Origin of the sequence: Hoylesella nanceiensis DSM 19126 = JCM 15639 (genome assembly GCF_000379965.1) — a bacterium.
In the GTDB taxonomy this organism is placed as follows: Bacteria; Bacteroidota; Bacteroidia; order Bacteroidales; family Bacteroidaceae; genus Prevotella; species Prevotella nanceiensis.
Genome location: NZ_KB904327.1, coordinates 519,041 through 634,383 on the forward strand (window position 1 = coordinate 519,041; position 115,343 = coordinate 634,383).

Consider the following 115,343-nt stretch of genomic DNA (forward strand, 5'->3'; position numbering starts at 1 on the left):
TATCGAACTTACTTGGCGTGTTTGTTGACCCTGTCTCAACATAGTTTTCAAGGAAAGCTCTTACACCAAAGATAACCCATTTATATCCTTTAGACTGCTGCATCTTATGAATAAACGAGTTCATAGAGGTCTCTCCCCTAGTTAAATCCACCGTTCTATACTGCTCCCAAAAGGCTTCATCTCTAATCATAGCATCAGCTTCGTGTCGCACTTTCGCCTTTCCTTTAAACAATTTGTTGGGCAACTCATCGAAAGCATAGTCGTTTAATCGGGTTGTTCTAACAACTAATAGCTTGTTAAATAGTTTATTTAGCTTTAGTTCTGCAAACATATCATCTTTTGTAAGCACCCAATCTCCATCTGGTAAACGTGTATATTCTTGCTCAATCTTCATATTTTCTACGAAGTTTACATCACTACGAGCAGGAATAGTCATCGTACATTTCTTTACATGTAATGTAGAATCAGCAAGCACATAGAGGTCTCCTCTGAACCCAAAGTCTTGTTGGTTATTGGGAATGAAGTTGATATGATAGCACAAATCTCTATCAACATAAACAGTATCCTGTATATAATATCGATAGAAAGAAATCGCTGTTTTACCTATTGGGCTTGTAAAAGGATATTGAAGAAGACGTACATAATCGTCATAAATATCCACATCAGTAAAGATATCCTTTAAAAGTGTGTTGAGAATCTCACCAGTTTGAATCACTTTATTGATACCTTCGGTCTTTTGTCCCATCACAATTTCACGCTCTGTCTTTGGATTTTTTCGGTAAATATGCTGAGTTACCGTTTCATCTACGGACAAAGGAAGAATAAGTTTGTTGTTATATGGACTTGTTTCTATTTGATCTAACAACCAAGAAGACTTCTTAAACATACCTGTTTCAAGGTCTTTGGGTTGTAAATCGTTCATCGATAGAGTTATCTTTTGATACTTATTAAATTGATAATAATCGTGATTATCAAGGTGTGTCTTGCTTTTTGCAGCAATAACTCTACGCATTAGGGCTACAGCCGGATTGTCTTTACGAGAATAACGTGCACGTTTAGACTTTACAATCACCTCATTTAGACTCTTAGAATCCTCTTTCAATACTATTTTTAGATGACTTGGGGTAGACGCATCTACCTTTATTGTCTGCGAACGAAAGCCTACAGAGCTAATAGTTAAAGTCCATCCTTCGTGTCTTTCGATTGTAAATGCACCATTCATATCACTTGCTGTAGCGATATGATGCCCCTTATACATTGCACTTGCATAAGGAATTGCATAGCCATCTTTATCTACTATTTCTCCAGTTATCTGAGCATTGATACTTACAAAAGCAACAATACTCAAACAAAATACTATAAATAATCTCTTCACTTTATCTTTTATCTAATAAAAATTCAAATCTATTTCCATTATCCAGAATAGGTTACAAAGTTAGAAATAATATATATAAAAAGTCAGAAAACTATTTCCTTTTTATTGTTTTTTCAGTAATTTTGCAGTGAATATGAGTAGAACGCCTTTAATACCCACCATAATTGCTACAGGACTTGGTAGTGGGTTTGCGCCAAAAGCACCAGGAACAGCAGGTGCAATACTTGCAACCATCATGTGGTTTGTAGCCTCTTACCTACTAGAGCCAACAACTTTAGTTTGCACAACACTTGCAGCTATTGTTCTTGCAACCATCATTGGAACATGGGCTACAAACAAATTAATGCCTTATTGGGGTGAAGATCCATCGAAAGTAGTTATCGACGAGATGATAGGAGTATGGATTCCGCTTCTCGTTTCTCCTGCAATGAGTGTTGAATATGCCCTTCTTTCACTCTTTTTATTTAGGTTTTTCGATATTCTAAAGCCCTTAGGAATAAGAGCATTAGATAAAAGACACGGAGCATTTTGGGTGATGGCAGACGACATTTTGGCTGGAATTTACAGTCTTTTTATTGTTCTTATTATACGGTGGATAATATAAAGCGGTCACTTTCACAATTTATTAAGGCACAAGTATCTGCTTCTGGCGCATCTGTAGTTGATTTTTTAGTAACGATATTCCTCACTGAAGTAATCCAACTATGGTATGTTTATTCTACATTTATTGGTGCTTGTTCTGGTGGAATATGCAATTGTGTAACTAATTATAAATGGGTTTTTAAAGTAAAAGACAAGAAAAAGAAAGATATTGCATGGCGTTATACCCTCGTATGGGGCACAAGTATTGCTCTAAATACAATGGGAACCGCTTTCATTAAAGAGTCTTTCGGCATCAACTACCTATATTCTAAAATTATAACTGCTATTTGTGTAGCGGTTTGTTGGAATTATCAAATACAACGAAAATTTGTTTTTAAGAAGATATGAACTATAGAGATTTCTTACAAAAAGTGATTTATTATCTTATAAATCCATTGATTAAAGGAATGATTAAGATCGGAATCACTCCTAACTTCATAACAACCACAGGGTTTATACTTAACTTATTCGCTACAGGTCTTATGATTTATGCTGCGATTTACGATCCTTCTAACACCACTATCATTGGTTATGCAGGAGGAGTGATTATCTTTGCAGGCTTATTTGATATGATGGATGGTCGTTTAGCACGTTTAGGTAACATGCAATCAACCTTTGGTGCGCTATGGGACTCAACCTTAGACCGATACAGTGAATTGTTTACTCTCTTTGGAATACTATTCTATTTGCTTGCAAACCAATGGGTTTGGTCGGGAATTATCACCTTTTTAGCCATTATAGGCTCTATTATGGTGAGCTATGTAAGGGCAAGAGGCGAAGGATTAGGCATCGATGTTAAGGTGGGTTTCATGCAACGTCCCGAGCGAGTAGTCGTTACTGCCATCGGATCCATAGTGTGCGGAGCATGTAATTCGTTATGGGCTCTTGCCATTCCAATGATGCTTATCGCCCTATTGGCTAACATAACAGCTTTTTGGCGCATTGCATATTGCTACAAACAACTAAAAGAAAAGTAAATGTTTAGTATTTATGTAATCCTTTTATGGTTTCTACTTGCAGTGATAAAGCCAACAAGAAAGATGGCAATTGCCCTACTTCCTTGGCTCATCTTTGCTTGCTGTTACGACTGGATGCGCCTTTATCCCAATTATAAAGTAAATCCTATAGATGTAAAAGACTTGTTCGATGCAGAAAAGATGTTGTTTGGAATTCACTCAACTAATGGTGAACTCATCATTCCTTCACAGTATTTTGCATTACATCATTCTACATTCTTAGATATACTTGCAGGATTTTTCTATTTATGTTGGATTCCTGTTCCTTTGGGATTCGCCATCTATCTATATTTAAAAGGAAACAAAAAAGGCTATATTCAATTCTCAATTGCCTTCCTTTTTGTTAACTTATTGGGCTTTTGTGGCTACTATATTCACCCTGCAGCACCACCTTGGTATGCTCTTCAATATGGCTTTGAACCCATTTTGAATACTCCTGGCAATACAGCAGGATTGGAACGATTCGACCAACTCACTGGAATTGGAATATTTAAGATGCTCTATGGTAAGAATGCCAACGTGTTTGCTGCCGTACCTTCATTGCATGCTGCTTATATGTTAATCACAACCATCTATGCATTCATCACAAAGCAGAACAAAATAACATGTATTTCGTTTGCATTTATCTGCGCAGGAATATGGTTTACTGCCGTTTATAGCTCGCATCATTACATCATAGATGTAATTTTAGGTATAGCCGTCACCCTGTTAGGTGTCGCTCTTTGGAGCTTATTTATCAACAGAACAGCTGTTGGAAAGAACTTTATAGCACGATATATCGATAATATTTAATTTGAAGATACACTAAAAAGAGGCGATAACTTGTTGCAGAGCTATCGCCTCTTTTCGTTATTAATAACTTAGAAACTTTACTATTATATCTTGAAAATAATGTTCTTCTTTTATCTTTAAAATGACACTACCCTATTATCGATTTACTCTTAACTGAGCAGTATTTATCATTCCTGAGCCAATCTTACTCTTTTCTAAACTCACAGCAGTACCTGATAGTCTAATATCACCGCTTCCAACCAAATTACATCTAACCTTTCCACAGTCTTGAAGATATCCTTTAAAATCGCCAGATCCCTTCAATGAGATGTCTGTTGCACGCACTCTATCTTGACGAACACTAATATCTCCCGAGCCAACTAATTCATATTTAGCAGCAGAACAACGCAATTGTTTAATTTCTACATCTCCACTTCCATTCATTTTTGCATAGAGATTATCGCAAATAACATCATATAAGCTAATATCGCCCGAACCTAATACTGTTAAAGAGAGATTATCTGAGTCTATTTTTCCTTGTGCTTTGAAATCGCCTGAACCATTTACTACAACCGAAGTTAAGTCGGGTGAGGTGATATAAATATCTAAATCATCATCTTTAGAGAATGAGAATAAACCCGAAGCTTTTTTATTTCTTGTAATCTTTAGGGTGGTTCCATCTGATGAAACTAACACTCTATCAATCTCTTTTTGCTCTCCTACAAGTCTTACAGAAACTGTATTACTTTGTTGATAATGCACATCATAACCTCCTTCTACAACTACTTTATGGAAATTCTTCACGTTTCTATCTTCGTGTACATCATCTCTATCATGTAAAACTGCTGCTGAAACAGACATTGTTAATGCACTCACAGTAAGGGCAATAGCTGCCAATATTACTTTTTTCATATTCTTTCTTATTTTATTGGTTATTACACTCATTAGACGAAAGGGGATAAAAAAAAGTTGCATTAATTGATATTTTATTTCAAGAACAACCTCATTTTTTCTCGTATCTCTACCTATATTGTTGTATAAAAATCAGCTTTAAACTGCGATTAATAACGGATTTCAAGAGAAATTGAAGAGATAAAAAAAAATAAAATCATCACTTTTATAAAATAATTGCATTGATATTGCTTGCTAAACACATTGCTTTTACATTGCAATAGCATATCTTTTACATCCATACAATAAGCTTATTATATTATAAGATAGAATGAATCACAATTTCACTATACTTTATTTATATTGATATCACAATCAAGAAACAAGTCAAAGAAAGATACAGACAAAAGAAAAGCACCCAGATTATATTTCATAACCTGAGTGCTTCGTTTCATATTTCAAACTTCTTAAATTACTCTTTTACGTTTGGTTCTTCCAAACCATAGCCTTTCTTCTTATCAACAATCTTGAGATAGAAGCCAAGGAATAGCGCAATTAAGCCTAAAACAGCTAACATCAACAATGGATTGGTGTAGTTATAAGCAGTTGTTGCCTGACTTGGCGTGATAATATTTTCTGCTAACTGGCGTTCCACTTCAGGATTTGAGCTCTTTAATACCTTACCAATCAATAGTGGGAATAGCCATAGTCCGATGTTTTGAATCCAGAAAATAAGTGCATAAGCAGAACCAATAATCTTACTATCCACCAACTTGGGCACAGAAGGCCATAGTGATGCAGGAACAAGTGAGAAACTTGCACCCAAAATAAGAATAGTTACGAATGCCAAAGAGATTCCTCCAATGTTATTACCCTTAAGCTGTGGCAACAAGAAAGCAAAGGTTAAGTGGCAAAGAATCAAAAGAACACTTCCTAAAATAAGCATTGAAGCTGCCTTACCTTTATAATCGACATATCGTCCAAGGATAGGAGTAATACCCACAGCAAGTAGTGGGAACACTGCAAAAATAGCTTCTGCAGATTGACGATGGTATGCCATATAGCAATAAACCAATAGGAACAACACCGCAACACCTAATAGAGTGTATTTCCAGATCTTGTTTTTACAGAAGTTACTGATAAATGAAGATGTTGCAATAGCAATCATTACAAGATATTGAAACACTGTTACTGTATTTGAAGCCCATGGATCGTTTGGAGCAAGTTTGTTGAAAGTAATAGTACTTTGCAACATATTCACAGCATACTTTTGGAATGGGAAAATTGCAGAATAATACAAAACACAAAGTAAAGCTACTATCCAAAAGCCTTGACTCTTTAAGATTAGTCCTATATCCGACAAGCGGAAAGGATCGTCTTTTTCTTCTGCTTCACCTGTTTGAGCATCTAGTCGTTTGTCCATAAAGAAATATACAACAAACATAATACATGCAATCATCAAAAGAATAAGACCGAATGCTGCTGAACGAGATACGTCTACTTTGCCAAACATCTTTGCAAATACAGGCGAGAAAATCATACATGTAGCCACACCAAGGCGTGCTAATGCCATTTCTGAACCCATTGCAAGAGCAACTTCTTTGCCCTTAAACCATTTAACAACACCTCTTGAAACTGTGATTCCAGCCATTTCTGCTCCACAGCCAAATATCATAAAGCCGATTGAAGCAAATTTTGCAGATGCAGGCATACCCTCATAGAAAGGAGAAACCCCTAATTCATCGAAAACAGGAATGTAATTTAAATGAGTCTTGAACCACTCTTCAAGAGCAGACCCCATAAACATTTCGGTAATTGCATACCAATTGATACATGCTCCTAACAACATCACTGCCCCAGAGAGTAACGCTGTGAAACGAACTCCCATCTTATCGAGAATAATTCCCGCAATGATGAGGAAGAAGATGAATACATTTAAGAAGGTTTCAGAACCCGCATAAGTACCAAAGGCTGTTGAGTCCCATCCTCTTGTAGATTCCATTAAGTCTTTGATTGGCGACAATATATCCATAAAGATATAAGCAAAGAACATTGCCACCGCCAACAGTAAAAGTGCCGACCAGCGCATTACGGCTGAGTCTCGCATTGTAGTTGTGTTGTTAATGTTTGACATAATAATATTATTGTATTTAGATTTATAAATCAGGTTTCATAAAATCCTACTTCTTTAACCACTTATCTAACCAATTAAAGAATGTTCTTTGCCACAAGATACCATTTTGTGGTTTGAGAACCCAGTGGTTTTCGTCTGGGAAAAGAAGTAATTGTGCAGGAATACCTTTAAGTCTTGCAGCATTGAAAGCTCCAAATCCTTGGTTTGCATTGATGCGATAATCTTTCTCTCCATGTATACATAAGATTGGAGTATCCCACTTATCAATGAAACGATGTGGTGAGTTTTCGTATGTACGACGTGCATTTTCTGTTTGATCTTTATTCCAATAAGCATCTTCATATTCCCAATTTGAGAACCAAGCTTCTTCTGTATCGGTGTACATTGATTCGAGGTTGAATGCTCCATCATGTGCAATAAAAGCCTTAAAGCGTTTGTTGTGATGACCTGCAAGATAATAAACACTAAATCCACCGAATGATGCTCCAACGCAACCTAAACGATCCTTATCTACATAAGGAAGATTATTAGCGGCATCATCAATAGCACTTAGATAGTCATTCATACATTGTCCTGTCCAATCTCCACTCACTTCCTCATTCCATTCTGAACCATAACCTGGCAAACCACGTCTGTTTGGCGCAATAACCACATAACCATTAGCTGCCATTATTTGGAAATTCCAACGATAACTCCAGAACTGACTTACAGGACTTTGTGGTCCTCCTTCACAGAAAAGAATTGTTGGATATTTTTTATTAGGATCGAAATGAGGAGGAAGAATTACCCATACTTGCATCTTCTTACCATCGGTTGTTGTCACCCAGCGATCTTCTACCTTACCTAAAGCTAGCTGTGAAAAGATGTGTTTATTCTCATCTGTTACTTGAGTAGCTGTAACATATCCGTTCTTTTTATCTTTTAGATTAAGAACGAACAAGTCATCGGGATGCGACATTGAATGAAATTTAGCCAATAACTTATCTTGATTGCCTAAAAGTTGAATACCTCCACAATCGTGTACACCATCGGCTAGTTTCTTAACCTCTCCTTTTAAATTGGTTTGGTATACTTGAACTGTTGCGTGCCAGCAACCAATGAAATATAATGTCTTATTATCTTTTGCCCAACAAAACTCATCTACGTTTGAATCGAACTTCTCTGTAACATAGTTTTTCTTACCTGTTGCAAGCTCATAAACACACAAACGATTTCTATCACTTTCGTAACCGTTGTTCTTCATGCTTTGCCATGCAATGTACTTGCCGTCAAATGAGAATTTAGGATTGATGTCATAACCCACGTTGTAGTCTGCATTTTGATGATTAACCGCTTGGGTCTTCATTGTTTTAGAAGTGTCAATAGCAGGTTCTTTATAATCTGCAGGCTTACAGAGATTGCGAGTTTGCTTTGTAGAAATGGTGTAAAGGAAGATATCTGAATCTGTAGATATAGCATAGTTCACGCCTTCTTTCTTTCTACAAGTATAGGCAATTGTTTTAGAATCGGGACTCCATACAAGCTGTTCGACTCCACCAAATGGTGCCATAGGACATTCATAAGGTTCTCCGTCTAATATATCTTTTCCTTCATTGATGGTATTTCCAGTTACATCTGCTAAAAAAGGATGAAGATTTTCTTGTACATAATGATCCCAATGACGATAATTCATATCATTAATAACCATACCTGTAGTTAATGGAAGATCTGCAGGTTTAGCCTCAATTGTACCATGATAAGGGATTGATTTAATTAGAATAACTTGCTTTTCATTTGGAGAGAAAAGGAAACCTTCGATATCTTTAGAATCATTTGTAAGCTTCACACGATTGGTTCCGTCTACATTCATCTTCCAAAGTTGACCTTCTGACAAGAACGCAATAGCTTTTCCGTTTTCTATCCATGCTGGGTCTGTGTCTTTCTTACCTGCCGGTGTAAGCAGCTTTTTATTGCTTCCATCTGCATTAATAAGGTAAAGTACTTGTGTACTCTTATTTTCTTTCACATTATAATATGAAACTTGGTACACAACTTTACTTCCATCTGGAGATGCAACACATGTTCCAATACGTCCCATAGCCCATAAAGCCTCTGGGGTCATCAAGTCACTTTGTAGCGTAATGTTATTCATTGGACTACTCTCTGCATTTGCTTTTGAGGCAAAACTGCTGCCCCCTAATAGGACAGCAGCAGCCATTATTATTGATTTATACATGATAATACGATAATAATTATTTGTTTTTCTTTTGTTGCAACTCATTTCTTTTACGCAACATTTCTTGTTGTTCTTGTTGCATAGCTTGTAGACGAGCAGCTAATCCACTTAATTTCTTAGGATTATCTTTGTTCTCTTTGTACTTCTTATCTAAGATTGCAAGAAGTTTTTCATCATCTGTTGTCTTTCTTAATATCCACATTATCAATGCACTAAAGAACAATGACATGAAGTAATAGAAGTTAAGACCTGCAGAATAATCATTAAACATGAAGAAGAACATTAGCGGCATGATGAACATCATGTATTGCATCATCTTCATTTGCTCTGCTTGTTGACCAATCATTTGATCTTTTTGTTGCTTCATTGTCATCCAAGAGTAAAGCAAGTTAGCAGCACAGAACAAGATACAGGTTAATGATAAGTGGTCACCTATGAGCCAATAGTTATTGTGCCACTCAAGAATAGGGTCGTAAGTACTTAGATCTGAGATCCACAAGAAGCTCTCTCCACGTAATTGAATGGCATTTGGAACGAAGTTAAACATCGCAATCCAAATAGGCATTTGTATTAACATTGGTAAGCAACCTGATAAAGGACTCACACCATATTTTGCATACTCAGACATCATTGCTTGTTGTTTCTGCATTTGATTGTCTGGTCCATTAAGATGCTTTGTAGCCTCTTCGAGACGTGGTTTAAGTACTCTCATCTTTGCAGAGCTCATATAACTCTTCTTAACCAATGGATAAGTAAGAAGCTTTAGCAATAAAGTTATGAGAATAAGGACGATTCCCATATTCATGTTCATTGATGTCAAGAAATCAAAAACATAAATAGTGAACCAGCGATTGATGATTCTAAACAATGGCCAACCTAAGTAAACCAATCGTTGCATTTGAAGATCTTTGCCAGTAAAACTAACATTATCTTCTATATTTTGCAACAAACGGAAATCGTTTGGACCATAATAGAACTCAAATTCTGTAGGCTTCTTACCTGTAGGATCAAAGAAAGTCTTAAGCTTTGCCTCATAATCTTTAAGGTAGCCAGAGCCTTTCTCTTGTGGAATAGAAGTTAAAAGAGCATTTGATTGGAAGTCATCCTTAGCAATCATCACTGCAGAGAAGAACTGATTCTTAAAGGCAATCCAATCTAATTTATCTTCGATTTTCTCATCAACTTTTTCAGATGACTCGCTTAAATAATCGGTTCCGCCATCTGCTTTATGATAAGTTAAAGTTGAATATCTATTTTCAAAGGTGAAACCTTTCTCTTGTTGACGACATTTATCTTGCCATACAACGTCCATACTATTGGTATTTGGAGCAAAAATTGCATTCATACCTTGAGCTTGGATACTTGTATGTAATAGATAATTGTGCTTTAATTGATAGTTAATTACAAGCTTCTTAGCTCCTTGTAACTGTGCTGTAAAGGTTACTGTACTATCTGTTACGTTAGAAGGTTGGAAGTAAAGTTCCTTTGTATCGATGTTTTCTTCCTTTGTAGATAGTATATAACTTAAGTTTTGATCATTACTATTAAACAATGTAACATCAGGATTTCCATTTCTATCTTTAAATCCTTTAATCAAAACTTTACGTACAACAGCTCCCTTTGAGTTAAGAGTTAAAGTTAACTTCTCACTTTTTAAGGTTACATCTTGTGCAGTTCCTTTTAATGCATTAAACAAAACTGAGGTTGTATCTGCATTAGCTAACGAACTATCTGTAGCGGTATTAGCTACAGAAGTTTTACTAACAAGATTCTTTTCTTGTGCTTTCTTAACGTTTGCAATAGAATCTTGCCGTGCAATCTCTGCTCGTTCTTCTGCTGATGGCTGGTTCCAAATACTGAAACCGATAAGAACTGCAGCAATAAGGCTAAAGCCTATAATATTATTTTTATCCATTATTTCTTGTTATTCTCAATTGATGCCTTTATAAAGTCTACGAATAAAGGATGAGGATTTAATACTGTACTTCGATATTCTGGGTGGAATTGTGTTCCAATATACCACTTTAATCCAGGTATTTCAACGATTTCTACCAAGTCACTTTCAGGGTTTCTACCGCTACAAATCATACCATGACGTTCGTATTCTTTTAGGTATTCATTATTAAACTCATAGCGATGGCGATGGCGTTCTTGAATATTTTCTTTCTTATAAATATCTAAAACACGTGAACCTTGAGCAAGAACACACTCGTAAGCACCAAGTCTCATGGTACCTCCCATGCTGGTAATGTTCTTTTGTTCTTCCATAATATCAATTACATTGTGCTCTGTCTTTTCGTCAATCTCACGGCTATTCGCATCAGAGTAACCCAAAACATTACGAGCAAACTCTATCACCATCATCTGCATACCTAAACAAATACCAAATGTTGGAATATCATTTACACGAGCATAATGTGCTGCTATAATCTTTCCTTCAATGCCTCTTTGACCGAAACCAGGACAAATCATGATACCATCTTGCCCCTTTAGACGTTCACCCACATTCTCATTGGTTAGTTCTTCTGAATTAATGAAAGATAAAATTACCTTTCTATCATTATAAACTCCTGCTTGTAAAAGGCTTTCACGAATACTCTTATAAGCATCTTGCAAGTCATATTTACCAACAAGACCGATATGTACTTCTTCAACTGATTTGTTTCTACGTTCCAAGAACTTACGCCATGGACCTAAAGAAGGTGTTTCTCCAATTGGAAGTTGCATTTTCTTTAAGATAGCAACATCAAGACCTTGCGTTTGCATTTCAACTGGAACCTCATAAATACTTGGTAAGTCTTCACTTTGAATTACGCAATCAAAGTCTACATTACAGAATCCTGCCACCTTTTTAAGAACGCCATCGTTAAGATGTTGCTCAGTTCTTAGGATCAGGATATCTGGCTGTATTCCGATACTTTGAAGTTCTTTTACACTATGTTGAGTTGGTTTTGTCTTCAACTCTTGCGCAGCTTTAAGATAAGGAACATAAGTAAGGTGAACACAAACTGCATCTTTTCCTAGCTCCCACTTCAATTGTCGAATGGCTTCAAGGAAAGGAGTTGACTCTATATCACCGACGGTTCCACCAATTTCAGTAATCACAAAGTCGTAATTATACTTCTTTCCAATAACCTTAACGTTACGCTTTATCTCATCAGTAATATGTGGTACGACTTGAATTGTCTTACCCAAATAATCTCCACGACGCTCTTTGTCAATCACCGACTTATATATTCGTCCGGTTGTTAATGAGTTCTCTTTGGTTGTTTTAATACCAGTAAAGCGCTCATAGTGACCTAAATCCAAATCGGTTTCCATTCCATCCTCTGTTACATAACATTCTCCATGCTCATAAGGGTTAAGAGTTCCTGGATCGATATTAATGTATGGATCGAATTTTTGGATAGTAATATTATAACCTCTAGCTTGCAATAGTTTACCTATTGATGAAGAGATTATTCCTTTTCCCAATGATGATACAACACCACCAGTTACAAAAATGTACTTAGTTTCAGCCACGTTTTTATCTTTAATTTAATGAATAATTATAATAAATACGGAGTGCAAAGTTAGCATAAAAATACGAATTGTACAAACAAGTTTATATTTTTATTATTACCTTTGCACCATCAAAGTAAATGTTTCTATATGAATTCAATAACAAAAATTGCTATTTTACTGATTTTTAGCGGAATAATACCCGTAAATGCGCAAGTTCGCAATAAGAAAGCAACAAACAAATTATACGATACAGATAACAAAATCGTAACAAACTATGTAGATTCTTTGACTCAATTTAGAAGTAAGCAAGATTCTACTTACAAAAAAATAGGAAAAGAAAGCAAGACTTATAACACTCTAAGTACCTTTGCTCCTCTTTTTATTCCTACCACTTATTATAGAGAAATCACCCACAATTCGTTTAGTCTTGATGACTATTACGATACTGATAATTTATTAAGTAGTTCAATAAACAAATCACTGATGAGTGTTTATTTGAACAGACCCGACCTTGTTCGTTTTATTGACAAGGACGTTTTAGCAGCAAATATATTGTCACCTAATAGTATTAACGACTTAAAAACTTTACCAGCAGTTACCGATAAAGCAGACATAACTCCTCAAGAAGATGGACCTGCAACAATTGATGTAGTTGTAAAGAAACCTAATTTCTGGACTTTCACAGGAGATTATTACTTGCAATTCCTTCAAAACTATGTTTCAGAAAACTGGTATAAGGGTGGAGAAAGCAACTATTCTATGGTTGCAAGCGCAATTATTCAAGCGAATTACAATAACAAACAAAAGGTAAAATGGGACAACAAGCTAGAACTTAAGCTTGGTTTCCAAACTTCTAAGGGAGACTCTATCCATCGTTTTAAGACCTCAGAAGACCTTATTCGCTACACAAGTAAATTTGGTTTACAAGCAAGTAAGAAGTGGTATTACACCCTACAACTCATTGCTAGTACTCAGTTTATGAGAGGTTTTAAGAATAATGACCCTAAAATCTACTCTTCTTTCATTGCTCCTTTAAATGTAAACCTTTCTATCGGTATGGATTACAACGTATTATTCTTCAAAGAAAGGCTTAAAGGTACAATCCATATGGCTCCCGTTGCTTACAACTTTAAATATGTTCAACGCCCAGAATTGGCAGAAAGATATGGTTTAAAGCCTTTCCACAGAACACTACACGACATCGGTAGTGAGTTTACTGCAGACCTTACTTGGATTTTAAGTGATATGATTAAATGGAGAACTCGTTTATATGGCTACACAACTTATAAGCGTGCAGAACTTGAATGGGAAAATACTTTATCATTCCAATTCAACAAATTCATTTCAACTAATATATTCTTATATCCTCGTTTCGACGATGCTAGAGGCAGAGACAGTAAACATGGATACTGGGAATTTAAGGAATACGCTTCAATTGGATTTGCTTACTCATTCTAAGCATTTTGTTTAAAGGATACAAATCTCTATTCATAAAAATATAATTCTTGATTGATTATGATGCAAGCGATGATTTTTGCAGCAGGACTAGGAACCCGTTTGAAACCCGTCACCAATGAGATTCCCAAAGCATTGGTAAACATTGGTGGGCAAACTCTGCTCGAAAGAACAGTCAATACCCTTGAGTCTGCAGGCTTTAACAACATCGTTATCAACGTGCATCACTTTGCCTCACAAATCAAGGATTATCTAGTTGAAAAACAAAATTTCGGCCTTAATATAAAGGTAAGCGACGAAACCCAACACCTTTTAAACACTGGTGGAGGACTAAAGGCAGCGGCTTCTTTATTTAATGATGAAGAGCCCATTCTCATACACAATGTAGATATAGTTAGTAACGTCAACCTCAAACACTTGTATCATCTTCCTTCAACTCTTAATGCAGAAGCAATTCTGTTAGTAAGCAAGCGAAAAACAAAACGATATCTGCTGTTTAATGAGGATATGAACTTATGTGGTTGGATCAATACTGAAACAAATGAGATAAAGACTCCTTATCCATCACTCGACATTCATAAGTGCACTCAATTGGCATTCTCTGGTATTCACATCTTTTCTCCTACCCTATTCTCTTTAATGGACTCATTTCCTGATGAATTTGGAATCATCGATTTCTATCTTAAAGTTTGCAACAAGGTAAACATAAAAGGATATATCCAAGACGATTTACAATTGATTGACGTAGGCAAATTTGAGACATTAGACCAAGCAGAGCAATTTATTAGTACGCTAGATCATAAATAATAAAGAATCATCATATAAAAACAAAGATACATGCAACAAAAAATTATTATCTTGGACTTTGGTTCACAGACTACACAACTTATCGGACGACGTGTTCGTGAGCTTGATACTTTCTGTGAAATACTACCTTATAATAAGTTTCCTAAGAACGACCCAGATGTGATTGGTGTTATTCTTAGTGGTTCTCCTTATTCGGTTCATGATCCAGAAGCATTCCAATGCGACCTAAACGAATTCGTTGGTAAGTATCCAGTACTAGGCATTTGCTATGGTGCTCAATACATCTCACACTCAACAGGAGGTAAAGTAGAGCGCACAGAATCACGTGAATATGGTCGTGCTCACCTAAAATCTGTGGATAACTCAAATCCTTTATTCATTGGTTTTGAGCAAAACTCACAAGTTTGGATGAGCCATGGCGATACTATTACAAAGATTCCTGAAGATTGTAAAGTAATTGCTTCTACTGAAGATGTTGAAAACGCAGCTTATGCAAGTAGTGAAAAGCCTCTTTGGGCAGTGCAATTCCACCCAGAAGTATTCCATTCACTACAAGGAAAAACTCTTCTTAAAAACTTTGTTGTAGACATTTGTGGCAGTAAACAAGAATGGAGTGCTGCTTCATACGTTGAGACCACAGTAGAAGAACTAAAGAAACAAGTTGGAAATGATCGTGTTATCCTTGGTCTGTCGGGTGGTGTTGACTCTACTGTATGTGCAATGTTGCTCAAAAAAGCTATAGGTAACCAGCTTACTTGTATTTTTGTTGACCATGGAATGCTAAGAAAGAACGAATTCAATAACGTTATGGAAGCTTACAGCGGACTTGGTTTGAACGTTATTGGAGTTGACGCTAGCGAGAAATTCTTTAAGGACTTAGAAGGCATTACCGATCCTGAACAAAAGCGAAAGATTATTGGTCGTGACTTTGTTGAGGTGTTCAACGCTGAAGCCAAGAAGATTACTGACGCTAAATGGTTGGCTCAAGGTACTATTTATCCTGACAGGATTGAAAGCTTGAGTATTACAGGTATGACCATAAAGAGCCACCACAATGTTGGAGGTTTACCAAAAGAAATGCACCTTCAACTATGCGAACCTCTTCAATGGTTATTTAAAGACGAAGTGAGACGTGTAGGATATGAACTCGGAATACCTGCGAGTCTTATTGAAAGACATCCTTTCCCAGGTCCAGGTTTGGCTGTACGTATCTTAGGAGATATCACTCCTGAGCGTGTAAAAATACTTCAAGATGCAGACGATATCTACATTGAAACAATGAAGAAATGGGTTTGCGAAGATGGCGAAGTATTATATAACAAGGTTTGGCAAGCTGGAACTGTACTTTTAACAACAGTAAGAAGCGTTGGTGTTATGGGCGATGAACGTACTTACGAGCATCCTGTTGCACTACGTGCAGTTACAAGTACTGATGCAATGACAGCAGATTGGGCACACCTTCCTTATGAGTTCTTGGCAAAAGTGTCAAACGAAATCATTAATAAGGTGAAAGGTGTCAACCGTGTTTGCTACGATATCTCGTCAAAACCACCAGCAACAATTGAATGGGAATAATACCAATTAAGCAATGAAATTCACTTAATAAATTATATAACTCGTTATAAGGGGGCACGTCTGCGAAGATTTTGCTCCCTTTCTTTGTCTTTATACAATTACATTATACATAAAGCAGAATTGTTCTTTACCATCATTCTATTCCAAAATACAAGAAAGAAAAAGTGCCTACTCACAATTATGAGTAGGCATCCCTATAATGATTGATTCTAATTACATTAATATTACATTGCAAAAACATTGACTTTGTTTCTTAAAAGGATTACTATTACGCTGCAAAAGCGATCCTTTTACAAGCAAAATATGTTCTATTGCTTTCTACAATGCAAGTTATCTTATTCTACTTAGCCTCGTAATGTTCTTCAATATGCTGTTCTCTGTGAATTAACTGCACTTCACAACCAAACTTATTACTGATATATTCGGCTACATGTTGAGCAGAATAAACGCTTCTATGTTGCCCCCCTGTACAACCAAAAGAAAACATCAAGTTGGTAAATCCACGTTCGATATATCTAGCAACATGCATATCTACCAGTCCATACACATGACTTAAGAATTCTGTTATTTCTCCATCATCTTCCAAGAACTGAATAACTTCAGCATCTCTACCTGTTAATTTCTTATATTGAGCATATCTTCCTGGGTTATGAACGGCTCTACAATCGAACATATATCCTCCCCCATTACCTGATAAATCTTTAGGTATTCCTCGATGATAAGAAAAACTATATACTAGAACTTTTAGCTTTTTATTATTCGATACCTCTTGAGTTTCGGTTGTTTTGCATGAAGAAGCTGTTGCATCTGCTTTCGATTTATTTTCGAATTGTGGAAGGCTTACTAGTTTTTCTAAAACCTCTTTTAAATAAGTATAAGGCTTAAAGAGATCTTCATGCTGAAGTAATGCCTTTAAATTATTAATAGCAAAAGGTATACTTCTCACGAAATAGCTCTTTTCTTCGATATAGCCTCTAAATCCATAGGCACCCAATACTTGCAAGGTTCTGAACAAAACAAATAAGTTTAAGTTGCTTTTAAACTCTTCGAAAGAACCTATTGCTACCCACTTTTTAAGTTCTTGATAATAAACCTCAATCAAGTGAGCACGCAATTCATCGTTATATTGAGCAGAAGCCTGCCATAAGAACGAGGCAAGGTCGTAATAGAAAGGTCCTTTTCTACCTCCTTGAAAGTCGATAAAACAAGGTTCTGAGCCTTGGGTTAGCATCACATTACGAGCTTGAAAATCACGATACATAAAAGAATTACCCGTAAGTTGAAAGAGATGATCAGCAAGAGAATAGAATTCATGCTGTAATTTAAACTCATTAAAATCGATGTTTGTGATTTTCAAAAAGCAATATTTGAAATAGTTTAAGTCAAACATTACATTCTCTTTATCGAACTCTGGCTGAGGATAACAACGATTCCAATCGAGATTTTCAGCTCCCTTAACTTGAATAAGCGGTAGTTGTTTGATGGTATTTTCTAGTAATGCAATTTCAGATTCGTTATAGTTTCCTCCATTGTTTCTTCCTTCTTTTAAGGCATCGAACAAAGAAACAGAGCCTAAATCGGTTTGCAAATAACACAATCTATCGCTGCTTACAGCAAGAACTGAAGGCATTGGCAAATGAAGTGCATTAAAATGAGAAGCCAAATATATAAAAGATTCGTTCTCTTCAACACTTGTTCCTTCTACAGCAATAAGCGTTTCGCCCTGCTTATCATAGCATCTGTAATAGCAACGGTTGCTTCCTGCTCCTGCAAGTTGTTCTATTTTCTCGGCATGAAAGCCCTTATATTCAAAATATAACTGCGCAATCTTTTCCATAATCACAATTGTATAGCCATTTTAAAGATTATCATTTTTCTTCTTTGAAAAGAACTCTACAAAGAAATGTTCAATAACAAAGAGCAACAAAACGATACCCAATGACATAAAGAAAGATTGGGTTATATAGAGCAAACCGCATGTAATAACGAGAAATGCTACAAAAATTTTCCAGCTTATTCCTAATTTTTTCATACTACAAAGATAGTGATTATTATTAAAACAGAATACATAAAAAGAAAAAAGAGAGCCTTCTCAGACTCTCTTGCGGTGCGTACGGGACTCGAACCCGTGACCCCATGCGTGACAGGCATGTATTCTAACCAACTGAACTAACGCACCTTTTAAAGGTACTCAATAAACAATTAAACTCTTATGCGGTGCGTACGGGACTCGAACCCGTGACCCCATGCGTGACAGGCATGTATTCTAACCAACTGAACTAACGCACCAATTGCGAGTTATTGTTATTTTGCGGTTGCAAAGGTACACATATTTTTCGGACTAGCAAACTTTTTCTTAACTTTTTATTCAAATGCTCTTATTTTTTATAAAATATACTGCATTAAGACAGCATCATTGTAGTTTTCCCCATCAAAAAGCCAATCTTTAAGCTCTGCATTGAGCTTAAAGCCTACTCTAGTAAATAAATCGATAGACGCTTGATTTGCTTTTGGAACTACTGCATATAACTGATGAAGATGCAAAACACGCAAAGAATAATCTAAAAGCTGCAAAAGAGCACTTTGAGCTAGACCTTTTTTCCTGAATTCTTTACGCAAAACAATGCTCACCTCTGCCCTTCTATGCTTGGGATCGAAATGAACTACATCAAGAAGTCCTATACATTGCTCTTTATCTGCATCGATAACAAAACGCACTTGCTTATCTACATAGATGTCATTCACTGTATTTGCAAGATAATTGTGCAACACATAGCGTGAGTAAGGAACGTTAGTAGGACTAACATCCCACACTTCTGGGTTGTTTTCTATACCATATAGCAAATCTAAATCTTCGGGTTCTAAAGCCCTAAGAAGAACTTTTGGTTTATTATCTTTATCCATTACACAAAAACATCTTCTTGAGTTATTATTACATCAGAGCGTTTATCATAAGTTCCTAATGATATGTTTTCAGCCGAATGTTGCTTAAACAGATCTAGAATATGTTGATAAGAGTATGCATTGACGTCGTAAACAACATAAATTGTTTGATTATTAGGCAATGAAAGATACGTATGCCCATCAGGGAGCGATTGCTCATTTCCCTCAACAGTTTGTATTTCTAAACCATATTGCTGAGCCTTTGCACTGCATTTTTCTATCATCTCTTTTTCACCTATTATTATATAAAGGTCTTGTTTGCGAGGTTTTACTCTCAATAAACCCAAACTTTTCTTGATATTATGGACTTGCATGCCCATTAAAGCAATGAAAGCCTTTGAGTAAATCGCAACTTTTATAGGGAAAGAGAAGAAAAAAGAGCTACCACCATAATGCTTTTTGAAGAAGATCAGCATAGCCTCGTAGAATACATGCACGTACTTAAACGATGTTTTTTGGGTACTTTCTCCTTTATAATGCAATATATCAGTAGGATAATACCAGTTTTCATATCCTCCTTTTAATAAGCGATAAGACAAGTCAATATCCTCTCCATACATAAAAAAATCTTGATCTAACAAGCCAACTTTATCGAGTGCAGAGCGACGAAGCATACAAAAAGCTCCACTCATCACCTCTATTTGCTCAGGTTTATCCCACGAAAGATAACCCATATAGTATTTTCCAAACTTCTTATGAGTAGGATATTTTGCGCAAAGCCCACTCATTTTATAAAAGGCAGTCAATGGAGTTGGCAAGCCTCTACGTGACTCTAAAGCATAAGTTCCATCACTTTTAAGCATACGAACACCCACTCCTCCAGCCTTAGTATGCTTGTCCATAAATTGCAATACATCTGCAATGGAATCTTCAGTAACAATAGTATCGGGGTTAAGTAACAAAACATACTCACCCGAACTCTTTTCTATTGCCAAGTTATTACCCCTTGAGAAGCCTAAATTATGCTTACTACTAATAAAAGAGACACTAGGAAAACGAGGAGTTAAATATTGTACTGAGTCATCACTTGAATGATTATCTACAACAAAAACCTCTGCATCTATATTCGATAAAGCTTTCATTAGAGCATTTAAACACTGCTCTAAATAGTGCTTTACATTATAATTTACTATAATTACAGATAGCTTTTTCACGATAAATGATTAGTTATTGTTTGATGAAGTGGTATCATTTTTTAATCTATCTTCCGATGGAAAGACAAACATTAGTGCCAAAAGATGAATAGCAGATAATCCAGCAAAGGTGGTATTGATGAATAAATAGTAAAAAAGGACATTCAGAATAAGAGGTAATCCTATAGCAAGAATACGACTTGAAGCAAGTAAGAAGTATCTCGATTCTATCTTCTTACTATCAGAAAACAACCAGTTTTGAATTTTATCAAATTTCAATAATCTCAAACTTAACCATACTAATACAATAGCCAACAATTCCATTGTGTAAGTTACAACAAACTCTTTCATAGGTTGTTCGGTCCAACCTCCTTCAAGAAGAATGTTACTTTCGAAAAGTATAAAAAGCACTAACGCTATAAGAATGTTGCTATAAAACAGGATATTTAAATAAAGATTCTTCTTATTCATTGCTATTGGTATTATTTATCAAATGGTGTTCTATTTAAAATTGAGCGTCCTAAGGTCACTTCATCGGTGTACTCTAACTCATTACCCACAGATATTCCTCGTGCAATAACGGTTAGCAAGACTCCATAATTGGCCAAACGCTTTGATATATAGAAGTTGGTTGTGTCGCCTTCCATTGTACTTCCAAGGGCAAAAATGATCTCTTTCACTCCACCTTGCGCCACTCTTTCTACCAAAGAGTCTATCTCAATGTCAGCAGGTCCAATGCCGTCCATAGGAGAAATGACACCTCCGAGAACATGATATAAGCCATTATACTGCTGAGTATTCTCTATTGCCATCACATCTTGAATGTTTTCTACAACGCAAACAACGCTTGAATCACGACGAGCATCAGCACAAATAGGACATAATTCTGTATCTGAAACATTATGACAACAGCTGCAATGTTTTATTTCTTGCTTCATTTTAAGTATTGAAGACGAAAAAGTTTCTACCTCGCTTTCATTCTGTCGCAATAAATGAAGTGCCAAACGCAATGCTGTTTTGCGTCCTACTCCTGGGAGTTTAGACAACTCTCCTACTGCCTTTTCTAATAATAACGAGGGATATTGCTGATTTATTGCCATTCTATATGATTGATATTACTTTGTAAAAACATTGATATTACGATGTAAAAGCATTGCTATTGACCTATAAAAGGACAACTATTAGAAGGGAAAAGGATACCTTTTAAACTCCAAATAATTTGTTACTCTGCCTCATTTGAAAGACGATTCTCTTGTTAATAGAAAAAGATGGATTTATAAGAAATATATTATAAAATCCATCTTTTGAAATTGTTTTACCCGTAATTTTTATCTTATTCTATTCGCTGAACGAACTAATTTCTCATCTTTCCATATCGCTTTTCTAGCCATGAAATACAAAATGATTTCTATTAATGGGAAAGATACAGCCAACAAGGGCTGGAATTGTTCGTCATTTGGCTTCATTGCCCAAACAAAATAGCCTAGGAATGCATACCATAATACCAATAATAATATATTTAAAAGACATAAACGAGCCTGAAAAGGACGATTATTGTATTTAAATATACTATAAAGTCCAACAGGGATTGTTGTTACTTGTAATATAAATAATGGTATAACAGTGAAACCAAATGTTCCGTTTGCGTTGTCTTTTAACCAAAAGTTAAATAGAGTATGACCTAATCCCATTCCTGTATTGACTAAATAAGCAATAGGTAAGATAAGAGATAATATTCCAAGAACAACCGCAATACAGATGTATATTGTCTGAATTCGCTGTATCATTATATTCTTTCTACTTCTTCTTTCGAAGGATCACGGAAATAAATATTACCTTCTATAAACTCTTGTGTAGCCAAAAGTGTTGGCTTTGGTAACTTTTCATAATAACGAGAGATTTCTATTTGCTCACGATTTTCAAACACTTCCTCAAGTGAATCGTTATAAGAAGCAAACTCTGCAAGCTTCTTATTGAGCTCTTGTTTAATCTCTACAGATATTTGATTAGCACGTTTTGAGATGATAGAAACGCTCTCATAGATGTTTCCTGTCTCTTCACACAAATCTAGAATGTTTCTTGTTACTGTGTTTGTTGGTGCCTTTGTTCTTTTAAAATCCATAATGATAATTCTTTATTTCTACTTTATTATGATTTATTCTTTGTTATTTCTTGACATTTCTTGATGTACTTCTCTGCTAAAGTTCTACTTTTTGACTCTGGATATTCATTAATAAAACCATAGCATTCGTCTTCTGCATCTTGGTATCTTTCAAGCTTTTTCTCCTCAATACTTTGTGTTGCAAGTTCATATTTGCTTTTCATTATAAGTAAAGCAAAGTCTTCTCGCATTGCACTATAAGGATAATCTTTCAATGCATTCTGTGCAGTTATGATACAAGCATCATAGTTATTCTCTCCAGGACCACAGTTTCCGAAATATGTTCCCAAGTCAAAATAAAGCTGAGCAGAGTATAACTCTTTCTTAATTAGCTTATCTTGAAGAGCAAACAAACGTTGTTGTGCTTCTGTTTTATGGTTTGCATCAGGGAAAAGATCTAAGTATTCTTGGAACGCTGCGATAGCTGCAATGGTCTGAGTTTGGTCTAATCGTGGTTCAGGAGTACTCATATAAAGACTCTGACCGATATAAAATTCAGCGTTTTCAGCATACACTCCCTTTGGATAACTGCTATAATATTTTTTGAATGTTTGTGCTGCTAGGTCATATTCCTTATTTAAGTATTGCGCCATACCTAACATATAAAGGCATTCTTGTGCATTATCGGTACCCTTTTGCTGCACAACTACGTCTTGTAAAAGGATAGATGCACGTTGATATTTCTTGTTTAAGAAACATTCTTTTGCGTATTCGTATTTATAATTGAAATCAGTTGTTTTATAAACCTGATTGAACTCATTCGCACATGATGAGAATACGCATAATGAGGCAATATATATAACGATGAAACTTAAATTCTTCATATAACCAATTCTTTGAGTATGCAAAAATACATAATTATCTATTAAGAACAAACTATTTAGTATTATTTTTGTGATTTATAAGGTATCTTACTGCGATAAAATAACTTTTTTTCCTACTTTTGCATATATGGATTTCAAGATAACATCAAAATACAAGCCAACTGGTGACCAACCTGAGGCTATTAAACAATTAACTGATGGCGTTTTAGCTGGAGATAAAGCTCAAGTTTTATTAGGTGTAACTGGCTCGGGCAAAACATTTACAATAGCAAACACCATTGCTAATGTTAAGAAACCTACTCTTATACTAAGTCACAACAAGACTCTTGCAGCTCAATTATACGAAGAAATGAAAGCTTTCTTCCCCGAAAATGCGGTTGAATATTATGTATCATACTACGATTATTATCAACCTGAGGCGTATTTACCAACGAGCGACACCTATATTGAAAAGGATTTAGCAATAAATGAAGATATTGATAAATTACGATTATCAGCTGTTTCTGCCCTACTTTCAGGCAGACAAGATGTAATTATTGTTTCTTCTGTGTCATGTATTTATGGTATGGGTGGTCCAACTGCTATGGGAGAGAGTATCATTAGCATACAACAAGGACAACAACTAGATAGAAACGACTTTCTAAGAAGGCTCGTTGATGCGTTATATACACGTAATGATATCGAACTAACACGTGGTACTTTCCGTGTAAAAGGGGAAACAGTTGATGTCTTTATGGCTTATAGTGATCACATTTTACGCATCACTTGGTGGGACGAAGAGATCGAAAGTATTGAAGAACTCGATAGTGTTACATTTAAGCGCATTGCTTCTTTCGCTTCATATCAAATATATCCGGCGAATCTTTTTGTGACTTCAAAAGATCAAGTCAATGATGCTATTCGACAAATTCAAGACGATTTAACCGATCAAATTGCATTTTTTGAATCTGTTGGCGACACGATTAAAGCGCAAAGAATCAAAGAACGTGTTGAATATGATATGGAAATGATTAAGGAATTGGGGCATTGTAGCGGAATAGAGAATTACTCTCGCTACTTTGATGGACGCTCTCCAGGTGAAAGACCCTATTGTTTATTGGACTTCTTTCCACAAGATTTTCTCCTAGTTGTCGACGAAAGCCATGTTACTATACCACAAATCAGAGCTATGTATGGTGGAGATAGAGCTAGAAAACAAAACCTTGTTGAGTTTGGTTTCCGTCTTCCTGCAGCCTTTGATAATCGCCCTTTGCGCTTTGAAGAGTTCCATGAGATGGTTAATCAAGCTATTTATGTGTCGGCAACTCCTGCTGATTACGAGCTAGAAGAATCCGATGGAGTTATTGTTGAGCAAATTATTCGACCCACAGGTCTGTTAGATCCACTTATAGTTGTACGTCCAAGTGAGAATCAAATCGATGATTTAATGGACGAAATCATTGAATGTATAAAACGAGAAGAGCGTATTTTGGTTACAACTCTTACTAAACGAATGGCAGAAGAGTTGACTGATTATCTCATTAATAATGGAATTAAAACCAGCTATATACACAGTGACGTTGCTACTCTTGACCGAGTGAAGATTATGAACGGCTTAAGAAGTGGCGAATTCGATGTTTTAGTGGGAGTAAACCTATTGAGAGAAGGTCTCGATTTGCCTGAAGTTTCACTCGTTGCGATATTAGATGCAGATAAAGAAGGATTCCTTAGAAGTCACAGAAGCTTAACCCAAACAGCGGGAAGAGCGGCTCGTAACGTCAATGGAAAGGTGATTATGTATGCCGATACTATCACAGAAAGTATGCAAAAGACCATCGATGAGACTGAAAGACGCCGTTTAATCCAAATGAAATACAACGAGGAACACGGCATAACTCCTCAGCAAATTAAAAAGAGTATCAAGTCTTTATTAACAAATGATACTGCTAATAGCAATACAACTAAGGAGTACTCTATCAGCGAAAACGAGCTTAATAGCAATAAAGTGATGCTCGCTGCCGATGAAATTGTAGTTAAGATGTCGAAAGAACAGTTGCGTAAGAGCATTCAATATACCACAGAATTAATGAAACAAGCAGCTAAAGACCTCGACTTTTTACAAGCCGCTCAGTATCGAGATGAGCTGTTAAAGCTCCAAGAACAACTTGAACTGAAAGAAAGTTAAATATAAAACATAATAGTATTATAATGCTTTCTTTTACTAATTTTGCATTACTAATTGAATTAAAAGAACTTATGAAGAAGATATTCACTCTTATTTTAGCTTTCTTTCCTTTGTGTAATTTGATGGCACAAAGCGAATGGGAGCTTCCAAACTCTAGCGTTCCAACAGAGAAAACCACCAAAACTAAAACAAAGAAAGAAAACACTTCTATCGCAAAAGAAGACAACTCGAAAGTTGTTGAGATAAAAGAAGAAGACAAGCCATACTTAGAAGGTGCGGTACCTGAAGTGGAAGGAAAGATTGTTTTCAGTAGAACTATCAACATTCCCAATAAGAATGCGAGCGAAATATACGATAAAACCTATCAGTATCTTGAGCAATTTACAAAGTCAAACACTTCACTTCCAGGTAGTAGAATTGTGATTGTAAATAAGAAACAGCACATTATTGCAGCCACAATTAATGAATGGTTAGTGTTTTCTAACAACTTTTTTTCTATCGATAGAGCTCAATTCTTCTACACACTCATTGCAACTTGCAAAGACAATGAATTGCTCATAAACGTTGAAAGAATTAAATATAAATACGAAATAGGACGCCCTTCTGAACTCAAAACAACTGCAGAAGAACTTATCTCTGATAAAGTTGCACTTAGCAAAGATAAGACTAAGGTGAAGAAAGCTGAGAAAAAGTTCAGATATAAAACTATTGATAGAGTAAAAGAGATTATGGATAACATTCAATCGAATGTGACTTTATAATAAAAAGATATGATGACTACAGAACAAAACACTTCAATTCCCACAAGAAAAAGAGGCAATCAGAATAATGAAAAGCCCTTTATGAAGATTAGAACCATATTAAATATCATCTTTATGGTGGGTGCTATTATTGGTGTTTTCTTATATTTTTATAGTTCACATTATGTTGGAACTATTGTAATTCTGGTATCAATGGTATTTAAGTTCATTGAAACCATCCTACGAATGATTCGTTAATGAAAAAGACTTTATTATTTTTTGCTTCGTTGTTTGTTGGCTTTTATGCACAAGCACAAAACACTGAATACAATCAAATAGATGAAAATGGAGTTATTTCACGTCGTAACACGATGGGAAATAACAGCTCCGACTCTCTACATTCAAACAAAGAGATTCCTATTGGCATTAAAGCATGGACCGTAGATGAAAAGTTTGGTGACAGAACTGTTGCCAAAGTAGATACCATGCAATATATGTTTATGAACTCTATATTCACTTCTGGACTAGAAGGACAATATAACACAACGGGAAATCTTGGTTCGCCACGTATTAATAGAATTTTTATTAATCGTCAAGACCATAGTCAATTTATATTTACAGACCCTTATAGTTATTTCATTACACCTGTAAATCAGTTCCATTTCACCAATACTCTTTCACCATTTACCATACTTAATTATAACACTGGCGGTGGAAGTTCGAATGGAGAAGACCACTTTAAGGCTATATTTGGCGTGAATGCAGGTCGCAAATTGGGTGTAGGATTTAAATTCGATTATATTTATGGACGTGGATTCTACAACAATCAAAGCTCAGCTCACTTCAACTATACGATGTATGGCTCATATCTTGGTGAGCAATACCAAGCCCATCTATTGCTTTCTACTAATCATCAAAAGAACGCAGAGAATGGAGGTATAACCAATGATGGCTATATTACCACTCCTGAAGCATACAACGAGGATTATTCTAGTAATGAGATCCCTACCGTTTTAAATAAGAACTGGAATAGAAATAACAACTTACACGCTTTTCTTACACATCGTTATAGTGTGGGCTTTACTAGAAAAGTAAAGATGACTGAAGAGGAAATCAAAGCGAAGAAGTTTGCCCTTAGTTCTAAAGAACAAAACAACACTAAACCAACAGACAAACGTTTGTCGGCAAAAGAGCGTGAGAAAAACAAGTCTATTGCACTTGGACGCCCCGAAGATGCTAAGGTTGTGGGAAGCGAGCCCGTTGATTCTATCTCTAAAACAAATAATAGAATTCAGGTTAAAGACAACGCAACAAGAGATAGTTTGTTGGCAATCAGCAAAAAGAACGAGACTGACTCCCTTTGGTTTAAAAGCGAATATGTTCCTGTAACCAGTTTCATTCACACTGCAAAGTTTGATACTTACGACAGAATATACCAAGCTTATTACACCTCAAGCAATTATTACAAAAATCAATATTATAATGCTGGTCGTTTACTTAACGACTCTATATACGACCAAACCAAGCATTTCCGTTTACAAAACACCTTTGCAATATCTCTATTAGAAGGCTTTAATAAATGGGCTAAAGCTGGGGTTAAAGCATTTATTACGAGTGATTTCAGACATTTTGAGCTACCTTTAATAGATGGTTCACTAGGAACTTACAACGAACACAATTTAAGTGTAGGTGGAGAAATTAGTAAAACACTTGGTAAAACGCTACATTACAAGGCATTATTAGAGACTTGGGTTACTGGAAAAGATGCAGGACAGCTTAAATTAGACGTTAATACTGATGTCAATTTCAAGCTCTTTGGCGACACTGTTACATTGGCTGCAAGTGGCTTCTTCCATCGAATCAACCCCTCATTCTATTTCCGTCACTATCATTCTCGTCACTTCTGGTGGGATAATAATAGTATGGATAAGATGATACATACACGTCTTGAGGGTCTATTTAGCTATAAAAAGACCAATACTGCACTACGAGTTGCTGTTGACAACATTAAGAATTATACCTATTTTGCACAGAGTTATAGTATAGACAATCAGTATAACAGATTGAACGTGGACGTTACCACCAATCAATACCAAAGTCCTATAAGTCTACTGACTCTCGAATTGATTCAGAAAATCAAGTTTGGTATCTTCAGATGGGAGAACACTATTACCTATCAAAAGTCATCAAATAATGATATTTTGGGCGTTCCCGACTTAAACATATATAGCAACCTTTACATGAAGTTTAAGATTGCAAAGGTTCTTTCGTGTGATTTAGGAGCAGATGTACGTTACTTCACCGAGTATTATGCTCCCGATTATAGTCCTGCATTAGGCTCTTACACTGTACAAGACGGAACAGACAAGGTTAAAATTGGCAACTACCCATTTGTGAATGTATATGCCAACTTCTTGTTAAAGCACACCCGTTTCTTTGTAATGTATAGTCACGTAAACGCTGGTTCGGGTTCTAAACGCTATTTCTTAACACCTCACTACCCCACTAATGAGCGCATCTTTAGATTTGGAGTGAGCTGGAATTTCTTTAATTAATAGCACCAGCCACTATATAAATTGCAATAGATAAAAGAAAGCTATAATTCTATTATGAAAACATTACATCAACAACAGAAATCAAACAAACACAAATTACAACATAAAGCCAGTCTCCATATTATTGAGATAAACAAAAATCCCTCAACAAAATAGATCTGTTGAGGGATTTTTTATATATGAACATCATATTACTTATTGACATTTTTAAGCATATTCATTTTCTTTTCATCACATTCTCTTTGCAAAAACATTTCTATATTTCGTTCTTATCATACTACAAATACAATGCTATTATAGGTTATAACTCCATTTTTTGTAGTTCAATAACAATGCTATTATATACTAAAAGCAGTGTGCTTTGATATAAGTAAGCATAACATATTGATAAACAAAGAAAAAGATATTCTCTCCGACTTTCAATATTGTTATTATAAAGAAGAAAGAAAAGGGCATCAAAAAAAGTTTAATAATGAGCCAATATTCGTTCTTTCGAACTAGTATAACTGCATTATTAAACTTTTTCCTATAGTTATTTTACAAACAGCCTATCGCTTTTTGTTTAACGCTCTCATCACTTTCTCAAAATATCTTTGTGTTCTTGTAATCTTATATCTCATGCCACCATTCCAAGAACGAATTGCTCTTTCGATGTTATTCATGGGGTTATGAAAAGATTGAATAATCAAAAACATTTCTTTTGATTTAGCAATACTAAAGCGATCTTTCAATGAATAGCGCTTATTGTTGTTACGCATCTTCATGATATTGTTGCATTCTGCAACTAAAATTGGTGTTATTTGCAATACACCTACTGAGTTTCCACTCTTTGCATTGGGGTCTCCTTTACTCTCAACATGTATAATTGCCTCGATAATAGGCTCCCAATTAAACTCTGTTTTCGTGTTGTTATCGTTCTTATTTGAACCAAAAACCAACACATTTGTCGCTACAATTAATCCAAAAATTAAAATTACACGTTTAAAATAATTATTCATTACTACATGATTTATGGAACCGGAACAAACCAGAAAGCAACTTTTTGTGATAAAGCTGAGTGATGTAAGAGCGTTGAAAATCAAACACTAAAAAACGTTTTCAAATACAACAAGAAAGCGTTTCTCATACAAAAGAATTGTCCTTACATAACTCTTGTTCGCCACAGGACTCTAATATAATGAATTAAAGCACTGCACTAATTCCGTTACTACTCAGCAAACACGAACTTATGTCAAATGAAATAAAGTCCGAAATCTGCCCTTCGACGATGCAAAGGTACTAAAAAAAGATGTAACACCATAACTTTTTAGCATAAAATACGCCATAAAATAGCAGCATATAAAACATAAATTACTAATAATCAGAATATTACAAACAAACACTAAAGAATATCATTTTGACCATTTTTTATAATAAAAGTGCCTCAAAACAAGCAAAACACACATCTTTTAGAGCAATATTTAGATGTAAAAAGTTGAAAATATGAAAAATAAGGGTTATTTTTGCATTTGCAGGAAATGAGTATATAAATGGTAAAAAGAAATGCAATTATCATTCATTTAAAATGATAGCAATTTATCACTGCATATTCTATATTAAATAAGATGCAAACAAACACAAAGAAGACATACAACTCTGAATTACCAAACTATTGCAAAAGAATCAACATTGAAACGCTTAATAGTTTGAAAAATAATATCATAGAGCTGATTGTTAGAAAGAAAAAATACCGTGATAGATGCTATAATATCAATCAATTGTCAAAAGAACTCAACACGAATACCCGTTATATCTCTGCTACTTTCAATGTTATTTGGAACACCAACTACAATGGTTATGTAAACAAATATCGTGTTTTAGAAGCAAAGAAATTATTAATGGATTCGAAATTCTCCCATCTTTCTATGGAAGATGTGTGGATTAAAGTTGGTTTTTCAAATCGACAATCCTTCTTTAAAAGTTTCAAAACACTTGTGGGAGTATCACCAAAGCAATTTAAATTGCAAAATCAAGCTCTTTCAAAAGAATAAAAGACGAATAAAAGGATATACAAACACCCTATCAACAACAATATCAAAGCAATGCGAAAACTATTTTTTCAAGTTGCAACACATCAATATTCAACAATCAATACAATATGGATAAATTCAATTATATAGACGAACGTTTTGCTGACATTCAAATACTTAGATATCAGTTGCATGGCTTCGATAGCCTAAACACTCAACAAAAAGCGTTGATTTATTATCTATCTCAAGCCACATTATGGGGAAGAGACATCACAACCGACCAATTCGGGAAATATAATCTACGCATAAGAAAAACACTGGAAGCTGTATATTTACACTATAAAGGAAATAAAGAAAACGATGATTTTAAAGCCCTTACAACCTATCTAAAACAAGTTTGGTTTGCAAACGGCATTCATCATCACTATGGAGGCGAAAAGTTTACTCCGCTTTTTGGTGAGCAATTCTTTAAAGAAGCCGTAAATGAGATCGATAAAGCACACCTCCCACTCGAAAAGGGCTGTTCTGTTAATGAATTGTTAGATACCATTTGCCCCATTATTTTCGATCCTTCAATTCATGCTAAGAAGGTAAATAAAACCGACGGCATTGACATTATCCAAGAATCGGCAGTAAACTATTATGAAGATGTAACTCAACAAGAAGTTGAACAATATTACGCTTCACTCAATAATCCTGCTAATTCTCAGGCTCCTTCATACGGATTAAACAGTAAGCTAGTGAAAATTGAAGGACAATTAACCGAATTGGTGTGGAAAGAAGGTGGCTTATATGGATCTGCTATTGAACATATTATCTATTGGTTAGACAAAGCTCGCAGTGTTGCAGAGAACGAACAGCAGCGAAAGGTAATAGACCTTCTAATTGAATATTATAAAACTGGTGACTTAGAACTATTCGATCAATATTCTATTGAATGGCTCAAAGAGCAAGAAGGAATGGTTGATTTCATCAATGGATTTATCGAAGTGTATAGCGATCCACTAGGTATTAAAGCTTCATGGGAAGGCTTAGTGGAATATAAAGATATGGAAGCAACCAAGCGCACACGTCTGATTAGCGACAATGCTCAATGGTTTGAAGATCATTCTCCTGTAAATTCGCAATTCAAAAAGAAAACGGTTAAGGGAGTAACTGCCAACGTTATTTGTGCAGCAATGCTGGGTGGAGACGAATATCCCTCAACTGCTATCGGTATAAACCTACCTAATGCGGATTGGATTAGAGCGCAATATGGTAGCAAGAGTGTAACCATTGGAAATATAACCGATGCTTATAATAAGGCATCTCACGGCAATGGATTTGATGAAGAATTTGTTGTTGATTGTGAAACATTAGCACTTATACAACAATATGGTGACAAATGCGATGACCTTCATACAGACTTACACGAGTGTTTAGGTCATGGTAGTGGTCAATTGCTACCCGATGTAGATTCTAATGCACTCAAATCGTATGGTAATGTTATTGAGGAAGCTCGTGCAGACCTATTTGGTTTGTATTATATTGCAGATGATAAGCTCGTTGAATTGGGTCTTCTTCCTAATAAAGAGGCGCATAAATCACAATATTACACTTACTTAATGAATGGTCTTCTTACACAACTTGTAAGAATAAACGAAGGAAACGACATCGAAGAAGCACACATGAGAAATCGTGCTTTAATTGCCCGTTGGGTATATAAACATTCTAAAGGTGCCGTAGAAATTATCAAGAAAGATAACAAGAGCTTTGTGATTGTTAATGATTACGACAAACTTAGAACGCTATTTGCCACTCTTCTCGCTGAAATACAACGTATAAAGAGTGAAGGAGACTTTGAGGCTGCACGTGAACTGGTGGAAGAATATGCCATAAAAATAAAGCCTCAACTTCATAAAGAGATAAGAGAAAGATATCAAAAATTAAATCTTGCTCCCTATAAAGGCTTTGTTAACCCATTATTAACACCTGTATTTGATAGTTCAAACAATATTATCGACGTAAAAGTTGAATACAACGAAAGCTATACTCAACAAATGTTACGTTATTCACAAACATATTCTGCATTATAATGAAAGAAGAAACAAGCGAAAAAATAAAAGCCATTAAACAGTCGTTCCGCCTTTTTATGGACGGAGCTGTGGCACAATCAATGCGCAATAAAGGCGTTAATTATCATATAAACTGGGGTATTCCTGTAACTCGTTTGAAGGAAATGGCAGCCCCATATGGTAAAGATTATGACTTAGCTATCGAGCTTTGGAAAGAAAACATTCGTGAATGTAAGATTCTTGCAACGCTCATTATGCCTGTAGAACAAATGCTTCCTGAGGTTGTTGATATATGGATGGAGCAAACTCCATCGCAAGAATTAGCTGAAATAGCATGCTTCAACTTATATCAACACTTAGACTTTGCTCCTATGCTGGCATATAAATGGATGGCATCGAACAATGAACAAGAGCAATTATGCGGTTATTTGATACTTACAAGACTATTCATGAAGGGGCAAGAACCAAACGAACGAGGTATTAATGAGTTTCTCGATCAAGCCTATTCTGCTATCCAAACAGATAACATGGGATTGAAACGAGCAATACACAATTGTTTACTTAGATTCACAGAGCTAGATGAAGAATATCTAAAGATGGTACAAAAAGCTTTTAAACCTCTTCAGATAGAATTCTAAAATTATTGTTCTCACATTAATATATGTCGAGAAAATATAGTACTTTTGTACAGTCTAAATACTCAATAGACAAATAAAGAGAAGACTAAAGATAGAAAATTTACAGCTATGAACACAGCAAAAGTTGACGTTCTACTAGGTTTACAGTGGGGCGATGAAGGTAAAGGAAAAGTTGTTGACGTGTTAACTCCACAGTATGATGTTATTGCACGCTTCCAAGGAGGCCCCAATGCAGGTCATACTTTAGAGTTCGAAGGAGAGAAATATGTACTCCGTAGCATTCCTTCAGGAATCTTCCAAGGAGGCAAGGTCAATATCATTGGTAATGGAGTTGTGCTTGCACCAGACTTATTTATGCAAGAAGTAAAGGAGTTAGAGAAGAGTGGTCACAATCTAAAAGACCGTCTTAAGATCTCTACTAAGGCACATCTTATCATGCCAACTCATCGTCTTATCGATGCAGCTCAAGAGGCAAAGAAAGGTAAAAACAAAGTAGGTACAACTGGAAAAGGTATCGGTCCTACTTATACTGACAAGATAAGCAGAACTGGTTTGCGTGTTGGTGACATCTTAGATAACTTCAAAGAGAAATACGAAGCACACAAAGCAGCCCACTTAGACCAACTAAAAGCATTGAACTATACCGATTTCGACATCACAGAAATTGAGAAAACATGGCTCGAAGGAATTGAGTTTATGAAGAACTTCCAATTTGTTGAAGGTGAATATGCTGTAAACAACTACTTAAAAGAAGGTAAATCTGTTCTTTGTGAAGGTGCTCAAGGAACTATGTTAGATGTGGACTTTGGCTCTTATCCTTTTGTAACTTCATCTAACACAATATGCTCTGGCGCTTGTTCAGGATTGGGAATTGGTCCTAATAAGATTGGAGATGTATTCGGAATTATGAAAGCTTACTGCACAAGAGTAGGCTCTGGTCCCTTCCCTACTGAGCTTTTCGATGAAGAAGGGAAAAAGATTAGAGACTTAGGACACGAATATGGCGCTGTAACAGGTCGTGAACGTCGTTGCGGTTGGATTGACCTTGTTGCGTTGAAGTATGCTATTATGATTAATGGAGTAACCAAGTTGATCATGATGAAGAGTGATGTTCTCGACACATTTGCTACTATTAAAGCTTGTGTTGCATACAACATCAATGGTAAAATCACAACAGAACTTCCTTATGACCTAGCAAAGGACGTTGAACCTGTGTACAAAGAGATTAAAGGTTGGCAAACAGATTTAACTCAATGTACTAGTGAAGAACAGCTTCCTCAAGCGTTCTTAGATTATATTACCTTCCTAGAAAAAGAATTAGAAACACCAATTTCAATTATATCTGTTGGTCCAGACAGAGCTCAGACCATAACAAGAAAACAATAATCAACGAATGGCAAACAAACCAAATATACCTAAAGGCACAAGAGATTTCTCTCCTTTAGAGATGATTAAACGAAACTATATATTCAATACCATCAAAGATGTGTATAAATTATATGGTTTCCAACAAATCGAAACACCTGCAATGGAGTCGTTACAGACCCTCATGGGCAAGTATGGAGATGAGGGAGATAAACTACTTTTCAAAATACTTAACTCTGGAGATTACCTTAAAAAGGTTTCAGACGATGAACTATTGCAACGCAATCCTCTAAAACTTGCACCTCAACTATGCGAAAAAGGCTTGAGATATGACTTAACAGTACCTTTCGCTCGATATGTTGTTATGCATAGAGAAGAGCTTCAAATGCCTTTCAAACGATATCAAATACAACCTGTTTGGCGTGCAGACAGACCTCAAAAAGGCCGTTACAGAGAATTTTATCAATGTGATGCCGACGTAGTTGGTTCTGATTCTCTTCTAAATGAAGTTGAGTTGGTGCAAATTATGGATACTGTTTTCACCAAATTTGGTATCAGAGTACAAATCAAAATCAACAATAGAAAGATTCTAACAGGTATCGCTGAGGTTATAGGTGAAGCCGAAAAGATTATTGATATTACTGTTGCAATAGACAAACTCGATAAAATTGGCATTGATAATGTTAACAAAGAACTAAAAGAAAACGGTATAAGCGACGAAGCCATAACAAAACTTCAACCCATTATTGCACTGAAAGGTAGTAATGAAGACAAGCTTAATACCTTACAAGAAGTTCTTTCTACCTCTGAGATTGGCTTAAAAGGAATTGAAGAAACACGCTACATTCTAAATAAGCTATCTTCTGTTGACATTCAAAATGAAATTGAACTTGATCTAACTCTTGCACGTGGACTAAACTATTACACTGGAGCTATATTCGAAGTAAAAGCCCTTGATGTTGCAATTGGCAGTATTACAGGTGGCGGACGCTATGATAATTTAACTGGAATCTTTGGAATGCCAGGCATAAGTGGCGTTGGAATTAGCTTTGGAGCAGATAGAATATACGACGTTTTGAATACTCTTGACTTGTATCCACATGAAAGTGTAGAACAAACTCAAATTCTTTTCATCAACTTTGGTGAAGAAGAGGTTAGCTATTGTCTTCCTATCGCAACCCAACTGCGTAATAATGGAGTTTTCACAGAAGTGTTCCCCGACAACACTAAGATGAAAAAGCAAATGAATTATGCCAATGCAAAGCAGATTCCATTTGTAGTTATTGCTGGCGAAAACGAAATAAAAGAAGGCAAACTAACACTTAAAAATATGGTTACAGGTGAGCAATCACTTCTTACAAAAGAAGAACTTATTGCTCAATTCCAATAAGACTATCAACTCGCTTGCAAGTAATTAGTTCCTTTATTCAAAGCAACAATGACTGAAAAGCAAAATGAAAAACATAGAGAATGAATTTGTTTTAGTACCAATCAGTGCATAAACAAATCTTTCTCTATGCTTTTTAAATAGATTTTTACCTAATATTTTCTTATTTATAAAATGAGAATCTAGATTAAAAGACATTTTATAGAACTATCTCAACATTGTCGAAAACATTCTATTTTATAACAATGAAGCAATATTTTATATACGCATCTCTTGCACTTCTATGTTGGTCATGCCAAGATAGCACTATTATCAACGAAAACGAAACCCCTCCTTCGATATCTTCTACTAAGCAAATAGAAGACTACGTCATTAACGTTAAGTTTACAAAAGAGGTTATCTCTCAAATAGATAACAATAGAAATCAACTTACTTTACCAACAGGTAATACAGAACTCGACAACTATCTTTCTTCTATAGGGGCGGAAAAAGCCACTAGAACCTTTCCTTATGCGGGTAAGCACGAAGCAACTCAAAAAGAAGAAGGATTGAACTTGTGGTACACAATCACTCTAAACCACACAAAGAACGCAGTTACCAGAGCTTTAAACAACAAAAAGAACAGCAATATTACACAAGTTGTAGAACCTGTTTACACTCCTAAATTAGAAGAGTATACTGTTGTTGAAGCCTCAACTAGCAACACACGCTCTTCTCTTGATGCTCCTTTTGACGACCCTTATTGGCCTCTTCAATGGGATTTATATAACAAAGGAAATATAGGTAACTACACAGATACCGACGGAAAGAGGATTATTAGCTCTATAAAAGATGCAGATATAAACGTAATCAATGCATGGCAACAAACCAAAGGAAATCCTAATGTGATTGTTTCTGTGGTTGATGGTGGTGTAGATATTGAACACGAAGACCTTAAGGACAATCTTTGGGTGAATGAAGGAGAAATTCCCGACAATGGAATAGACGACGACAACAATGGCTATATTGACGATGTCAATGGCTATAACTTTGTTGATAACAAAGGAACTATTGTGCCTCAAGACCACGGAACACATGTGGCTGGAACCATAGCAGCGAAAAATAACAATAAAAAAGGTATATGTGGAATTGCTGGAGGTGATGGAACTCCCAACTCTGGAGCACGTATAATGGTTTGTCAAATATTTAAACCTAATCCTAATTACAATCCCAATCTTCCTAATTCACATAGAGATCTCTCTACAAGAGATGCAACAGTAACAGCTGCTGCCATTGTTTATGGAGCAAACAACGGGGCTTTAATTAGTCAAAACTCGTGGGGATACGATAGCGAAGTAAAGAAAGAGCCACAAGTAATACGTGATGCTATCGACTATTTCATTAAATATGCAGGTTCAAAACCAAACTCTTTAATGAAAGGTGGCATTGTTTTCTTTGCAGCAGGAAACTCTGGTAGTGAAGAAAAAGAATATCCAGGAGCAAATGAAAACGTTATTGCTGTTGCGGCAGCAGCACCTGATTACACTGCTGCATGGTATACTAACTATGGTAATTGGGTCGATATTCTTGCTCCAGGAGGTAGCAGTCCACATAACAAACGCTATCCTCTTCAAAGCGGAAAGCCCACTTCTGAAATATTAAGTACGCTTCCTTCACAGAACAATATAAGTAAATACGGATATCTTCAGGGTACATCAATGGCGTGTCCTCACATGTCTGGAATTGCTGCTCTTGCCATTTCTAAGTTTGGAAGCGATTCTTTCACAGCAGAAGAACTGAAGCAACGCATTCTTTCAGGAGTGAAATCCATTGATTTAAGAGATTATAACGAGAGTAAATACACCAATAAATTGGGTATAGGTTATGCCGATGCAGCTCTAACTCTTGAAGAATTTGATATGAACACACCTGCCTCTACACCTGAATTCGTAACAAGCGAGACTCAAAGTAGCTATACTTCTATTCAACTAGGACTAACAAGTAGTTCTATTACCAGCGACAATACTTTCAGATATCGCATTTATTATTCTACACAACCCATTATTTCTGTAGATAATAACACAGACAATGTTTCGTATAGAGATATTCCAGCTTATTACAATACAAGCAATAACAAACTAAAAGTCACAATTGATGAGCTACAACCTGGCACAAAATATTACTTTGCAGTGAAGACATTTGCTCGAAACGGCAAAGCATCTAACCTCGTTGTATATAATAGTTCCATAGCAACTCTTGTCAACACCGCTCCCGAAATTATTGCTAATAAGAATGTTTCTGAACCCTTTGAAGTAGCAGGTAAAGATACTTTGCGTCTTACTTTCAAGATTATAGATAAAGAAAATCATAGTTTTACCTACGAAATATCTAAAAGATCATTCATCGAAATTGATCAGAAGAAAGAGGAAGCCACAATTCTTGTATGGGCTGAAAAGATGTTTGAAGGTAAAAACTCATTCATCATCACAGCAAAAGACGAGCTAGGTGCATTGAGAACTCTTGAAGTTTTCTTTATAAAAAAACAAGATAAAGCCCCTACTCTCAACGCTTTTGCACGTAATATCTATCTTGAAAAAGGTGAAGAAAAGGTCATACCACTCACTTCTTTCATTATTGATGAAGACCCACAAAGCGTTCAAATTGAGATAAAAAACCAACTCCACAAGAGTGTTAAGGCGTCAATTAAAGACCAAATGCTTACCCTTAAAGGACTACAATTTGGCGAATCTACTCTTTCTTTATTGCTAACTGATAAGCATAATCAAACAAGTAGCGTTGATATTACACCTTATGTATATATGAACAAAGGCATTCTTAGTCTGTTCCCAACCATTGCAAATAAGAATGTTTATATCAAACTAGGTGACAAAATACAAAACAATGTGAAGATTGAGATACGCAATAGTGCCAATAAAATGGTGTTTGAACAAAGTTATAACACATCAACTATCAACTCATCTCAAAACACTTTACACATTAACACTAGCTCTTTCGCACCAGGAAGATATCAAGTGGTGTTGAAAGCAAACAACCAACAATATCAAGAATATTTCTTTAAGCAATAGATTTATGAGAAATGTCATTATAACAACATTGGGCTTACTAGCCTTTTCATCACAAGCCAATGCCCAAAGTCGCCCTATGCCCCTACTAGAAATGCCTGTTTCGGCAGAGGCATTATCAGTTGGTAACACCTTAAAGGGTAGCCAACAAAGTCACTATATATTCACTAATCCATCTTCTATGATGCAACAAGGCTCTAAAATGAATATTAGTTATGGGTCTGAACTTATTTCTTCAAAAGGCAACACTTCCTCTCTTCATATCATTGATGGAGCTATTAAACATCAAAAGAATGCTTTCTTTGCAGGCGTAAGATATTGGCATATTGGCAGTAAAGATACCTTTGTGGGTTTAACTGAGCACGAAACAAATCATAAGAAGATAACTGAAATAGCTTTTTCTATTGATTTAGGCTATGCCTATCAGTGGAATAAGCACCTAACATCATATGTAACAACGGGCTATTCACACGAATCAGGCGTTACAAAACAACACGCTTGGCAAAATAATATTGGTATTACATGGAACGATTCTACGCACTTGATAGGAAAAGACTTTACTTATAACATTGGAATATCTGCCGATCATTTAGGTGTTATCAGTTATCGTAAGGTAACTAAAGCACTTTCTCCTCGCTTATCTGTTGGTGGAAGTGCTCATATGATGCTCACAAATGCTCACCAAATAGAACTATTTGCAGATGCAGGCCTATACCCTTCTATCCAAAAAAGAAAGTCATCTACAGAATGTTCTCTTGGTATTGGATATGCTCTCAATAATAAAATTAGAGTTAGGATGGGTCGCCATTTAGGTGACAAGGATAATTATTGGACTATGGGCGCAGGCTATACTACTCCAAAATTCAATATTTTTGCAGCTGCAAAGCTTACTCCAAGTAGCGAACAACCTAATATTTATATGCTCAATCTAGGATTTAATATTAAGTAAAAACATCATTAAACTATTTCACCTAGATAGTAATAACATAGAAAAAGACCTTTAGATCATTCAAACTTATGAACCAATCTAAAGGTCTTTCTTTTATTTATATATCAAAAAGCTTATCTTATTTCTTTCTATAAGTGTACTTACCTGCTGTGATTGTCTCAATAGAAAGCGGTAAATAAGTTAGCTCGTGAAGGTCTTTTGGTGCTTCTTCATAGAAAAATCCTAGCTTACCATCTGCTTGAACACACATTGTACTATAAGAAGAATTGGTGTTTGACACTTTATAAACGCCGTTCCAATCAGATGCAATGTCCATAGAAGAAATGCTATTCTTCTTATTTTTGATTAAAGATCCCATGTCTTTATAATACACAGAAACATCTTTTCTACCAGGACCAGCAGGTATACTTTGTAAAAGTAGATATGTTTTTGCTCCTGTTAGTGTTTCTTTTGCAGGAACTAAAAGTACTTCTCCGTTGCAAGGTGTACCAGCATTAGCTATTCCTCCCTTTGCTTTTCTTGAGTCAACTTCTACTTCCCAAGCTCCAATAGCTTTCTTTAAATCTTTGAAATGGAAGATATTGAAATAGCGACCACCATCTTTTCTACTTGAAATAATTACTGAACCATCTGGCAACTCTTCGCATTTCACTTCGTCACCTTGAGGTGCACACGATTCTGTTGCACTGCCAAGAACATTCCAAGTATCTCCAAAATCATCAGAATAAACTACAAAGTTGCCCTTACGTGTACACAAAGCGGCATAAACACGATAATATTTTCCTACCTTTACAATTGACGATTGGCACACTTTTCCAGACGACATAAACATACTTGGATTAGTGTTATTAAAGAGTTTGTTATAGAACTCGTTTGTATGGTCTTTTGGTTTTGTCCAAACCCATTGTTTCTTTATATTATCATAAGACGCTCTTAAGGTCTCAATTCTCATAGGATGCTCAACGGTTGAACGTTGATAAGGAATATCACCTGATGCGCATACCAATAAAAGTTCATTATTTTTACGATCTGCAACCAAGCAAGCATCACCATAACCAGCATCTACTCCTTTACCAGTTCCTTCGATAATGATTTGCTCATCACTCCAAGTTTTTCCGTTATCTTTACTTGTTTTCATAACAAGGTCTACCCTTCCATAGCCAATATCGGCACCACAAGGACGATAATCGACAATGGCAACGAGCTCACCTTTTACAGTATTAACGATAGCAGGAATACGATAAGGATACTTTCTTACGCTATCTGTCTTAAACAAAACGGTTTGTGCAGCTACAGAAAGAGTGCAACAAAAAAGTAAAATGAGTGTGTAAAAACGGTTCATAATTGTTTATTTTATGTTTTTAATAACTGTTTTATATCAATACTATATTACAAAGATAAAGAATTTAAATGACATTCCATAATATGTTTTATCTTTCTTTTAAAGAACAGCTATCTTATTGCATTGTAAAAGAGATGTTATTACATAGTAAAAGCATTGCTTTTGAAACTCAAAAACAATGCTTTTATAATATCAATAATATGCTATCATTTTCTATTCAGTAAGGAACTAAAAATATTAAGATTCGAAATAAGTTTGTAGTTCAGCCTCGGCTACCTTATTAGTATTCTCGAGATCTTTAATGATATTCCCTTTCTCAAGTAATAATATACGCTGTGAAATATCAATGGTATGTTGAATATTATGACTGCTTATTATCACTATAGCTTGATGTTCTTCACAATATGCTTGCAACAGATGCTTTAATATATTTTGAGAAGAAGGGTCTAGGAAGTTAAAAGGTTCATCTAATAGCACCAATGAAGGATGTAACAAGAATGCAGCCACTATGCCTACCTTTTGTTTGTTGCCTGCAGATAAATTGCGAATGAGCATATTTGTGCCCAAAATATCGCCTCCTATAAAACGTGAGAAGAAAGTTAAATTATTCTCTAACTGCTCGTCTGAGATATTAGAAAGCTGTGCAATAAAACGTAAATATTCGTCTGCTGTCAAGAAATCAATTAAAAACGAATTATCAACAAAAGCACCTACAAATGGTTTCCACTTATCATTTTCGGTAGAAGAATAAGTGAGTTGCTCGTCAATATGATAATTAACAACTCCCGAAGTGGCACGAAGCAAATCTAACATCAGCATAAAAAGAGTTGTTTTTCCTGCTCCATTGTTTCCAACAAGTCCTACTATTCCAGGCTTTTCAATATCAAGGTACTCGATATTAAGGACTGTTTTATTATCGTATTGCTTTGTGAGTTGATTGATTTCGACCTTCATAAATAGTTCTAATCTAAAAATAAAGAGGTAGAAGCAAGAGCTTTCGCTCTCCTCTTCCACCTCTTATTATAATTAATTTCTTATAAGAAAAGAATGTTTAAACAATGCCTTTTCCATGGCAATTCTTAAACTTCTTACCGCTTCCACATGGACATGGGTCATTACGTCCAGGCTCTTTATCTTTCACATAAGGTGTATGATTCACCTGGTCTGCACCTTCTCGGGTATCGTAATTAGCCGCTTGTTGATGTGCTTCACGATCTAAATCTTCCTTTTGTTCAGTGTATTGTTGTGAATGTTGCTCTGGTGCAGCCTCTTGAACCTCATCTCCTGGAGCCTCTAAGATTTGTGCACGCATCAAGATACTAACAATCTTGTTGTTCATCTCATTCACCATTGAGTCGAATAGCTTAACACTTTCGAGTTTAAACACTAACAATGGGTCTTTTTGTTCATATGAAGCATTTTGCACACTGTGGCGAAGTTCATCTAATTGACGTAGATTCTCTTTCCAACAATCATCGATTGTGCCTAGAATAATGGTACGTTCGAATTGCTTAACCACATCTTTTGCTTCTGTATCGTAAGCTTCTTTCAAATTACAAGGAATGTTGTAACCACGTTGTCCATCTACAATAGGAACAAGAATACGTTCGTATCTGTCGCCTTGTTCTTCGTAAATAGGCTTAATTACGTTCCAAGCTACACTTTGAATTCTGTCTGTTTTACGTTTGAATGCAGCCATTGCAGATTGGAATGCACGCTCACAAAGATCTATTCTGTTTGCATTATTGAATTCATTCTCATCGAATGGCAATTCCATTGCAAGGACTTTCAAGAATGATTCTTTACAACCTTCAAAGTCGTTTGTCTCAATAATATTAACAACTCGGTCCCAAATGATGTTCACAATGTCCATACCTATACGCTCACCCATCAATGCATGACGACGTTTTTCATAGATAACGGTACGTTGTTTATTCATAACATCATCGTATTCAAGTAGATGTTTACGAATACCGAAGTTGTTTTCTTCTACCTTCTTCTGTGCTCTTTCGATACTCTTAGAGATCATTGGAGCCTCAATTCGTTCACCTTCCTTAAATCCAAGACGGTCCATTATGCTCGCAATACGCTCAGATGCGAACAAACGCATAAGCTTATCTTCTAGAGATACATAGAAAACAGAAGAACCTGGGTCTCCTTGTCGACCTGCACGACCACGTAACTGACGGTCAACACGACGGCTTTCGTGTCTTTCTGTACCTATAATTGCAAGACCACCAGCATCTTTTACTTCTTGAGAAAGCTTGATGTCGGTACCACGTCCCGCCATGTTTGTTGCAATAGTAACGGCACCCTTACCGTCTTTACTTTGTCCTGCTTCAGCCACAATGAGTGCTTCTTGCTGGTGAAGTTTAGCATTAAGAACATTATGAGGAATGTTTCTGAGTTTCAACATACGTGAAAGTAGCTCAGAAATCTCTACAGATGTAGTACCAACAAGACAAGGACGACCGCTATTACGCATTTCTTCTACCTCATCAATCACAGCAGCATATTTCTCACGTGCAGTCTTATAAACTCTATCGTCCATATCTTTTCGCAAGATAGGTTTATTAGTTGGGATCTCAACTACATCCAATTTATAGATATCCCAAAGCTCTCCTGCCTCAGTACTTGCAGTACCTGTCATACCTGAAAGCTTGTGATACATACGGAAATAGTTCTGCAATGTGATAGTAGCAAATGTCTGAGTTGCAGCCTCAACCTTTACATGTTCTTTCGCTTCGATAGCTTGATGCAAACCATCACTCCATCTTCTACCATCCATAATACGACCTGTTTGCTCGTCAACGATCTTCACTTCACCGTCCATAATAACGTATTCGTCGTCTTTATTGAACATAGTGTAAGCCTTAAGCAATTGTTGTAGAGTGTGAACACGTTCGCTTTGTACTGCAAAATGGTTGAGAAGAGCATCTTTCTTATCCAATCTTTCTTGGTCAGACAAGTTAGTTTCTTTCTCAAGTTCAGACAATTGAGTTGCAATATCGGGTAGAACGAATAGTTCTTTGTTATTTACTTCTTTAGCTAACCAATCGGTTCCACGGTCTGTAAGGTCACAACCATTCTGCTTTTCATCAACAACAAAGAATAAAGGTTCAACCGCTTTAGGCATCTCACGGTTATTGTTTTGCATGTAATACTCTTCTGTTTTGAGCATACCTGCTTTGATTCCTTCTTCTGAAAGGAACTTAATGAGAGGCTTATTCTTAGGCAATGATTTATAAGAACGATAGAGAGCAAGGAATCCTTCCTCTGTTAATTTATCGTCTTTCTTCTCTCTTCCCTCAGCAATTTTTTGCTTAGCCTCGCTTAAATATTGTGTTGCTAGACGGCGTTGAACCTCTACAAGGCGTTCAACTAGTGGTTGATACTCTTCGAACATTTGATCATCTCCCTTAGGAATAGGACCTGATATAATCAAAGGAGTACGAGCATCGTCAATCAATACCGAGTCAACCTCATCGACAATAGCATAGTTATGCTTACGTTGTACAAGGTCTGCAGGAGATATTGCCATGTTATCACGAAGATAATCGAAACCAAATTCATTATTTGTTCCAAAGGTAATATCTGCTTCATACGCCTTTCTTCTCTCTGGAGAGTTAGGACGATGCTTATCAATACAATCAACTTTAAATCCATGGAACTCGTAAAGTGGACCCATCCACTCGCTATCTCGTTTTGCAAGATAATCGTTTACGGTTACGACATGAACGCCATTACCTGTTAAGGCATTAAGGAATACAGGCAAAGTAGACACCAATGTCTTACCTTCACCAGTGGCCATTTCGGCAATTTTACCTTGATGTAGAGCGATACCACCGAAGATTTGAACATCATAGTGAATCATTTCCCACTTCAAGTCGTTACCACCTGCAGTCCAGTGGTTATGGTATATCGCTTTGTCACCATCGATAGTTACAAAGTCTTTGCTTGGATCTGCCGCCAAATCTCTATCGTAATCAGTTGCAGTTACAACTGTTTCTTCGTTTTGAGCAAAGCGTCTTGCAGTATCTTTTACAATTGAGAATGCAACAGGCATCACTTCATTTAGAGCTGTTTCATATATCTCTAAGACTTCTTTTTCTAGCTTATCGATCTGATTAAAAATAGCTTCTCTCTCGTCAATAGGAGTTTCTTCAATGCTTGCTTTAAGCTTTGCTATCTCTTCTTTTTGCGCTTCTCCAGAGTTTTGAACATAGTTCTTTATTTCTAAAGTCTTTGCTCTTAGTTCGTCGTTACTTAACTTTTCAATCTCGGGATATACAGCTTTTACTTTCTCAACAAGTGGTTGTATGAGCTTCATGTCACGTGTTGACTTGTTTCCGAAGAGTGATTGTAGGAATTTATTAAAATTCATTTGTATGATGTTTTTATTATTTACGGACTTAATTTGAATTAATGTAAAGTGCTGCAAATTTAACAAATATAATTCAGAAAATAGCACTTTTAATGGCACTTCTTTAGAAAAGAGGTGCTAAAGCACATGCATTTGGGGCACGAATGTGTATTGCATTCGCTATTGTTGGTGCAATATGCTCTACAAGAACACGTTCCTTTACTTGTTCTGGCTTAAGATTTAAGCCGTAAAAAATAATGGGGAAAGGAACAAAAGAAAGTCTTGAAATAACCGAGTGATGTGTATCTTCATTTAACAATCTCCACCCTGGAGTAATATCTAAAATGATATCACCACTTACCGCTGTAGGATATACTGATTTATGAACATCTACAACTCCTGCATTTTGTTTAAGAAAATCTTTTGATTTATTGTATACTTCATCTAAAGAAAGACGTTTGTCTTCTATAAACTTACGATTTAAGTAAATCTGATTATTGTAATATGCATCTACATATTTGCCTTGTCCATACACAGCACTTAAGAACATGTTCAGCAAAGATGCAGTTCTATTGATGTAGAAAGTGCCTGTTGGGATCTTATATTTCGAATAATCAATTGCGTTTTCTGTATCATATCCAGTGCTTGTCAACACAAACAGCACCTTATCACGTCCTATTTTATTTTCAATATGTTGAATAAGACGGGTTAGAACTCTATCAAGTCCAATATAAACACCTTCAAAACCATTCTTTTCTTGTTGAGCAACTTCATTACTTGCGCTTAAAGTTATGGCCAAATAATCAGTTATTTCATCTCGTCCAATAGCATTACCATCAAGACATTCTAATGCCAAATGTGCCACATTGTCATTATCCTTAGTCTCTTGCTTTCCTCCAAGAAGACTATTAAATGCTTTTATCCACTTTTGAATAGACAAAGGATAATAATCTGAAGTTCTCCATTTCTTTGTCTTTTCATCAAGCCATAAAGCCCCATCAGCAGCATGACCTACAGACAAAACGGCAGCATCTCGATCTTTTGCAACGCTATAAACAAGAGCACTTCCTGCCGATGCTATTTTCAATTCATCTGCAAGTGTAGTTGTTGCGATGAATGATGGAGATGTATGATACTTCAAATCGTCAACACTCGACTCTATTTTTAAGGTCCTTCTATTAAGCCAATTGTTTGCAACAATACCGTTATACAAAGGAGAAGTACCTGTTGATAAAGCAGCAACAGCCGACGATCGGTCTAAAGGAGAGAATGAATAAGAGGCTTGTTTATATACTTTTCCTTCTGAGAAAAGTTTCTTAAATCCTCCAGTTCCATATAAAGCGGCAAAGCGTTCGATATAATCTGTTCTCAATTGGTCGATAGTTATATTCACAACTAATCGAGGAGCTTTAAGCATTTGCTGTGCATGAATGCCTAAACCCGATAACATTGCCAATATGAAAGCAGAAAGATATCTATTCATTTACTTTACCTTATCCAAGTATTTTATATTTACTACACATCTTATTAACAAAGATAATGCCAAAAAATACATTCCTTCGGCATAGGTTTGAAATAAACCTAAGAACATAAAGAGCAAAATAAAGCCTGCAAGTACTTTCCAATAAGTATGTGCTTTATGCTTCATTTCTTTCGAAACCACAGACCATAACATAATGAGCGACAGCGGATTGAGCAGTAATATCTGGAAGTTTAACTGCACTGTTGGATGCTGTGAGAATATCATTGCAAATAGAATCAATCCTGAAAGGCCTGTTATTAGCAGTAAAAAGGCATCTAAATACCACATAATTACATTGTTTTTAACCTGCAAAAGCGATGCTATTACAACGCAACAAAATACACCTATTATTATATATAGAGGACGAATAGGTCCTGGAGCGCCTTTGCTTTCTTCTGAATTAGGTAGAATTTGTATGGTCTCGGTAACCAACTTACGTTTTATTTGCTGATCAGAAACAATGCTTGCGGTACCAAAATCGACCATTAATTGATGTGGTAAAAATTGCTTTTGCTCAAAACTTAAAGGCTTATCTGCCATCACTCCCAATAAAAGATCATTTCCAAAACGTGCCCATAAATGGTTCTCTGTGCATTGATGAACAACAGTTCTATAAGTCACAAGCACTTCTTTTCTACCCCAATATTGCACCTTTCCATTTATATTATCTAACAAAATATCACGTGCTCGTGTTGTGCAATTATCATAAAAATAGTTGTATCGGTAAACTTTATTATTGGGTTCAGCATTTCTTTGTAATGCACTTATAATCCGTTGTTTATCTTCATTTGTTAGATTTAGTTTTTGTTGAACTACCTCACAGCCATAAGTTGCATATTCTGCAACGAAATATTCAAATGGTTCTATGCCCATTTCATAGTCGGTTAGTCCAAAAACAAAACGCAAAATAAAGTATGGCTTTTTGAAAGAAAACATGCCATAATTCACCACAACATCATCACCTGTTTCTTTATTGAACACTCGCAATGCAGTATGTCCATACAAACTATATATCTGATTGTGTGGAGCACAAGTCAATAAACTTATCTCTACAGAATCTAGTTGAATGGAATTATTCAAAGACTCTTGAGCAGATGCTTTGTAAGAAACGAGCAATAATATTACTAAAAATATTGCCTTTATTTTGTATTTTATATATTCCACGATGCAAAAATAACTTATATTTCCCACTTGTAATGCTCTTATCTCGTTTTTTTTCAATAATTTTGCAACGAAAACATTGTAACATTACAATCAATGAAGAAAATAATATCATCTGTTCTAATGTGCGTTGCTTGTGCAACCTCATACGCTCAAAGCGGAACAAACTCACCTTATAGTCAATATGGGATAGGTGTTTTATCTGAAAATCCAGGCGCTCAAAGTCGTGGTATGAATGGTTTAGGAATTGGATTTCATGAAAACAATCAAGTAAACTACCTAAACCCAGCTTCTTATTCGTCTATAGATTCACTCAGCTTTATATTCGATGCAGGTGCATCTGGTCAGATTACCCAATTTAAAGAGCAAGGTTCTACGTTTAATGCACGCAACGGAAACTTTGAATATATTATTGCTGGACTAAGACTTGCAAAGCATTTAGGAGCAAGTTTTGGTTTTGTTCCTTTTACAAACGTTGGATATAGCTATTCTAACTCAGGAAAGATTGTAAATCCTAACGATGGAACAGTAACTCCATATACCAATACTTATAATGGTGTGGGTGGCTTACATCAAGCTTATTTAGGCTTAGGTTGGATGCCAATAAAGAACTTCTCTATCGGAGTTAATGCTTCATATATGTGGGGAAGTTATGAAAGAAGCGTTGTGAATCAATATACTGATGCTTCTATCAACACTCTTTCACGTAATTACACAGCTGATTTCAATAGTATTCACACTACTCTTGGATTCCAATATACACACGCTTTGAGTAAGAAAGATGCTGTTACTTTAGGTGCTACCTATAGTTTTGCACACCAATTAGGCGCAGAACCTGTATTTTCTATTATTTCAAAGAATAGCCAGACCAGTGTTTCTGACACTACAACCTATAACGCAGGTAAGGGTATGAACTTGCCTTCAACTTTGTCTTTAGGTCTTATGTGGAATCATGGTCAGCGCTTAAAGCTAGGAGTTGACTATTCTTTACAAAAATGGTCGACTGCAAAAACACCTGTATATACAGAAACAAACAATGTAGGTTCATACGTGTTAGTTAATAATATGTATAACGACAGACACAAAGTAACACTTGGTGGAGAGTTTTGTCCAAACGTTTCATCTCGTCATTTCTTCTCTCGTATACGCTATAGATTCGGTGCTTCTCTTGCAAGTTCATATCTAAAGATTAACAATATCGATGGACCTAAGGAGTTTAGCATGAGTGCTGGTGTCGGAATTCCTATCATGAATGCATACAATTCACGCTCGCTTCTTAATATTTCAGCACAATGGGTAAACCAAAACAGTAGCTCTTTCATCAAAGAAAATAGCTTCCGCATTAATATTGGTTTAACATTTAACGAGCGTTGGTTCGCAAAATGGAAAGTAGAATAATAATTGTGTCAAAACATTTAATACATATTCTATTTACAATAACTACGGTATGTTCCTTTGTTTGCTGTTCAGAACAAAAGGAACATACCGCTCCTGCTATTCATGAACGTGACTCTGCGTCTGTAATGACATCGTATGGCGTTAATACTTTGATATCAGATTCAGGCGTAATTAAATATCGTATTGTTACAGAACGATGGGAAGTGAACGAAATTAGAAATCCTAAACGATGGATTTTTGAAAAGAGTTTATTCCTAGAACAATTCGATGAGAAATTTCATGTCCAAGCTTTTATCCAATGTGATACGGCTTATTATTTCACTGAACAAAAGCTTTGGGAACTAAGAGGACGTGTAAGAGTGTTAACAAAGGAAGGCTTACGCTATTTTAGTGAGCAGCTCTTTTGGGATCAATCTAAGCATGAAATATACTCACATGTGTACTCTCGCATTGTAACTCCTGAGCGAACACTTCAAGGAAGCTATTTCCGTAGCGATGAAAAGATGACCCGTTATAACATATATAACACTAAGGGTTCATTTGAAAAGGGTGACTTTGGTAGTAAAGAGTCTGAATCTAGTGCTCCAACTGATACCCTACAACAAATAATGAGACAGCCCGCAAGCCCACATCCAAAGCTTAACAGCAATTCATTATAATACATATTACACAGAAAACAATTATTTAAAACTATATTACTCAATTGGATTTACCACTTATTATAGGAATTATTACCACGCTCATTCTATCTGGTTTCTTTTCAGGAATGGAGATTGCATTCGTCTCTAGCAATAGAATGAGAGCAGAAATTGATAAAGAAAAGAAGTCAATTTCTACAAAGTTTATAGATTTCTTTTATCGACATCCAAATGGATTTGTCAGCACTATGCTCGTAGGAAACAACATTGTGTTGGTTATTTATGGTATTCTTACAGCACAATTACTAGACAACACTATCTTTAAAGGATTCGATGCGGGTTTAAGAGTAACGTTAGATACCATCTTTTCTACCATTCTTGTAATCTTTGTTGGTGAGTTTATTCCTAAAACAATCTTTAAGAATAATCCAAATAGTAAGCTTAGTTTTTTCTCACTTCCTGCCTATTTATTTTATTGTTTGCTATGGCCTATAAGCAAAATTACAACCTTTTTATCTAAGGTTGTATTAAAAATATTGGGCAAAAAGCTAGAACATGCTCCTGATGATGGAGAGTTTACAAAGTTAGACCTCGACTATTTGGTACAATCTAGTATTGATAATGCCAAAGGCGATAGCGACATGGTGGAAGAAGTAAAGATCTTTCACAACGTATTAGACTTGTCTGATACTCGTGTTCGTGACTGTATGATTCCACGAACTGAAATTAATGCGATCGATATTAAGACTTGCACAGACCAAGAACTCATGCAACGTTTCACCGAAAGTGGACACTCCAAAATCATTGTTTATAAAGAAAATATCGATAATATCATTGGTTATATCCACAGTTCAGAGATGTTTCATCAAGAAAGAGATTGGAGAACAAGAATTCTTGAGATGCCTTTTGTACCTGAAACAATGGCAGTTAAGAAGCTTATGTCTATTTTCTTGCAACGCAAAAAGAGTCTTGGTGTGGTGATAGATGAGTTCGGTGGCACCAGTGGTTTAATCTCTTTAGAAGACATTGTCGAAGAAATCTTCGGTGAAATTGAAGACGAACACGATAATAAAAAGTACATTGCAAAGCAAACTGAAGATGGACAATACGTTCTATCTGCCCGCTTAGAGATTGATAAAGTAAATGAAATGTTTGACTTAGACATCCCTGAAAGCGATGATTATATGACCATTGGAGGCTTTATATTGCATCACTTCCAAACGTTTCCAAAGCTTAACGAAATCGTAAATATAGACAAGTACGAATTTAAAATTATAAAGAACACCCAAACAAAGATTGAGCTTGTAAAACTAAAAGTAAAGCAATAGAGCCGTTTTTTAAGGTAAATATGTTGTTATTCAATAACTTTTTAGTATTTTTGTGCTCACTTTGTGTTTGCAATGAATCACAAGTTAACACTACTAATGTAACGATTCTTTTGCAACTCACTTAGTATTCATTCAGAAAATAATAATAAAAACAAAATAAACAATGTCAGTATTAGGAAAAATCAGAAGCAAAGGCGCTGTCCTTGTAGGCGTTATAGGATTTGCCCTATTTGCCTTTATTGCCGAAGAAGCATTCCGTTCGTGGGAATCTAACCGCAATAACGATCGCCAACAATTAGGTAAAGTGTTGGGAAAGAAACTTGATGTACAAGAATTTCAAAAGCTTGTTGAAGAGTATTCTGAAGTAATTAAGATGCAACAAGGTAAAGAAAGCCTTAGTGAAGAAGAGCAAACTCAAATCAGAGACATGGTTTGGAACACTTTTGTTCAAAACAAAATTGTTGAGAAAGAGGCTGAAGCTCTTGGCTTAACTGTTACAGATGGAGAAATTCAAAACGTGCTAAAGGCTGGTACAAACCAAATGCTTATGGGCACACCATTCGTTAATCAACAAACAGGTCGATTCGATGTTAATGCTTTAAAGAAATTCTTAGCAGACTATAAGACACAGAAAAGCACTAATCCTCAAATGGCTCAACAGTATGAAAACTTGTATAAATACTGGGTTTTCATCGAAAAGAACCTTCGTCAACAATTGCTTGCACAAAAATATCAAGCTCTTTTTGCTAACTGCTTACTTTCAAATCCAGTAGAAGCTAAGATGGCTTTCAAAGATAATACAGAAGAAAGTAATATCCAATTGGCTTCATTCCCCTACTCTTCTATTGATGATAGCAAGATTACTGTGACTGAATCTGACTTAAAGAGCAAATACGATGAGCTAAAAGAACGTTTCAAACAACCAGTAGAAACACGTAATATCAAATACATCGACATTCAGGTTAAGCCTTCAACAAAAGACACTGAAGATCTTAAGAAGCAATTTGCTGGATACGCAAAAGATCTTTCTGAGACTACAGATGTAAACAATGTTGTTCGCAGAAGCACATCACTTATTCCTTACCTTGGTGTTGCTGTAACAAAGAATGCATATCCACAAGATATTGCTAGCAAGCTAGATTCAATGGCAGTAGGCCAAGTTTCTAACGTATTCGAAAGCAACTTGGATAACACTCTTAATGTTGTTAAACTTGTAAGCAAGCAACAATTGCCCGATTCTGTACAATACAGACAAATCCAAATCGGTGGTGCTACATCAGAACAAGCACACAAAACAGCTGATTCTGTTTATCAAGCACTTAAAGGTGGAGCTGACTTTGAAGTTCTTGCAAAGAAATATGGACAAACAGGAGATAAGGTTTGGTTAACTACTTCACAATACCAAACCGCACCATCTCTAGACAATGACACAAAAACTCTTATTGAAACATTGAACACTCTACCTGTAAACGAAATTAAAAACATTGCTTTCACACAAGGCAACATGATCGTTCAGGTTCTTAATCGTTCAGCTTTCACAAACAAATATGTAGCTGCAGTAGTGAAGAAAAACATCGATTTCTCTCAAAACACCTACACAACAGCATACAACAAGTTTAGCTCTTTTGTTAGTGCAAACACAACTCCTGAGGCTATAACAAAGAACGCTGCAAAGAGTGGTTACACTGTATTAGAACGTAAAGACGTTACAACTGCAGAACACTATCTTGCAGGAATTCACGGAACTCGTGACGCTTTGAAATGGTTGTTCGATGCAAAAGAAGGCGAAGTGTCACCAATGTATCAATGTGGAGATAACGATCACCTTCTACTTGTTATCCTAGATAAGGTTAATCCTAAAGGCTATCGTGCTGTAACAGACCCACAAGTTAAGGAAATTGTTAAGGCTGAAGTAATCAAAGACAAAAAGGCTGAACAACTAATTGCAAAGGCTAAGGGTGTGAATAGCATTAACGCTGCAAAAGCAAAGGGTGCAACTATCTCTGAAGTAGCACAAATAACATTCGCTGCACCAGTATTTATTCCTGCTACAGGAGCAAGTGAACCAGCTCTAAGTGGTGCTGTTTCTGCTACTGCAAAGGGTAAGTTCAGTGCACAACCAGTTAAGGGTAACGCTGCAGTTTACCTATTCCAAGTAACAGGAAAGGCAACAAACAACGTTCCATTTAAGGCTACTGAAGAAGAACAAAAGCTTCGTCAAAAGTACATGCAATATGCAGGTTCATTCATGAACGAGCTTTATCTCAATGCAAACGTAACCGATAACCGTTATTTATTCTTTTAATTAAGAAGGTAACCTATTAGGTTTTCGAATTATAACTCATCATCCGCAATGTTCAATATCGAACATTGCGGATTTTTATTTTTCCCCTATTCCATTGTAAATGAGCAGATCTATTCTACTACAAGAATAGAAACTTAGAATGTACAAGCAAGAAATTGAATTTCAACACCTTTCCTATTCCTGTGTAAAAGCTATCCTTTTATCAAACAAAAGCATTGAGATGGCATTGTAACTAATCAAAGAAAATGAAGAAAGGTCGAAGTTGGAGTAAACTAACTGACAATGAGTGAGAAATGGAACGATTTGCATAAAAGTACTCTTTTCAAAAAGGGTAGGAATATGCAGATTTAGGCAAAAGTTCAGTTACTAAAGCATTACCTGATTTTGGGATAGGTAACGATGGAGTAATGTCCGGTAACTGAATTATTTTCGCTCGTGTGGCTGTTGCTGTGGTCGGCAGTTTTCTGCATAAGTGGGGAACGCTTTAATTCGGGTAACTTTGTCCATAAAAATTAAAGCGTATGAAAAATGAAAAGATGAAGGTGTTGCTCTACCTCAAAAAGAGCGGTTTGGACAAGTCGGGCAAGGCTCCGATTATGGGACGCATCACACTTGGAAGGAATGTTGCGCAGTTCAGTTGTAAACTCTCCTGCAATCCAGAGTTGTGGAATCCACGAGAGAGTAGGATGGACGGCAAGAGTCGTGAAGCGGTGGAGATAAACGTCAGGTTGGAGAGTTTGCTGTTGTCTGTCCAGTCGGCTTATCAGTCCCTGCTCTCCAAAGGTTGCCCGTTTGACGCAACCGAAGTGAAAGAGCTGTTCCAAGGGAGCGTACAGACTCGCTGTATGCTTATCGAAAGGCTGGATATGCTCATCAAGGAGAAAGAAAGCCATATCGGTGTGGACATCAAGAAAGAGTCCCTGTCAAGTTATCATTCTACGAGAAACCGCTTGCAGGAGTTCATTCAAAAGAGATACAAGGTTTCTGATTTGGCTTTCTCACAATTGACAGAGAACTTTATCTATGAGTTTCGCCAATACTACTTGGGAGTATGCGGTTTCCAAGAAAGTTCTTTCTTCGCAGTGGCATATCCCAGTTGAAAACAGTCTGTAAGTTGGCTTATCGCGAGGGGATAGCCGATACTCTGATGTTTGACAAAGCCCATATAGAAAGGGGAGACAAGAAAATTCCAAAGGCACTTGACAGGGAAGCATTGGACAAGTTAAAGGTTCTCCGCCTTAATGACTTGGAGGAGGAAATGAAAACGGCAAGGGATATTTTCCTCTTTGCCTGTTATACAGGTGCTGCGTATTGCGATTTGATGGAACTTGGTAAATCTTCATCTTGTCCGTGATGACGAGGGAAGTTTGTGGCTGAAGTTCAACCGTCAAAAGACAGGCGTATTCTGCCGTGTCAAACTGCTGCCGGAAGCTATTAGGCTGATGGAGAAACTTCGCAGCGATGAAAGGGAAACGCTGCTTCCATACATGAAGTACAAGAACTATCAGACCTGCCTGAAAGCCCTGCGGCTTCGTGCAGGTATATCATTTCCCTTTACCACGCATACCGCAAGGCACACTTTCGCAACGCTCATCACGCTTGAACAGGGCGTGCCCATTGAAACGGTGAGCAAGATGCTCGGACATAGCAACGTGAGTATGACCGAGCGCTATGCAAAAGTAACACCACAGAAACTCTTTGAGGAATTTGACTGCTTCCTTTCTTTCACCGAAGATATGCAACTGGCTATCTGACCATTTGCTTTCATTTAACATAGTATTTAGTCAAATAAAAAACGGACAATTCAATCAAGACCATTATGAGAAGTACATTCAAGATACTGTTCTATATCAACAGACAGAAGACAAAGGCGGACGGCAACACCGCCATTCTCTGCCGTATCACGATAGACGGAAAAAGCGCAGCCATTACCACAGGCGAAGAGTGCCAGCCCTCCGAGTGAAACGCTAAACAAGGGCTGACAACCAACAAGAAGACAAACCAAAGAATCAATGAGTTTAAGGAACTTGTTGAGAGAACGTATAGAGATTTACTGAAAAAGGACGGAGTGGTAAGCGTGGAACTTATCAAGAACCGCTTGCAAGGCTTTGCCACCAATCCCACTACTCTCCTTGCCATGAGTAAGGCGGAACTGCAATCCGTCAAATAGTCAGTAGGTAAGTCAAAGGCTGCGGGAACTTATCAGAACCTGTATTACTCAGACAAGATGCTCACGGAGTTTGTAAAGGACATAGGAAATGAGGATATACCCATTATTGCCATCACGGAGGATTTGTTTGATGAATACCGTTTCTTCTTGAAGAAGCGCGAATATGCCGCATCGACTATTAACCGTTACCTTTGTTGGCTGAGCCGACTGATGTTTCGTGCGGTGAGCAGCAGGATTATCCGCTGCAATCCCTTTGAGAACGCCAAGTATGAGAATGAAGAAAAGAAGATACGCTTCCTGCAAAAGAGCGATGTAATGAAACTTATGGCAATGAAAATGAACGACAGAGAATCTGAGTTGGCACGGCTGATGTTTGTTTTTTCCTGCTTTACAGGGTTGGCAATCGTCGATATGGAAAGTTTAGAATACAGCCATATCCAAACAGCAGCAGACGGACAGAAGTATATCCGCAAGGAGCGTCAGAAGACAAAGGTTGAGTTTGTCGTACCGTTACACCCCATAGCTGAAACCATCATCAGCCATTGCAGGAATGCGCAGGCAGGAAACGAAGAACAGCAGACGGTGAAAGAAAAAGGCGACACAACCGCATTGCAGCCGTAGCGTGATGAGCAAGAACCTGTGCATTGTGGGCAAGGCTTGCGGTATCAGACAGCGATTGTCGTACCATATTGCACGGCACACTTTCGGTACGATGAGCCTAAGTTCAGGCATACCTATTGAGAGCATAGCCAAGATGATGGGGCACGCTTCCATATCAAGCGCTCAAGTTTATGCGCAGGTGACGGATAACAAGATTTCAGAGGATATGGACAGGCTCATCGCCAAGCAATCGGAAAAGGAGAAAGAAATAGTGGAGAGAGAGGCTTGTGAATCTTCGGATATTGTAACCTGTAAAATGGAGGAAACGGCATGAAGACAAACAACAATCCAAACATAAGAACAAACACTGTCAATCATCGTAGTTATTTTGATTGGGGCAGCAAAATGCAAGTCATTCGCAAAGGAAACGGAGAGATAGCTATGACAGAGAGTGAACTTGTGAGGTTCTTCGGGGTTACATGGAGGAAACTCAACCATAGCTGCAAACGATAATAAAATCCTCCAACCTACATCCCGATGAGAGGGTTGCAGGTGAGGAAGTTATCAAGAAGGGAAAGACCGTAAGTTATTCACCACTCTATCCCCTTCCTGTCATCATCGCCCTGTCCTTTCTATTGGACAGCATGGAAGCGCATTTATTCAGAAAGCAATCAATAAAAGATTGCAGACAGAGGCTTCCATTGTAACGCCAATCTTCCTATTGGACAATACCAAGAACTGATGAATATATTTCTTTTTCTTTCACTGATTATATCTTTTACAACATAACTACAATAAGGAGTAAGACGGCAAAAGAGAAAGGATTGGCGTGTAGTCAAAAAATGACCATTCTCATTACTACGACATGACTACATACTACGTCAATGACAGAACGAAGAATATGATTGTAATATATAAAGGTACATTCGTGTCGCACACGAATTCCATATCTAATTATTTTTTTACAAGTTTCAGGAACTTTGATAATCTTTACACCCGATTATAACTATCACTAAGTGAATAGATTAGAGAGTAACAGATCTCGGCAGTATCCTTCCTTATATAATATAAGGTGTATGTACAGCGCAGGGAAACAGAGGCTTTGCTGTAGATTCCCGTATGTATCTTTTACGGATTGTCATGTGAAAAATGCCGTGAATTTGTTGTCAGATTAATTTGGCAGTTCCAAATAACTTATTACTCTCTCATAGGGACACCATCGCAAACTCCTTCCATAAATATCTTACTATACGCGTGCGTGAAAAACTGCAAGAAGCCTTTGGATAGGGGAATTGCAAGATATTTCGTTGCCTGTTTTGTCATGCCTGTTGACCAAGTCTTTGCCAACGGATAATAGTATGGCATTCAGTCATGAACCATAGAAGGCGATGAACTCAATGCGAAGAAGAATATCTTCTTCGACGAGGAAGAGGACTGGGGGAAACCGTGCTTCAATGCTTGGAAAGACTGATACAACATAATACCACGCTCCCCTTCACTGATGGTGAGGTGTGATTTTCCGTTTCAAGTAGAACAGATACTATTGACAACATTTATTAACTAATCGAGAAGCGGTGCAAAAACAGACCTTGCCTGAATATACCTCAGTGGGGCACTACTTATACTTTAGTTGTTATTAACATTCCGCAGCCTTCCAGCACAAGACAATCAAACCTATGGCATTCAACAAGAAAATGAAAGTAAACGACAAGTGGTATCCCAAGTTCGTTCTCGTTGGCCCCGTCATCACAACGGATCAAGTAGCAAAGTATTTGGCGGTCAAATTAATGGTATGCCCTTCCGATGTACGTGTTGTACTCACGACATTAAGCGGCGTGATGGACGACTATATGGCACAGAGGTGCTCGGTGAAGTTCGACGGAATCGATCGTCCTACTTCACGGCAGCAATGAACAATAACGGCATGCGCGTGCGCTTCATTCCCACAATCCGCTTCTGTGGGGTGGCAAGAGAAATACAGGTGGCGGTTGTCATGTTGTACGTGGACTGACGGATATGGACATCGAGTGGGAGGAATGGAAAGGCGAAGTCGACTCTGATGATTCTGGCTCAACACCGAGCAATGAGAATATTCATCCTAGTGACTTTTTTATAAATCTCTAATTTCTATGGCGCAAGGGTTGTTGGGGAATAGCATTTGCCCCTATTGTATTTAATTAATCAATGTTTCATTTTTACGATTATCTTATTTCTTGTATTTTATCTAAAATTAATATATTAATTCTGTGAGAACATTATTAGAATTATTTGTATGTAAGAATTCGTTTATTTTCATTATCTTTGCAATAAATTAGATAAAAGCAAAATGAGAATAATACATCTTTCCGATTTCCATTTAGATAAGTCTAAACTGACACCATTTAATAACATTGTATATCAATTAGAGTGCGCACTCAAAATGATTAATGAAGAAAAGAAAATAGATTTAATCATATTTACAGGTGACATGATTAACCAAGGCGGAAGAAGCTTTCCTACTATAGAAGACGCGTTCGAAGCTTTTAAAAAAATTTTCATTATTCGTTTATGTACTGCTATAAAGCTTCCTCTCAACCGTTTTATTTTCACGATGGGTAATCATGATGTCAGAAGGGACAAAGATAGTAAAGCTACAGAAATAGGCTTGCAATCTTTACTAAAAGACTTGAATTCTGTTAGTGACATTATAGATAATGAAGATTCTGATAATAGCGTGAACAGAATTGTACCATTCAAGGAATTTGAAAAAGGATTTTATTCTGGTATTTTAACGTCTGATGAGTATAAATTCTCAAAATTTTGTTCAAATTTTAAATTGCAAATAGAAGAACATCGCATTGGCATCTCTACATTAAATACGGCATGGAGATGTTGGGATTCTGATAAGGATAGAGGAAATATCTGGATGGGACCATCACAAATTCGAAATTCTATTGAATTCCTTTCTGATTGTGATTTAAAGGTTGCGATTTCTCATCACAAATACGAATGGCTAAAAGCTGAAGAAAGATTGAATGACGAGCAATTGTTAGCGAAAAATTATGATATGTATTTTTGTGGACATACTCATAGTTCTACCAGTGATTATAAATTATCACCTAATGGAAATTCGTTCGAGGTTGTAGCACCTGGTATTCTATCTGACAATATAAATGAAACTAATTACAACTATAAGAATGGTTTCGGATTAATAGATTACGACTTTGATGAAAGTAGAATTAGCACATCAGTTTTTAAACAAATAGATGGTGAAAGTTTTTGTAAAGATTTAAATTTTGGGAATAATGGTTTATGGACGATAGATATTCCTCAAGGCGAAATTGCTACTGTCGCTAAAAAGAGGAAAGAGGCACTAATGCTTGTTAGAGAGAACATTTCTGAAATGGATCGACATTTGTTAAGTTATAACACTAATTCCAATGCTCCCAAATCAATTCAGGAAATATTTGTTATGCCACATTTGACCAAGATAGATAAATTGGAAGAGTCTGAGGGGGAATTCAAAGAGAGCACAATAGATAACTTTGAGGATATTATAAATTCTGATGACAACTTCATAATCTTTGGAATAAAAGAGGCTGGTAAGACTATTATGCTTGATAGAATACTGTTAGAATTTATTGAAAAAAGAAAAGATATTTTACCTGCACGTCTTGATTTTCATGATATCAATAAGGATATTGTGCTGATTCTACGTAATATATGGGGAGTTAATAAGAGTAATTGTGAAAAAATATTAGCTAGTGGAAATGTTGTCATATTGATTGATAATATTTCTTTCACTATGGACTCTCAAGATAGACTTTTTATTTTAAATGAATTTTGCAGAAAATATACAGGATGTAGATTCATAGGAACAAGTCTTGAAAAGAAATTTAGGGACCTTTCTTTTAATGCAGATTCTCTGTCTATAATAGATTATCAGCGGATTGAAATCGCGCAATTTAGAACAAAACAGATTAAAGAATTAGCAAGGAAATGGATTTCCAAAAAAGGTACAGGTATCAATGTGAAAAAACTCAATACTTTGTTAGAGGCCTTTTCACATTTTAATCTCCCTCGTACCCCATTTTCTGTATCTATGTTTCTTTGGATTTTAGAACGTGAGGATTCATATAGAGCATTAAATAATTCTGTTTTAATTGAAAGTTTTATTATTGAATTACTCAAAGCAAAAGATGGTAAATCTATTGGGGAACGTGCTATTTTTGATTATAGCAATAAACTCGTTCTCCTTTCGGAAATAGCAGAACAGATGTTAAGGGAAAATAAAGACAATTATGCTCTATCACACTCTTCTATTTTAAAATTTATAGAAAATTATTTAACAGCATTGGATTTTAACAACTTATATCAACCTTATAGAATCCTCAATGATTTGTTAGACACAGGGATTCTTATTGAAGACGGCTCTAACATCCGATTTAAATTTGCTTGTTTCTTTGAATTTATGTTGGCTAAGCGAATGGAGTTTAGTGCGGAATTCAAAAAAGAAGTATTGGATGAGAATAAGTTTTTCTATTTCTATAATGAAATCATATATTATACGGGTTTGCATCGTGGAGAAAAGGAAATTCTGCAAATGTTGATAGATCAATTAGAATATTACTATATAGATATAAATGATATTGTATTTAAAAGAGTGAATTCTATTGATGATTTTTTCAATGTAGACAGGAGTTTGGTTGAACAAATCACTGCAGATGATTTATTTAATGTCCTCCCTGAGAAAGAGACAGAAGAAGAAAAGAATATTAAAGTAGATAGAAAATATGAGGTTCGATCAAATGGGCAAGATCAAAATATAATAAAAAGAAAAAATACCAATAAATTCGAAAATTATAATAAAATTCTTCTACTTACAATGAATGTGTTAAGGAATTCTGAAGAGATCAAAGAGGAAAACATGAAGTATAACTCATACAAAATAATTTTGAGGAATTCGATTGCATATTGTATGCTGTATAAATTGATATGTGAAAGTTTTGTTAGACATTCCAATAAATTTCCAAGTAATCGTATTGAAGAATTTATGTTTATCCTTCGTATTCTACCAAATATTCATCAAGAATTATTAAGTAATAATCTTGGAACATTTAAATTATCAGAGGTCTTTTATAAGAAAGTAGAGGAAGATAATCTGAATATTACGAATGTCTCTGAATTTGAGAGATTCCTTTCTGTCTTTATGTATGCAGATGTTAGAGGAGCTGAGTTTAAAAATGTTACTGCCCAATTTATCCAGAACTTTAATAAAAAGTACGTTGCAGACGCATGTTACCTAAAACTTTTATTCTATTATTATAAGTCATCAGAAAAGAATTTCGATGATTTCCTTTTAAAGAATCTTGTTAGCCTCTATATAAGAGTAAATGAAAATAAAAATGGCAAAAAACGTATAGATAGAAGTAAAATAATCCAACAATTAAAAGATAGACGAAAAGAAATTCAAAGAGATACAAAGTAAATGATATTCTACGAGTACAGAATGGGGAGAATTTTGTCAATAATGAGAAGTTGATAGAAAGCCCATGTTTTTAGGGAAATGTCACATTTTTTACATTTTTAATTTGCTGTTTTTAAAGTTTTTCTCCAAGATTCTTTCCAAATCCGACTCCTTATAGAGAATCTTCCCTGCAAACTGCGTGTAGGGGATAATCCTCCTGTCCCGATAGTCCTGCAAGGTGCGGGGGCTGATATACAGCCTCTCGCATACTTCCTCACCTGTGAGAAAGTGCTCACCGCCAAACAACAGCTTGTGTATCTGTGCCACTTCCTTAATTCTCTTGCTTACTCCGCTGATAGCTGACAGCACCACCTGCATATCGCCAGCCTCCATATTCAAATCTCTTACGTGTTCCATAACCTACGTGTTTATTTTATTTTTCCGTTTTTGATTTCTCTGTTTTGGTTTGGAGCAACCGTTCCACGTCCTCACGCTTGTAATAGCACTTATGCCCGATTTGGGAAAATGGCAGCACGCCTGTATCACGGTAGTGCTGCAAGGTTCGCTTACTGATGTTGAGTAGCCTGCACACATCACCATTGTGCAGCCACTCAGTGTGCCTGCTCTGTTCTCCAAATGCCTTGTGGCAGGTCTCGGCAAGATTGAGTATCTCGTACCTCAGCTTTGCCCAATTTGAATCCGTAATGATAAAATATCCCATAGTTTTATTGTTATTTTGTTTGTAATTCTGCCTTATTGGTATTGACAACACCTTTGCCTGTTCTGCGTTTCATTGTACGTTTATGCCAACAAAAGTATGATGAGTTTGTCATATTTCAAAGCAGCAGGGAACAGCAGGGAAACATCGGGAAGTAGAAGGAAAAGCTAACGCATTTTTTATCGGTAGCCGTTTGTACATTCTTTCCCTGTTTTCTTCTTTCGCCGTCCGTCTGGTGCAAAGATAGGGCAGTGCATGTCCTATTCAATAATTCTTCGTTCAAGTGACACCTTGTAACACTTTTAGTGTGGACAAACGCTACCCTATTTCTGTGCTGATTCTATTGTTTGCAGTATCGGTGCAGAATACTGCAAACGTGTGCAAAAGGTACGTTTCTATCTCTGCCTTTCCTTGCTATTTTATACCCAGTTTTGACTTAATTCGTGTTTAAATCAGTCATTTCTTTTCCTGTCTCCATAAAAATCCGTGCGAACTTTATTGCCAATGAACGCAACATTATGCAAGCACTCCCTGAATGCTTGGAACTTTGACATTCTCTTCCTAACTTCACTCTCGGAAAGAAAACCAAGCATATAATGAAAAGGAATGCAGATAAAGACAATTCTGTGGGCGAAAATAATACGCCCAAGCAAAGGAAGACTTCCTCCCCAAAAGGTGAGATAGAAACCTATCTCTCCTCCTATTATTAGTTCAGATATAACACGATATTAGGTAGAACCGAATACAGGGGCAAGGAGGATGCTCACTTCTCAAAAGTGGGGCGCTATGAAATCAACGCGCTCCGCAGGGAACTTGACAACGATGTGGGGATTATCACATCTTCCGACAACCTCTATTCAATTATTGAGAGCAGCTTCTCTCCACGTGTCAATCCCATACAGGAGTATTTCAAAAGGTTGCCATTGTTGGATGTAAGTAGCAGTTCTCCCTTTTCACTGAAAGCCATTCCCCACTTGGCAAGTTTCGTGGCATCGGTAAACGACAATGATTTTCTTACAGCCCCTACAGGAAGCAGACGATTTTTTGCTATTTGTTTAGCAGTTGCAGTAGTCGATGTAGTAAGCCTATGTCGTAAGTTAGTAGTATGAGTAAATACTACAAGGTGCGATTGATTATCAGTTCCTTAGCACAAAATAGTATGTAGTAAGAAGAAAGATGAAAAAGTTTGGAGAGAAAATCAAAACAGGTCAAACATAAAATGAGATAGAACTATGGAAAAGAAAACAACAGGTAGCAAAAAAATGGAGAATACTAACCACGCCACCAACCAGTCTTTAGGACTAAACCAAATTGAAGGCTCGTCAGAATATATCATTGCCGAACTTAAGTCAAGCAAAGCCTGATTTATTCAAGCCTTAAACAAGCAGGACACAGAGAATACCATGCACTCTGAGCCTGCACGGAATACTGAGAACGTAACCGTTCAGAAACACATCAGTGCCAAGATGAGAAAGAAAACATTCGAAGCCTACAAGCAAGCCAATCTTGTGCCGACCAAGTTAAACAACCGTAAGGCTGTCTATCTGAGCAGGGAGACACAGGAACGTGCCGACTTCATTGTGCGTAGGTTAGGCGACAGGGGCAGCAACCTTTCAAGCTTTGTTGAGAACATCGTTCGTCAGCATCTGGAGGAATATGGTGAAGACATGGAGAAGACTGTAAACCACAAGGAAAAGGTAGACGGTTTTCAGGGAAAAGGTCTACCTTTTCTTCTTCGGCTTAGTTCTCTATGAGAATGCCACGAACGCAGTTAGTCATAGAATGCACGGCATTCGTTTTTAGGCTATAAAACGTTTTAAGCGTATATAATTTGTTCGGTAGCATTGCAAGACGTCAGTTTGTACCCACAAACTGCTCTTGCTCCCCTCGTCGGACTGTCGGGGAGATAAGACCGTAATCACTCCGTTCTCATCGGTCAGTATTCAAGAATTAAGAGACAATGAATCATCTATAATGATTAACTTTCAAGGAAGCTTATATGAACAGATATGATAAAAAGACAGCTAAATGGCAGCAACAGAATAAGGAAGAGCAGAAGATGAACAAGACAGAATTCATCAAGGTAAGATGCACCTTAGAGGAAAAGCAGCGTATCAAGTCTAAGGCGGAAAGTGCGGGGTGTAAGTTCTCCGATTACTGCCGTGAGATATTACTTAATGGAGAGGTAACAGCTGTTCCTAAGATGACCGAAAATGAGAGGGAAGCCATTTGTATACTTCAGCATACGGGCAGGTTCTATGGGCAGATTTCTAACCTTATCAAGGTTAAGGATGAAAGGTGGGTACATATCACTAAGAACCTTTCGCTATGTGCCAAAGAGGCATTTAAGAGATTCTACAACCCTCATTTTCGTGTAGACGATGAGATATATAAAGTCTTAAATATGAGAAGAGATGATAGGAAAGTGTAAGGCGATAGCGCATGGCAGCACGGCTTTAGACTATATTTTCAGCGAGGGCAAACTCGGCAGTCGGCTTGCCTTACACAATCTTTGCAGCAGAGAGCCAAAGACTATCTATGAGGAAATGAAAGTGGTCAGCAACTATAACAGCCGTTGCAGGAACGAGTTTCTCCGTATCGAAATAGGCATCGCACCGCAGGACGAGAAAAGATTGTCTGTATCCGAGCTTATGGGAATAGCTCATTTGTTTGCCAAGCGAATGGGACTTGACAACCACCAATGGGTAGCGGTAACGCACAAGGACACCGATAATAGACACATTCACATTATTGCCAACCGTATCAGCCTTTACGGAGAGGTCTATGATACCACCTTTGTGAGCAACAAGGCAGAGAGAGTGGCGGAGGAAATAAGCAGAGAGAAAGGCTCGACCATCGCAAAGGAGGTCAAGGCGGAGAAGAAATATCAAAAGACAAAAGCCAGTCCAATGAGAGAGCAAACAAAGAAAGAGGTACAGCAAATCTGTTATTCCCTGCTTGACAAGTACAAAGGAACAGGTATCACAGGGCATTCCATGTTCCTCTACGACCTTAACAAGAGTGGTGTAACCATCGAACGCTTGAAGAACAAGTAGGGCAATGTCTATGGCTTGAAATTCTCATACGCAGGACAATCCTTCAAGGCTTCCAAGATAGGCAGGGAGTTCGGCTACCGTTCCTTGCAGAAGAACTTTGAGATTGCCAATAAAGCCGAAACAAAGGAGACGATAACAAAAGCTCACACATTGGCACACGAGACTACAAAAGATAAAACCCACTCAGACACAAGCTATCAACTTGTTCCTCCCAGTCGTTCGTACATACCACCTACAAAAGCAAACGAAAGTTCATCTATTGCACAAGCCGTAGGAAATGTAGCAAGCACCGCCTTGAAAGCAGCCGAAGAAATGATTTCGGGAGCAGGTAGACTTATCAATCCACAGACACACGGTGATGATTATGCCGAGATGGCTTGGCAACGAAAACTCAGAAGCCAAGCCAAGAAAAAGAAGAAAAGAGGAAGAAGTATATAACAGCTCCTATCTATTTCCAATCGCTCAAAAACTCAAGGATGAAGTAAAAGAGCGAAAATTTTATCAAAAACGCTTGTTATTCAAAGCAAATTATTATCTTTGCAAACAGAATAACAAGCGTTCTTTGTTGATGTAGAAACATGCGACAGAAAGCACTTCGCTCGTTTCCAAATCGTTACCTGTTTAGTTTGTATCACAAGGTAACTTCTTCTTTCTCAATTAGATACATTTTAAGAATTATCTTACCATGTAAAAGCATTTCTTTTACACTATAAAACGATAGCTATTACTCTCAACAGGCGATAGCAATAAAAAGAATAAGATGTTAGTAAGGGGCAATTATCTGCGAGCGATACACCTTAATACATATTTTTACCACCCAAAAGAGCAAGACAATTAAGATATAACACAATCCAACTTGCAACTCATCAATATACACATCTGCAATAAAAGCATAAGGAAGCTTTGCAATCCACCTTAAAACAGCATTAAGTTTATCAATCAAGTCACAAGCAATAGTCATTAAAACAATAATCTTTCCATACAAAACACTACCTAATAATGCCATAAAAGCCGTATAAACTACTACTATAAACACAGGAACAGCTATAATATTTGCAAGTAGGAAATAAGTAGGAAAACCACCAAAGTAGTATAAAACCAATGGAGCTACACCAATTTGGGCAGATAAACTCACAGCTATCATCTTCATAATAGCATTCAAAAGCCTACCAATAAGCGATGTCGCAGGACTTAAACAAAAAGTGAAAAGAGGATAAAATAAAAAGATGGCCAACACAGAAAGGAACGACATTTGAAACGACACGTCCCATAATAGCAAAGGATTAGCAAACAACAATACCAAAGCGGCACACGAAAGAGAATTCAAAGAGAATGCTTTCCGATTCAAAAGCTGTATAAATGTCAAGATAGAAAACATTACAGCAGCACGTAAAACACTAACAGGTAAGCCCACTATAAAGGCATAAATCCATATAGAAGTAAGTACAATACAAGCTCTTATCAATGCAGAAAAGAGCGATCTCGTTAATAATAGCAAGAGAGAAAAGATGACACTGAGATGCAATCCCGATAAAGCCAACAGATGAGAGGTGCCTGTTTGACTATAAGTTACTCGCAAAGATTTGCTTAAACTTGTCTTTTCGCCTAATATAACAGCTTTCAATATCGCCTTCGACTCATTACTTCCGCTCACCTTTTCCATTTGTTTCAGCAATCCATAGCGCACCTTCAAAGCCTTTATCTTTATTTGCTCAAACACAGAAAGGAATTCTACTCCTTTACCACAATATTGCCAATTAGAGGGAAGAATAAAAGTTTTACCTACTATCCTAGCACACTTCAAACGCTTAAAATAGCTTTCTAACCTGCTATCTGTAGATGTTTCAAAGTTCGTTAATTCTGAATTTATCCCTAACCAACTGCCCATTGTCACTTGTTTAAGTTCCTTTTCACTTTCAGAAATAAAGAAACTTGCCTGAACTTTCATTCCCTCCCATTCGCCATCCATAATCATTAACGGAGCCATAACAACTTTTCCATATCGCTCGGGCATATCCAAAACCACAGCATTATAACATGCTGAGCTAGAATTAATAGATCTTTCATCTTCTAACTGCATACTATGTAGACGCCAACCACCTACAGAAAAGGCGCAAAGGAACAACAATAAACTCGCCATTATTTCTCGACTGCGAAAGAAAAAGAAAGCAACAATCGTCGAAATAATCATTGTCTGCCAAAAGAAAGGTGGCAACTCTGCCCCCAAATAATAAGTCGTTAAGATGCCTAAGATAAACACTACGACAATACGCAACATGGGGTTGCATAGTAAGAATTGTTTAGTAGTCATTGGATAATAGTTCTTTGATAATTAAGGTGTGATCGGATTAGGGTTCGTAATCGGCAATAACATCATTCATAAAGTCCATCATTGGTTTTCCTATCTTAAAGATTCTCACCACTTCTTCAATCCATTTATCACCCTCAAAGAAATCATCTGGCAAGCGAACCCATGCACAATAGTCTTTCATTCTTAAGTAATTCATGTATTCATAATCACGTGGAAAGTCTTTAGGACAACTCTTTAAGCACTCAAGACCAAATCCTTTAGAATGTTCATCGCCCCATTTTGAAGTATTAGGAGTGCCGTATGTTTCAACAAACTCTTTGTTTTCCACTCTCGTTCTCCACTCATCTATATTGCCCATTATCTCATTTCGACATGCTGTTAAAATGTTGGTTGGCAAGAAATAAGCACCTATGGCAACAAGAGTTTGCCCTTTTTCTATATGAATATAATAGCCTCCGCAAAGCGACTTGCGTCCATTCATACAGATATAAGCACCAAGATGGTTTTTATAAGGAGACTTATCAGGCGAGAAACGAGTATCTCTATTAAAACGATAGGTGCAATCTTTTACTGTTAAATGGGCTATAGTTGGATCGAATTGGGCTATTGCTGTAATGAGCTTTGTTATTCCCTCTTCGAAAGAAGCTCTACAAGCCGTATATTCTTCTTTATGTTCTAAAAACCATTCTCTATTATTATTGGCGGTGATATCTGCCAAAAACTTATTTATTCGCTTTGCTTGCATAATCTATCTTACAATTATATTAATAACGATATAATGATATTTTATTAGATGCGATAAGAGTTATTCCAACTTTGAACCTTCGAGTAGTTTAGGACAAATCTTATCGAAAACACACTTCGCACATTGTGGAGTTCTACTTAAACAAACATATCTTCCATGCAATATAAGCCAATGATGAGCATTGGGAACATCTTCTGCTGGAATGTATTTATAGAGTGTTTCTTCCACTTTCAATGGCGTATTGGCAGTCTTTGGTACAAGTCCCATGCGATGACTAACACGATAAACGTGCGTATCTACAGCCATTGTTGCCTTTCCAAACCACACTGCTTGCACCACATTTGCGGTCTTTCGCCCCACACCAGGAAGCTTCATAAGGTCTTCTCTCTTCTCTGGAACTTCTCCATTGAATTGCTCTACCAACATTTTAGCCATCTCAATAAGATGCTTTGCCTTTGCATTGGGATAGCTTACACTACGTATATACTCAAAAACCTCATATACTTCTGCTTGCGACATCGCCAAAGGTGTGGGATAGGCAGCAAACAATTCGGGGGTTACTTGGTTAATTCTTTTATCAGTACACTGCGCACTTAACAACGTTGCAACAATCAATTCGAAAGCTGTTGTGAATTGTAATTCAGTGGTTGTGATGGGCATTTCTTTTCTAAAATATGCCAAAATATACTCATAACGTTCTTTACGTGTCATATTGCAAATATACAAAAAACAAAGAAAAGAGCCCTTTTATATCTTGCTTTTTAGTAATTTTGCAAACGATTATTGATAAATTACTGACAATAATAAAGGAATTGAGAGGTAATTCCATTCTTTTTAATACACTTCAGGATAAATATGATAAAAGCATTATTCTTTGATATCGACGGAACTTTGGTGAGTTTCAACACTCACAAGATAGCCCAATCAACTATAGATGGTTTAAATATTGCCAAAGAAAGAGGCATTAAGATATTCATTTCGACAGGACGTCCTTTGTCTTTCATCAACAATTTAGGCGATATAGAACATCTTATTGATGGTTATATCACCACCAATGGATCGTACAACTTTATGGGAAAGTCTGTTATATCAATGCATTCCATTCCCAAAGAAGGGGTATTGACTCTTGTCGACTATCTAAATAAGCACGAATATCCCGCTATCTTGGTGGGAACTGATAACACTGCAGTTATCAATCACAAGCCCATTGTTGATCGGATAGTCATCGATACTCTCAATATTACGAATATCGACTTCTCAATAACCGCCAAAACGATTCTTCAACAAGACATTCTTCAAATCACACCATTCATCACTCAGGAACAACAAGACATCATTATGCCTCAAATTCCTCATTGTACAAGTGAGAGATGGCATCCTGAATTCATTGATACTGTAAACAAACAAGCCTCTAAAGGTAAAGCTTTATCGGATATTGTTGCATACAACGACTTGCTAATTAGCGAGACTATGGCTTTCGGAGACGGCGGAAATGACATTTCAATGCTGTTAAAAGCGGGTGTTGGAGTGGCTATGGGAAATGCTAATGACAATGTAAAAGCAATGGCAAATTATGTTACTTCATCGGCAGATGACGACGGTATATACAAAGCACTCAAGCATTTTGAAGTAATATAACAAATTGATAAGATACAAAAAATGATTCTTTAAAGGCTCAACTGGCATTTTAAAGAATCATTTTCTTTTAACAACTTACTGCTAATCTTGGAAATATACCCTCTTAACTCGTTCGCTTATAGAGGTTAAAACCTCATAAGGAATGGTACCTAAGGTGTCTGATAGCACTGTAACGGGCAACTTATCACCAAATATTTCCACACTATCTCCTTCTTTACAAGGTATATCTGTGACATCAATCATAGCGACATCCATACATATATTGCCTAAATATGGAGCCTTATGTCCATTTACTAAGCAGTAACAATTTCTGTTTCCAAGACGTCTATCCAATCCATCTGCATAACCAATCGGTATTGCTGCCACTATAGTTTCACGCTCAACAGTACCCTTTCTGCTATATCCTACAGTTTCATTGCGACCTATTTTGTGCATTTGCAATATGGTAGTACGCAACGAACATACATTATTTATAATTTGATTGTCACGACTATTGATGCCATATAGGCCTAAACCAAGTCTACACATATCGAGTTGTCGATCTGGAAAGTGAAGTATTCCTGCACTATTGTCAATATGTCGCAAGATATGATGTGTAAAAGCTGCTTGCAATTGCTTGCTCGCTTTATCGAAAAGAGTGAACTGCTGTGCTGAGAAGTCATCGAAATTATCACTATCTGAACCTACAAAATGTGAGAAAACACTACGTGGAATAATGGTATTTTGGTGCTTCTTTAAGATCGAGATCAATCGTTCTATATCGTGAATAGGATCGAATCCCAATCTATGCATACCCGTATCGAGCTTAATATGTATTGGACATTGAGTGATTCCTTCCTTCTCTGCTTCTTCAATTAAAGCCTCTAAAAGACGGAATGAATATACTTCTGGCTCGAGTTCATAATCGAATATCGTTTTAAAAGACGACATCTCAGGATTCATAATCATGACATTTGCAGTCACACCGTGCTTTCTTAGCGCCACACCTTCATCGGCGACAGCCACCGCAAGATAGTCAACTCGATGGTCTTGGAGGGTCTTTGCCACTTCAACAGCACCCGAACCATATCCATTAGCCTTAATCATACATACCAATTTCGTATCTTGTTTCAAATAAGAACGATAGAAATTGAGATTCTGAACCAAAGCACTTAGATTCACTTCTAATGTTGTTTCGTGTACTTTCTTCACCAAAAGCTCGGTTATTTTATCAAAACCAAAGCGACGTGCACCTTTTAATAAGATGATATTATCACGCAAATTCGAAAACAATTCGCTATCAATAAAATCTTGAACTGTTATAAAGAATGAGCTATTTGGTAATTGGAAACAATCTTGATGAGCACATATTTCAGGTCCAATGCCTATAAATTGGTCTACACCTCGTTGTTTCATCAACGCAGAAACCTCGCTATAAAGCAGAGAAAGAGGCTTGCCTGTTTGATAAATGTCGCTTAATATCAATACTCTTTGACGCTCTTTAGCATCTGGTCGACGGCTCATAAAGTCTAAAGCAATATCGAGTGAGTTGATATCTGAATTGTAAGAATCGTTGATAAGCGTACAATCATGTCTGCCTTCTTTCACCTCTAATCGCATAGCAACAGGCTCCAAAGAAGTCATTCGCTCTTCTATTGCATTCTTATCTATACCTAAATATAAGCCAACAGCTAAACACTCAATAGAATCTTCGATAGAAGCTTCATCAATAAAAGGTATCTTATAACTACCTTCTACACCTTTATACGAATAAGATATAACGCTATCTGTATTATTTTTCAACACATTAGAAACATAAAGGGTTGCCTTTTCATTCTGTCTTGATAACGAAAAGCGTTGTCCTTTAAATGAAAATTGCTCTACACAACGTTTCACTAAGCTATCATCTTCATTATAAATAAGAAGCTTTGAATCTGTAAATAGCTTTAATTTCTCATTACATTTCTCTTCTAAAGAAGTGAAATTCTCTTGGTGTGCATCGCCAATGGTTGTTAATATGCCTATTGTTGGCTGAATAATGTCACGCAATGAGTCCATTTCTCCAGGCTCACTTATTCCCGCTTCGAATACTCCCAGCTGCGTATTGTTGGTTAATAACCATACAGAAAGAGGCACTCCTGTTTGAGAATTGTAGCTTCTTGGACTACGAGTAACAACCAATGAGGGTGAAAGGAGTTGATAAATCCACTCTTTCACCATTGTTTTTCCGTTACTACCAGTTATTCCTATCACTGGAATAGCAAACTCATCACGATGTCTTTCGGCTAATCTTTGAAGGGCATCAAGGGTATTTGACACCTTAAGAAAATTGGAATTAGGGTATAATACCTCGTAATTATCAGGAACTTCATTCACAACAAAGTTGCGAACGCCACGCTTATACAAGTCGGATAAATATCTACTTCCGTCATTACTCATTGTTTTTATAGCAAAAAACAATGTTTCTTCTGCAAAACATAACGACCTACTGTCTGTTAATAAGAATACAATAGAAGCGTTAGTTCTACCATATCGGCGTGCTCCTATCAATGCTGTTATTCTCTCAATTGTATAAGTCATCACCCTATTTCCTTATCTTTTCTTTTATTTCTTCTTTGTATTTGTCTGCCATTTCAATGAAATCGAATTACAAAAGCCTTCTCTTTTCATTCTTATAACCGACATACATTACTTTAATAGTTGCACAAAAGTACAATAAAATTTGAAATGCTACATCAATATTACACAAAAAACAGAATAAAAGTTCAACTCTATTGCATCACACTTGTTTATCTTCTCGAAATAAACACATTGCTTATTGTCATAAAACAAGAATACATTTAGTTCATCTTTTTTCATTAACTTTGCAACAATAATATAAAAAGAAAAATGAATAAGTTTACATCTAAGATAGCGAAAGAACTGAATCTTTCTGCCAAAGTGGTAGAGAATACCTTGGAACTCCTAAACAATGGAGCAACAATTCCATTCATTAGTAGATATAGAAAGGAGCAAACCGGAGGCTTAGACGAGGTTAATATTGGCTTAATAAAGGACTTATACGACAAAGAAGTGGAGCTTTCTAAACGCAAAGAGACCGTTATCAAAACCATAACAGAAGTAGGAAAGATGACAAAAGAATTGCTCCAACAAATTGAAGAATGCCCCACTGCTGCACAATTAGAAGACCTTTACCTGCCATTTAAGCCTAAACGCCGTACAAAAGCACAGATAGCGAAGGAAAAAGGACTTGAACCTCTTGCGCAATTCATCATGATTCAGCGTGAAAACAATATTGAACAAAAAGCAAGAGCATTTCTTTCTCCCGATATTAAAGATGTGAACGAAGCCATAAAAGGTGCTCAAGACATTATTGCTGAATTGTTTTCTGAAGACCAAAGAGCACGACAAATGCTCAGAAAGAACATGCAATACGAGGCAGTTGTTGTGGCAAAGCAGAAAAAAGGCATTGAACTTACAGAGGAAGCACTTAAATATAAGGATTATTTCAACTATTCTGAACGCTTAAAAAGATGTTCTTCTCATCGTCTGTTAGCTATTAATAGAGGCGAGAAAGAAGGCTTTTTGTCTATTAATATTGAGTTAGACGATGATGCTTTCATTCAAAGAATTGCCCGTTTCTTTATTAAATCGAATGGAAAAGCAGCCCAACTTATTCACGAAGCCATTGAAGATGGATACAAACGACTTCTTTTTCCAGCTATAAAGAATGAGGTTTTGGCACTAGCAAAGGAACAAGCAGACGCTGAAACCATTAAAGTTTTTGCCGAAAATCTACGCCAACTACTCCTTGCAGCACCATTGGGACAAAAGAGAACTTTAGGTATTGACCCTGGATTTAGAACTGGTTGTAAGGTAGTTTGTCTGAATTCTGAAGGCAATCTATTACAGCATACGGTTATTTTCCCTAACGCTCCGCATAATAAAACAAAAGAAGCGCAAGACACCATCAAACAACTTACGTCTAAATACGATATTGAAGCCATTGCAATTGGTAATGGAACGGCAAGCAGAGAAACGCTTTCTATTGTTAAAGGAATTGACTTTACAAAGCAACTCGATGTTTTTGTAGTGAGCGAAGATGGTGCTTCTATCTATTCTGCATCAAAAATTGCCCGTGAAGAGTTCCCAAATGAAGATGTAACTGTGCGTGGAGCAGTTTCTATTGCACGCAGATTGATGGACCCTTTGGCTGAACTTGTGAAGATAGATGCCAAAAACATTGGTGTAGGTCAGTATCAACACGATGTTGATCAGAATGCTCTTAAAAAGAGTTTAGATGTAGTTGTGGAGAGTTGTGTTAACTCTGTGGGAGTGAATCTCAATACTGCTAGTAGCTCTTTACTCACTTATGTAAGTGGACTTGGTCCTTCTTTGGCTCAGAACATTATTGATTTTAGAAGTAAAAATGGTGCTTTTAACTCACGTTCTCAATTGAAAAAGGTACCTCGTTTAGGCGATATTGCTTTTCAACAATGCGCTGGTTTCCTTCGTATTCCTAACGGAAAGCACCCTTTAGACAATACTGCAGTACACCCAGAGAGCTACCATATTGTTGAAAAAATGGCAAAAGACGCTCGCTGTAGCATTGAAATGCTTATTCAAGACAAAGCAAAACAAAAGGCAATTGACCTTAACTTGTACGTTACTAATGAGATAGGACTCCCTACTCTACAAGATATTATGACCGAATTAGATAAGCCAGGGCGTGATCCAAGAATGCAATTAGAATATTTTGAGTTTGATTCTAGAGTCAAAGAAATAGGTGATTTATCTATAGGAATGGTGCTTCCTGGCATTATAACCAATATAACTAACTTTGGAGTATTTGTTGATATTGGTGTACATAACGATGGATTAGTTCATATTTCGCAAATAACCAACAGATATATCAGTAGTCCTACCGATGTAGTTAAACTGCATCAACACGTCCAAGTCAAGGTTATTGAGGTGGACTTACAACGCAAACGAATTGCACTATCAATGCGTTTGAACGAGAACGAGAAATAAATTAGCACAAACTATATTTTGATAAAGAGGAAAGAGATGAAGAATATTGCTATTATTGGTGGTGGAGCTGCTGGTTTCTTTGCTGCTATTACAGCAAAGAAACAAAATAAAAACAATGAAGTTTTTATCTTCGAACGTAGTAAAAAGGTTCTTGCTAAGGTGGCAATAACAGGCGGTGGACGATGTAATGTAACCAATTCGTTCAACGAAATATCATCCCTTACAACAGCTTATCCACGTGGTCACAAGCTATTAAAACGTTTGTTTAACATATTCGACTATACTTCTTGCTATCAATGGTTTGAAAAACATGGAGTAAAACTTATAACACAAGAAGATAATTGTGTTTTTCCTCAATCTCAAGATGCCCAAAGTATCGTTCAATGTTTGGTGAATGAAGCTCACAAATTGGGTGTCAAAGTAATTACAGATCATTGGTTAGAAAACATCGAAGCACAAGAAAACGGAACTATATGCTTGCACTTCAAAGACAAAGGGAAAAGATGTTTCGATGCTGTTGCTATAACAACAGGCGGTTCTCCACGCATAGAAGCATTGCAATACCTTGCAAAATGTGGCCATAAGATAGAACAACCTGTCCCCTCTCTCTTCACCTTTAACATCAACAACAATAGTTTAAAGTCGCTAATGGGAACGGTTATACCCAACGCCAGTCTACATATTCCAGGCTCAAAGATCAATAGTAGTGGTGCACTTCTCATCACTCACTGGGGTATTAGCGGTCCTGCCACCCTTAAACTATCTTCGTATGCTGCCCGAATTGCTAAAGAACAGAATTATAAAATATCTATTGCAATTAACTGGGCAAATGGCTTTAGTATTGCAGAAGTTGAGAAATTATTAAAAGACACCATACAGAACAATCCGCAAAAGCAGATTTCATCTATCCGTTTTCTAGATATAACCAATCGTGTTTGGACCTTCCTTTTATCACGTGCAGACATAGATTGCCAAAAGAAATGCAATGAGTTGAGTAAGAAGATGATTAACAAACTCATTGAAACGCTTACAAATGACATTTATACCACCAACGGGAAAGGAGCCTTTAAGGAAGAATTTGTGACCTGTGGAGGCGTTTCTTTGAAAAGTATTAATAGCAATACGTTAGAGAGTAAGCATATTCCTAACTTATATTTCGCAGGTGAAGTGCTCGACATTGATGCTATTACGGGTGGCTTTAACTTGCAAGCTGCATGGACAACAGGCTACGTTGTGGGCTTAAACATTGGCAAAGAATAACCCTGCTTTAGGCTTATTTCCCCTACAACACATACAACATATAACTCTTTTACAATCAATACTATATACGACCTCAATAAAAGTAATTAATAAAAGCATAGTTTTTACCAATCAAAAGCTATGATATTACATCGTAAAAGCATTGCTATTATCGTGTAAAAGCAATGTAATTGGAATATAAGAATAAAAGAATTGTTTTATTGACTACAAGCTTTCGAAATGTTGTAGCTCGTTAGTTACATCAAGTAAGGGGTATTTTCCCGCAATACTATTGAGTTTTTCAATACTTGATTGCTTAAACTTTATAAACTCATTTGATGTTGCATCGAGCACTTTATGCGCCAAAGCTTGTTTAAGGGGACGCCATTCTGCAATAAAATCTGCAGTTGATGGGCTGAAATAGGTATCACTAAATCGTTCCCAAATATAGTCTACTGCCTGCTCTGTGGGGTGCAACATATCTGCAGCATAAAAACGATAATCTCTCAACTCATCATTCACTATCTCGTAAGCAGGGAAATACTCTACTCTATCGGGATAGCGTTCTAAAAGTTGTTGCGATGCAAGTAAGAGGGTTGCTTTCGATAACTGACTGCCATGGAAGCCGTATTTAGCATATCGAATAGGACTAACTGTGACAATAATTTTGATGTCTTTATTGAGTTCTATTAGTCTATCAATAGCCAAACTCAAATAGTTTACACATTCTTCAATGCTCAATTGCTCCTCACGAAACAAATTTTGAGGTTGCTTTCGGCAATTATCTACAATCTCATTGGTTTCTTTTAAGATATAAACTCTATTAGTTCCTAAAGTAAGAATAGCATAATCTGGAACAAAGGAGATACGTTGAATGGTGTGATAAACACTCGCTGGATTATACATTACACCATAAGGATTCACCAAAGTGTTGAACTTTTCGGCAGTAAACTTCTTACCCATATTGTCTGCAAAGCATGAGCCTACAAACAACATACGTGCAAATGGATCGATAGAAAAACTGCTCTTGGGTATATCTACAATTGTTCTAAACTTCATATTACACCTCTTCTTTAAAATAAAAGACACATTCCAAATCCTAAACTAAGCGAATTAAACGATATCTTTCTACTGAAAGAATCTTTTATCTTCATTACACTTCCTTCTGACGAAAGCCCCCATCGGCTCTTAACATCATAAGAGAAAGGTGCTCTTGAATGATCGTAATTAAGTTGAACTCTAAATGCTATTCCTTCTTTATGTGCCCAAATGCACGACAAGCCTGCCCCATATACCCAAGAAGGTTTGGAAGATAAGCTCATAAACTCGGTAGAACTGTACACCGACTCGCCATTTAAAGGTTCTAAATGTTTTAAGATTGTGGTGCGTTCGCCTGCTTTTACGCCTGTTGCTGGACTGCTATTTTGTAGTTGTATCAACTCACTTTTCATTCTATTGGCATTGATATCCAACACAGCATCTACCTTATAATCCATTAAAAAACGTTGTCCTACAAGAAGGTTTGCGCCAAGTCGCAATCTAGAAGACAAAGGATAAGAGAAATATAGACCTGCCTGATAATCGAAAGCACCCATATGTGTAGACTCAACTCCAACGAATTGTGCATTAGATTTCAAGATATTAGCAAGCGATTGATCCTCTGTTACATAATAACGAAAACCATTCGACAGATCAACTGTTGCTGTTACGGGTACCGATATCACACGAAGTTTACCTCCAACACCGATATTTGGATGAAAGAAATAGGCACCTTCGAGATTCACTGACGATCCTGTTCCAAAGTGAAGTTCTAATCCTAATGGATTACTTACGCCTCTACTATCATTTAAAGCGTATGGATTTCCATTTGAATCGTAATGATCATAGATATTGTTAAGGGCAATTTTATTCGGTCCATCATATACTTGTACACCCAAACTCAAGAAAGATGGATGTTTAGAAACATCGTAAATGCCTGTTTGTCTACTACCCCTTTGGATTCCTTTTTGCTTGAGAATAACATCTGAAAGGAAGTAACCTAGGTCGGTAGAGACGATTCCTATGCCCGCACCAACTAAGACATCACTTACCCAATGGCGGTTATTTAGCACTCGACCAACTCCTGTTATGGTTGCTAAAGAATAACCTGCAATACTATAGAGTGGACTTCTTGTCTGCCCATATTCCTTATGTAATATCGTAGCTGCAGCGAAAGCGAAGGCCGTATGGCCTGAAGGAAAACTGTTTTTTGTGCTTCCATCGGGGCGCATCTCACGCACTGAGTATTTCATACTGTTTGTTGCTATCCCCATAAAGGCAAGCGAAAGAGCATTACTTAATGCCAACCCTTTCCACGAACTACGTCCTTCTACACCTGAAGCCTTTAATGCCCATGTTCCAATTAAAGGCATATACTGGGTGTAATTATCGAAAGATTTATGATAACGGGGCGTGAAATAGTGCCTCATACTTCTGAATTGCTCTTTCTGATGCTTAATAAAAAAGCCTGAAGTGATAAAACCTAAGCCTACATAAGAAAAGTGATAATTGAACGCATTGCGGTTAAACGACTTTTGATTGAAGGCCGTATCAACTGCAATTGAATCTTTATACTGAAGCGGAAGAATACTATCTTGCTCAATAACAATACTATCATTGGCTGCAATGTTACCCAAAGTAGCCAAACAAGATAGTAGAATGAATATTCGTTTCTTTATATTTATGAACATAATTCGTTCGTGGTTCTACTCTTTTCCTATGAATACTAAGACTTAAAAGTACTTCTTTCTATTTATTATTTATCTTTTTACCTTTAATAATATTATAGTTCTTCGACAAAAGGAGCAGCATTAACACATTTGATATTCTGCGCTAATTGTTCGACACTACTTGCTCCTATAATAACAGAAGTTACGCCTCTTTGAGCCAACACCCATGCAAGTGCCATCTCAGCAAGCGACTCTTGTCTGTCTGAAGCAAGTGAGTTGAGGTGCTTTAAATAAGCGAGTAGCTCTGGAGTAAGTACCTTTTTTTGCAAGAAAAGGTTCTGTTCCATTCGTGAATGTGCTGGTACTCCATTGAGATACTTATTGGTTAGCAATCCTTGAGCTAAGGGAGAGAATGACACAAAGCCTGCTCCTACTTCCCTACAAAAACTCAATATTCCTTCATTTTGAGGTTTTCTATCCAATAAGTTCAATCTATCTTGAACTGTAAGAACCTTTACATCACGCTCTGCAAGATAATTATAAGCTTTTTTTAGCTGTTCTAATGGCCATCGAGAGATACCAATATACAATGCTTTTCCTTGCTTAACAACATCTACAAGAGCATTAAGTGTTTCTTCAATAGGTGTGTTTGGGTCATAACGGTGACTATAAAAGAGGTCAACATAATCGAGTTTCATTCGAGATAAGCTTTGATCTAAACTCGAAATGATATGCTTTCGACTTCCCCAATTGCCGTAAGGACCTTCCCACATCTCATATCCTGCCTTCGTTGCGATAAACATTTCGTCTCTAAAAGGCTTGAAATCACTTTGAAAAATCTTTCCAAATGTTTGCTCTGCATAGCCTTTTGGAGGTCCATAATTATTGGCTAAGTCAAAGTGAACAATACCATTATCAAAGGCATAACGTAGTATTGAACGGCAGATATCAATGTCATTTGCTTGTCCGAAGTTATGCCATAGACCCAAAGAAACCTTTGGAAGCATTACACCTGAACGTCCACAACGATTGTAAAACAACTCAGATGCCTCATAACGAGTAGCTGAAGGAGTATAATTTTCTAATGAATCGTTTATTATCATGTTCTTGTTCGCTTTATATCCAATTATTATTTACATTGAAAAATGTCTACCCTTATAATAAAGACAACATCTATTTGATCTTAAATTACAATATCAGTGCTTTTCAATTAGAGCACTATTCAGAATTACTTCTGTTCTTCTTTGTCTCTATTTATCAAGGCAAGAAGACGATCTACCGCCTCTTCTTCACTGATATTTCTTTCTACACACTCTTGTTTTCGATACAAAGAGACCTTTCCAGGACCTGCTCCTACATAGCCATAGTCGGCATCTGCCATCTCACCTGGGCCGTTAACGATACATCCCATGATGCCTATTTTGAGGCCTTTCATACCCTCAGTGGCTGCTTTTATGCGTGCAATTGTACTGCGAAGGTCGTAAAGTGTGCGTCCACAACCAGGACAACTGATGTATTCTGTCTTGCTTACACGAAGTCTTGCAGCTTGAAGTATACCGAAAGAGGTATGCTCTACGATTGCATTAGGTAAGCTTCCTGCATTCATTAGCCATATTCCATCAGTCAAACCATCAACCATTAAGGCTCCCATATCAGCTGCTGCTTCAAGAAGAAACTCGCTTTGTTCCTCTGAAGAGTGCATATATAGCTGCGCAAAGATAACTGGATTGGTGACATTATGATTCATTAAGTCGTGAACTAGAGCTCTATGACGACCTAATTGATTATCTTTTCCAGCCATTGAGATTACAACTACCTCTGGATGTGCCTTTAAACAAGCTACATACTCATCGCTATCAGCCCCATATTGCAATACAAGGAACTTTATATCTGATTGAATATGAGAGATAAAAGGAACTGCATTATAGGGAAATATGGGATATAACATCAAGTCAGAGTGTTGCTCTTTCAATTCATTATATACACCATAATCAACGATGTAACGACGTTTTTTATCAATATGCTGTGGTAATTCGCTACCAACATACACGTAATCGGCCTTAGGTGCTTGTGGTTTATCACTAGAAATGATCACCACTTCTTCCTCATCTTTAGGCTCTTCAAACATAGAAGAAGGCTTAGATACTATCACAACTGGAACCTTTTCTCCTCCAATATTACCCACTTGGCAAGTAGAACGACGTGTAGGATGAGTGTAATTGAAATCCTTTGCAGATGTTTCAGGCAATGTAACAGGAGCCACTTTACTTGTAATATAATCACAAAGATGCTTTGCTACGGGTATTTCTTCTTCGGGTTCTTCACTCAAAGACACTCTTATTGTATCGCCAATACCATCAGATAGCAAGGCACCAATACCCACTGCACTCTTTATTCTGCCGTCTTCTCCTTCGCCAGCTTCGGTTACTCCGAGGTGAAGAGGATAGCTCATACCCTCTTTCTCCATTGCTTCTACAAGCAAACGCATAGACCGAACCATGATAACTGTGTTAGAAGACTTTATCGAAATCACCACATCATTAAATGATTCACGTTGACATATACGCAAGAACTCTAAGCAACTTTCTACAATTCCTTCTGGAGTATCTCCGTATCTATTACGTATTCGGTCTGAAAGAGAGCCATGATTCACGCCTATTCTTATTCCAGTTTTATTCTCTTTGCATATATTTAAGAAAGGAATAAAGCGTTCTTCTATTTTTAATAGCTCATGAGCATACTCCTCATCAGTATATTCTAGCTTCTTAAAAGTACGTGCAGGATCTACATAATTACCTGGATTTATACGTACTTTCTGTGTTGTTGTGGCAGCAACATCGGCAACTCTGGGATTAAAATGCACGTCAGCCACTAAAGGAACATCATATCCTTTAGCTTTAAGAGCATCGTTAATGCACTTCATGTTTTCGGCTTCACGAACTCCTTGAGTTGTTAAACGAACCAATTCGCCACCTTTTTGAATAATACGTTCAGCCTGTTCAACACACGCTTGAGTATCATTTGTATCGGTAGTTGTCATCGATTGTACTCTAATTGGATTTTCTCCTCCTATTAAAAGGTTTCCAATTTTAGCAACACTCGATTTTCTTCGCTGATAATTAAATAAATCAATCATATCTAAGCAATGAGTAATCATAAAGGAGAAGAGCAGATTTCACCACCCCACTCCTTTACTTTCATCATTTTAGTTGGTTTTAAATGCGTACTTAATTTCGGCTAATTCTCTATTAGCCTTTTCAATTTTTGAACCTAATCCAGCCTTGTATTCCATCACTTTCTGCTTTACTTCGCTATCAGAAATTGAGATAATTTGAGCTGCAAGGATAGCTGCATTGAGTGAACCATTCACTCCTACAGTTGCAACAGGAATGCCAGGAGGCATTTGAACGATACTCAATAGGGAATCTAATCCATCTAACATTCCTTTAATAGGAACACCAATAACGGGTAAAGATGTTGAAGCTGCAACAACACCAGGTAGAGCTGCGGCCATACCAGCAGCGGCAATGATAACCTCTATACCACGAGATGCAGCGTTTTTAGCAAATGTTTCGACTGCATCGGGAGTGCGATGAGCTGACAAAGCATTTACCTCGAATGGTATTTCCATATCATTTAAAAATTCACAAGCTTTTTCCATAACTTTCAAATCGCTTGTACTTCCCATTATTATGCTAACTTTTGGATTCATATTATTATTGTTTTTAGTTGTTTTATAGAATGATTAAAAATGCTGTAACGAGTCCTATTCCAAATCCAGTTAATACCTGAGACAATGAATGTTGCAACAAAATCATACGGCTTGAGCCCACTATTCCAGCTACAAAGAATACCAAACACACCCAAAGTGTTGGATTAAAGTTGAATAAAAAGGCAAAAGCCATCAGTGCACCAAGCACACCTCCGATGGCAGCAGTATGCGTTGAGACCTTCCACCATACGTTGATTAGAGCACAAATAACCTGAATTAAGAGTGCAGCAATTAGTATTCTACCCACGAAACTTGCTACATTATAACGGCTGAGCAAATAAAAACACGTGAAATAGCATATAATTGAGATGATGTAAGGAAACATTCTTCGGTCTCGAATACCTAATTCTAAAAGCGACCAGCCTTGATATCGCCTATAAAAATGAATGAGCAGAGTTGGAAGAAGTATTGTAAATATATACACAACACCAAGAATCGAAAGTCGATAAGCTAACGACATTTGACTTAAGTAGGTCAAAAAGAATAGTATGAGCATGCCAAAGAGTGGCAAATAGAATGGTGTAAAGACCATACTTACTATTCTTGAAACCAATATAATGTTCTTTTCGTTCATCCTGATATTCTTCTTTTATCTATCAATATTAGATGTTTTTCGATGTTTATGCTTTACGAAGACGAGCAACAGGTATTCCTAATTGTTCACGATATTTAGCTATTGTGCGTCTAGCAATAGGAAAACCACGCTTCGCCATCTCACTTGTTAGCTTGTCGTCGCTCATTGGTTTGCTCTTATCCTCAGCATCTATCAGTTCTTTAAGAGCCACTTTCATTTTGCGAGTAGACATCTCTTCACCATCTTCAGTGGTGTATCCATCGCTAAAGAAGTAACGAAGAGGGAATGTTCCCCACTTTGTTTGGGCATATTTCATATTACTAACTCGTGAAATAGTAGAAATATCGAGCCCCGTTTTCTCTGCAATATCTTTCAAAATCATAGGCTTTAAGTCAGCTTCATCGCCATCTTGAAAGAATTTCAGTTGCCAATCGATAATGGCTTTCATCGTTGTTACAAGCGTATTGTGGCGCTGTTTGATAGCTTCTATAAAGCCTTGCGCTCTTTCTACCTTTTCTTTAGCATACAACAAACCCTCTTTCTGTTGACGAGACATGCCTTGTTTGTTGTTTTTATACTCATGAACCATATCTGAAAACGATTGAGATATCTTCAATTCAGGTATATCTCCCCGATTCAAAGTAAACGAAACGCTATTGTCTTCGGCTGTTTCTACAATAAAATCAGGTGTTATCTGTTGCAAACTTCGGCCTTGCGTCTCACCCAAAGCAGCCCCTGGTTTAGGGTTTAGTTTGTGAAGTTCGTGTTGAAGTACTTCTTTCTGTTCTTCATTTAAACCTAATTGAGCTTTTATTTTATCCCAATGTTTCTTGGTAAATTCATCAAAGTATTTTTCAAGAACAGTGCGCATCAGTTTTTTTAAGGTTCCTTCCGATTTGCGTTCTACCTGCAAAAGCAAACATTCTTGCAACGAACGTGCACCAATGCCAGCAGGATCGAATGTTTGAAGAATTGCCAATACATCTTCAATCTCCTCTACACTGATATCAATACCATTATAAATAGCAAGTTCATCGCTTATTGTATCGAGGCTTTTTCGTAGCAAACCATCATCATCTAAAGAGCCAATGAGATACTCCATCACCTTGTTTTGCTCTTCAGTGAGATTAACTTCGCTCATTTCTTCTTTGAGTTTATCATAAAAAGAAATAGTATCTCCGTAAATCATCTCCTCGTGTTCGGCATTATTCGATTCGTTTTTACCATACACTTGGGGCATTTCATCATCTCCACCGATAGTCTCTAAAGCTCTCTCCAAAGCATCTTCACGCTCTTCTCTCTCACTTTTTTCCTCTTCAGTCAATTCAGAATCACCATCTAAAAGATTGGTATCAGCAGATTGTGGTTCGTCATTCTCACCCATTTCGAGTGCTGGATTGTCATCGAGTTCAGAGTTAATACTTTCTTCTAGCTCAGTTAAAGGCATCTCTAACAGTTTCACTTGCAACATTTGTTGCTGTGAAAGACGCTGAATTTGTATTTGTTTTTGTTCTTGTGTTTGTATGAGTTTCTGAGCCATCTGTCTCTCGTTATGTCTTATTTTGAGATGTTATCCCGTTGAGGATATTATTAGTTTAAATAAAAAGTGACTGCTTTGCAAACCGAATTGCATCACCTTTACACATTGCTTATTTGCAATGATTTGCTACATACATTGCAAAGGTAAATATTTATCACCACAATAACAAAAAAATAGCTATGTTATTACACTCTAAAAGCAATGTTTTTACCAACCAAAAGCATTGATATTGCACTGCAAAAGTTATCCTTTTAGAAATCAATTGAATAAGAGGCATTTAAAGATTATCTATCCTTTAATTGATATTTTCTATTGCTCATGTTTCATTTAAATATTATTTTTGTAATAAGCTATTATGCTTTATGCAATTAGCCACAAACCAATTATAACTTTAAAACAACAAATATTAAAATGAAAACAAATAGATTATTTATCAAAGTATTATTCTTAACTTTGTGTTTATCAACTTTTTGCTTCTCATGTACCAGTAGAAACAAAACAAACAACAATAAAACAATGAACAATAACGCTGAAATATACTTAGCAGGTGGCTGCTTCTGGGGAACAGAACATTATCTTAAACAAATTAATGGGGTGTTAAAAACAGAAGTAGGCTATGCAAATGGCAATATAAAGAACCCCACTTATAAAGACGTTTGCACTGATGCAACGGGCTTTGCAGAGACTGTTCGTGTGGAATATAACCCAGAAGTACTACCTCTTTCACTCCTACTTCAATTGTATTTCGAGAGCATCGACCCTACATCGGTTAATCAACAGGGAAACGATAGAGGTTCTCAATATCGCACAGGGGTGTATTATACCAATAAAGAAGACCTACCTTTGATTAGAGCTGAGCTAACAAAACTAGAAGGACAATACTCTGATTATCTTGCGGTTGAGGTACTCCCACTACGCAATTTCTACACAGCCGAGGAATATCACCAAAACTATCTTGATAAAAACCCTACGGGTTATTGTCACCTTCCCAAAGCTCTTTTCGAGCATGCACGCAAAGCAAACGATTCAACAGCTAAGCCTATGCAATTCAAGAGAGCCACGACTGAGGAATTAAAGAACAAGCTCACTGCTCTACAATATGAGGTTACGCAACACGAAGCCACAGAAAGACCATTCGAAAACGAATATAATAAGGAGTTCAGACCAGGTATTTACGTAGATATAACCACTGGTGAACCTTTGTTTTTAAGTAGCGATAAGTTTGAATCGGGCTGTGGTTGGCCTGCTTTTTCAAAGCCAATTGACAACCACTTACTCAATATTAGCACCGACACTTCACACGGAATGGTTCGTAATGAGGTAAAAAGTAAGAAGGGAAACGCCCATCTTGGACATGTATTTGAAGATGGCCCAACAGAAACAGGCGGTCTTAGATATTGCATCAACAGCGCTTCTTTGCGCTTTATTCCTAAAGAAGAGATGGAAAAAGAGGGCTACGGAGCTTATATTAAACTAATAACTCCACCCAAGCCACATCAACATTAGGATTTAAAGAATATGCTTATTTAAGTAAAGCATAAAGATGCAAACGTCTATGTTTTAATTAATTATAAGACGAATAACATCCTACCAGCCAACAAAAGGATAATAAATATATTTCATTATGTCATTAAGAGAACTATTAGAGTTTCGTCGTGCGGTGAGAAGTTACGACGCTTCGAAAGAGATTAACACAGAGACCGTGAAGCAATGTATAGAGTTAGCCACTCTAGCTCCAACAAGTTCGAACCTTCAATTATGGGAAGCTTATCATGTAATAGATAAAGATTGTTTAAAGAAAATAAGTAAAGCATGTTTCGATCAGTCTGCAACAAGAACTGCAAAACAGGTTGTTGTATTCGTAACAAAGCAGGGTTTACATCGCAATCACGCTCAACAAGTATTAGCTTTTGAACGTGAGAACATTAAAAGAAACAGTCCTTTAGAACGCCAAGAACCACGAATTAAGCGAATGGAGTTATACTATAATAAGGTAATGCCTTTCCTTTATGGTCGCTTTTTCGGTCTATTAGGTCTTTTTAGAAAAGCTCTTGCACAAACAATAGGACTCTTCCGCCCCATCGTTCGCCAAGTTTCAGAAGGCGAAATGAAAGCGGTTGTACATAAGAGTTGCGCTTTAGCGGTGCAAACATTTATGATTGCAATGGCAGAAGCAGGCTATGATACTTGTCCTTTAGAGGGGTTTGATAGCAAACTCATCAAAAAAGCACTTCATCTACCTTATGATTGTCAAATCAATATGGTGATTACATGTGGTATTAGAAATGAGCATGGGGTGCGTGGTGACCGCTGTCGCATTCCATTTGAAGAGGTTTATCATTCTGTATAAAATGATTTGAAGAGGCAAAGCCAATACGACTGCCATTTACTTACGCTAAAACAAGCATAGAATTAAAACAAAAATAAACTTTTATATTTACCGATATATAAAGTAGTTACAAAACAAATCGAGTCGACTTCTATAATGAAAGTCGACTCGATTTATTCTATCTAATACCTAAATATTATTTTGTTATGTTGCTATTCTTTCTCTTTTTATATTCAAGAAAAGCAATAAGAGCAATTAAAATCAATAGAACTGTAAACGAAACAGTCGCTATTGTTTCTGTTGTATGAACGCTTTGAGGATCGAAAGTCAATTCAATAGTATGCTTTCCTTTCTCTACATTCAACGCTCTTAATATGTAATTAACACGTCCTAATTCTGCTTTTTGTCCGTCAATTGTGGCTGTCCAACCTGGATAATATATCTCAGAGAACACCACTACTCCACCTTTTTCAGACGATACATTATACTTTAACTTATTAGGAGCATAGTTTACCAACTCTACTTGCGACACATTTCCTTGAGCATTAGATGCTTTAAGGGTTGTTTCAAACTGCTTATCAGCTACCGCTTCATGGCGTAAATCAATCTTTCCAACCTTATCTATTTCTTCATTTGCATTGTTTACATAAGTAACTTTATCAACAAACCAAGCGTTTCCATAAGTATATGGGTTTAATACAGGAGCTGTTTGGTTGCCTTGAAGGGGAAGAATGAAATACTTAGTATTAAGCATATTCAATATAGGATAAATGCTTCTGCCATCTACTTTGCTCATATCTCCACCCGCAGTCATAATCGCTTGCATCGTTTTTTGCATCTCTGGAGCAATATAATGCTCAATCATTTCTTGATAACGACGCAATTTTGCTGGGTGATATCCACCAATACTCTTATGGAAATAAGATGTTTCATTTTCATTAAAAGTATTTGATGCCAAATTAAGTACACGATAATCGAGCGACTTATCTTGCAGAATAATCTTATCTGTATTGCTCATTTCTGGCTCATTATCTCTCACACTGCGCTCTACGAACATTGCATCATTAAGATATCTCTTATTCACCATCCACATATCCACTAAGCATAAAGCAGCGATGATCACTACCATTACATTTGCTTTTAGTTTGTTATAGCGATAAAGAACAAGTAGTGCGGTTCCAATAACAATGATAAAGACAGTTCTATAGCAGTCTGCTGAGAACATTGCCTCACGCATTTGGGTAAGATTAGCCATCAACGGAGATAGATATTCTGCTGGAATATTCTTCAAAGCCTGCATCTCTGCATCTGAAATGAAGCTACTAAAGAAGAGCGAAGGCGCAAGAGCAAAGAGTAAAGCGACCCCTGCTGTTAAACCAAAGCTGATATATACATACTTCATATTTTGCTTTAAAGCCTCTTTTTCTTCGATAAGTGTCTTTAAAGCCATCACTGCAAGCAATGGAATAGTAAACTCTGCAATAACCAATATCGATGCAACGGTTCGGAATTTTGCATACATCGGAACATAATCGATAAAGAAATCGGTTAAAGGCATGAAGTTTCTACCCCATGAAAGCAATATTGAAAGGATCGTTGCAGCGAGCAATGCCCACTTCATTGGAGTCTTTACAATAAACAATCCCAATATAAATAGCATCAAGACGAACGCTCCTACATACACAGGACCGCTTGTTCCAGGTTGATTTCCCCAGTATTGACCAAGCTGTTCATATACTTGCATAAACTGAGGGTCGGCCTTTTTCATTGCAATTTCGTTACTTGCTAAAGGCACCGAAGCTCCTCCTTTGGCATTAGGAATAAGCAATGTCCATGTTTCTCCTATTCCATAACTCCATTGAGTGATATAATCTCTCTCTAAACCACTATTGGTTTGATTGGCAGAATTCTTCTTTACAAGCTCGCTTTTACCACGCATACTCTCCTTACCATACTCCCATGTGTGGTAAAGGTTACTGCTATTGATCAATATACCCAACGCTGCTCCAGCCACACAAACGCCTGTTGCCTTGGCAAAATGGGCAAATTTCTTTTGCTTTATCGCCTCAACGAGGTAGGCAATAACCATAAAGAACACCACGAATAAATAATAATAGGTCATTTGAACGTGGTTAGCTTTCACCTCAAATGCAGTGAAAAGCGCAGTAACTAATAGTCCCCAAAGGTATTTTCCACGATAAGCAAGTACTACACCCGCTATCATTGGAGGCAAATAAGCAAGCGCCCACACTTTCCAGATGTGTCCAGCGGCAATAATAATAAAGAAATAAGAGGAGAATGCCCATATAATGGAACCTAAAGCGGCTAGCTCTTTACGGAAATTAAAGGCACGAAGAAGGATATAAAAGCCCAACAAATAAGCAAAAACATACCACACATTATCAGGAAGTCCTAAGTGATACACTTGCATTATCTTTGATAATACGTCGGTACTCTTATAAGATGGGGCCGTTTGATATGTTGGCATACCACTAAATGCTGAGTTACTCCAACGGGTATGCTCACCTGTTTGCTCATAATAGGTTTGTAACTCATGTCCAAGTCCACGTCCTGCCGATGCATCATGTTGGTATAATATTCTACCATCGATATCTGCTGGAACAAAATAAGCGAACGAGATAGCTGCAAAAAGGGCAACTACCACCACATCAATCCAATACTTTTTTAAGAGATTCATTATTATAAGATTATTATTTTGTCTACAAAAATACAAAAAACATTTGATTTTTATCATCTTATTTAGATAATATTCTCTCTACAAAAGGATAAGAAATTTGAATTAAATAAATTGTTTATTAAATGCAATTAGACTGCAATTACATTATAAAAGAATCGCTATTACAACCTAATTACATACCTATTACATAGCAATAAGTATGTTTTTACTCTCAACAAGAATGGAAAGATACAAAAGAAAGAGACTTTCTCTGCCCCAAAAGGAAGCTAGAAAAAGTCTCTTTAATGCGTTTAAGCAATACGAACGATTATCGACGAAGACCTAAAGCCTTGATAATTGCACGATAACGCTCGATGTCTCTGTCATAAAGATAGTCAAGTAAAGCACGACGCTTACCAACTAACTTTGTCAAAGAACGTGCAGTTGTATAATCTTTACGGTTCTTTTTAAGGTGTTCCGTCAAGTGGGAAATACGGTATGAGAACAATGCTATCTGGCTTTCTGCTGATCCAGTATCAGTGTTAGACTTTCCGTATTGTCCAAAGATTTCTTGTTTTTTTGCTTGATCTAAATACATAGAACTTTTAAATTATTAATTTGTTATTTTGCAAAATGCGACTGCAAAGGTAATGATAATTATTTAGAATCAAGCAAATAAAAGTGTTTTTTTTATCCATTATGGATTAAAATAACTACCTTTGCAGCGAATTTTATATGGTAAAAGCAATGCAGGATATAAGAAATATTGCAATTATTGCACACGTAGACCATGGTAAGACAACTCTTGTTGATAAGATGATGCTTGCCGGAAAGCTATTTAGAGAGGGACAAGACAACAGTGATCAAGTTTTAGATGCTAACGATTTGGAGCGTGAAAGAGGTATTACTATTCTTTCAAAGAACGTTTCTATCAATTGGAAAGGCACTAAAATCAATATTATAGATACTCCAGGACACTCGGATTTCGGTGGAGAAGTGGAGCGAGTACTGAATATGGCAGATGGTTGTATTCTACTTGTTGATGCTTTTGAAGGCCCAATGCCACAAACAAGATTCGTACTTCAAAAGGCACTAGAAATTGGATTGAAACCTATTGTAGTTGTAAATAAGGTAGATAAACCAAACTGTAGACCTGAAGAAGTTTACGAAATGGTTTTCGATTTGATGTTTTCTCTTAACGCAACCGAAGACCAATTAGATTTTCCAGTTGTGTATGGAAGTGCAAAGAATGGTTGGATGGCTGCCGATTGGAAGCAACCTTCAGACAACATAGATTACCTTCTTGATGAAATTGTTAAGCATATTCCTGCTCCAAAGCAACTTGAAGGAACTCCCCAAATGCTCATTACATCTTTAGATTATTCTAATTATACAGGAAGAATCGCCGTTGGACGTGTTCATCGTGGTACTTTAAAAGATGGAATGAATGTAACTATCTGCCACAGAGATGGTTCTAAGGAAAAAACTAAGATCAAAGAGCTTAGAACTTTTGAAGGAATGGGACACGCTAAGACTGAAGAAGTGAGCTCAGGAGACATCTGTGCGGTAGTAGGTCTTGATAAATTTGAAATTGGAGACACTATTGCTGACTTCGAAAACCCTGAACCTCTTCCACCATTAGCTATCGATGAGCCTACCATGAGTATGCTCTTTACAATTAACGATAGTCCTTTCTTTGGTAAAGAAGGTAAGTTTGTTACAAGTAGACACATTAATGAACGTCTTCAAAAAGAGCTTGAAAAGAACCTTGCTCTACGAGTTCGTCCATTTGAAGACAGCACAGATAGCTGGATTGTTAGTGGACGTGGTGTGCTTCACCTATCGGTTTTAATTGAAACCATGCGTCGTGAAGGATACGAACTACAAGTTGGTCAGCCTCAAGTTATCTACAAAGAGATTAACGGAGTGAAACATGAACCAATCGAAGAGCTAACAATCAATGTTCCTGAAGAGTTCGCAAGTAAGATGATTGACATGGTTACTCGCCGTAAAGGTGAGATGACTTCGATGGAAAGTCAAGGCGACCGTGTGAATATTGAGTTCAATATATCTTCAAGAGGTATTATTGGTTTGCGTACAAACGTGCTTACAGCAAGTCAGGGAGAAGCTATTATGGCTCACCGTTTCAAAGAATATCAACCTTTTAAAGGTGAAATTACTCGCCGAGTTAATGGCTCTATGATTGTTATGGAAACAGGAACCGCCTTTGCTTACTCACTAGATAAGCTTCAAGATCGTGGTAAGTTCTTTATCGATCCAGGTGAAGATGTTTACTACGGACAAGTAGTTGGTGAGCATGTTCACGATAATGACTTGGTTATCAACGTAACTAAAGCAAAGCAGTTAACTAACGTTCGTGCTTCTGGTAGTGATGATAAGGCTCGTGTTATTCCTAAGACTGTAATGAGTTTAGAGGAATGTTTGGAATATATCAAGGCAGACGAATATGTTGAAGTTACTCCTTTAAACATGAGAATGCGTAAGATTATTCTTGATCACAACGACAGAAAACGAGCAAACAAAGACTAAAGTTGAGTCTTACACATATACAAAGAGAGAACCTTTCTATATGCCCACGGCAATGGAAAGGTTCTCTTCATTTATAAAGGTCTCATTATTTTACAAAAACATACAATCTACATTATCTTGACATAAATACCGCTTCATGTCCTTTAATAAACATATCCTATCTTTGAGAGTGACTTAACTTATGCTTGGTGTATACAGAATATATTGCAACTCCAATAATTGGCAAGCATATTAAGAAGACATACATTGGAACATAGCCTGCGATTGCAATCGTTAGATATAGCAATAAAGTAGTAACCAGCAACTGAACGATGCTGTAATAACGGCAAAGCAATTCTGTATTATGCTCATTTTGTACTATTCGAGCTCTCGTATTCATTTTATATGGGTTCTTACTATAAGAATATAGCATAAGAAAAATCAACAGAGAAATAAGAGGTAACAGCAAAATGAGATATTTAGGGCCATAATCATCTGCCTGACCTGTGATATTCCAATGCAAAATAATCTGGTCTTCACCTACAAATAATCTTACAACAGCAACTATGATAGTTAGAACTACCCATGCTAAAGACACTTTATTGATACTTAGTTTCATAATACTGAATATTTAGATGTAATAATTTTCTTAATTGATAGAGGTTTCTTCTATAGTATTTAAGTTTTGTAATGACAAATATATTTATATAAATTCAATTGAACAAGTAAATATAAATATTTTATATCGACACATACAAAATATTAAATGTAACCAAAATATGAATAATCAGTTAGCAAATTAGGAATCATTCTTCACACAAGAAGATGGTATTAAGCCCAATCTTTCACAACATAAACAAGACCGAAAGCACTTTACTTATAATTAATACCTCACTATTTTCCGTTAATTATTCTGTTTACAATCTTTCTTTAGGGCATAACTGTAGAATAGTCTATATTTGATTCTTTTATACAAGCATTGAGTTGATACATTAAAAGCAATGTGATTGAATTGCAAAAGAACTGTTATTGCATAGCAAAATCACTGCATTTATTATAAAACACCAACGCTCTTACATTACACAAGAAACGAGAAAAAGCCTCAAACCTCTCACTATCTACATTCTAGCTTAAAAGAAAATACACCCCTCTCCCATTCCTACTTTAAGAGATTTTCATTTTAACACAAACAAAACCGACTGCCCTTAAAATGTAAAGGGCAGTCGGTTGACAATCTTTCTATATTAAAGAGCTTATTTTTTATCTTCTTTTTTCATTGCAGCAGAAGGCTTATAAGCTTTATTCAAACCAGCAATTACGTCTTTTGTAATGTTGTATGATTCGTTAGCATATAAGATATTATCGCCTGCTTTGCTCAAAATAAGCGCATATTTCTTATCTTTATTATACTCTGCAAGGAAGTGTTGAATACTATCTCTTAAAGCTTTGTTATACTTTTCTGTTTCAACTTGGAACTCATTGCTTAAACGTTGGTTCAAAACTTGCAAGTCGTTTTGTTGCTTTTGCAAACCAGCTCCAATAGATTGAGCCTGCTCTTGAGTGTAAGCATTTTGTTGAACCTTTTGTTGGAAGTTAGCAGCTGCAGCTTGAAGTTGACGTTGCTTAGCCTCTAAAGTATTCTGAATATTCTGTCCTTTCTTTTGAAGAATCAACGAATAGTCTTTACAAAAGGTGTAATTTGTCATAATACTATCCACTTCTACATAAGCAATCTTCATACCTTCTGCAGGTGTTGCTTTCTCTGTTTGTGGAGTTTGAGGTTCTTGTGTTTTTGATTTATCACACGAAGACATTGACAATGTTATAGCAGAAGCCAACAATGTAACACCAAAAAGCATTTTCTTTTTCATACTATTATGTATTTAATTTATCTTGTTATACTTTCGATTAATAAGCTTTGCCTTGTTTTCTGGCAGCTTTATCTTGATCCATCACACAATGAATGCCCTTCTCTCTCAATGCTTCACTATCGTGAATATGTTGAGAAGAGAAGCTTCCGTCCTTCTTAAATATAAGTTTTACGCTCAATAAAGCTATTGCAATAGCAATTATTAACACGCTTATAATTAAAGTTTCTACCATTTTTTGTATATTTGCAGTATACCTATTATATTTTATATTCTATGTGATTTATCATTTAGAATGGTGCAAAGATAATAGAAAACACGTAAACAACAAAAAGAAATAAATAAAAAGAACAAAACAATGGATAAAACAAACTTAACTCCTGCTCGTGTTTTTGAGCAGTTTGCAAAGATTAATGAAATTCCTCGTCCATCAAAACACGAAGAGAAGATTATTGCTTACCTAAAAGAATTTGGTGAAAGCCGTGGTTTAGAAACACTAGTTGACGAATGCGGAAACGTACTTATTAGAAAACCAGGAACAAAGGGTCACGAGAATAGAAAGACAGTTGTACTTCAAAGTCACACCGACATGGTTTGCGATAAACTTGTTGATGTGGAGTTTGACTTTATGAATGACCCTATTCAAACATATATCGACGGTGAATGGCTCACTGCAAAAGGAACTACATTAGGTGCTGACGACGGTATTGGAGTGGCTATTGAGCTTGCAATTCTTGATAGTGACGATATCGAACATGGTCCTATTGAATGTCTATTTACAAAGGACGAAGAAACTGGTTTAACTGGTGCTGAGAACCTTCAACCTGGCTTCTTAAAGGGAGATATGCTTATTAACCTTGACTCTGAAGATGAAGGTCAAATCTTTGTATCATGCGCTGGTGGTGTAACTAGCTATGCAAAATTTGAGTTTAATCGTGAAGAAGCTCCACAAGGTTGGGCGTTTATTAAAGCATCTGTGAAAGGTTTAACAGGTGGTCACTCTGGAGATGACATCAACAAGAAGCGTGCTAATGCTATAAAATTGCTTTCTCGTTACTTATATACTATCAATCAAGAATATGGTTTGCGTCTTGCTAGCTTCCAATCAGGTAAAATGCACAACGCTATTCCAAGAGATGGACAAATTATATTCGCTGTTAAAGCTGAAGATAAAGAAGCTGTTAAAACAGCATGGAATAAGTTCTTCGAAGATGTTAAGGAGGAATTCCACGTTACAGATACTAACATTGTAAATAACATTGAAGACACTACTGCTACACCTGTTATTGAAAAGGCTGTTGCAGACAAGATTATCTTGGCTCTACAAGCTGTAGATAATGGTATATATACAATGTGTCAAGATGAAGCTCTTGAATGGTTGGTTGAAACTTCAAGTAATATTGCAAGTGTTGCAACTGACGAAAAGGAAATGAACATCGTGGCTAGCCAACGTTCTAACGTTTCAAGTAACCTTAAAAACATGGCTAACACTGTTAGAGCTACATTCCAACTAGCTGGCGCAACCGTAACAGGTGGTGACGGATATCCTGCTTGGAAGATGAATCCAAATAGCCTTTTAACTAAGATTGCTGTAGATTCTTATAAGAAACTATTTAACAAAGAACCTAAGGTACTTGGTATTCACGCTGGACTTGAATGTGGATTATTCTCTGAAAAGTATCCAAATCTAGACATGGTTTCATTCGGTCCTACTCTAAGATATGTTCACACACCAGAAGAACGCTTGTTAATTCCAACTGTTCAGATGGTTTGGGATCACCTATTAGACATTCTAAAAAATATTCCTGAATAATGAAGAAAATATCAATTAAGGATATATTAAAAGGGGTAGTTGCAGTAATTGCTGCTGCTACCCTTTCTTCTTGTGGCGAAAAGACACAAAGTGAGAAGGTGATTAAGGATTTTATTGAAACCTATTCAATACATAAAGATTATAGCAATATCAATTTTTCTAAGATCGACTCAACTTTCTATCTAAAGCAAAAGGATATTGCAAAAATGCTAGAAAACAAAGCTATTAAGCAGGTATATAACAGCAACTACAAATTCCCTACATATAAAGATGGTGACAAACTTATCTTTATTAAGGTGGACTATGTTGCTGCTGATGGTAAGAAACACACCCAAACATTCTATCTTGATAAAGATATAAAGACGGTTGTTGCTGTCAAAGAGAATTAAGCCTTTATTGTTTTGAATTCTTAAATAGTTGTATATAATATACAACAAAAGCAAATATAAGAAACAAGCATTCACTCTAAGGAATAAAAAAAAAGCATATAAGATAAAAATAAGTATTTATAATCAAAGTAAAAATCTTACTTATAAGATACGAAAAGAAAAAGAGAAACAACTAAAAAAATTGTTTCTCTTTCCTATTGTCGGGATGACAGGACTCGAACCTGCGACCACCTGGTCCCAAACCAGGTACACTACCAACTGTGCTACATCCCGCTTTGCAGAAGTGTTCCCTTATTTTTGCGTTGCAAAGGTAATACTTTTTTTTTACTCCTGCAAATATTTTTCAAAAATTATTTTATTATTCCTTGTTCAACAAAGATTTTTTTCAAGATTTGAACTCCACGCTCTACTTGTTCTTCTGTATGTGTAGCCATAAGCGCTAAACGAACAAGTGTATCTTGAGGAGCACATGCTGGTGGAATAACAGGATTAATAAATACTCCATTATCAAATGCAAGTTTTGTTACAATAAATGTCTTATCGATATCTCTTACATATAAAGGAATAATAGGACTCTCTGTATCTCCAATCTCAAAACCTTCTTCTCTAAAACGTTTCAATGCGTAATTAGTAATTTTCCAAAGGTTTGTCATTCTTTCTGGCTCAGCTTGTAGAATATGTAATGCCTCTAAAGCGGCAGCTGTTGCAGCAGGAGTATTAGATGCACTGAATATATATGAGCGACAATTATGACGCAAGAAGTTTATTGTATCTTTATCTCCAGCGATGAAACCACCAATAGATGCTAAGCTTTTTGAGAAAGTTCCCATAATAAGGTCAACCTCATCAAGGAGTCCAAAATGATCACATACACCACGACCGCATTCTCCGAATACACCAAGTGAATGTGCTTCGTCAACCATTACCGAGCAATTGTATTTCTTCTTTAGACGTATAATTTCAGGAAGATTAGCTAAATCGCCTTCCATAGAGAATACTCCATCAACTACAATAAGCTTAACTGCTTCGTGAGGAAGCTTTTGCAAGATACGCTCAAGGTCTTCCATATCGTTGTGTTTGTAGCGAAGTTGAGTTGCAAAAGACAATCTTCTTCCATCTACAATACTTGCATGATCTCTATCATCACAAATGATATAGTCGCCACGTTGTGCAACAACAGCTAATACACCTTGATTTACTGAGAAACCAGTAGAGAAACATAATGCATCGTCTTTGTGTTCAAAGGCAGCTAATTCTTTTTCTAATTGAACATGAAGGTCAAGTGTTCCATTCAAGAAACGACTTCCAGCACATCCAGAACCATATTTATCTAAAGCTGCTTTTGCTGCATCTATAACACGTTGATCACCAGTTAAACCTGTATAACAATTAGAACCGAACATAAGTACCTTATGTCCTTCCATCTCAACTTCTTCGCCTTGTTTGCTAGTTATAGCTCGAAAATAAGGATAAACGCCTGCTTCTATAAATTTTTGAGGCTCTCTATATGCCTTATATCTGTCTTGTAATTGTCCCATTTTAATAGGTCTATAAACTTTTATTTATTTTTTCAGTGTGCAAAGATACAAAAAAGATAGTATAAAAAGAGATTTTATTAAGAAATAATGCATAAATGCAATTTTTAGAGAGAACAAAATATACATTCCATTCGTTTTTATTATCTTTGCCAAAAAGATGAATATACATTCTTTTTACACTCAAATTCTTTCACTAATAGAACTAAAATGAAGAAGAAAATAGTGTTCATTATGAACCCAATATCGGGTACAAGTGACAAAAAAGATATACCTTATTTAATAGAGGAGCTGTTAGATAAGGAGCAATTCGACTATTCTATTCGAGAAACAGAATACGCTGGACATGCTTATGAGATTGCAAAAGAATTTAAAGAACAAGGAATTGACATTGTAGTTGCTGTTGGTGGAGATGGAACAGTGAATGAAGTTGGTAGAGCACTTGTGCACTCTAACACTGCTTTAGGTATCATTCCCACTGGTTCGGGCAATGGACTTGCACGCCATCTGCTTATCCCCATGAAGATAAAAGGAGCTATCCAGGTTCTTAACGACTGTGAGATAACCGACCTCGACTATGGAATTATCAATGAACATCCTTTCTTTTGTACTTGCGGAGTGGGCTTTGACGCTTTTATTAGCGAGAAATTTGCAGAAGCAGGCAAGCGAGGTCCAATTACATACTTAGAGAATATCCTTAAAGAAGGTTTGAAATATGAACCTGAAACCTATGAGATTGAGGCAGAAAATGGCACTATTAAAAAGAAAGCTTTCCTTATTTCGTGCGCCAATGCATCACAATATGGCAACAATGCCTATATTGCTCCACAAGCATCGATGAGTGATGGCATGATAGACGTCATTATTATGGAACCTTTCGACGCCCTCGAAGCTTCACAGATAAGTATCGAAATGTTCAACAAAACACTCGATAAAAACAATAAGATAAAGACTTTCAGAAGCAAAGAGATTAAGATTTACCGAAAAGCACCAGGCGTAATTCATTACGATGGTGACCCGATTGATACAGGAAAGGAAATTGTTGTAACAGTAAAAGAAAAGGGAATAAAAATACTTACCAACCCAAAAGCCGACAGAAGCTTACGACAACCCAATCAAATTCAAAATGCAGCGGCTGAATTATTCTCCGAATTAACTCAGATAAGAGAAGATGTTACCAAGCAAACTCGCAACATCAAAGCGATTGGAAAGAAGATTCAACGCAAACTAAACATCTAACTTACGCTCAATATTTTTATTATCCCAATACAAGATAAAAGCCTTCTACCACAAATAGAAGGCTTTTGTTATTTCATCATACCAAAGAGATGGCTTTCCTTCAGCATCTTTCAACACTTGTTCCTCGTATTTTTCCTCTTCACAAGTTCCTTTTACTAAGCACAACAGATGCCTTTTTGCAATTTTATTCTCCACAGTTTTAATTGCAACATGATGCATCAGCAACAAACCACAGATATAACTCTCGCTTAAAAAGTCGTTCAACACTTCTGAAGGAATAATGCAACTAAAGGTACCTTGTTCTCGAAGTAGAAAAGAAACCCAGCGCAACAACTCAGCAAACGATAGCGTATCAGTATGCCGAGCCATCGTTCTACTATCGCCTTTACTTTTTAAGGAGTTCACAAAGAAGGGAGGATTGCTCACTATAGCATCAAAAGAGCCTTCTAACTCTGTTTTATTTGCTTTGCAATAGTCTTGTAACGATGCGTGCACAACAGCAACTCTATCACTAAAAACACTTTCTTCAACATTGCTAACAGCTTGCTTATAGGCTCCTTCATCAATATCTAAAGCCACGATTTGTGCCAAAGGACATCGTTGAGCCATCATCAATGCAATCAGTCCGCTACCTGTTCCAACATCAAGAATACGTTCACCGCCTCTTGCCCACGCACCAAGTAACACACCATCTGTACCCACTTTCATGGCACAACCAGATTGTTCTATCTTAAATTGCTTAAATGTAAATACACTATTTGCCATTTCCTATTGTTTCTTTATCCTTCACAAAGTAGACACAACGCCCCTTTCCGTCTTCTTGTTTAACGTATTTTTCTTTTAAATATTACACATTCTGAGGGTGAACTCCAAAAGTTTTCAATTCGATATAAACAAACAACGGAACACAAAGTTAATCTTTCATAAATAAAAGAGAGGAGAATTTATAATACATACCAATATTTTGAAGGAGAGAAGAAAGACGTGCAAGTATTGTATTTTATAAGTAGAAATTTTCAATTAAAATGAGCAACTCTTCTAATAACACTAACACTCCCCGCACAACTCCACAAGTTTAAACACCTACCAATCAACAACTTACAATAAAACATAGCAAAAATTTGCCAAAAAAATATTACTTTTCAAACCTTATTACTATCATATTCTCCCCTAATATCAATGCTTTTTCTTCATAAAAGCCATGCAATTACACTTCAACTGCATTGCTTTTTATCCACCTTTTCACCCTATTAAGACAGTAAATGTAGCTCTTTTCTAACTCAATCTACACCTCACTCTCCTACCCCCAACACCATTTTAGAATTATAAAAGCATTGCTTTTAACAACAAAACATGCTCATTAGCAAACAATCTATCTCATAATAATAATGCAAAACGCCCGAAACACTCATTAAATGAGCTAGAAAGACAATGAATTCGTACCCATCTACAACACAAAATATGTTAACATTTTTATATTTGGCTCATTTTTTGTTATTCAATATTACACTTTATAAAATACAAGAAATAAACATATAACACGACATTAAAAAGACAAGATAATACAAAAATAAGGTCATTACAACTCAAGTGCGTGCTCAATAACGAGTTTTAGTACACCTTATTATAATATATCAATTATTATTTGTACCTTTGTCGCCTAAAAAACAAACAATATGGACAACAAAATAAATGGCTCAATACAGATGATTGCCGACTATGATGGCGATATTTCTACTCTTTTCAACACTACTGTTGAGGGTGAAATACCCATTCTTGCAACCCGCAATCTCATGCTCTTCCCAGGCGTTTTAACTCCTATTCTCATCGGAAGAAAACAAAGTTTAAGCCTAATCAACAAGATATCAAAGAAAGAAGACCAAACTTTTGCCATCTTTTGTCAAAAAGATGCTGACGTAGACTCACCAAAGAAAGAAGATCTTTTCCACTATGGTGTATACGCAAAGCTTGTTCGTATCATTGAAATACCTAACAGTGGCAACAACGTAACAGCTGTTGTTCAAGGTCTTGGACGCTGTTCTTTAAGCGAAATAACAAAAGAAAAGCCTCATATTCAAGGTATAACAGCTAACGAGCAAGAAAAGATGCCAACCAAAAGAGATAAAGAATTCTCTATGGCTATCGACGATTTACGCAAGCAAACAGCTGAATATATATTGAGAAACGAAGATATTCCAAGCGAATCTCAATTCGCAATGAATAACATTCGTAACAACATCGTTGCATTGAACTATATCTGTTCGAACTTACCTTTCAGCATTGAAGACAAATATAAATTGCTTTCAACTCCTGAAATCAAAGAAAGAACCTTTATTGCATTGCAACTCCTTGACCAAGAAATACAAAAATTGGATCTCATTCAAAGTATTCGTTCAAAGACAAGAGAAGACCTTGATGAGCAACAAAAGGAATATTTCTTGCAACAACAAATAAAAAATATCAAGAGAGAGCTTAACAATGGCGAAGGAAGTCCTGAGAAATTGGCTCTTCGCAAGAAAGCTCTTAAGAAAGATTGGAACGAGAACATTAGCGAAGTATTCTACAAAGAGCTCGAGAAATTGGATATGTATAATCCTCAAAGTCCCGAGTATAGCATTCAACTTAACTATCTTCAACAACTTGTTTCGCTTCCTTGGAACGAGTGTACAAAAGACGAGTTAGACCTTAAAAGAGCTCAAAAGATTCTCGACAAGGATCACTATGGCATGGAAAAGGTTAAAGAACGCATCTTAGAACACCTTGCTGTATTGAAATTAAAGGGTGACCTTAAGGCTCCAATTATATGTCTTTATGGCCCTCCAGGAGTGGGTAAAACCAGTTTAGGTAAGAGTATCGCCGAGTCGATGAAGCGCAAATACATCCGCATGTCATTGGGTGGCGTTCACGATGAGTCTGAGATTAGAGGTCACAGACGTACTTATATTGGCGCAATGCCTGGTAGAATTATCAAAAGTATACAAAAAGCTGGTTCGTCAAACCCTGTCTTTATCCTCGATGAAATAGACAAAGTGGGTACTATGAGCAATCATGGCGACCCTACATCTGCCCTTCTTGAGGTGCTAGACCCTGAGCAAAACAATGCGTTCCACGATAATTTCTTAGACTTAGACTACGATCTTTCTAAGGTATTATTTATCGCAACCGCAAATGATATCAGTGCTATTCCACGTCCATTGCTCGACCGTATGGAACTAATCGAAGTGAGTGGATATATAACTGAAGAGAAATTAGAGATCGCTAAACGTCATCTTATTCCTAAAGAGCTTGCAAACACTGGTCTAAATAGCCTTTCTAAGAAGATCACTTTCCCTAAAGCTACTCTTGAAATGATTATCGAAAAGTATACAAGAGAAAGCGGTGTGCGTCAATTAGAAAAGCAAATAGGTAAGGTTATGCGCAAAGTTGCATTCAAATACGAGATTGATGGCGATTTAGCTTATAACAAACTCACAACCAATAACATTGAGGAACTACTTGGGAAAGCTCCATTTAGCAGAGATATTTACCAAGGAAACCAATATGCTGGTGTTGTAACTGGCTTAGCTTGGACTAGCGTTGGCGGTGAAATTCTATTCATTGAAACATCTCTAAGCAAAGGAAAAACAGGCAAGCTTACACTCACTGGTAATTTAGGTGATGTGATGAAAGAGAGTGCTGTCATTGCTCTTGAATACATTAAGGCTCATGCTGATGCGCTAAAGATAGACTATCGCATCTTTGATCAATGGAATATTCACATTCATGTGCCTGAAGGTGCAACCCCAAAAGATGGTCCTTCGGCTGGTATTACAATTGCAACAAGTATTGCTTCGGCTCTAACTCAACGCAAAGTACGCAAGAATGTGGCTATGACTGGTGAGATTACACTCCGTGGAAAGGTACTTCCTGTAGGCGGAATCAAAGAAAAAATACTTGCAGCAAAGCGTGCAGGCATAACAGATATCCTCATTTGTCAAGACAATAAGAAAGATATTGAGGAAATTGCAGATATCTATTTACATGGAGTTACATTCCATTACGTAGACACAATACAAGATGTTTTGGCCTTCGCTCTAACAAATGAAAAGGTAGATAATGCCATTTCATTTACTTTCGAAGATACTAAAACAAAAGAAGAACAGCACAATTAAGCAACAATAGATAGAATGAAGTTCGAATTAAAAGGCGTAGATGCCAACTCAAACGCACGTGCAGGAGTTATAACAACTGACCACGGACAGATTGAAACACCTATTTTTATGCCCGTAGGAACATGCGGTAGCGTTAAAGGAGTGCATCTAAACGAACTAAAACAACAAATAAATGCGCAGATAATACTTGGTAATACTTACCATCTTTATTTGCGTCCAGGACTCGATATACTAAAGAATGCAGGTGGACTACATAAGTTCAACGGTTGGGATCGCCCTATATTAACTGATAGTGGCGGTTTCCAAGTATTCTCATTAACGGGCATTCGCAAGCTAAAAGAAGAGGGTTGCGAGTTCCGTTCGCATATTGATGGCTCTAAACACTTCTTTACTCCTGAGAATGTTATGGACACTCAAAGGGTAATTGGTGCTGATATTATTATGGCTTTCGATGAATGTCCACCAGGAAAGAGTGACTATCAATATGCAAAGAATAGCTTAATGATGACCCAAAGATGGTTAGATCGCTGCTTAAAGCGCTTTAATGAAACCGAACCACTTTATGGTTATCAACAAACTCTATTCCCTATTGTTCAAGGTTGCACTTATAAAGACTTGCGAAAAGACGCTGCTAAGTTCATAGCAGATAAGGGAGCAGATGGTAATGCCATTGGAGGTTTAGCCGTAGGAGAGCCTACTGAGGTGATGTATGAAATGATTGAGGTGGTGAATGACATTCTACCTACCTCAAAGCCACGCTACCTTATGGGTGTGGGAACACCTCAAAACATTCTCGAAGGTATTGCTCGTGGAGTGGATATGTTCGACTGTGTGATGCCAACTCGTAACGGAAGAAACGCTATGTTGTTTACTTATGAGGGCACAATAAATATGAGAAACAAGAAATGGGAAAACGATTTCTCTCCTATTGACATTGATGGTTGCGAGACAGACCTTATCTATACAAAGGCATATCTGCATCACTTATACAAAGCTCAAGAGCTTTTAGCGATGCAAATAGGTAGTATTCACAACCTTGCTTTCTATCTTCGACTTGTAAAAGATGCACGTCAACACATCTTACAAGGCGACTTTGCAAGCTGGAAAGCTAGTGTAATTGAAAAACTTGGCAGACGACTTTAAAGCTATATTGGCGTAGATTACGAAACAATACGATATGAATAGTATCACATCAAACATAAAAGAACGATATCAAAAGATATCATCAACCATTAAAGAGAAGGCTTCTTTCCTTCTTCCTCTTTGGAATTTTCTGAAGAAGTATGGTGCTTTTTTAGCCTATTTCAATCCTAAGAGGTATATAAAGATACTTGATTGGTACATTATTAAGAAGTTTATTGGAACCTATATTTTCTCTATTATTCTTATCATTTCTGTCGCTATTGTCTTCGACGTGAATGAGAATTTGGCACGATTTGCACAATATCATGCCCCGTTAAAGGCTATTGTGTTTGACTATTATGCCAACTTCGTTCCTTACTTCGCCAACCTTTTTAGTCCATTGTTTGTCTTTATTGCCGTTATTTTCTTCACTTCGAAGCTTGCAGGCAATTCAGAAATCATCTCAATACTAGCTGCTGGAGTATCATTTAAACGCCTTATGCGTCCTTATATGATATCTTGTGCATTGATATCAATGCTTTCTTATTACCTAAGTTCAAATGTTATTCCACACGGAACCGTTATTCGTCAGAACTTTGAAGCATTGTATAAGAATAAAACAAAGAACACTTCGGCAGATAACACCTTATTACAAGTAGACAAAGGAGTAATTGCTTCTATTCAACATTACGACAATAACAGTAAAAGAGGCTATGGATTCTCACTTGATAAATTCGAAAACAAGAAGCTAGTTAGTCACCTGACAGCACCAGAAATACAGTATGATACCATCTCAGACACCAAATATCACTGGACAATATCTAACTGGAAGATTCGCAAACTCGAAGGATTAAAAGAGAAGATAACAACAGGTTCTCAGCGAGATACAATCATAATGATGGAGCCAACCGACATTGTTTACTCAAAAGGACAGCAAGAAACCTTCACAAGTGCACAACTTCAAGACTATATATCAAAGCAAATAGATCGTGGTAGTAGTAATGTTGTGCAGTATCAGGTGGAATATCACAAACGAATTGCATCGTCTTTTGCATCATTTATCCTCACGACTATAGGATTATCGCTATCTTCTAGAAAGCGAAAAGGTGGAATGGGACTTTATATGGGTATTGGCTTGGCCCTCAGTTTCGGGTATATCATGCTTCAAACGGTATCTGCAACATTTGCAATCAATGCCAATACGCCCCCTATAATTGCAGCCTGGATTCCCAACATCATATTTAGTTTGGTTGCATATTTCTGCTATAGAAAGGCTCCAAACTAATCAATCACAAATCAATATACCTTTTATTATATATAGACCCTCATTCTATTTCATAATAAAGGTTTAGACAATAGAAACCAAGAAGAATGTTTTTTGACGAATTAAATTTAAATGATAATATATTAGACGCACTCTATGACATGCGTTTTGACGAGTGTACACCTATTCAAGAGGCGTGTATTCCTGCCATCTTGAATAAAAGAGACATTTTAGGTGTTGCTCAAACGGGAACAGGAAAGACTGCTGCTTATTTGCTTCCAGTGCTCTCTTTGCTCGATGATGGAGGCTATCCCAAAGACAAAATCAATTGTATTATAATGTCTCCGACTCGTGAATTGGCTCAACAAATAGACCAAGCCATGCAAGGATTCAGCTATTATTTACAAGAAGTAAGTAGTGTTGCTGTGTATGGAGGTAACGATGGAAACCGCTATGACCAAGAGATTAAATCGTTAAAGCTAGGTGCAGATGTGATCATTGCAACCCCAGGACGTTTAATTTCGCATTTATCTTTAGGCAACATCGATACTTCTGGAGTTTCATTCTTCATTCTTGACGAGGCCGATAGAATGTTAGATATGGGCTTTTATGATGATATTATGACCATAGCAAAGCAGCTTCCACCCCATTGTCAGAACATTATGTTCTCTGCAACAATGCCTCCTAAGATTGAAACTCTTGCACGAACAATACTCAAAAATCCTGAAACCATAAAGCTAGCAGTTAGTAAACCTGCTGAAAAGATAAAGCAATCGGCTTATGTTTGCTATGAACCTCAGAAATTAAAGATCGTTACTAGTCTTTTTAATGCCGACAACTTGCAACGTGTTATCATCTTCTCTGGAAAAAAAGATAAGGTGAAAGACATTAATAAAGCATTGCTTTCGAAGAAAATAAACAGTGGTGCTATGCACTCAGATCTATCGCAAGCAGAGCGAGATGAGGTGATGTTTAAGTTTAAAGCAGGGCAAATTGATGTACTAGTTGCAACTGACATTGTATCGAGAGGAATTGATATTGATGACATAAGAATGGTTATTAACTATGATGTTCCACACGATGTAGAAGACTATATACACCGAATTGGTAGAACTGCAAGAGCCGACAGAGATGGTGAAGCCATTACCCTTGTGAGCGAAGAGGATATGTTCTATTTCCAACAAATCGAACGATTCTTAGAAAAGACGATTGAAAAGACACCTAATCCAGATAACATTGGAACAGGACCAGAATATAAAAAGATTCAAAAATTCTCACGAAACAAGGGTACCAAAGGAAGAAAACCTTCAAGAAAAACATCGTTCAAACGAGGTCAAAACAAAGACAATAAGCCTCAACTGCATAGCGTAAAAGCCCCCAACGCTCACCATTCTAAAAAGAATAACAATGAGAACAATGGCACAAAACGCCCACACAAGCCAGTAAAAAGGCACAATAAGCCTACTGGTGCTAGCGAGAATACACCAAAAGAATAATAGAAATAATTTAATAGAATAAATATTTTGCACAATTAAAAACCCGGAAATATTATGCTAAAAAAGAACATCGAAGAAGCATTAAATGCTCAAATCAATGCCGAAATGTGGTCGGCTTATCTTTATTTGTCAATGGCAGCGCACTGTCATGCAATCGGACAACCAGGTATGGGTAAATGGTTTGAAATTCAATTCAAAGAAGAACAAGACCATGCAAAAATTCTTTTCAACTACGTTATCGCACGCAATGGAAAGGTTTCTCTTAAACCTATCGATTCTGTTCCAACAGAATGGAGTTCTATTTTGAATATTTTCGAAAGCACATTGCGCCACGAACAACAAGTAACAGAAATGATAAACAAGCTGTTTGCTCTTACATCAAAAGAGAACGACTATGCAACTCAAAGTATGTTACAATGGTTCATTGACGAACAAGTTGAAGAAGAAGAGAATGTTCAAACCATTATCGACAACATTAAGATGGTTCAAGACAATGGTTATGGCTTGTATATGATTGACAAGGAACTTGGTTCTAGAACTTATTCTGAGGCTTCTCCCCTTACAAAATAAATGTAAGGAGTGAGATTTCTCACGATAAGAATAGCTCTACAAAGCTCAAATTTGACTTTGTGGAGCTATTTTTTTATATCCAAATATCTACCCAAATGGAAGACATCTAACCAACACCTTCTAATTACAAGGAATATTATTGCTTCATAAAAGCTATCTTTTTGAAGGCTAAAAGGAATGTTATTGCATTGTAAAAACAATGGTTTTAGAACATAAACTCATTGCTTTTAAAAGAGAATTTCATCTAAAAGTAAATTCAAAGATATTGCCTTCTTGTCAAGAAAGCCTCAAAATTCATTATATACCTTCACTAAATAAAGATATACTTTTAATCAACTGGAAGCCATATATACAACAAATGCCCTCTAAAAGAGAGCATTTATTGTATTATTTGAATTATATTCTATCTACAATTTCTCGCATCCTGCAATAGAACTTTCCTGCTTCTACATGACTTAATTTTGCAAGATAAGCCAATACTCGATATGGTTTCTTAGAGTGATCTAATCGTCTTACAACATAGAAGAAACCAGTAGTATTGATTAATCCAATGATAAATACAACAATAAACTGAAGTGTTACACTACCACCCAATAAATATGTTGCTAACCAAGCAAGGATATTTAGAAGGTTAAGTGATAGAACCATGAACGAAGTGCCTAGGTGTGAGAAACCAATTTCGAGGAACAAGTGATGCAAGTGACTTCTATCTGCATGGAAAGGAGAAACACCTTTCATAATTCGACCTATCATAACACGAAGTGTATCGAATACAGGTACAGACAAAACAGACAAACAAAATGCTACAACTCCAATATTAGGGAAACGTAAAGCCACAACAGCTGTATTATCCAAGATACGCATACAGAAGATAGACATTAACATTCCCATCATCAAAGTACCACTATCCCCGATAAACATCTTCGATTTCTGTCCAAAAATATTATGAAAGAAGAATGGAATAATAGCTCCTAAGCCTAACATTGACATCACAATCATTGGGTCCATTATAAGCTGCAACGAATAGAGCTCCAAACGAAGCGCATGCTAACATACAGAAACCTGACGATAAACCGTCGACTCCATCAATCATATTGATCGCATTAATAATTCCCACACTACCTACTATACAAAGCGGAGCAGATAGATATACAGGAAGTTTTTCTATGCCAAATAAACCATGAAAGTGGTTCATACTACTTTGATCCATATAAGCAACGAAGGCAACAACAAGTATTTCTATCACCAGGCGCAATGTAGGCGAAAGCCCTTGAATATCGTCTAAGGTGCCAATATAAATCATCACCGTAAGCGCAACGATTGAAGTGAGCAATGCATGGCTATGGAAAACCATACTAGTTATACCCGCTCCAATCACAATACCCCAATAAACTGCCACTCCACCAAGCACAGGTACGGGTTTTTTTTGAAGCTTTCTGTAGTCGGGTTTGTCTACAATATCCTTTAGTAATGCAGTCTTTACAATCATTGGATGAATCCAAAAGACCAATAACATTGAGCTAATCAAAGGTAGAAGAATGCCCAAATTAAAGATTTTGAAAGAGATATGTCCCATAAATATCGTTTATTTAAATTTCTTATATCATGTTGAATAACAATGGCAATCACAAATACCACATGCCTATTGTGTTGTTATGTTCTATTTCTTAAATGCTTTTATAAATCGTGTGAAGCCATCTTTAAAGAAGAAAGGAATACCATATAAAGACTCTTCTGGGAAAGTTACAATGTTTCTAAACTGCATTTCAAGGTGTCCTTTCATTGCAATAAAACGCTGAACAAAGAGATTTTTAGAGGTTGTTTGTATACGCTTGTCGTGATAACCGAAGTTTCCAGAGTCGAGAATGTAACGTAATAAACGCTTAGCATCTTTCTTATACCTATTATTATATAAAGGCATTACCTCCTCAGGACAACCTAAATAGTCTACAGCCATTGTTGCAAATACGCTCCAAACCTTTGTTAGCCCAAGATATTCTATATCCTTTAAAAGTTCAGTTCTATTGATATCATCTTTATGTGTATAAAGATATCTCATCCAATCGCTCAACTGTCGCAATCCAACAGCACTACCAAAATAGTGTCGAGCCGCATGAAGAAAGATGAAAAGAGCATCGAAATGCACTGGAGGTAATACAACTTTAGCCTCTCCTATATTACATATTAAAGGAGGGTTTTGAGCAAACATTCTCTTAGTCCAGGTCATTGTATTTTTCATCGCCTTGCGATTTATAGCTCCATGAATATCTCCATGCAATTCAACTACAATGTCTTTACAAATAAACAACGCATGAGGTCTATCTGGATCTACCTCTGTCATCGGCACAGAAAAGTACTTATGAAGTTCATCTACCGCTTTCTTATACTCGCCAGTTTCTAAGAAAAGCAAGTCGATATCACCCGATTGACGCAACAAAGGCTTTGGATAACATTGTGCAACTGCCTGTCCTTTTAATAGGAAAGCTTTAATATTTAGTTTTTCGCAGGCATCAAACAATTCAATAAGGAGGTTATTCATGGCCTTATTTGCTTGTTCGATGTTTGAAGTAAGCATTATTAAGTTGAAGTAAATGTTTTGATTTGGCTTGAGTTGAGCGGGCAACTTACTGATGACATTGGTACATACTCCAATAACAGTTTGTGCCAACATCAAATCTTTTATGGTCTCCCAATCTGTCGAACCATCAAATATTTCTTCCTTAACAGGCTTTTCCCAGATTCCACTTCTATACAACTCTAGGAATTGTTCTTCTGCTTTTGTAAACATACAAGCTTATTTTTAGTGTGTTTCTTCTTATTCAAACATGATTAATATTGGTGTTTTTTAAGAAGAATAGCTTCTTTCGTAATTAGTTTCGTAATGCTTTTTTATAGATAAATGTTCGTATACTATTAGGCAACAAGAATTGAACCAAGCCACGAACACAATCGTTATAAATCATTCTTGGTAAAGAAATTAGTTTCTTTTCATACATCCAATGGTTAAATTTCAATATATCTTTATAGTATTTCAAACCGCCACGACGTGCAAACTGGTCGTAACCTGAACGAACATTCACCACTACTTCAGGGATATTTTTAAAGGTACAACCTGCCAAAATCATTCTAGCCCAAAGGAAATAGTCTTCTTGAATAAATCCTGCTTGATAGCTTCCCGCTTTTAACAGATCTTCTTTTTTCACTATAATGGTTACATGATTCACGCCACAACGTGACTTCATAAATTGCTTTATCTCTGCATCTGAGCAAGGAAGGATACGCTTACTGATGATATTTTCAGGTGTTTCTGCAAATTCTGTAATCATACCTCCAACTAAAGACAAGCTATCATCTTTCTTAAACTCGTTCATTTGCAGTTCAAAACGATTAGGAAGAGAAATATCATCACTATCCATTCGAGCTAGATAGTTATATTGTGCATTCTCAACAGCAATGCGCAATGCTCCGCCTAAACCCACATTTTTCTCTTGATACAATGTTCTTAATTGTGGGAATACACTTTTTTTATCTTCTAGAACCTTTGACAATGTCTCTGGAACTGGTCCATCTACGACCACAACAATCTCACTTGGAGGCAAGGTTTGATTGATAATTGAGTCGAGAGCGACATCGAGTTGTTCAGGGTTGTCGTTCTTATAAACCGACATTATTACTGAAAAATCATAATTACTCATTTCTTTTTTCTTCTTTACATTTAAACTTCAATTTACTTTCTTAATGTTTTCACTGGCATTGATTATTCTTATTACTTCACAGAAAACAGGTTTACTGCTTCTATATACCTCTCTATTTGAGGATGATACATATTTCTCAATCGTTTTTGCTTTATCTTTTTTATAATGAATTGTTGTAAGAATACTAATAAAAAGCCTATCGCAAAGCCCACGAGAAAAGTGTAGTTGCCTAGCGGAAGGTATTGTTCTGGAAAGGCAGACAACACAAAGAAGGGCAATAAAAAGATGAGAGCTAATAGCGTATAGCGTTTTCTTGCATTGCCTTCCATATCTAAAACGGATTGTTTTTCGATGACATAATCGTCAAAGTCTGATTGATTTACACCGAAATCAGCCATCTTTGGAAACGTATCTAAATAGTCGTAATGAGCTATTTTGTATCTCAATTGTCGTTCGAAATCATTAAAAATCCATTCCATATCGTTCTTTATTGGTTTAGAATGTTACTTTGTTTTCTTGTAAATTCAATACTTTTACAGCATAATTACAATGCTTTTACCTTGTAATTGCTATGCTTTTATAGTTTAATTACTATGCTTTTAGTTTACAATTCCATAACAGCCACTTTCCGCAAGCTGTTTAAGTAGTTTCGATGAATGGCGTATACGGTTTGCCAAGCATCGCTATCTTCCACCTCTTCACGTATATTCATATCCACATTCCATTGTCCCAAAGCCTCTAAACGGTCTATTGTCATTCCCACAGAGATATGCTCTGGCGACGTTGTAGGTTGATATACAGGGTCTTGTTCTCCATCTATCATAATACTCTTACTCATCAAGTCCGCCTCAACTAAATCATCTAATAGGTCTTGCACCACTCTAATAGAAACATTTGTCTCTAGTTTTAATTCCTTGGCAGTATATGGTTTAAGTCCTAAAGCAAAGCGTTTGCACACCTTATTTAATAAGATGAGGCATAAAAAGAGTTTATATCGATAGCTTAACTTCTTGATATCGGTAAACAAATCGAACTTTTCTAGGTTCTGATTTGTATAACATAGTTCGGCACCGAACAAACAGATGGTCCATGAAAGTTGCAACCATAGCATGAAAAGGGGTAAGGCTGCGAATGAACCATAGATGGCATTGTAACTTGAAAGGAATATCTGTGAGTTGATATATACATATTGTAAGAGCTGCATTGCAAAGCCTGAAAGGATTCCAGGTACGATTGTTGCCCGTAGTTTTACGTTTGTATTGGGCATAAACACATAGAAAAGGATAAAAACTATTGACATGATGACATACGGCATCAATGCAATAACTCCTTCCATAACGGTTCCTAAAAAGGTATATGCATGCGCTTTATCTGCTATTGTCGCTATGTATATGGAAAGACCTGATGTTAAGACAATCATAATAGGAATGATAAAGAACATCGCAATATAGTCTACAAAAGTACGAACAATGGTTCTTTCCGACTTAACATTCCATATATCATTAAAGGTAAGCTCTGTTTTTCGGGTCAACATAATGATAGTCCAGAGCATAAAAAGAAGTCCAATTCCTAAGAATACTCCACTTTTAGTATGCACAAGATAAGAGTTTACAAAGCCAATGATGGTCTCTGCCGCCTGAGGTTGACTCTCTAAAGCACCTCTAAACCATACTTCTATATATTTAGAGTATCCAAATCCTCTCGCAATAGCAAACACTACGGCACAAATAGGCACAACAGCAAGGAGCGAACTATAAGTTAATGCAGATGCATAGTCCATTATTCGCTTTGTTGTAAAGAACTTAATAGAGAGATAAAGGATTTTTATCACGTTATAAAAGAAATAACGTAAAGCAGACACATCATCAGGACCGATGCGCCAAATATCTGTTGTTAGGAATTGCTTTAAAGCTTCAAATCTAGCTGTCACGTATCTTTCTTTATCTAAAGTGTAACAAAAAGAAAAACAGAGTCTCTATAAGCCGGGTTCTGTTCCTTTATATTCTCTCGAAAAATAAAGGCATCTGTCATTTATCTAGATTGTAAGTCACCTTACAACTCAAGCATTCTACCCTCCATCGGAATAATTCGAGCGAGCAACTCTCAAACGATGGTATACGCGAACTTGCAGCTTTCGGTTGGCACAGCTTAACGATCACCCGTTAACTGGTAGTCTCTTACACTACCTTCTCACCCTTACCACCTTGCGATGGCGGTTATTTTCTTCTACCATAACCTACTATTACTAGTAGCTTTTACTTTCAAAAGCGAAACGCTCTACGCTGCCCGGACTTTCCTTTTGCCTTCTTTTAAAGGCAAACGACAGAACCAAGACTCTGCATTTCCTATTGCAAAGGTACGTAATATATCTGGATTTAGGTTCTCAAAAAGACACAAAAATGAGCAAATACACCATTTTATTTATTATAATACATTAATTTAATGAATAAAGTACACATCTACTGCGCTCTGAACCGCATTTATAACAAGAAAGAAAAGCAGAATAAGACAAAAAGAAAGGATTTGAGTTTAATAGCCGTTAAGAGGTTCCTTAAAACTGTTAAAACAGGATAAAGAATAGTGACAAAATGACAGTTTAATATATTTTGCCATTATATTTGTAACTACTTAATACGAAAACAGCATCATTTTCTTATAAGAAAGAAGTATTTAACCATAGAAATAAACAAATAAAATTATTACATATGAAAAA

Annotated in this window: 86 protein-coding genes, 3 tRNA genes, 1 other RNA gene and 6 pseudogenes (2 of these 96 running past the window's edge); 46 read left to right on the forward strand and 50 right to left on the reverse strand. The window is 36.5% G+C overall.

Annotated elements, in window-relative coordinates; translation table 11 throughout:
- A protein-coding gene (locus tag A3GM_RS0102175; RefSeq protein WP_026216092.1) for a DUF5686 and carboxypeptidase-like regulatory domain-containing protein crosses the window boundary here: on the reverse strand, positions 1-1,375 show its 5' portion. 1,187 nt of this gene lie to the left of the window's left edge; 1,375 of the gene's 2,562 nt are visible here — the first part of the coding sequence; its start codon is at positions 1,373-1,375; the stop codon falls past the left edge of the window.
- Between the two features lie 133 nt (positions 1,376-1,508).
- Here A3GM_RS0102175 and A3GM_RS0102180 point away from each other — a divergent pair, with 133 nt between their 5' ends.
- Genes A3GM_RS0102180 through A3GM_RS0102195 form a run of 4 tightly spaced genes read left to right on the forward strand, consistent with a single transcriptional unit; the run spans position 1,509 to position 3,825 of the window.
- The gene (locus tag A3GM_RS0102180; protein ID WP_025829689.1) at positions 1,509-1,979 is read left to right on the forward strand and encodes a phosphatidylglycerophosphatase A family protein; all 471 of its coding nucleotides are present in this window, start codon (positions 1,509-1,511) and stop codon (positions 1,977-1,979) included.
- Positions 1,967-2,365 (forward strand): GtrA family protein, encoded by a 399-nt coding sequence (locus A3GM_RS0102185; RefSeq protein ID WP_018361751.1) that lies wholly within the window; start codon positions 1,967-1,969, stop codon positions 2,363-2,365. Before A3GM_RS0102180 ends, A3GM_RS0102185 begins: the two co-directional genes overlap by 13 nt.
- Positions 2,362-2,994 carry a CDP-alcohol phosphatidyltransferase family protein gene (locus tag A3GM_RS0102190; RefSeq protein WP_018361752.1) on the forward strand — a complete coding sequence of 211 codons (633 nt, stop codon included), beginning with the start codon at positions 2,362-2,364 and terminating at the stop codon, positions 2,992-2,994. Before A3GM_RS0102185 ends, A3GM_RS0102190 begins: the two co-directional genes overlap by 4 nt.
- Complete coding sequence (locus A3GM_RS0102195) at positions 2,995-3,825, forward strand: phosphatase PAP2 family protein (protein ID WP_018361753.1); 831 nt, start codon at positions 2,995-2,997, stop codon at positions 3,823-3,825.
- Between the two features lie 135 nt (positions 3,826-3,960).
- On the opposite strand, the gene A3GM_RS0102200 is transcribed toward A3GM_RS0102195, so the two are convergent.
- The 5 genes from A3GM_RS0102200 to A3GM_RS0102220 all read right to left on the reverse strand — a co-directional run bounded on the left by A3GM_RS0102200 (position 3,961) and on the right by A3GM_RS0102220 (position 12,566).
- Positions 3,961-4,716 carry a head GIN domain-containing protein gene (locus tag A3GM_RS0102200; protein ID WP_025829687.1) on the reverse strand — a complete coding sequence of 252 codons (756 nt, stop codon included), beginning with the start codon at positions 4,714-4,716 and terminating at the stop codon, positions 3,961-3,963.
- Positions 4,717-5,167: 451 nt separating this feature from the next.
- On the reverse strand, positions 5,168-6,829 hold the full coding sequence (locus tag A3GM_RS0102205; RefSeq protein ID WP_018361755.1) for an MFS transporter: 1,662 nt from the start codon (positions 6,827-6,829) through the stop codon (positions 5,168-5,170).
- A 46-nt stretch (positions 6,830-6,875) separates the two neighbouring features.
- Complete coding sequence (dpp5, locus tag A3GM_RS0102210; RefSeq protein ID WP_025829686.1) at positions 6,876-9,044, reverse strand: dipeptidyl-peptidase Dpp5; 2,169 nt, start codon at positions 9,042-9,044, stop codon at positions 6,876-6,878.
- A gap of 16 nt (positions 9,045-9,060) precedes the next feature.
- Positions 9,061-10,959 carry a membrane protein insertase YidC gene (yidC, locus tag A3GM_RS0102215; protein ID WP_018361757.1) on the reverse strand — a complete coding sequence of 633 codons (1,899 nt, stop codon included), beginning with the start codon at positions 10,957-10,959 and terminating at the stop codon, positions 9,061-9,063.
- The gene (locus tag A3GM_RS0102220) at positions 10,959-12,566 is read right to left on the reverse strand and encodes a CTP synthase (protein WP_018361758.1); all 1,608 of its coding nucleotides are present in this window, start codon (positions 12,564-12,566) and stop codon (positions 10,959-10,961) included. Before A3GM_RS0102220 ends, yidC begins: the two co-directional genes overlap by 1 nt.
- A gap of 129 nt (positions 12,567-12,695) precedes the next feature.
- Between A3GM_RS0102220 and A3GM_RS0102225 the strand changes: the two genes are divergently transcribed.
- The 3 genes from A3GM_RS0102225 to guaA are packed head-to-tail and all read left to right on the forward strand — an operon-like array spanning position 12,696 to position 16,385.
- Positions 12,696-14,006: a DUF3078 domain-containing protein gene (locus A3GM_RS0102225; RefSeq protein WP_018361759.1), complete on the forward strand. Its 1,311-nt coding sequence runs from the start codon at positions 12,696-12,698 to the stop codon at positions 14,004-14,006.
- Positions 14,007-14,063: 57 nt separating this feature from the next.
- Positions 14,064-14,810, forward strand: a complete 747-nt coding sequence (locus tag A3GM_RS0102230) for a sugar phosphate nucleotidyltransferase (RefSeq protein ID WP_018361760.1) — start codon at positions 14,064-14,066, stop codon at positions 14,808-14,810.
- A 30-nt stretch (positions 14,811-14,840) separates the two neighbouring features.
- A complete protein-coding gene (gene guaA / locus A3GM_RS0102235) occupies positions 14,841-16,385 on the forward strand; it encodes a glutamine-hydrolyzing GMP synthase (RefSeq protein ID WP_018361761.1) in 1,545 nt (514 codons plus the stop codon).
- Positions 16,386-16,725: 340 nt separating this feature from the next.
- Here guaA and A3GM_RS0102240 read toward each other — a convergent pair whose 3' ends face one another.
- The 10 genes from A3GM_RS0102240 to A3GM_RS0102290 all read right to left on the reverse strand — a co-directional run bounded on the left by A3GM_RS0102240 (position 16,726) and on the right by A3GM_RS0102290 (position 23,446).
- Complete coding sequence (locus A3GM_RS0102240) at positions 16,726-18,222, reverse strand: RapZ C-terminal domain-containing protein (RefSeq protein ID WP_018361762.1); 1,497 nt, start codon at positions 18,220-18,222, stop codon at positions 16,726-16,728.
- Positions 18,223-18,490: 268 nt separating this feature from the next.
- Positions 18,491-18,564 (reverse strand) — tRNA-Asp (locus A3GM_RS0102250).
- A 36-nt stretch (positions 18,565-18,600) separates the two neighbouring features.
- Positions 18,601-18,674: transfer RNA gene (locus A3GM_RS0102255), tRNA-Asp, on the reverse strand.
- A gap of 96 nt (positions 18,675-18,770) precedes the next feature.
- On the reverse strand, positions 18,771-19,289 hold the full coding sequence (locus tag A3GM_RS0102260) for a GNAT family N-acetyltransferase (protein WP_018361764.1): 519 nt from the start codon (positions 19,287-19,289) through the stop codon (positions 18,771-18,773).
- A complete protein-coding gene (locus A3GM_RS0102265) occupies positions 19,289-20,482 on the reverse strand; it encodes a glycosyltransferase family 2 protein (RefSeq protein ID WP_025829685.1) in 1,194 nt (397 codons plus the stop codon). The genes A3GM_RS0102260 and A3GM_RS0102265 overlap by 1 nt, the downstream gene beginning before the upstream one ends.
- Positions 20,483-20,491: 9 nt before the next feature.
- On the reverse strand, positions 20,492-20,932 hold the full coding sequence (locus A3GM_RS0102270; RefSeq protein WP_018361766.1) for a hypothetical protein: 441 nt from the start codon (positions 20,930-20,932) through the stop codon (positions 20,492-20,494).
- An 11-nt stretch (positions 20,933-20,943) separates the two neighbouring features.
- Positions 20,944-21,561: a recombination mediator RecR gene (gene recR, locus A3GM_RS0102275; RefSeq protein ID WP_018361767.1), complete on the reverse strand. Its 618-nt coding sequence runs from the start codon at positions 21,559-21,561 to the stop codon at positions 20,944-20,946.
- A 228-nt stretch (positions 21,562-21,789) separates the two neighbouring features.
- Positions 21,790-22,248: a DUF4293 domain-containing protein gene (locus tag A3GM_RS0102280; protein WP_018361768.1), complete on the reverse strand. Its 459-nt coding sequence runs from the start codon at positions 22,246-22,248 to the stop codon at positions 21,790-21,792.
- Positions 22,248-22,583: a DNA-directed RNA polymerase subunit omega gene (locus A3GM_RS0102285; protein ID WP_018361769.1), complete on the reverse strand. Its 336-nt coding sequence runs from the start codon at positions 22,581-22,583 to the stop codon at positions 22,248-22,250. Before A3GM_RS0102285 ends, A3GM_RS0102280 begins: the two co-directional genes overlap by 1 nt.
- A 26-nt stretch (positions 22,584-22,609) precedes the next feature.
- Complete coding sequence (locus A3GM_RS0102290) at positions 22,610-23,446, reverse strand: outer membrane protein assembly factor BamD (protein WP_018361770.1); 837 nt, start codon at positions 23,444-23,446, stop codon at positions 22,610-22,612.
- 127 nt (positions 23,447-23,573) lie between these two features.
- Here A3GM_RS0102290 and uvrB point away from each other — a divergent pair, with 127 nt between their 5' ends.
- From uvrB to A3GM_RS0102310, 4 genes are all read left to right on the forward strand, one after another.
- Positions 23,574-25,610 (forward strand): excinuclease ABC subunit UvrB, encoded by a 2,037-nt coding sequence (uvrB, locus tag A3GM_RS0102295; RefSeq protein ID WP_018361771.1) that lies wholly within the window; start codon positions 23,574-23,576, stop codon positions 25,608-25,610.
- A gap of 71 nt (positions 25,611-25,681) precedes the next feature.
- On the forward strand, positions 25,682-26,371 hold the full coding sequence (locus A3GM_RS0102300; protein WP_025829683.1) for a DUF4468 domain-containing protein: 690 nt from the start codon (positions 25,682-25,684) through the stop codon (positions 26,369-26,371).
- Between the two features lie 9 nt (positions 26,372-26,380).
- Positions 26,381-26,608, forward strand: coding sequence for a hypothetical protein (locus tag A3GM_RS0102305; RefSeq protein ID WP_081614683.1), 228 nt, complete (start codon positions 26,381-26,383; stop codon positions 26,606-26,608).
- Positions 26,608-28,905, forward strand: a complete 2,298-nt coding sequence (locus A3GM_RS0102310; RefSeq protein WP_018361774.1) for a putative porin — start codon at positions 26,608-26,610, stop codon at positions 28,903-28,905. The genes A3GM_RS0102305 and A3GM_RS0102310 overlap by 1 nt, the downstream gene beginning before the upstream one ends.
- 548 nt (positions 28,906-29,453) lie before the next feature.
- On the opposite strand, the gene A3GM_RS0102320 is transcribed toward A3GM_RS0102310, so the two are convergent.
- Positions 29,454-29,903: a transglycosylase SLT domain-containing protein gene (locus tag A3GM_RS0102320; protein WP_018361775.1), complete on the reverse strand. Its 450-nt coding sequence runs from the start codon at positions 29,901-29,903 to the stop codon at positions 29,454-29,456.
- A 606-nt stretch (positions 29,904-30,509) separates the two neighbouring features.
- On the opposite strand from A3GM_RS0102320, the gene A3GM_RS0102325 reads away from it, so the two are divergent.
- From A3GM_RS0102325 to A3GM_RS0102355, 7 genes are all read left to right on the forward strand, one after another.
- Positions 30,510-30,935 (forward strand): helix-turn-helix domain-containing protein, encoded by a 426-nt coding sequence (locus tag A3GM_RS0102325; RefSeq protein WP_018361776.1) that lies wholly within the window; start codon positions 30,510-30,512, stop codon positions 30,933-30,935.
- Positions 30,936-31,042: 107 nt separating this feature from the next.
- Positions 31,043-32,989: a dipeptidyl-peptidase 3 family protein gene (locus A3GM_RS0102330; protein ID WP_018361777.1), complete on the forward strand. Its 1,947-nt coding sequence runs from the start codon at positions 31,043-31,045 to the stop codon at positions 32,987-32,989.
- A complete protein-coding gene (locus A3GM_RS0102335) occupies positions 32,989-33,606 on the forward strand; it encodes a DNA alkylation repair protein (protein WP_018361778.1) in 618 nt (205 codons plus the stop codon). The genes A3GM_RS0102330 and A3GM_RS0102335 overlap by 1 nt, the downstream gene beginning before the upstream one ends.
- 108 nt (positions 33,607-33,714) lie before the next feature.
- Entirely contained in the window at positions 33,715-34,992 is a 1,278-nt protein-coding gene (locus A3GM_RS0102340; protein WP_018361779.1) for an adenylosuccinate synthase, read from the forward strand.
- Between the two features lie 7 nt (positions 34,993-34,999).
- Complete coding sequence (hisS, locus tag A3GM_RS0102345) at positions 35,000-36,361, forward strand: histidine--tRNA ligase (RefSeq protein ID WP_018361780.1); 1,362 nt, start codon at positions 35,000-35,002, stop codon at positions 36,359-36,361.
- Between the two features lie 242 nt (positions 36,362-36,603).
- Positions 36,604-39,423: a subtilase family N-terminal domain-containing protein gene (locus A3GM_RS0102350; RefSeq protein WP_018361781.1), complete on the forward strand. Its 2,820-nt coding sequence runs from the start codon at positions 36,604-36,606 to the stop codon at positions 39,421-39,423.
- Between the two features lie 4 nt (positions 39,424-39,427).
- Complete coding sequence (locus A3GM_RS0102355) at positions 39,428-40,369, forward strand: PorV/PorQ family protein (protein ID WP_018361782.1); 942 nt, start codon at positions 39,428-39,430, stop codon at positions 40,367-40,369.
- A gap of 118 nt (positions 40,370-40,487) precedes the next feature.
- On the opposite strand, the gene A3GM_RS0102360 is transcribed toward A3GM_RS0102355, so the two are convergent.
- From A3GM_RS0102360 to A3GM_RS0102385, 5 genes are all read right to left on the reverse strand, one after another.
- The gene (locus A3GM_RS0102360) at positions 40,488-41,711 is read right to left on the reverse strand and encodes a sialidase family protein (protein WP_018361783.1); all 1,224 of its coding nucleotides are present in this window, start codon (positions 41,709-41,711) and stop codon (positions 40,488-40,490) included.
- Between the two features lie 237 nt (positions 41,712-41,948).
- Positions 41,949-42,665: an ATP-binding cassette domain-containing protein gene (locus A3GM_RS0102370; protein WP_025829681.1), complete on the reverse strand. Its 717-nt coding sequence runs from the start codon at positions 42,663-42,665 to the stop codon at positions 41,949-41,951.
- 97 nt (positions 42,666-42,762) lie between these two features.
- The gene (gene secA, locus A3GM_RS0102375) at positions 42,763-46,095 is read right to left on the reverse strand and encodes a preprotein translocase subunit SecA (protein ID WP_018361785.1); all 3,333 of its coding nucleotides are present in this window, start codon (positions 46,093-46,095) and stop codon (positions 42,763-42,765) included.
- A 103-nt stretch (positions 46,096-46,198) separates the two neighbouring features.
- The gene (locus A3GM_RS0102380) at positions 46,199-47,557 is read right to left on the reverse strand and encodes an alkaline phosphatase family protein (protein WP_018361786.1); all 1,359 of its coding nucleotides are present in this window, start codon (positions 47,555-47,557) and stop codon (positions 46,199-46,201) included.
- Positions 47,558-48,676 (reverse strand): lipoprotein N-acyltransferase Lnb domain-containing protein, encoded by a 1,119-nt coding sequence (locus A3GM_RS0102385; RefSeq protein WP_238299175.1) that lies wholly within the window; start codon positions 48,674-48,676, stop codon positions 47,558-47,560.
- A gap of 177 nt (positions 48,677-48,853) precedes the next feature.
- Here A3GM_RS0102385 and bamG point away from each other — a divergent pair, with 177 nt between their 5' ends.
- From bamG to A3GM_RS0102425, 9 genes and pseudogenes are all read left to right on the forward strand, one after another.
- A complete protein-coding gene (bamG, locus tag A3GM_RS0102390) occupies positions 48,854-50,155 on the forward strand; it encodes a BamG family beta-barrel-assembly machinery protein (RefSeq protein ID WP_018361788.1) in 1,302 nt (433 codons plus the stop codon).
- On the forward strand, positions 50,140-50,814 hold the full coding sequence (lptC, locus tag A3GM_RS0102395; RefSeq protein WP_240430781.1) for an LPS export ABC transporter periplasmic protein LptC: 675 nt from the start codon (positions 50,140-50,142) through the stop codon (positions 50,812-50,814). Before bamG ends, lptC begins: the two co-directional genes overlap by 16 nt.
- A 44-nt stretch (positions 50,815-50,858) precedes the next feature.
- A complete protein-coding gene (locus tag A3GM_RS0102400) occupies positions 50,859-52,121 on the forward strand; it encodes a hemolysin family protein (protein ID WP_018361790.1) in 1,263 nt (420 codons plus the stop codon).
- 163 nt (positions 52,122-52,284) lie between these two features.
- A complete protein-coding gene (locus A3GM_RS0102405; protein ID WP_018361791.1) occupies positions 52,285-54,426 on the forward strand; it encodes a peptidylprolyl isomerase in 2,142 nt (713 codons plus the stop codon).
- A gap of 521 nt (positions 54,427-54,947) precedes the next feature.
- Positions 54,948-56,180: pseudogene (locus tag A3GM_RS10885) on the forward strand (site-specific integrase).
- Positions 56,181-56,245: 65 nt separating this feature from the next.
- Positions 56,246-57,530, forward strand: a pseudogene (locus A3GM_RS10890) (tyrosine-type recombinase/integrase).
- Positions 57,527-57,938, forward strand: a pseudogene (locus tag A3GM_RS11320) (hypothetical protein). The pseudogenes A3GM_RS10890 and A3GM_RS11320 overlap by 4 nt, the downstream one beginning before the upstream one ends.
- Before the next feature lie 1,045 nt (positions 57,939-58,983).
- Entirely contained in the window at positions 58,984-59,109 is a 126-nt protein-coding gene (locus A3GM_RS11845) for a hypothetical protein (RefSeq protein WP_309546646.1), read from the forward strand.
- A gap of 413 nt (positions 59,110-59,522) precedes the next feature.
- Positions 59,523-62,663, forward strand: a complete 3,141-nt coding sequence (locus A3GM_RS0102425) for a metallophosphoesterase (RefSeq protein ID WP_018361795.1) — start codon at positions 59,523-59,525, stop codon at positions 62,661-62,663.
- A gap of 90 nt (positions 62,664-62,753) precedes the next feature.
- Here the strand turns inward: A3GM_RS0102425 and A3GM_RS0102430 are convergent, their stop codons facing one another.
- Together A3GM_RS0102430 and A3GM_RS0102435 are read right to left on the reverse strand one after the other, a co-directional pair.
- Positions 62,754-63,059, reverse strand: a complete 306-nt coding sequence (locus A3GM_RS0102430; RefSeq protein ID WP_018361796.1) for a helix-turn-helix domain-containing protein — start codon at positions 63,057-63,059, stop codon at positions 62,754-62,756.
- Positions 63,060-63,075: 16 nt separating this feature from the next.
- A complete protein-coding gene (locus tag A3GM_RS0102435; protein WP_018361797.1) occupies positions 63,076-63,363 on the reverse strand; it encodes a helix-turn-helix domain-containing protein in 288 nt (95 codons plus the stop codon).
- 593 nt (positions 63,364-63,956) lie between these two features.
- On the opposite strand from A3GM_RS0102435, the pseudogene A3GM_RS11330 reads away from it, so the two are divergent.
- The 4 genes and pseudogenes from A3GM_RS11330 to A3GM_RS10905 form a co-directional block, all read left to right on the forward strand.
- Positions 63,957-64,376, forward strand: a pseudogene (locus tag A3GM_RS11330) (VapE domain-containing protein); the annotation flags it as partial.
- A gap of 363 nt (positions 64,377-64,739) precedes the next feature.
- Positions 64,740-65,114 (forward strand): annotated as a pseudogene (locus A3GM_RS10900) (DUF3408 domain-containing protein); the annotation flags it as partial.
- Positions 65,115-65,359: 245 nt separating this feature from the next.
- The gene (locus tag A3GM_RS0102450; protein WP_018361800.1) at positions 65,360-65,791 is read left to right on the forward strand and encodes a plasmid mobilization protein; all 432 of its coding nucleotides are present in this window, start codon (positions 65,360-65,362) and stop codon (positions 65,789-65,791) included.
- Positions 65,775-66,854 (forward strand): annotated as a pseudogene (locus tag A3GM_RS10905) (relaxase/mobilization nuclease domain-containing protein). Before A3GM_RS0102450 ends, A3GM_RS10905 begins: the two are co-directional and overlap by 17 nt.
- A gap of 325 nt (positions 66,855-67,179) precedes the next feature.
- Here A3GM_RS10905 and A3GM_RS0102460 read toward each other — a convergent pair.
- The 3 genes from A3GM_RS0102460 to nth are packed head-to-tail and all read right to left on the reverse strand — an operon-like array spanning position 67,180 to position 70,183.
- Complete coding sequence (locus tag A3GM_RS0102460; protein ID WP_238299173.1) at positions 67,180-68,727, reverse strand: ComEC/Rec2 family competence protein; 1,548 nt, start codon at positions 68,725-68,727, stop codon at positions 67,180-67,182.
- A gap of 37 nt (positions 68,728-68,764) precedes the next feature.
- Positions 68,765-69,472, reverse strand: a complete 708-nt coding sequence (locus A3GM_RS0102465; RefSeq protein WP_018361804.1) for a DUF2461 domain-containing protein — start codon at positions 69,470-69,472, stop codon at positions 68,765-68,767.
- A gap of 60 nt (positions 69,473-69,532) precedes the next feature.
- Positions 69,533-70,183, reverse strand: a complete 651-nt coding sequence (nth, locus tag A3GM_RS0102470) for an endonuclease III (RefSeq protein WP_018361805.1) — start codon at positions 70,181-70,183, stop codon at positions 69,533-69,535.
- A 144-nt stretch (positions 70,184-70,327) separates the two neighbouring features.
- Between nth and A3GM_RS0102475 the strand changes: the two genes are divergently transcribed.
- Positions 70,328-71,110 (forward strand): Cof-type HAD-IIB family hydrolase, encoded by a 783-nt coding sequence (locus tag A3GM_RS0102475; protein WP_018361806.1) that lies wholly within the window; start codon positions 70,328-70,330, stop codon positions 71,108-71,110.
- An 81-nt stretch (positions 71,111-71,191) separates the two neighbouring features.
- Here A3GM_RS0102475 and A3GM_RS0102480 read toward each other — a convergent pair whose 3' ends face one another.
- Entirely contained in the window at positions 71,192-73,669 is a 2,478-nt protein-coding gene (locus A3GM_RS0102480) for a bifunctional UDP-N-acetylmuramoyl-tripeptide:D-alanyl-D-alanine ligase/alanine racemase (protein ID WP_018361807.1), read from the reverse strand.
- A 309-nt stretch (positions 73,670-73,978) separates the two neighbouring features.
- Between A3GM_RS0102480 and A3GM_RS0102485 the strand changes: the two genes are divergently transcribed.
- Together A3GM_RS0102485 and A3GM_RS0102490 are read left to right on the forward strand one after the other, a co-directional pair.
- A complete protein-coding gene (locus A3GM_RS0102485) occupies positions 73,979-76,120 on the forward strand; it encodes a Tex family protein (protein ID WP_018361808.1) in 2,142 nt (713 codons plus the stop codon).
- A gap of 36 nt (positions 76,121-76,156) precedes the next feature.
- Positions 76,157-77,380: a BaiN/RdsA family NAD(P)/FAD-dependent oxidoreductase gene (locus A3GM_RS0102490; protein WP_018361809.1), complete on the forward strand. Its 1,224-nt coding sequence runs from the start codon at positions 76,157-76,159 to the stop codon at positions 77,378-77,380.
- Between the two features lie 204 nt (positions 77,381-77,584).
- Here the strand turns inward: A3GM_RS0102490 and A3GM_RS0102495 are convergent, their stop codons facing one another.
- From A3GM_RS0102495 to rpoN, 7 genes are all read right to left on the reverse strand, one after another.
- Positions 77,585-78,418: a GSCFA domain-containing protein gene (locus A3GM_RS0102495; RefSeq protein ID WP_018361810.1), complete on the reverse strand. Its 834-nt coding sequence runs from the start codon at positions 78,416-78,418 to the stop codon at positions 77,585-77,587.
- A 14-nt stretch (positions 78,419-78,432) separates the two neighbouring features.
- Positions 78,433-80,088, reverse strand: a complete 1,656-nt coding sequence (locus A3GM_RS0102500; protein WP_018361811.1) for a phosphatase PAP2 family protein — start codon at positions 80,086-80,088, stop codon at positions 78,433-78,435.
- Positions 80,089-80,180: 92 nt separating this feature from the next.
- Positions 80,181-81,170 carry an aldo/keto reductase gene (locus A3GM_RS0102505; protein WP_018361812.1) on the reverse strand — a complete coding sequence of 330 codons (990 nt, stop codon included), beginning with the start codon at positions 81,168-81,170 and terminating at the stop codon, positions 80,181-80,183.
- 125 nt (positions 81,171-81,295) lie between these two features.
- On the reverse strand, positions 81,296-83,203 hold the full coding sequence (locus tag A3GM_RS0102510) for a 4-hydroxy-3-methylbut-2-en-1-yl diphosphate synthase (protein WP_025829678.1): 1,908 nt from the start codon (positions 83,201-83,203) through the stop codon (positions 81,296-81,298).
- Between the two features lie 69 nt (positions 83,204-83,272).
- The gene (purE, locus tag A3GM_RS0102515; RefSeq protein WP_018361814.1) at positions 83,273-83,779 is read right to left on the reverse strand and encodes a 5-(carboxyamino)imidazole ribonucleotide mutase; all 507 of its coding nucleotides are present in this window, start codon (positions 83,777-83,779) and stop codon (positions 83,273-83,275) included.
- Between the two features lie 22 nt (positions 83,780-83,801).
- Positions 83,802-84,413, reverse strand: a complete 612-nt coding sequence (locus A3GM_RS0102520; protein WP_018361815.1) for a phosphatase PAP2 family protein — start codon at positions 84,411-84,413, stop codon at positions 83,802-83,804.
- A gap of 46 nt (positions 84,414-84,459) precedes the next feature.
- Positions 84,460-85,953, reverse strand: a complete 1,494-nt coding sequence (rpoN, locus tag A3GM_RS0102525; protein WP_018361816.1) for an RNA polymerase factor sigma-54 — start codon at positions 85,951-85,953, stop codon at positions 84,460-84,462.
- Positions 85,954-86,364: 411 nt separating this feature from the next.
- Here rpoN and msrB point away from each other — a divergent pair, with 411 nt between their 5' ends.
- Together msrB and A3GM_RS0102535 are read left to right on the forward strand one after the other, a co-directional pair.
- Positions 86,365-87,459: a peptide-methionine (R)-S-oxide reductase MsrB gene (gene msrB, locus A3GM_RS0102530; RefSeq protein WP_018361817.1), complete on the forward strand. Its 1,095-nt coding sequence runs from the start codon at positions 86,365-86,367 to the stop codon at positions 87,457-87,459.
- A 118-nt stretch (positions 87,460-87,577) separates the two neighbouring features.
- Positions 87,578-88,303: a nitroreductase family protein gene (locus A3GM_RS0102535; protein ID WP_018361818.1), complete on the forward strand. Its 726-nt coding sequence runs from the start codon at positions 87,578-87,580 to the stop codon at positions 88,301-88,303.
- A gap of 175 nt (positions 88,304-88,478) precedes the next feature.
- Here the strand turns inward: A3GM_RS0102535 and A3GM_RS0102540 are convergent, their stop codons facing one another.
- Together A3GM_RS0102540 and rpsO are read right to left on the reverse strand one after the other, a co-directional pair.
- Positions 88,479-90,980 (reverse strand): YfhO family protein, encoded by a 2,502-nt coding sequence (locus A3GM_RS0102540; protein ID WP_018361819.1) that lies wholly within the window; start codon positions 90,978-90,980, stop codon positions 88,479-88,481.
- 307 nt (positions 90,981-91,287) lie between these two features.
- Positions 91,288-91,557, reverse strand: coding sequence for a 30S ribosomal protein S15 (rpsO, locus tag A3GM_RS0102545; protein ID WP_009228772.1), 270 nt, complete (start codon positions 91,555-91,557; stop codon positions 91,288-91,290).
- A gap of 149 nt (positions 91,558-91,706) precedes the next feature.
- Here rpsO and typA point away from each other — a divergent pair, with 149 nt between their 5' ends.
- Positions 91,707-93,509, forward strand: a complete 1,803-nt coding sequence (gene typA, locus A3GM_RS0102550; RefSeq protein WP_025829675.1) for a translational GTPase TypA — start codon at positions 91,707-91,709, stop codon at positions 93,507-93,509.
- 157 nt (positions 93,510-93,666) lie between these two features.
- Here typA and A3GM_RS0102555 read toward each other — a convergent pair whose 3' ends face one another.
- The 3 genes from A3GM_RS0102555 to A3GM_RS0102565 form a co-directional block, all read right to left on the reverse strand.
- Positions 93,667-94,107: a DUF1648 domain-containing protein gene (locus A3GM_RS0102555; RefSeq protein ID WP_018361821.1), complete on the reverse strand. Its 441-nt coding sequence runs from the start codon at positions 94,105-94,107 to the stop codon at positions 93,667-93,669.
- Between the two features lie 634 nt (positions 94,108-94,741).
- Positions 94,742-95,359: an OmpH/Skp family outer membrane protein gene (locus A3GM_RS0102560; protein ID WP_025829673.1), complete on the reverse strand. Its 618-nt coding sequence runs from the start codon at positions 95,357-95,359 to the stop codon at positions 94,742-94,744.
- A gap of 37 nt (positions 95,360-95,396) precedes the next feature.
- Positions 95,397-95,591, reverse strand: coding sequence for a hypothetical protein (locus tag A3GM_RS0102565; protein WP_018361823.1), 195 nt, complete (start codon positions 95,589-95,591; stop codon positions 95,397-95,399).
- Between the two features lie 123 nt (positions 95,592-95,714).
- Between A3GM_RS0102565 and A3GM_RS0102570 the strand changes: the two genes are divergently transcribed.
- Positions 95,715-97,169, forward strand: a complete 1,455-nt coding sequence (locus A3GM_RS0102570) for an aminoacyl-histidine dipeptidase (protein ID WP_018361824.1) — start codon at positions 95,715-95,717, stop codon at positions 97,167-97,169.
- The gene (locus A3GM_RS0102575; RefSeq protein ID WP_018361825.1) at positions 97,169-97,558 is read left to right on the forward strand and encodes a hypothetical protein; all 390 of its coding nucleotides are present in this window, start codon (positions 97,169-97,171) and stop codon (positions 97,556-97,558) included. The genes A3GM_RS0102570 and A3GM_RS0102575 overlap by 1 nt, the downstream gene beginning before the upstream one ends.
- A 200-nt stretch (positions 97,559-97,758) precedes the next feature.
- Here A3GM_RS0102575 and A3GM_RS0102580 read toward each other — a convergent pair.
- Positions 97,759-97,831: transfer RNA gene (locus A3GM_RS0102580), tRNA-Pro, on the reverse strand.
- Positions 97,832-97,908: 77 nt separating this feature from the next.
- Positions 97,909-99,096, reverse strand: a complete 1,188-nt coding sequence (gene spt / locus A3GM_RS0102585) for a serine palmitoyltransferase (protein ID WP_018361826.1) — start codon at positions 99,094-99,096, stop codon at positions 97,909-97,911.
- Between the two features lie 207 nt (positions 99,097-99,303).
- Between spt and A3GM_RS0102595 the strand changes: the two genes are divergently transcribed.
- On the forward strand, positions 99,304-100,332 hold the full coding sequence (locus A3GM_RS0102595; protein ID WP_025829672.1) for a diacylglycerol/lipid kinase family protein: 1,029 nt from the start codon (positions 99,304-99,306) through the stop codon (positions 100,330-100,332).
- Positions 100,333-100,377: 45 nt separating this feature from the next.
- On the opposite strand, the gene A3GM_RS0102600 is transcribed toward A3GM_RS0102595, so the two are convergent.
- Positions 100,378-101,097 (reverse strand): tRNA1(Val) (adenine(37)-N6)-methyltransferase, encoded by a 720-nt coding sequence (locus tag A3GM_RS0102600; protein WP_018361829.1) that lies wholly within the window; start codon positions 101,095-101,097, stop codon positions 100,378-100,380.
- Positions 101,098-102,008: 911 nt separating this feature from the next.
- On the opposite strand from A3GM_RS0102600, the gene lon reads away from it, so the two are divergent.
- The 5 genes from lon (at position 102,009) to A3GM_RS0102625 (ending at position 108,935) form a co-directional block, all read left to right on the forward strand.
- The gene (gene lon / locus A3GM_RS0102605; protein ID WP_018361830.1) at positions 102,009-104,483 is read left to right on the forward strand and encodes an endopeptidase La; all 2,475 of its coding nucleotides are present in this window, start codon (positions 102,009-102,011) and stop codon (positions 104,481-104,483) included.
- A 15-nt stretch (positions 104,484-104,498) separates the two neighbouring features.
- A complete protein-coding gene (gene tgt / locus A3GM_RS0102610; protein ID WP_018361831.1) occupies positions 104,499-105,626 on the forward strand; it encodes a tRNA guanosine(34) transglycosylase Tgt in 1,128 nt (375 codons plus the stop codon).
- Between the two features lie 34 nt (positions 105,627-105,660).
- Positions 105,661-106,890: an LptF/LptG family permease gene (locus A3GM_RS0102615; RefSeq protein ID WP_018361832.1), complete on the forward strand. Its 1,230-nt coding sequence runs from the start codon at positions 105,661-105,663 to the stop codon at positions 106,888-106,890.
- 86 nt (positions 106,891-106,976) lie between these two features.
- Positions 106,977-108,365, forward strand: coding sequence for a DEAD/DEAH box helicase (locus A3GM_RS0102620; protein WP_018361833.1), 1,389 nt, complete (start codon positions 106,977-106,979; stop codon positions 108,363-108,365).
- A gap of 54 nt (positions 108,366-108,419) precedes the next feature.
- Positions 108,420-108,935, forward strand: a complete 516-nt coding sequence (locus tag A3GM_RS0102625; RefSeq protein ID WP_018361834.1) for a ferritin — start codon at positions 108,420-108,422, stop codon at positions 108,933-108,935.
- Between the two features lie 396 nt (positions 108,936-109,331).
- On the opposite strand, the gene A3GM_RS10910 is transcribed toward A3GM_RS0102625, so the two are convergent.
- From A3GM_RS10910 to rnpB, 7 genes are all read right to left on the reverse strand, one after another.
- Positions 109,332-109,928 carry an MraY family glycosyltransferase gene (locus tag A3GM_RS10910; RefSeq protein WP_309546647.1) on the reverse strand — a complete coding sequence of 199 codons (597 nt, stop codon included), beginning with the start codon at positions 109,926-109,928 and terminating at the stop codon, positions 109,332-109,334.
- Complete coding sequence (locus tag A3GM_RS11820) at positions 109,879-110,451, reverse strand: MraY family glycosyltransferase (protein WP_262502604.1); 573 nt, start codon at positions 110,449-110,451, stop codon at positions 109,879-109,881. The genes A3GM_RS10910 and A3GM_RS11820 overlap by 50 nt, the downstream gene beginning before the upstream one ends.
- Before the next feature lie 144 nt (positions 110,452-110,595).
- On the reverse strand, positions 110,596-111,723 hold the full coding sequence (locus tag A3GM_RS0102635) for a nucleotidyltransferase family protein (RefSeq protein ID WP_018361835.1): 1,128 nt from the start codon (positions 111,721-111,723) through the stop codon (positions 110,596-110,598).
- An 82-nt stretch (positions 111,724-111,805) separates the two neighbouring features.
- A complete protein-coding gene (locus tag A3GM_RS0102640) occupies positions 111,806-112,630 on the reverse strand; it encodes a glycosyltransferase (RefSeq protein ID WP_025829669.1) in 825 nt (274 codons plus the stop codon).
- Positions 112,631-112,701: 71 nt separating this feature from the next.
- Complete coding sequence (locus tag A3GM_RS0102645) at positions 112,702-113,109, reverse strand: hypothetical protein (protein WP_018361837.1); 408 nt, start codon at positions 113,107-113,109, stop codon at positions 112,702-112,704.
- Between the two features lie 125 nt (positions 113,110-113,234).
- Positions 113,235-114,560 (reverse strand): YihY/virulence factor BrkB family protein, encoded by a 1,326-nt coding sequence (locus A3GM_RS0102650; RefSeq protein ID WP_018361838.1) that lies wholly within the window; start codon positions 114,558-114,560, stop codon positions 113,235-113,237.
- Positions 114,561-114,592: 32 nt separating this feature from the next.
- Positions 114,593-114,970: RNase P RNA component class A (gene rnpB, locus A3GM_RS11270), an RNA gene on the reverse strand.
- Between the two features lie 365 nt (positions 114,971-115,335).
- On the opposite strand from rnpB, the gene A3GM_RS0102655 reads away from it, so the two are divergent.
- Positions 115,336-115,343: the 5' end (the start) of a Do family serine endopeptidase gene (locus A3GM_RS0102655; protein WP_018361839.1), read on the forward strand. It continues 1,459 nt past the right edge of the window; the window shows 8 of its 1,467 coding nt (coding positions 1-8); the start codon lies at positions 115,336-115,338; its stop codon lies beyond the right edge, outside the window.

Excerpts from the sequence above, each read along its gene's own strand:
- A3GM_RS0102180 (WP_025829689.1), top strand. The coding sequence starts at position 1,509 with ATGAGTAGAACGCCTTTAATACCCACCATAATTGCTACAGGACTTGGT.
- A3GM_RS0102190 (WP_018361752.1), top strand. The coding sequence starts at position 2,362 with ATGAACTATAGAGATTTCTTACAAAAAGTGATTTATTATCTTATAAAT.
- A3GM_RS0102195 (WP_018361753.1), top strand. The coding sequence starts at position 2,995 with ATGTTTAGTATTTATGTAATCCTTTTATGGTTTCTACTTGCAGTGATA.
- A3GM_RS0102200 (WP_025829687.1), bottom strand. The coding sequence starts at position 4,716 with ATGAAAAAAGTAATATTGGCAGCTATTGCCCTTACTGTGAGTGCATTA.
- A3GM_RS0102205 (WP_018361755.1), bottom strand. The coding sequence starts at position 6,829 with ATGTCAAACATTAACAACACAACTACAATGCGAGACTCAGCCGTAATG.
- dpp5 (WP_025829686.1), bottom strand. The coding sequence starts at position 9,044 with ATGTATAAATCAATAATAATGGCTGCTGCTGTCCTATTAGGGGGCAGC.
- yidC (WP_018361757.1), bottom strand. The coding sequence starts at position 10,959 with ATGGATAAAAATAATATTATAGGCTTTAGCCTTATTGCTGCAGTTCTT.
- A3GM_RS0102225 (WP_018361759.1), top strand. The coding sequence starts at position 12,696 with ATGAATTCAATAACAAAAATTGCTATTTTACTGATTTTTAGCGGAATA.
- A3GM_RS0102230 (WP_018361760.1), top strand. The coding sequence starts at position 14,064 with ATGATGCAAGCGATGATTTTTGCAGCAGGACTAGGAACCCGTTTGAAA.
- guaA (WP_018361761.1), top strand. The coding sequence starts at position 14,841 with ATGCAACAAAAAATTATTATCTTGGACTTTGGTTCACAGACTACACAA.
- A3GM_RS0102240 (WP_018361762.1), bottom strand. The coding sequence starts at position 18,222 with ATGGAAAAGATTGCGCAGTTATATTTTGAATATAAGGGCTTTCATGCC.
- A3GM_RS0102260 (WP_018361764.1), bottom strand. The coding sequence starts at position 19,289 with ATGGATAAAGATAATAAACCAAAAGTTCTTCTTAGGGCTTTAGAACCC.
- A3GM_RS0102270 (WP_018361766.1), bottom strand. The coding sequence starts at position 20,932 with ATGAATAAGAAGAATCTTTATTTAAATATCCTGTTTTATAGCAACATT.
- recR (WP_018361767.1), bottom strand. The coding sequence starts at position 21,561 with ATGGCAATAAATCAGCAATATCCCTCGTTATTATTAGAAAAGGCAGTA.
- A3GM_RS0102280 (WP_018361768.1), bottom strand. The coding sequence starts at position 22,248 with ATGATACAGCGAATTCAGACAATATACATCTGTATTGCGGTTGTTCTT.
- A3GM_RS0102285 (WP_018361769.1), bottom strand. The coding sequence starts at position 22,583 with ATGGATTTTAAAAGAACAAAGGCACCAACAAACACAGTAACAAGAAAC.
- A3GM_RS0102290 (WP_018361770.1), bottom strand. The coding sequence starts at position 23,446 with ATGAAGAATTTAAGTTTCATCGTTATATATATTGCCTCATTATGCGTA.
- uvrB (WP_018361771.1), top strand. The coding sequence starts at position 23,574 with ATGGATTTCAAGATAACATCAAAATACAAGCCAACTGGTGACCAACCT.
- A3GM_RS0102300 (WP_025829683.1), top strand. The coding sequence starts at position 25,682 with ATGAAGAAGATATTCACTCTTATTTTAGCTTTCTTTCCTTTGTGTAAT.
- A3GM_RS0102305 (WP_081614683.1), top strand. The coding sequence starts at position 26,381 with ATGATGACTACAGAACAAAACACTTCAATTCCCACAAGAAAAAGAGGC.
- A3GM_RS0102310 (WP_018361774.1), top strand. The coding sequence starts at position 26,608 with ATGAAAAAGACTTTATTATTTTTTGCTTCGTTGTTTGTTGGCTTTTAT.
- A3GM_RS0102320 (WP_018361775.1), bottom strand. The coding sequence starts at position 29,903 with ATGAATAATTATTTTAAACGTGTAATTTTAATTTTTGGATTAATTGTA.
- A3GM_RS0102325 (WP_018361776.1), top strand. The coding sequence starts at position 30,510 with ATGCAAACAAACACAAAGAAGACATACAACTCTGAATTACCAAACTAT.
- A3GM_RS0102330 (WP_018361777.1), top strand. The coding sequence starts at position 31,043 with ATGGATAAATTCAATTATATAGACGAACGTTTTGCTGACATTCAAATA.
- A3GM_RS0102335 (WP_018361778.1), top strand. The coding sequence starts at position 32,989 with ATGAAAGAAGAAACAAGCGAAAAAATAAAAGCCATTAAACAGTCGTTC.
- A3GM_RS0102340 (WP_018361779.1), top strand. The coding sequence starts at position 33,715 with ATGAACACAGCAAAAGTTGACGTTCTACTAGGTTTACAGTGGGGCGAT.
- hisS (WP_018361780.1), top strand. The coding sequence starts at position 35,000 with ATGGCAAACAAACCAAATATACCTAAAGGCACAAGAGATTTCTCTCCT.
- A3GM_RS0102350 (WP_018361781.1), top strand. The coding sequence starts at position 36,604 with ATGAAGCAATATTTTATATACGCATCTCTTGCACTTCTATGTTGGTCA.
- A3GM_RS0102355 (WP_018361782.1), top strand. The coding sequence starts at position 39,428 with ATGAGAAATGTCATTATAACAACATTGGGCTTACTAGCCTTTTCATCA.
- A3GM_RS0102360 (WP_018361783.1), bottom strand. The coding sequence starts at position 41,711 with ATGAACCGTTTTTACACACTCATTTTACTTTTTTGTTGCACTCTTTCT.
- A3GM_RS0102370 (WP_025829681.1), bottom strand. The coding sequence starts at position 42,665 with ATGAAGGTCGAAATCAATCAACTCACAAAGCAATACGATAATAAAACA.
- secA (WP_018361785.1), bottom strand. The coding sequence starts at position 46,095 with ATGAATTTTAATAAATTCCTACAATCACTCTTCGGAAACAAGTCAACA.
- A3GM_RS0102380 (WP_018361786.1), bottom strand. The coding sequence starts at position 47,557 with ATGAATAGATATCTTTCTGCTTTCATATTGGCAATGTTATCGGGTTTA.
- bamG (WP_018361788.1), top strand. The coding sequence starts at position 48,854 with ATGAAGAAAATAATATCATCTGTTCTAATGTGCGTTGCTTGTGCAACC.
- lptC (WP_240430781.1), top strand. The coding sequence starts at position 50,140 with ATGGAAAGTAGAATAATAATTGTGTCAAAACATTTAATACATATTCTA.
- A3GM_RS0102405 (WP_018361791.1), top strand. The coding sequence starts at position 52,285 with ATGTCAGTATTAGGAAAAATCAGAAGCAAAGGCGCTGTCCTTGTAGGC.
- A3GM_RS11845 (WP_309546646.1), top strand. The coding sequence starts at position 58,984 with ATGGTATGCCCTTCCGATGTACGTGTTGTACTCACGACATTAAGCGGC.
- A3GM_RS0102425 (WP_018361795.1), top strand. The coding sequence starts at position 59,523 with ATGAGAATAATACATCTTTCCGATTTCCATTTAGATAAGTCTAAACTG.
- A3GM_RS0102430 (WP_018361796.1), bottom strand. The coding sequence starts at position 63,059 with ATGGAACACGTAAGAGATTTGAATATGGAGGCTGGCGATATGCAGGTG.
- A3GM_RS0102435 (WP_018361797.1), bottom strand. The coding sequence starts at position 63,363 with ATGGGATATTTTATCATTACGGATTCAAATTGGGCAAAGCTGAGGTAC.
- A3GM_RS0102450 (WP_018361800.1), top strand. The coding sequence starts at position 65,360 with ATGAACAGATATGATAAAAAGACAGCTAAATGGCAGCAACAGAATAAG.
- A3GM_RS0102460 (WP_238299173.1), bottom strand. The coding sequence starts at position 68,727 with ATGACTACTAAACAATTCTTACTATGCAACCCCATGTTGCGTATTGTC.
- A3GM_RS0102465 (WP_018361804.1), bottom strand. The coding sequence starts at position 69,472 with ATGCAAGCAAAGCGAATAAATAAGTTTTTGGCAGATATCACCGCCAAT.
- nth (WP_018361805.1), bottom strand. The coding sequence starts at position 70,183 with ATGACACGTAAAGAACGTTATGAGTATATTTTGGCATATTTTAGAAAA.
- A3GM_RS0102475 (WP_018361806.1), top strand. The coding sequence starts at position 70,328 with ATGATAAAAGCATTATTCTTTGATATCGACGGAACTTTGGTGAGTTTC.
- A3GM_RS0102480 (WP_018361807.1), bottom strand. The coding sequence starts at position 73,669 with ATGACTTATACAATTGAGAGAATAACAGCATTGATAGGAGCACGCCGA.
- A3GM_RS0102485 (WP_018361808.1), top strand. The coding sequence starts at position 73,979 with ATGAATAAGTTTACATCTAAGATAGCGAAAGAACTGAATCTTTCTGCC.
- A3GM_RS0102490 (WP_018361809.1), top strand. The coding sequence starts at position 76,157 with ATGAAGAATATTGCTATTATTGGTGGTGGAGCTGCTGGTTTCTTTGCT.
- A3GM_RS0102495 (WP_018361810.1), bottom strand. The coding sequence starts at position 78,418 with ATGAAGTTTAGAACAATTGTAGATATACCCAAGAGCAGTTTTTCTATC.
- A3GM_RS0102500 (WP_018361811.1), bottom strand. The coding sequence starts at position 80,088 with ATGTTCATAAATATAAAGAAACGAATATTCATTCTACTATCTTGTTTG.
- A3GM_RS0102505 (WP_018361812.1), bottom strand. The coding sequence starts at position 81,170 with ATGATAATAAACGATTCATTAGAAAATTATACTCCTTCAGCTACTCGT.
- A3GM_RS0102510 (WP_025829678.1), bottom strand. The coding sequence starts at position 83,203 with ATGATTGATTTATTTAATTATCAGCGAAGAAAATCGAGTGTTGCTAAA.
- purE (WP_018361814.1), bottom strand. The coding sequence starts at position 83,779 with ATGAATCCAAAAGTTAGCATAATAATGGGAAGTACAAGCGATTTGAAA.
- A3GM_RS0102520 (WP_018361815.1), bottom strand. The coding sequence starts at position 84,413 with ATGAACGAAAAGAACATTATATTGGTTTCAAGAATAGTAAGTATGGTC.
- rpoN (WP_018361816.1), bottom strand. The coding sequence starts at position 85,953 with ATGGCTCAGAAACTCATACAAACACAAGAACAAAAACAAATACAAATT.
- msrB (WP_018361817.1), top strand. The coding sequence starts at position 86,365 with ATGAAAACAAATAGATTATTTATCAAAGTATTATTCTTAACTTTGTGT.
- A3GM_RS0102535 (WP_018361818.1), top strand. The coding sequence starts at position 87,578 with ATGTCATTAAGAGAACTATTAGAGTTTCGTCGTGCGGTGAGAAGTTAC.
- A3GM_RS0102540 (WP_018361819.1), bottom strand. The coding sequence starts at position 90,980 with ATGAATCTCTTAAAAAAGTATTGGATTGATGTGGTGGTAGTTGCCCTT.
- rpsO (WP_009228772.1), bottom strand. The coding sequence starts at position 91,557 with ATGTATTTAGATCAAGCAAAAAAACAAGAAATCTTTGGACAATACGGA.
- typA (WP_025829675.1), top strand. The coding sequence starts at position 91,707 with ATGCAGGATATAAGAAATATTGCAATTATTGCACACGTAGACCATGGT.
- A3GM_RS0102555 (WP_018361821.1), bottom strand. The coding sequence starts at position 94,107 with ATGAAACTAAGTATCAATAAAGTGTCTTTAGCATGGGTAGTTCTAACT.
- A3GM_RS0102560 (WP_025829673.1), bottom strand. The coding sequence starts at position 95,359 with ATGAAAAAGAAAATGCTTTTTGGTGTTACATTGTTGGCTTCTGCTATA.
- A3GM_RS0102565 (WP_018361823.1), bottom strand. The coding sequence starts at position 95,591 with ATGGTAGAAACTTTAATTATAAGCGTGTTAATAATTGCTATTGCAATA.
- A3GM_RS0102570 (WP_018361824.1), top strand. The coding sequence starts at position 95,715 with ATGGATAAAACAAACTTAACTCCTGCTCGTGTTTTTGAGCAGTTTGCA.
- A3GM_RS0102575 (WP_018361825.1), top strand. The coding sequence starts at position 97,169 with ATGAAGAAAATATCAATTAAGGATATATTAAAAGGGGTAGTTGCAGTA.
- spt (WP_018361826.1), bottom strand. The coding sequence starts at position 99,096 with ATGGGACAATTACAAGACAGATATAAGGCATATAGAGAGCCTCAAAAA.
- A3GM_RS0102595 (WP_025829672.1), top strand. The coding sequence starts at position 99,304 with ATGAAGAAGAAAATAGTGTTCATTATGAACCCAATATCGGGTACAAGT.
- A3GM_RS0102600 (WP_018361829.1), bottom strand. The coding sequence starts at position 101,097 with ATGGCAAATAGTGTATTTACATTTAAGCAATTTAAGATAGAACAATCT.
- lon (WP_018361830.1), top strand. The coding sequence starts at position 102,009 with ATGGACAACAAAATAAATGGCTCAATACAGATGATTGCCGACTATGAT.
- tgt (WP_018361831.1), top strand. The coding sequence starts at position 104,499 with ATGAAGTTCGAATTAAAAGGCGTAGATGCCAACTCAAACGCACGTGCA.
- A3GM_RS0102615 (WP_018361832.1), top strand. The coding sequence starts at position 105,661 with ATGAATAGTATCACATCAAACATAAAAGAACGATATCAAAAGATATCA.
- A3GM_RS0102620 (WP_018361833.1), top strand. The coding sequence starts at position 106,977 with ATGTTTTTTGACGAATTAAATTTAAATGATAATATATTAGACGCACTC.
- A3GM_RS0102625 (WP_018361834.1), top strand. The coding sequence starts at position 108,420 with ATGCTAAAAAAGAACATCGAAGAAGCATTAAATGCTCAAATCAATGCC.
- A3GM_RS11820 (WP_262502604.1), bottom strand. The coding sequence starts at position 110,451 with ATGTTATTGGTCTTTTGGATTCATCCAATGATTGTAAAGACTGCATTA.
- A3GM_RS0102635 (WP_018361835.1), bottom strand. The coding sequence starts at position 111,723 with ATGTTTACAAAAGCAGAAGAACAATTCCTAGAGTTGTATAGAAGTGGA.
- A3GM_RS0102640 (WP_025829669.1), bottom strand. The coding sequence starts at position 112,630 with ATGAGTAATTATGATTTTTCAGTAATAATGTCGGTTTATAAGAACGAC.
- A3GM_RS0102645 (WP_018361837.1), bottom strand. The coding sequence starts at position 113,109 with ATGGAATGGATTTTTAATGATTTCGAACGACAATTGAGATACAAAATA.